This window comes from Polaribacter filamentus, from assembly GCF_002943715.1.
Lineage (GTDB): Bacteria > Bacteroidota > Bacteroidia > Flavobacteriales > Flavobacteriaceae > Polaribacter > Polaribacter filamentus.
On record NZ_MQUA01000014.1, the window covers coordinates 505,001 to 602,406 of the forward strand.

The following is a 97,406-nucleotide window of genomic DNA, read 5'->3' on the forward strand; positions in this document are numbered from 1 at the left end:
AAAAGAACATGCAGAAGATTGGTTGCTTTATCCCAAAAACATCCGTAAATACATGAGTCTAGACGAAACCTCTTTATCAAATGGTGAACTCTAAACAATTCTAACAAACAAAGACGCTTATGGTAAAAAAGGGAGTATAGTAGGTATTGTAAAAGGAACCAAGGCTAAAGATGTAATCAATATACTTCAAAAAATATCTGCAGAAAGACGAAATATAGTAAAAGAAGTTACTCTTGACATGGCTAGTAGCATGAACTTAATCGCTAAAAAATGTTTCCCTAAAACTGAAATAGTTACCGATAGATTTCATGTCCAAAAACTAGCCTCAGAAGCGTTACAAGAAGAGCGTATTCGATTACGTTGGTAAATTATAGAACTGGAAAATAAAACTATTGAACAAACTCGAAAAAATGGAAAGATATACAAACCTGAACTCCTTAGCAATGGAGACACTCATAAGCAATTATTAGCCAGAAGTAGGTATCTGTTATTCAAATCAAAAAATAAATGGACAGATAGACAAGTAGAAATGGTTGAAATTCTATTTAAATTATACCCAACCATTGAAAAAGCATACAACTTAGCACAAGGATTGAACTATATCTTTGAAAATAATACAGATAAAAATGTTGCTAGATTAACATTAGCACATTGGTACGATAAAGTTAAAAAATCTCAATTCAAATAATTTAACACCATCGCTAGATCCATAAAACTCTCTTACATCCCCATATTGAACTATTTTAATAACAGAAGCACTAAGGCATCGGCTGAGTCTTATAATGCCAAAATCAAGGAGTTCAGAGCACAATTTAGAGGCGTAAGAGATGTCAAATTCTTCTTATATAGATTGACTAAATTATTTGCTTAATTCCATCCCCTCCCCTAAAATTATAATTGATCCTTAATCATACTATGCTAATTGCAAAGCCAATGATATAGGCCCCAATAAATGGTTTTGTGATGTGCTCAACAGAATTCCAGAGCATAAAGCGAATAAGTCAGATGAGCTTCTACCTCAAAATTGGAGACTAAATCAAGAAGACTGACATTCAGGTGAACGCACGCTTAAAATGAATTTGTAGAAGTAAGTCTTCCAAATTTAAATACTTATGCTCAAAAAGTATTTGATAGCTCACCACTAAACATAGTATTAGAACAAGCTGCGTCTGGCAAAGATTGGGAGTAGGCAAAGGCCATGTTCCGTAATTTTCATTTGTACTTTTAAAAAAAATTAGCAACTAAAAATCCTTTCATTAAAAAGACTTTTAGATTAAAAAAGTTTATTTTTCGCTTTGTTGTTGCTCCTTATAAATGGATAAAAAAAGGGGTCAAAAAAGACTAAAACTCTTTACAAACAGGCTATATAATTTAATGTTTGGACGATTTAAAAAAGTAAAAAGATAATGATTTTAGGATAGCTGTGTTTTGTGAAAAAAATAAATTATTGATGTTTAAAACCTTAACTTTAATTCCGGAAATAATTTTAAGCATAATTTTAAAACTTAAATCAATCAGCGTTTAGCATCAATACTTCAGGGTGAAATTGAGAATAAAGAAAATTTATTTGATAATAAAGTCTTAAATTTTGAAAATTATCAATAAACAAAATCTGCAAAACATTATGAATTTAGGCTTGTAGATTTAAGATAATTGTATGGACTTGTAGATTTAATTGTTTTTGTTTGTCAGTTGAATATACATAGGAATTTTTTAACTATTGTTTTACAATTTTCCTCTTAAAAAAACTAAATTTACATTTTTAATTTAATCAATAAAAATGACTAAAACCGTTGGTGTGATTGGAGCTGGGATAGGAGGTCTTGCATTATCAATTCGACTAGCAAATCAAGGATTTAAAGTAACCATTTTTGAAAAAAATAGTTACCCTGGAGGTAAATTGAGTGAACTTAATATAAATGGATTTCGGTTTGACAAAGGTCCATCATTATTTACTATGCCCGCGCTAATAGATGAATTGACTAATTTGCAAGGAAGCTCGCATAAATTTGAATACCAGAAATTAAAAGTCATCACTAACTATTTTTATGCGGATGGAACGCAACTAAAAGCATCTGCTAATTTAGAAGAATTTGCAACGGAAGTACATTTAAAATTAGATGAAAATAAACAAACTGTTTTAAAACACATAAAGCGCAACGCTTTTTATTTTAAAACTACCGAAGATTTGTTTTTGAGACAATCACTACATCAGCTGAAAAATTTCATTAATCTGAAGACAGCAAAAGGTGTATTATTTTCCCCGTTCTTGGGTTTATGGAGTACTATGCATAAAAAAAACGAAAAAACTTTTTCGAATCCAAAAACGGTACAATTGTTTAATCGATTTGCAACCTATAACGGTTCTAATCCTTATAAAGCACCTGCCTTAATGAATATGATTTCGCATTTAGAATTTAATCTTGGTGCTTACTTACCTAAAAAAGGGATGCATCAAATTACTACACATTTGGTCAAACTAGCAGAAGAAGCTAATGTGGAAATTAAATATAATTCAGCTGTTGAAACCTTAAATATTGAATCTAACAATAGGATTGCCTCCATTAAAAGTAATGGTGTCAGCTATCCTTTTGATATTGTGGCAAGCGATATAGATATTCATGCACTCTACAACTATTTATTACCAAAATCTTTTATCCCTAAAAAGCTACTTCAACAAGAAAAATCTAGTAGTGCTTATGTTTTTTATTGGGGGATAAACAAAGAATTTTCAGTATTAGGACTGCATAATATATTGTTCAGTGATGATTATAAAAAGGAATTTGATTATTTGTTTTCCAAACAATTTCCAACAGAAGACCCTACCATTTATATCAATATTACTTCGAAATATTGCAAAGAAGATGCACCAGAGGGTTGCGAAAACTGGTTTGTAATGGTAAATGTGCCACACAATAAAAGCGAGAGTATACATTATGCAGCAGCTATTAGAAAGAATGTTGTTGATAAAATCAATACAATGTTGAAAACAGATATCGAAAAATATATTATTAACGAAAGTACTTTAAGTCCAATTGATATAGAAAACCAAACATCTTCTTTTGGCGGATCACTATATGGTAACTCTAGCAACAATAAATTTGCTGCATTTTTACGACATGCTAATTTTTCGTCAAGTATTAAAAATTTGTTTCTTGTAGGAGGAAGCGTGCATCCAGGAGGAGGTATCCCGCTTTGCCTTTTTAGTGCAAAAATAGCCAGTCAACTTATAGTAGAACAAGAAATGAAATGAAAAAACATACAAATCATATTTTTTATATTTCTTAATTCTAGTCTATATTTCTGGTTCGATTGGGTTTGTATTCAATCCTTCTTTATTTAGTCCTTTTACACCTTATACATTATTACTTACTTGTTTCGTTTTTTTAATTCATAGTCCGTTAGCCGACAAAAAATTTATATTTGCGTTTTTTTCTATTGCAATTTTGGGTTTTATTATTGAAGTAGTTGGGGTAAAAACAGGATTCATTTTTGGAAAATATTCGTACGGTAGCGGTTTAGGTTGTAAATTTCTTAACGTTCCTTTGGTCATTTCGATCAATTGGGCAGTGCTTATTTGTGCTGGAATCATAGTAGTAAGTCGTATCTTTGCAAACAAAATAACTGTTTTGTTTTTGGCTGCCGTGCTCGTAACGCTCATTGATGTAGTAATTGAGCGAGTGGCACCTAAACTTGATTTTTGGCAATTTAAAGGTGGACTACCTGATTTACAGAATTATTTGAGTTGGATTGGCGTTGCTTTTTTTACGTCTTACTTTTTTTACCCTACAATTATAAAAGGTGATCGAACTGTGTCTTTAATAATATTGATTTTACAAATTATATTCTTCACCTTTTTATGGATATTTATTTAATATGGAAATAATAATTAATTTTAGCATAGTTTTAGTCACTTTTATACTAACAGAATTTTCTGCTTGGGCAAATCACAAATACGTAATGCATGGTTTTATGTGGCATTTTCATGCTGATCATCACAAAAAAGACCATAAAAGTTGGTTTGAACGAAATGATTTATTTTTTATGATTTATGCGGTGCCAAGTTGGTTACTCATTATGGTAGGAATGATGAACCAATATGCCTGGTACACATGGGTGGGTTTTGGTATTTTATCTTATGGTATAGCTTATTTTTTTGTACATGATTTGATAATTCATCAACGCTTCAAAGTATTTACTAAAACAAAAAATGTATATGTTTTAGCGTTGCGTCGTGCGCACAAAATGCATCACAAAAATACTGGGAAAGAAGGTGGAGAAAGTTTTGGAATGTTAATTATAAAGAAAAAATACATTCAAGCTGCTTTAAAACAGTCTAAAACTTTGTATACCTAATACATTATAGGTTTGGGAAATATCATACTCCTTAGTTTAAAGTTTTGCGCTTAAGCTTCTATTTGTCGTATAAATTATTCATTGGCTTTACATAAAATTAAATTATCAAATGGAATATACAAGTGCTGTCAATTGCTCGATTTGTAAAAAAACCGAAAGTTCTTATTATATGTCAACAAATGCATTAATGCATGAGCCCAATAATGAGCTTTATGTTTTTAATGTTTGTAATAATTGCGAAACAGTATTTCTAACAAATTCGGTATTGCCTGAAAGATTAGAGGAGTACTACACCGAAAACTATTTACCCTACAGAGGTTCTTTAGCATGGGGAAAGTATTTTTCTTTTGTAAATAACAGTCAAAAAAAGTTAGATTTAGCGCGCGTTAATTTTGTGAAAAAACATCTTAAAAAAAACGAGCCTAATCTTAGTGTTTTAGATGTAGGATGCGGTGATCCGAGTTTTTTAGAACTTTTGCAACAAAACTTAAAAGTAAATTGCACTGGAATTGATTTTTCAGATTCGGGTTGGAAAGGTAAAAACTATCCTAACTTAGAACTCAAAAAAGTTTCTATTGAAGATTATGATTCTAAGACAGAATTTGATATCATCACGCTATGGCATTATTTAGAGCACGACTACAACCCCCACCAAACTATTGAAACACTCTACAATTGCCTAAAACAGGGAGGGAAAATAATTATTGAAGTACCTGATTATAAAAGCGTGAGTGCAAAAATTCAAAAATCATATTGGCAAGGATGGCATAGTCCAAGGCACATGTCTTTATTAACGAATAAAGGTTTTGCGCTTTTGTTTCAAAAAGATAAATGGGAAATTAAAAAACATTTGCGATTTGGAACCCTTGATGCCTTTACGCTATGGTGGCTTGGTAGAATGGAAAAAAAAGGGATACAATGGTCGGGTAATATGTCTAATCATTTTTGGATGCTCGTTCTTTTAAAAGTAGTTACATCCCCTATTTTTGTATTTGAAAAATTATTTCCGTTGGGCGTACAAATTTTAGTGGTTGAAAAAAAATAATCTAATTTAAAATCACAAATCTATTCAAAATATAACACAAACTCATGAGCCAAATAACCACTTGTACTTTTTTCAAATTAGAAACTTTTTCCAACAAACTTTGGGCGTTTTCGCAAATGCAATTAGGACACGCTCATTTCAAAAATATTGAAGGATTAGTTTTCTACAAATTATTGGGCTCAGGCGCTGAAAATGGTTTTAGTTCAAAACCAAACTTTGGTACTTATGCATTACTATGTATTTGGGTATCAGAAATAGATGCAAATAATTTTTTTAAAAAAAATTCATTTTTTAACAACTATAAATCTAGAAGCTCCGAAACATTCACCGTGTTTGCAAATGCAGCAGAAGCGCACGGAAAGTGGGACGGAAAGCAACCTTTTATTTCTTCTGCCTCTTTGGCTTTAGATAAGCCAGTTATGGTTTTAACACGGGCCAGTATTCGGTTTTCAAAATTGATTTCTTTTTGGAGAAAAGTTGGTGATGTAAGTAAAAGTTTAGAGGGCTACGATGGGTTAGCGCTATCTATTGGTGTTGGCGAATGGCCTTTAATACAGCAAGCTACATTAAGCATATGGAAAACCCAAGCCGAAATGATGGACTATGCCTATAAAAATGAAAAACACAAAGAGGTCGTTCGTCTTACTAGAAAACTAAAATGGTATAAAGAAGAGATGTTTGCAAGATTTATTCCCTATAAGTTTGTAGGCCAGTGGAATGGTAAAAATATTGAAAATTTTTTAGATATCTAATCCTATTTTTTTCAACACCATGATTACAGTAATCAATAGTTTTTAAACAATCGCTATTTTCGTAAACTCTTTTATTGTCTATATAGGTTCACTGAAAAAGTTTTAAAGAACAGTACTAAAATTTTTTTTTTTTCAAAATAGAGTGTAGAAAAGCCACGTGAATGTTTTGTATTTATCAATATCCATTGGGAGTGGTAACTTCTTTATTAAACTATAAAATATAGCCCTGTTCCTGGACGATTGTATCGTTTGGGATTAAGCTGCTTATGTTGGTGAAGTTTTTCATTTATCAATTAGAAAATCCTTTGAAACTTTTGTAAATTGTACAAAAGCTAATAGATATATTAGGGATCAAAAACAAGTATTAAGTTCACTTTAAGCTAGTAATGTGGTTAAAAAAAAGTGTTGTATTCGTTATTTAAAGAGGCACGATGGTTCTATTAGAATTGGTACAAACGATCAAGATACTCAAGGTTTTATAAGCTCGGAGTATCTTGATTTTAGTATTCTTTATTTAGATTATTTTAGTTTCTTAAGTCGTGTAAAGCCAATACGGGAATATGTGCATTATTTCCTAATGCTTTCACCATTGGGTCTGAAAAAATACTTTCAAAGAAATGATGTTTTTTGTTGATAAAAGCAATCATCTCACTCTCTCTACTTTGTGTAAAACAGTGAACACCTTTTTGTAAGTCTAAGTTGAAGAGTATGTGATGTGTATAGTTTGTATCTTTTAAAATTTGATTAAGCAACTCCTTTTTTTCCTCCTGTTTCTTATTCAACTCTTTATCTGATTGAATGTGCAATATTCGGATTGGTGCCTTCGTCAATTTTGAAATCTCTATTAAAGTAGTCAATTCGCTTTCTTTATAATGCGTTTTGTAGCTTGTAGGAAATACTATCTCGTTTGGCTTTTTAAAAACGATATTATTAGGAATAGTCAAAACTGGGCAATTTCTAACTTTTTCCATGACATTTACTGCATTTCTGCCTAGAATTATGTTTTCGTTATCTGTTTCGCCGTGAGTTCCCATAATTATTAATTTAATGTCTTCTTTTTCTACAATTTTTTTGAGGACTTCATTTAAAGATCCAAATTCATTCAAAAAACAGAATGAATGATCATTTTCATTCGAATGAACATGAGACATTAACTGTTCCATATTTTCTTCGGCGCGCAGTTTTACTTCATTCAATTTTTTATCAGTTGGCTCAAGACTCAATAAATTACTCTTTTCATATCCAGGAAGATAGTAAGAATGCAGAATAAAGAATTCGCAAGATTCTTCTTTATAAAGTTCAATGGCATAATTTATTGCATTGTATGCGTTTTTTGAGAAGTCAGTTGGTAATAATATCTTTTTTTTCATAATATGTGTATACGTTATTCTGATAAAAATAGGGAATTAAATTCCTTAAAACTATGATATATGTTAGTCGATACTTGGTAAAACCAATAATGGAGTTCTAATTTGATATGCTATTTCTTTAACTACCTGCTCTCTAAATAAAGTACTAATAAAACTTTGTTCGTAATAACAGATAGCCAATATGTCTAATTGTTCTTCATAAACATGTTCCATGATTGTTTCTGCTTTACTATGATCTTCGGGAAGCCAATTAAGATCAAAATCTTCGTTTTTTGAAATTTCTAATAAACTATGAAGGTTTGCTAGTTGTTTATCATTTAATTTTTCATCTTCATTGACATGAATTATTGTGGTTTTTGCATTAAATAATTTAGGAATCTCTTTTAATGGGATGAGCTGTTTTTTAGAGTATGTGCGCTTAAAGCCTGAAGCAAATCCTATTTTTTTAGGTTCTGTGTAATCTAGTTGATCAGGAATTATTAAAAGCGGTACTTCCTTTATTGTTTGAATTGCCTTAAAACTATTGCTTCCAATAAATATTCTTTCTGTCGCAGTTTTTCCTTTGCTTCCCATTACTACAAAATCTACATTTTCTGATGCAATAATTTTATTAATAGCGCTCGTTAGCAAAAGCGAGGTGCAAATTATCTTGAAAGTATGTTTTGTAGTTTCTAAATCACTTGTAAGTTTGTGTTGTACAGCTAAACATTCTGCTTCCGAAGCTTTTAATAATTCATTAATTAATTCTTCGGATTTACCTATATATACTGCACTTGTAAGTTTAGAGACTTGAGCTTCAAAAGAATTGAAGATAATAAAACGAGACGGCTCCTCTTCAAATAATTTGGCAGCATAAAATAAGGCGCAATAAGCGTTTTTTGAAAAGTCGGTTGGTACAAGTATAGTTTTCATATTTCAGCGTTGGTATTTTATTGATTTATTTGATTTTCTGACGGTATTACTAGGAATGGAATGTTGGTATGATAAACCATTTGATTCACAACAGGTTTAAAAAATAAATTTTCAAAGAAATTATGTTCGTTATGTACCATTATTAAGAAGTTAATTTTGTACGTTTTTTTAAAAGTTACAATAGCTTCCATAAGGTCTTGATTTTCGGTATTATGAAATAAATGTGCAGTATCTTTAAAGAAATCATCTAAAAAAGTTTCCGTTTGTTCTTGTTTTACCTTTAAAGGAATGTCTTGAGAAACATTTAAAACATGTAATCTAGAATTATTTTTTTCACAGAGCTCTTTTATCAACGATAGATACTGGTTCGCTTTATGAATCTCATAATCTGTAGGAAATAAAATTTCGCTTGGTTTCTCATATTTAAATCCGGAAGGAATAGCAATTACTGGGCATTTTAGATTTTTAATAGTTTGCATTGTATTGCTGCCAATAAATATTTCTTTAGCGCCCGTGGCTCCTTTGGTTCCCATGATTACAAAGTCTATCTCTTTTTTTTTGACGACTTCAACCATCTCTGATGTTAAGGTATTGAAAGAAACCGTTGTAATAAAAGTATGATTTGTATTGTTAAATTCGGTTTTTAAACGATCGTCAATCTCCTTAAGTTTTCGCTCTGCTGTTTCTTTTGTGATGTCTTGTAAATCAAATGAAGAATAATTATCTACCATACTACCAGCGCTAATACTGACAGGAGTATAGGTGTGAAGAATGTAAAATTTGCATTTAGTATCTTTATATAGTTGAACGGCATAGGATATTGCATTGTATGCGTTTTCTGAAAAATCGGTGGGTAATAATATACGTTTCATAGTAGTGCGTTTTAGAATTAGCGATTTATAATTTTATCTGCAAGCCTATCTGCTTTGCTCCTTATAAATTTTATATGTAAAAGCATTCATTATCGTAAATTTAATGATGTCACACTTTAAAAAATTCATTGAATACTTACTAACATTTATGAAGGTATCAGAAAATCTCTTGGAATTAAAGTTCTACTCATTCCGAAATATTTTTAAGTACATTTCAAATTTAACAAATAATGAACAGTACTAAAATGACGCAGGTCAGTACTCTTATGTGTAATTTAAAATTAGTGCCATTTTTAAATAAAAACTTTAATTCAATAGACATTTATTCTTACAGAAGATGAAATAGATTCTAGTTTTACCACAAAACAAAATATTTTTTCGGCCGTAGTTAAAGTCAAAATAAGGGTTTATTAGAAATTGTTAGCGCTATTTTACTGGAATTATGAATGTTATATATAAAGTGTAAAATAAAGATTGATGTGGTTGTGAATAAAAAATTACTTAAATAATAATTAATAAAAGAGACTCACGTACAGTTTTACTGAAAGGAGTTTAAACAGAATGAAAAGAAAGATGCGCTAAGATTGAAACTGATAATTGCTAAATGATCTCTACGAGATTCCTTTGGGGATCAATAACTCTTATTATGGACTTAATAAGGCTTTGCCTGTTTGAATCGAATTTTATAAAACAAAAAGGTATTATAAATCGTTTCGTTTTTTTAGATATTCTAAAATAAAACGAACTTGCTATGTAGTTACTGACAACAAAATAGCTACATAATGACAAACAGCCGCCGAGAGGACGAAAAAGTGCCAAACAGCGTGATTATAAGGATATTTCTGCCATAAATAAAAGATAACACCTACGAGATAAAGAGCACATCCAATTAAAATCATAGTAAGGATATTACCGGGAATACTCTCAAAGAAAGTTCGTCCGCCAACAACCATAATACAGCCCATTGCGATGTAAATTAATGTTGAAAAAACTTTCCATTTTCCTATAAAAAAAATCTTAAAAATGATTCCCACTGCCGTTAGACCCCACAAAACCGATAGCAGCGTAATACCAAAAGAATTGTGCATGTACATCAATAAAAAAGGAGTGTAGGTTCCTGCTATTAAGAAATAAATACTGATGTGATCAAGAATTTCAAGTATGCGTTTTGTTTGTGCATGTTGAAACCCATGATAGAGTGTGGAAAAAGTAAAAAGTTGTAAAAAACAGAATCCATAAATAGCAGCGCCAATAATGCCAGCATTGTTATCACTTCTAATGGCAAATGCTATTAAAATAGGAATGCTTACAATACCAAAAATAATTCCAAAACCATGTACGATACTGTTTACCAGTTCTTTCTTTATTTGTGTACTTGAATTCTTAGTTTGCATAAAAGTGAGATGTTACAGCTTATTAGTCTGATTTTTTTTTGTAAAATTACTCAAATCTCTACCAACTATAAGTTCTATAGGCCATATAATTTACAATTTCATTTCTTTTCATTCTCTTTTTAAAGTTTTCATGTTACAATAACCTCAAAGAAAGTTGTAGTTGCCATGTTATTAATGCCTGTTTTTTTTAGCATAGTAAAATAATGCACACAAATTATTGTTCGAAATGTTTCTTAACAAAAGCTTCTTGCTGATTATCTGTCATTTTATCTGCGGATTTAACTTCAATTTTTATATCCTTAAAATGTAAGTCGGTATTCAAGTAATTGTGTAGTTCTGTTTTTGCATTTGTTGGACCAAATAAAAGTACATTATCAAATTTTAAAATAGCATCTGCAATGTTTTTATAATAAGCTTCATGCATTTGTTGTCTTTTATGATGCATACCGTTTTCACTTCTACTCAAGGCCTCTTCTTTTGTGTCAAAAGTAAATTCGGATAGTATCTGACTGTGCTTATTAGAATTTAAATCAATTAAATTTGCGGTGGAATGGTCCATCCAAATACCTAAGTTTTTTTGTGTTTTCATTTATTGTTTATTTTAATGGAGTGTTTTTTTATTTTAATGATCCTTTCTGCGTCCAATAATTGTTTCTATAGAAGCTGTGAGTTTGTCAATTGCGCCAGATACGGCAAGTTCAACAGTATCTTCTTGACATGAAACGGCTATCGGCTGTTTGCCCTCAAGTCTGGTTTCTAGCAAACATCGCTTACTGTTAAGTCCTTCTTTTTTTCCTTTTTCATCAGATAGGTGAACTTCAATTCTTGAAATATATGATTCGAAATTTTCTAGCCCATCTGCTATCAAAGAGTTAAAATAAAGCTGATCTTTTTCATTTCCAGTAATCGTTTTGTCGGTATTAAATTGAATTTTCATTTTTTATTGGTTTAATTATTTTTTAAAAAAGTATATTCTTTAAAATATTTTTTTGGTTAATTATGTATGTTATTCACGTTCATGCGTTTTCGCATATTTATTTACAATCTCTTCTAAAGACTGATAATAATCCGTCAAGTTTTTGATATTGATGTCATCCTCTTCAGAATTGTTTACGGGTATTTCAAGAATATGTTTAGATAATTCGGGAATTCGTTTTGAATTTTAGCTGTGAGACTTATTATTTGCTGTTCTAGTTCTATTTTAGTTTTCATACGCTTTCTATTAAAATTGTGTTTATTAAAATATAAATTGTTTTGTTTCTTTGAATCTTATCACCAATTACAATCAACTTTTTTTGAGTTATAATAATTCAGTAGCTGTTTATGCAATTACTAACCATTCTTAAAACTATCAATCATAAGCTCAATATCTACTTTTAGAGTTTCTTTACTACTATTTTGACTATTGAATTGCTTAATTTTCATTAGTATTAGTTATTCTCAATAAAATTCAAGATACATCTATTTGGCACCTCCTAAAATGACTTAGGTCAGGGTTTATCAATTAATTAAAAATCAAATCAGTTTATTAATGGCTTATGCTATTTTAAATGTCGTAAATTGTAAAATAAAATATTAATCGTGAGTGACCTCCAAGATATAGACCTTTTTAAAAGCATCTTTCAATCCTCTTTGGAAGGTATTATAGTAGTGGATTTAGATGGAATTATTATTAAATCCAATTCAGCCAGTGAAAAACTTTTTGGTTATAAGGCAGGAAAACTTTTAAATCAAAAAGTTGAATGTCTTATTCCTAATAAATTTAAAAAAAATTACGAATCGCATAGAGAAAAATACAAGGTAAAACCAATTGAACTGCATCTTGGGCAAGACTTAGAGTTGTGGGGATTAAAAAAAGGTGGCTCTAAATTCCCGTTAGAAATAAATTTAAATCCAACTAAAATAGAAGGTAAACTATTTGTAATCGCTTTTGTAACGGATACTACTTCGCAAAAAAAAACAGCAAAAAACTAAAAGTCAGCCAAGAACAACTAAAAACGTATTCTGAAGAATTAGAGGAGAAAGTAATTACTAGAACCGATGAATTAACTACAACGGTTCAAAAATTGGTAGCTTCTAATTTAAGTCTCGAAGATCAGATAGACGAAACTAAGGAAGCTGAAAAAAGTGCAATTGCTAGTAAATCTTTATCTTCGGCAATTGCCAAGAACTTCCCTAATGGTTTTATTATTGTTTTTAATTCAAATTTCGAAATGCTTCTTTTAGAGGGCGAAGCAATTGTAAAGTTAAATTTAGATACTATGGTTTTTGAAGGTGCTAATGTTGATGATATTCCCGTTTTTTCTAAAAAACAGAAATCTAAACTAAAGCAAGATGTTTTAAAAACGATTGCAGGAGAGCACCTTCGGTTCCAAATAAAGTTTAGAAACCTATATTTTTCTGTAAATACGATTCCATTGCTAGGTGATAATACTGTTATTTCTAGTGGCTTATTTGTGTATACAGATATCACGGCACAAAAAAAGATAGAGAGAGAAGATAAAAATGCATTGAAAAAAGAGCAAGAATTGAACGAATTAAAATCACGTTTCGTTTCCATGGCATCCCATGAATTTAGAACGCCTTTAAGCGCCATACAAACTTCTGCGATCCTTATTGGTCGACAAAATGAAGCTGGTAAAGAGCAAAAACGGGAGAAGTATGTTGCTCAAATAAAGAAGAATGTAAAACAATTAGTGGTTATTTTAAATGATTTTTTATCATTAAGTAAGTTGGGAGAAGGAAAGGTTATTGCAAATAAAGAACTGTTTGATTTTGTTGCCCTTTCTAAAACCCTTATTGAAGAAGTTTCTGTGACAAAGAAAACAGGAAAAAACATTATTTTTTCATCACCAAAAAAACCAATTTCCCTAAATCTTGATTCAAAATTAGTACGACATATCTTTCTGAATTTGTTATCCAATGCAATTAAGTACTCTCCAAAAAATACAGATATCAATATTAAAATTGAAGAAAGTACATTTTTTGTCTCACTCCAGGTTCAAGATAAAGGTATTGGTATACCAAAAGAAGAACAAGACAAACTGTTCGACCGTTTTTTTAGAGCAAAAAATGCTCAGAATATTCAAGGAACAGGCTTGGGACTTAATATCGTAAAACAATACGTAGAACTTATGGATGGCACTATTACTTTTACAAGTGATACTAATAAAGGAACTACTTTTTTAGTGAAGTTGCCAAAACCTATTAAAAAATAAATCGATGATAAAAATACTTATTATAGAAGACAACCAGGACGTTAGAGAAAATACGGCAGAAATTTTAGAATTGGCAAACTATGAAGTTTGCACAGCGGAAGATGGAGAGAAAGGTGTTGCATTGGCAAAGTTAATACAACCTGATGTTATTATCTGTGATATTATGATGCCAGAACTGAGTGGATATGATGTATTACTTCATCTAAATAAAGACAAAAAAACTGCCAGTATTCCTTTTATTTTTCTGACTGCTAAAACAGAGAGAACAGATGTGAGAAAGGGAATGAATTTAGGAGCCGATGATTACCTTACGAAACCTTTTGAAGAAAGCGAATTGTTGGATGCAGTTGCATCAAGAATTAAGAAATATAGCTTTCTCAAAAAAGAATTTTCTAGGGATATTGAAGGAGTCAATCAATTTTTTAATGAAGTTTCAGAGAACGCCGGTATAGAAAGTCTTTCCGAGGATAGAAACGTTGTGCATTTTAACAAAAAGGACATCCTTTTTATGGAAGGAGATGCGGCACATACGCTTTACTTTATACAAAAAGGTTCAATAAAAACCCATAAAACGACGGAATCGGGTAAAAGTTTGGTAACAGGTTTATTTGGCCCTGGACAGTTTGTAGGTCAACTATCTTTACTTGCAAATAGCGGAACCTATGGAGATACTGCAACAGTTTTAGAACAAGCTGCCGTCTTTGATATACCTAAATCTGATTTCACAAAGTTACTATTTAAGGACAAGTTGATTTCAAATAAATTCATTAAGATGATTTCTAATGACCTAATTGATCTTCAAGAACAATTAGTGGATATGGCTTTTTCGTCAGTTAGACAGCGGTTAGCAAAAGTACTAATGGACTTATCTAAAAATGATACACTTAATAATTCTAAAAATAAAGGAATCAATATTTCAAGAGAAGATTTAGCAAGTCTTATTGGTACAGCGACTGAGACGACTATTAGAATGCTAACCAATTTTAAAGAGGAAAAGCTATTAAGCATTGGTGTTCAAAGAGAAATCATTATCCAAGATAAAAAAAGCCTTGAATATATAGCTCTTTTTGGATAAAAATAAAGCGATTGACTTGGGTCATTGAAGTAATGGAATGTTACGATTAGTTTAGAGGCTCGTTGAAACTAAATTAATATACTAAATGTTTTCTAAAGAACATAAAATAACACAAAAACTATTTATTATAAGCACATATAAAAGGGTATCTCAAATAGAGGTAGTGTTAAAAAATATTGCTCAAAACGATAATACACCAGTTCAGTTATCCATCTTAGGTCCACTTGCTTCGGATAAAATAAGTGCTAAAAAAGAACTGGAGAAGATAATAGCCGATAAAAAACAACAATTAAGTAATTTGCTAGGTAAGGAATACCAGTTTGGCTATTTCAATAATCCTGAAATTGGTTCCTTATTTATTGCAGGTCATTTAACACCTACATTTCTTACTAAAGTTGATGACAGAGAGCTCGCTTCTTTACCAGCAGGTCTTTCTGGTATATTTCGAGGATTGGGAATTAATAAAGAAGACATCCATAGGTATGTAACTGAATTGAAAAATGACAGTTATTGTTTAATTATTCGAGGAGAAAGTAGTGCGTTAAAGATTATAAAACCCTTACTAGAATTTGTTAAATTAAGTTGAATTGGTATAAATTAACTTCCTTTCATTAATTAAATTGAGGTTATAAATAGTTCCTCTTCGAAATTGAATAGCGCAAACTTCACTACTAGTTTGAGATAAAAAAGATAAGTTTATATTTTTAATTCAAGTATTTATTTAAGTTATAAATCAAACTTTAATTTTTTGTATCCAAAAGAAACTGGAAGTTGTGCAACGTCCAGTTTCTTTTTCTGAAAATAAATTTCTAAATTTTTTGTAATAATCTGTTAAAAATTTAATACCAATTGAAATCAGTTTAAAAATTAAATAAGGATTCCTGATATTTTTTATAAAACCTTAATCCATTGTTTTTAGGTATTTATACAATTCGCTATCCGTCGAAATAAAAATGGATGTTTTTTCATCAAAAGTTTTTTCAAATGTTTCCATAGATTTCAGAAAACCATAAAAACTTCTCGATTGATTGGATGTATTATAGGCGTCTGCATAAATTGAGGCTGCGGTAGCATCTGCTTTACCTTTAATCATTTCAGCATCTCTAAACGCAAGAGATTGTATTTTTTTAAGCTCCCGTTCCTTCTCACCATTAATCCGTGAAGCTTCACCCTGACCTTCTGATCGAAATTTATCAGCAATACGAAATCGTTCACTTTTCATTCGCTCATACACTTGATTCTGCACTTCCTGTACATAATTTATACGTTTAAAGCGAAAATCCAATATTCTAATTCCCAGCTCTTTCGTCTGTATATTGGCTGATTCCAATATCATATTCTGGATACTATCCCTACCTACATTAATCTTTTCCAGAGAATCGCCAATAATATCAGTATCTGATGATTCAGGAATTCTATTACTAGTACGTACCGCTTCTTCAATGTCATTATTTGCTATAAAATCTCTTGTATCTCCATCTAGAATATCATCGATACGTGACTGCGCACCCCGTTCGTTCGTGAGTCGTTTAAAAAACTGAAGCGGATCTGTAATTTGCCATCTTGCATAAGTGTCCACAAAAATGAACTTTTTATCTTTAGTTGGCACCTGATTTGGATCACCATTCCATTCCATAACACGCTTTTCGAAATAATTAGCATCTTGTATTAAAGGTACCTTGTAATGCAACCCAGGAGTAGTAATTGCTTCACCAACTGGCTTTCCGAATTGAGTGATAATTACCTGATCTTTTTCTTGCACAATAAAAACACTACTATTTAAGCCTATCAAAGTAATAATGACTATTGCTGTAATTAAAATTGATTTAGTTTTCATTATTTTATATTTTTTTTGTTCATCTCCATTTGTAATAATGGTAATACATTGTTGCCTTTATCATCTGTGATGACCACATTACCTATTTTAGGTATCACGTTTGACATTGTTTCCAGATAAACCCTTCTTTTTGTTACCTCGGGCGCCTTCACAAATTCATTATACAGCGCCGTAAATCTAGCAGCTTCTCCGTCTGCATTATTTACACGCTCGGCCGCATATCCCTCGGCTTGTTGAATAGTTTCTTCTGCTTGACCTCTTGCTTTAGGTATTACTTTATTGTATTCTGATTTTGCTTGATTAATAAGCGTTTCTTTTTCTTGTTGCGCTTCATTTACAGCATTAAAAGCTGCTTTTACGGGCTCTGGTGGATTTACATCTTGTAGTACTACTTGTTCTATTTTGATACCCAAAGAATACTCTCTGCATATTTGCTGAATAAGTTCTTGAGACTTACTTCCTATTTCTGTACGGCCAACCGTTAGCACTTCATTTACGGTTCGGTCACCCACAATTTGTCGCATAGCAGCTTCAGAGAGCGTGCGCAGTGTGCTTTGAGGGTTTCTAACTTCAAACAAGTTATTATAAGCGTTATCTACCCTGTATTGCACAACCCACTGCACCTCTGCGAGATTAAGATCTCCGGTAAGCATTAATGATTCATCTTTTGTGTTTGATGATTGACTATTGTATTGAGTATTTACTCCGGCTTGGGCCGTACGGAAGCCAAACTCTAGTTTTTGTTGTCTTTCAACGGGAACTCTATAAACATCCTCTGCAAAAGGTATTTTGAAATTCAATCCTGGTTCTACTTGCCTAACATACTTTCCAAATCGAGTAATAACTCCAACTTCTTCCGTACTTATCTGGAAAATTGATGACCACAAGAGGATCACTAAAAAGAATAATGTGACAATGAGCTGCCAGTATTTTAATATTTTTGATAGCTCTGGAGGTAAATTTAGTTTTGCTTTATCCATTTTTTTTAATTTTTAAAATTTGTCGGTAATGCCAGTAAGTTCTTTTTACAACTCTATAAATAGGTTAGTATATTCTGATGTGAAACTACTTCGTTTCTTTTTCAAGAATTGCTTTTTATGCTGATATTCTTTCTTTATTATTAGATTAGATTATAGGAGAAATGTTTCTCTTTTTCTAGTTTTTGAATCTTCAAAGATTAAATTTTGTTCACACAATTGAAATGATCTAGGTCATTTGAGGTAGTTTTGATTAAAAGATCGAATAGTCTAGCGTTCCTTTATGGGGTAACACTTTATATTCTAACACAATTAAGAAACTAATTATCTTAATTAGTATACGCTCATTATTTTATAAGTTAGTTTGAGTACTTTTCTTCAGGATAAAAAAGTACTTCTCTCGTTTTAAACCAAAGCCATTCTCCTTTTTGTTCGTATTAAAAAGGATGTAATAATTTAGAATTAGCTTAAAGTAAAAAACGGAAGCCTAGACTTCTCGTTTGCTCTGAAGATACTAGTATCTTTCTATTAATTCGTATTGGTAAAAATCCTATTTCCAGTGCTTTTTTACAAGTGGCTTCAAAAATAAAAATGTAAATTACTTCATAATACCCTTTCTATTTTATATTAAATAAAGGCCATTCTTTAAAGAAATCCAGACACCGAAATATCTCGATTTTATTAAAGATATTAGATATTATTTAAGATTTCTAGCAATTTGGGGTGACTCTAATTGATAGAAACATAAAATATAAGATTTAAATTATTTTTAAATATCTTCAGAATTCACAAGATGTTACTTCTGGAGATTCTATATTTTTCAAAGATCTTATTTTTTAATTAAAGCACAAATGTACGTTCAGTTTTAAGTTTGAGAACTGACCCAAGTCAGTTCGGTTATTTTTTTTAAAATAAGTTTGAATCCCAATTAATAGTACTCTTTAGTCATCTCGTATTTAATTCAGCTTGAAGAGGTTGATGCATGTTCGTTATTTTATAAATAGTTGCAACTTTATATGCACAATTAAGAACAGAAAAGAACCTAGAAAAAAAGGTTTTAAAATCAAGTAGTGCAGAAGTCATCTGTTTTATAAAAACTAGACAATTCATTCAAATTAATCAGATAAAATTCTTGTTAGCGAAGTATAGAAATTTATGTTCAGTAATAAGTACGAAGGATGGCTTACTAAAAAATAGACGAGTTTAAAGTTTTAATATTTGAAATTAGTAAATTTCAGATTGTCAAGAATATCAGGTCAAATTATAATTTCAAATTTTTGTGTTCAATATCAACGACTAACACATCGATTCCTAATTTTATTAATTCTTCCTTGTAAGCGTCCTCTATTCCTGAATCAGTAATTATTTGATCAACATCTTCAAGTCCACAAATTCTTCCAAAACCTTTTCTCCCAAATTTTGAAGAATCAGCTAAAATAATTATTTTTTGTGCAGATTTTATCATGACTTTATTAATAGAGGCCTCCATTGAACTGGTTGTCGTTAATCCAAAATCGAGATCAATGCCATCTACTCCTAAAAATAATTTTGAGCATGTAAATTCTGAAAGCATCTTTTCACCTAAAGGACCAATTACGGACGAAGAACTTTGTCTAAGAACCCCTCCAAGTTGAATAACATCTACGCCGTTTAATTCAGAAACAATCAATGCTGCGTTTAGTGAAGCCGTTAAGACTGTTATTCCTTTTATAGGTTTAATTTGATGAGCCATCTCGATGATAGTTGTCCCAGATGCGAGGATAATACTATCGAAAGGTTGAATTAATTCAGCGGCTTTTATAGCTATTTTGTTTTTTTCGCCTTGATGAATTTTTTCCTTCTCATTCACAGTTTTTTCGCTAGTGTAAGGGTTTTTTCGAATTGCTTTTCCGTTTGAACGAAATAATAAATTTAACTCTTCAAGAAGTTTTAAATCCTTTCTTATTGTTACGGATGAAACATCAAACTCTATACTTAGGTCAGAAACGGTTACAAAACCATCATTTTCTATTTTTTTAAGAATAAGCTCATGCCTTTCAGCGATGTTCATATTCATTTTTTAGGATTTTATACGAACAACTATACTTAATAATTTTTCGGGTATGGTAACTTTAGCAAGTGTCAAATAATTTTTTTGATGTGAATTCGATTTTTTTTGGTTCGGTTTACAGCAAAAATAATTGAGAAATAACCTTATGTTAACCTTTTTCTGTGCTATATTGATGTTGTTTAGCTATGCCTGAAGCCTTATAAAACCTAATAAGGCTAAATTAGTTTAAAAACGCTTTCATTAAGTTTCGTTTTATTTCATATTGTTTATATATTTACAATCAGAGTTTTAATGAAAAGTAATAAATAAATAGCATGGTTAGAAATGAAATGATTGGTGAAATCAAAAAAGATTCTAAAGAGTATGATTTTATAGTAATAGGAGGTGGAGCAACAGGTATTGGAATTGCACAGGAAGCATCAGCAAGAGGGTATTCTGTGGTGTTGCTAGAAAAGTCAGATTTCACTAAATCTACTTCAAGCAAAAGCACGAAATTAGTGCATGGAGGTGTTCGATATTTGGCGCAAGGAAACGTGGGCCTTGTTAGAGAGGCTTTGACAGAGAGGGGTTTATTAGTTGAAAATGCACCTCATTTAGTTAAAAACTTGTCGTTTGTAATACCTACTCATGGTTTTTTTGATGAAGTTTTATATACGGTTGGTTTAACTTTATACGATTTATTGGCGAGAAAATTAAGTTTAGGGCGTTCTAAATGGCTTTCTAAATCTAAAACTATAAACCTTATTTCAACAATTAATCCAAAAAAAATATCCGAAGGAGTTAAGTATCATGATGGTCAGTTTGATGATACTCGCTTAGCTATAAACACACTACAAACCGCAGTTAGTCTAAGTGCAATTGTACTGAACTATTGTGATGTAAAAGGATTAGTTAAAAATAGTAGAGGTAAGGTTTCCGGAGTTAAATTTATCGATCGAGAGACTTCGGAAGAATACGAAATAAAAGGAAAGCAAGTTGTAAATGCAACTGGGGTATTCGCAGATGATATTTTAAAAATGGATTCGCCTCGGGCTGAAAAGACAATTGCACCTAGTCAAGGTGTTCATATAGTGTTAGATAAGTCGTTTTTACCAGGAAATCATGGTGTAATGATCCCAAAAACGGATGACGGAAGGGTTTTGTTTTTAGTGCCATGGCATAATAGGGTGGTCGTCGGAACAACAGATACACCTATAAAAAAGGAATCTTTAGAACCTATTGCGTTAGACGAAGAGGTAGAATTTATTTTAAAAACAGCTGCTAGGTATTTAACGAAAGCACCGGTAAGAAGCGATGTGTTAAGTGTGTTTGCAGGGTTGCGACCTTTGGCTGCTTCGAAAGTAAACGGAAATAAGACGAAAGAGATTTCCAGAAGTCATAAAATATTTGAATCTGAATCTGGGTTATTAACAATGATTGGCGGAAAGTGGACTACTTTTAGAAAAATGGGAGAGGACTTAGTTGATAAAACAGAGCAAAAACAAGGATGGTCTCATATTCAAACGAAAACAAAAAATTTAAAAATCCATGGTTATAAAAAAAATGTAGATCACAATAATCCGTTATATTTCTACGGATCTGACGAAGATGGAGTATTAGAAATTGGCAAAAAAGAGGGTATGAAAGAGTCTATAAGTAGAACTCTTCAAGTTATAAACGCGCAAGTTGTTTGGGCAGTTAGATATGAAATGGCTCGCACGGTTGAGGACTTTTTGGCCAGAAGAACTCGCTGCCAATTATTAGATGCAAAAGAAAGTATAAAAATGGCTCCGAAAGTAGCAAAAATAATGGCAGCTGAATTAGGAGAAGACCAAGAATGGCAATTAAAACAGGTAGCTGATTATACAAAAGTAACCTCAAATTATATTTTATAAAAAAATTAATGTAATAAACAGTGTAAACTAAAAACAAACATAAAATGAAAAATAAGCTAATTTTAGCCTTAGACCAAGGCACAACGTCTTCAAGAGCAATTTTATTTAATAAAAGTGGAGAAATTGTAAAAGTTTCACAAAAACCTTTTCAACAGATTTTTCCTAAATCAGGTTGGGTAGAGCATGATCCTAATGAAATTTGGTCTTCTCAAATATCTGTTGCTGCAGAAGTTATTGCAAAAGCAGGAATAACTGGAGAGGATATAGCTGCAATTGGCATCACAAATCAAAGAGAAACAACCATTGTTTGGGATCGAGAAACAAGCGAACCTATATATAACGCAATTGTTTGGCAAGACAGAAGGACTGCTAAATTTTGTGATGAATTGAAAGCCGCAGGTCATACAGATATGATTAAAAAGAAGACAGGTTTGGTATTGGATGCTTATTTTTCTGCTACTAAATTAAAGTGGATTTTAGATAATGTCGAAGGAGCAAGAGAAAAAGCAGAAGCTGGTAAATTGTGTTTCGGTACGGTTGATACCTTTTTAGTTTGGAAATTAACCAGAGGTAAAATGTTTATTACGGATGTCTCTAACGCCAGTCGTACAATGCTTTTTAACATTCATACGTTAGAATGGGATGAAGAATTACTGAAATTATTTAATATTCCTAGAGCTGTTTTACCAGAAGTTAAAGAAAGTAGTGAGGTTTACGGAACGACAGCTACGACACTGTTTTCAACTAAAATTCCTATTGCAGGTATTGCGGGAGATCAGCAAGCGGCTTTATTTGGTCAAATGTGTACAAAACCGGGCATGGTTAAAAACACTTATGGAACCGGTTGTTTCTTGCTAATGAACACGGGAGAAAAGGCAGTTTATTCTAAAAATAATTTATTAACTACTGTTGCTTGGAAAATAAATGGAAAAACAACGTATGCATTAGAAGGAAGTGTTTTTGTTGGAGGTTCAGCAGTGCAATGGATGCGAGATGGTGCAAGAATGGTTAAAACAGCTCCGGGTATTAGTCATTTGGCAGAAACTGTAAGCGATAATGGTGGCGTATATTTTGTACCTGCTTTAACTGGTTTAGGCGCGCCGTATTGGGATCCTTACGCTCGTGGCGCAATTCTTGGTATTACTCGTGGAACTACGGATGCTCATATAGCGCGTGCAACATTAGAAGGGATTGCATTTCAGGTGTATGATATTGTAAAAGCGATGGAAGCCGATGCTGGTGGAAAAAGTATTGAATTAAGAGTAGATGGAGGCGCGGCAGCCAGTGATTTACTGATGCAAATACAATCAGATTTATTTGGATTTAAAATATTGCGCCCAAAAACTTTAGAAACTACTGTTTTGGGTGCGGCTTATTTAGCTGGCTTAGCTGTGGGATATTGGGATAGTGTAGATGATATTCAATCTCAATGGACCGTAGACAAGGTTTTTGAGCCTGCTGGTGATGCAGCAAAAGTTGAGGACATGTTAAAGTATTGGCATAAAGCAGTAAAATGTGCACAAAATTGGATAGAAGAATAAACAATCATTAACTAAATAAAACAATAAAATTATGACAATTTTAGTCGCAGAAATTTTAGGCACCATGATGCTTATTTTATTAGGAAACGGTGTGGTTGCAAATGTAGTTTTAAAAGATACAAAAGGAAACAATTCTGGATGGATTGTAATAACAACGGGTTGGGCTTTAGCAGTTTTTGTTGGGGTTATAATTGCAGGGCCTTACAGTGGCGCACATTTAAACCCTGCAGTAACCATAGGGTTGGCAACGGCCGGAAAGTTGTCATGGAGCTTAGTGCCCGAGTATATTGCTGGAGAAATGATTGGAGCCATGCTAGGAGCATTTTTAGTATGGATATTTTATAAAGATCATTTTAAAATAACTGAAAACGAAGCTGGAAAATTAGCTTGTTTTAGCACGGGACCAGCAATTAAAAACACGCTTTCAAATTTGATAAGTGAAATTATTGGAACCTTTGTATTAATATTTGTAATATTTCATCTGGCCGGACCAAGTATTAATTTAGGAATAGATGCCGGAGCTCATATAGGTCTCGGTTCTCTAGGTGCATTACCAGTAGCTTTATTGGTTTGGGTAATTGGTTTGTCATTAGGCGGTACAACAGGTTATGCAATTAATCCAGCGCGTGATTTAGGCCCAAGAATTATGCATTCTATTTTACCCGTTAAAGGTAAAAGTGATTGGGCTTACGCTTGGATTCCTATTGTAGGCCCAATTATTGGCTGTGTAATTGCAGCTTTATTACATCTCTCTCTAGTCTAAAATTACTCACAAAATTTAAAATTAAATAAAATGAAAAAAGTATTATGTATACTTTTAGCTGCATTTGCGGTGCAGATAAGTACTGCCCAAGAAAAAACGTTAAAAGACAGTCCCATAGATTTTTCTGTAGATTTAAAAACAAGTCATTTATGGAGAGGTTTAATTATATCAGATAAACCAATGGCAGCCGTTTTTATAAAATTAAAGCTAAATAAATCAGGAAGTTTTACTACTGGTTTTTGGGGAGGCATGGCTTTCTCAAACGAAAGTGATGGCACTTCATATAAGGAAATAAATTATTATATGCAGTATGCTAATAACGGATTTTCTATAGGTTTGTGGAATTTATTTAATACCAGAGGTGCTGCTAGTGCGGATGTTTGGGATTATGATAAAGAGACTACTCGTCATATATTAGATGTGAGAACTTCGTATAATTTTGGAGAAAGTTTCCCGTTAACTTTAGAGGCTGATGTATTTCTACTTGGAAGTGTTGATTCTCAATATAAGACCGTTGCAAGGAAGTACCTAATAAAAAGCACAAAAATAACACGTAATTATTTATGTTAAATATTTGATTGTAAGTATATTAAGTTGTAAATTTAGTGTATGAAAATACAAAAACAACCAACTTTAGCCGATAGCATTTGCGATTTACGAGCAAGAAAAATTAAAAAGACATTTTTCACCCAAATAAACACCCTTATCGATTGGGATACGATCTCTATCCTAATAAATAATGATTATTTAAAAGGAAAAAGTGCCACTGGCAAGCCTTCTTATGATGGGACATTACTTTTTAAAATGTGTCTTTTACAAAGTTGGTATGGTTTAAGCGATTATGAAGTTGAAGACCGAATAAATGACAGTCTTTCCTTTAGTTATTTTTGTGGGATGACCATTGAACAGGTTGCTCCAGATCATAGTACTTTAAGTAGGTTTAGAACCGCATTAACCAAAACACAAACCTTCGAAAAATTATTTACCTCCATAAACAAACAGCTAGAAGCACATAATATCATTGTAAAAACAGGTTTAATAATAGACGCTAGTGTAATAGATACGCCACTTAGACCAAAAGGAAAAACAAATTTTAAGGTAACCGAAGACCGCTGTGCAGACCAAGTAGAAGTACACAAAGAATATCCAGATAGTGTCGATAAAGAGGGTACTTGGTTAAAGAAAAGAGGAAAGTACCATTTTGGGTTTAAAAAGCATCATGTAACGGATAACGAAGGACTTGTTCTAGGAGTACTAACCACAACTGCGAGCAAAAATGAGATTGCAAATTTGGAGGAAGTTCTAGAAACTGTAAATGTGGTATTACCAAAAGACATCCCTCTAAAGGCAGATAAAGGGTACCAATCAAAGAAAAATGTTGCGATTTTAAAGAAGCGTAATTTAAAGAATCATATCCTTAAAAAGGCGGTAAAAAATAAACCGTTAACAAAATGGGAAACTAGATTCAATAAATTAATAGGAAAAACAAGGTTTAAAGTTGAACGTACTTTTGGAGGAATAAAATTATGGTTTAAAGGTGGAATTGCAAGATATAGAGGGATGAAAAAAATGCATACACAAAATTTGATGGAGGCAATGTGCTACAATTTATATCGAAGTCCAGGGATATTTGCGTCTAATTGTAAAAATTAAGGAAAAATGAAGCCTAAAAAAGGCATTTACTCACTTAAAATAGAAAAAAAATAGCATAATCGATGTTGTAGCTAAAAAAAAGGGAACTCTAAAAAGTAAAAATAATTAAGTTCGCTTTTTGCAACGGTCTTAATATACTAATCTGAATTTTGAGCAACGTTACTCCACGTACGTTCAAGTATCTTATCCTCTGGTAAAAGAGTCAAAAGTTGATGTAAGTAGTTTTGTGGGAGCAGGATTTTCATTGAACGGAGATACCCATTTGTATGGAGACGGCACTCGAAATTTTGATATAGTGAATGTTGGGTTTACAGCCTCGAAAACAGTTAAATTTGGAGATAAGAATGTACCAGTCTCGGTAACTACACTTTGGAATCCTTCTGTAAAATATGCCAGATTGCAATTAGTAGTTCAGCTTTTTTAAAAGCGAAATGACTAGTAGATAATCTTGCTAATTAATCCTTAAAAAGAAGCGGTTTATTTCAGTTCTATTTTATCAATTAAGAGCTGAAATTTTTCTTTATTTTTATTTCCTATTAAAAAAGTTATTTCTTCAATAGCGTCATTTGAAAAGTTAGGTTGGTCAAGCTTTCGTCCTCTAAAAGAAGGATACATGTCTTTTAAAGGAATTTCTATTTCTTGCCATTCTCCTGTGGTTGAAAAAGGTGAAATATAGGAATAATAATCACCCGAATTAGATTTTATTCTAAATTGATATTTTTTACCATCTCCCTTAATTCTGACACTAATTTTAGTGGATTTATTTATTAGTATTTTCTCAAATCTATAACGCACTGATGAAAAACCTCCATTGTTTTCTAATGAAATATCACCCACAAAAACACCATAGCCGTCTGAGTTTAACTTAAACGAACAAACGATTTACCGCCCATCACAACATCGTCAATAACTATCCAATTTTTAATGTTTGATGTTTTATTAAAATCAAAAATTATTTGTGAAGCCATAGAAGAAAATAAAATTAGTGTATAAATTAAGTGTTTCAAAATAAATGTATTATGCAGATATTGGTTACTTTTTTTAAAGTTTATTTACAACGTTCAAACTGTTTTAAGTCGTTTGAAAGATAAAAAAAACAATTTAAATTTTTAGTACTTCCAAATTTACACTATTTCTGAGATATGTTTTGTATTTGATATTCGGATTTAAGTATATTTTATGAGGTTTTTTGCATCTAGGTTGCAATCTCTTGTTACCTATTTTGGAAAATATTTTTTTTTGCAAATCGACATCTTTTATTAGTTTAGTCTTTGCAAGAACATCTTAAAGGAAGTCTTAAATAGATTCTAATTTTTTTATGCATTTTTTTTGTTTTTTAATTTCACTTGGTATACTTGTACTTGTTTTTGATTGCTTTCAATTCGTTATTTTTAGAGCAAAACCCAATGTAATTTAACTGTTTTAAATTTAATGATTGCCTCTTAATTAGAGTTCCAAAATTACTTTTTTATGGTTTTTCGCCAAGGCTGATTTTTATTTATCAGAAATAATGATACTTAAAAAGTTAATGAAAGGATAGTTCTATTTAGATTAACAGATCAATAATAAATAGCTATTAATTTATATTGATTAAAGCGATTGTTATTTGCTAAAGCATCTTTTTGGAACTGATTTAAAAGAAAAATAAATTAATTATTGTTAATTTTTAGTAACCGATACAACGTATTTATCAATAATATATGTTGTTACCGGCTTTAATTCCTTGAGTGTTTCCGGATGGATTCCTCTATGCGTAAAGTACTCCATTTTTCCATTAGATGATTTTCCATGCCAAATTAATGACTTTCCATCACTAAAAAAACTTGTTTCTTTTGTTACTTCTGTTTTTTTTAAATCTGCAATACTAACTTTATAAAAGGAGTTATCAATTGAGTTTTTAACAGTACACGAAGATTTCTCAAAATGATTGTCTTTCCAAATAATACAATTTTCATCCGAAGAAAAAGAGGTATTCATAAAATAAAGGCTGGTAAATGATACTGTTAAAATGGATATAATTGTTACAATGCTGTTTTTAGCAAAAGAAGTTGTTGTATTATTCTCTAAAAAGGGTTTGTTTTTAGGTTTTAAATTTGAATTTTCGAAATCAGTATAATTGTTATGCCCTAAATAATTAGCAATCAAATTTTTTAATTCATGATTCGGTTCACCTGCTGTATTCTGTATTCCTTCAACATATTTATTATAGTAATTTGTAAGAGATCTCGATGTTATAAAATTTACTTTATGGTATTTTCCTTCTAGAATATGTGTTTCAAAAAAATTGAAACATCCAGATTTTGAATCGCTATTATTTTTACTTTCTGTTTTTAGTTTTTCAAATAGCTTAGAAAATAATTCTTTTAACATTACCGTTTTCTTGTTTTTTCAAAGTTAAAAATAATTTACAAAATAGGTTCTTAACCGTTTAGAAAATTATTTCCAACTATTTTCCATTCATTTTCCAATAAACAATAAGCTTCTTTGTAAATCTTTGCAGTAGAATTAATTTTCATAAAAAAAAGGAATATTATTTCTAAAACGTAGCATAAAATAGTAGTGTTTTTTTGAATTGGGAAAACAGACTTACAAGGCTATTTTATAACACCACTTCCCGCAAAAGAGGCGCGCGACTCTTTTAAAATTTCAAGTGTTGCCAATACTAATAAAAGCTGAATCTCAAAATTCGTACGGCAACACTATTGTTTAATTTTTAAAAGAAGAATCATGAAAAAAGTATTTTTAGTATTTGCAATAGTATTTGCAAGCAATGTTTTTACATCTTGCACAGATTTGTACGAAAAATTAGAAAATGAACCTGTAAAATTTGAAGTTTTGGACACGGGAGGTGAAGACGAGCAAGAAACTGAGGAAGAAGAAGATCCAACAAATAGCGGTTAATAATTAAATTAGATTATTTTTGAGGAATGAAACAAACGAAAGTTGCATTCCTTTTTTTTTTATTGTTATTTTTTCTAAGGAGTTGTGAGAAAGAAATTGATAAAAATATTGACTTTTCAAAAAAAATAGAACTAAAAAAGCTTCATCAAAAATTAATTAGCAAAGATTTCAACTTTAATGAGAAGTTGAGTTTTGGTAAAGAAATTTTAACTTACAAACCTTTAGAGGACTCAATTTCATATTTTACTCTTAATAGTATTAGTTACTTTTTTAGTAAATTAAATACATTAGATAGTGCTATTTATTACTCTAAGCAGATGTTAGCTTTAAATATCACTAAAAATAATAGCGATTATTTAGGAGAAGTTAATTATAAACTGGGCGGTTATTTTAACAAGAAAAATCTAACAGACAGTGCTCTTTATTACTATAATAAATCAAAAGAACACTATTTAAAAGTTAATGACACCTTGCGCCTTAGTGGTTGTTTATATAATATTTCGGTTATAGAATCTGACTACGGTAATTATTCTGTAAGTGATTCTATAATGATAGAAGCCTTGAAGTATATCGGTAAAAAGAGATTACAAATTGCAGCTTCTGCTTATAATTGTTTGGCAATAAATTCTAAAAAACGGTTTTTATATCAAGCTGGAATTTTTTATTATGAAAAAGCTTTGGAGATTTCTGATAAGAAAAGTTCAAAAATTAAGTTTAAGAATAATATCGCAAATGTTTATAAAGAACAAACGGATTATACTGAAGCGATTTCAATTTTAGAAGATTTATTAAAAGATTCTATTAAAAATAAAAAAACAAAAATTAGAGTTATAGATAATCTGGCGCATATAAAATGGTTGCAAGATTCAACTCAAAATGTGTTAAAAGAATTACTATATGTAAAAACTATTAGAGAAGAAGAAAAAGATAATTATGGCCTTATTGCAAGTTACAGTCATCTATCAGATTATTTTTATAAAAATGATGAAATCAAATCATTATTTTATGCATACAAAATGTATGAAACCTCTAAACAAGCAAAAAGTTCGCAAGATCAAATTGAAGCGATAGATAAAATTGCATTATTAGAGACACCTCAAAAAGCTATTAAATATTATAAAGTGAGCATTCATATAAGGGATAGTTTAAAAGAAGCGGATATCAAAAGAGTATATAAATTTGCTAAAATTAAATACAATTATTATGAAGAAGAGAAGCAAAAATTAAAATTTAAAACACTCGCAATCGAAAATGAGTTAATTGCTGAACAAGAAAACAATCAAAAAAAAAATATTTTAATTAGTAGTATTTTATTAATTTCGGGTCTACTATTTCTTGCCTACAGAAGAAAACAACAGCATAAAAAAAGAATTTTACAAGAGAATTATAATACTGAAACAAGGATTGCTAAAAGATTACATGACGAATTAGGAAATGGTATTTATAACGCAATTACGAAAGTTTTAAACCCTAAATTTAAAACAGAAGAAATTGTAAACGATTTAGATAAAATATACTTGCAAACTCGCGCAATTTCTCATGAAAATGATTCTGTTGAAACTGGCAAAAATTTTGACACTTATTTTAGAGGATTAGTAACAAGTTATAATTCCGCTGCATGTAAAATCATGTTAAAAGACATGTCTGTAATAGGTCTAAATACATTAGATAAAGAAAAACAAATAGTAATTTACAGGGTTTTTAATGAGCTGTTTGTAAATATGAAAAAGCATAGTAACGCTAGTTCAGTGGTTTTATCTGGCAAAAAAACATTGAATCATTTAGAAATGAAGTACATGGATAATGGAGTAGGATTTAAAGAAAATGCTATTATTTTTAAAAATGGACTTAAAAATATGGAAACCCGTATAAAATCTATAAATGGAACCATTAAATTTGAAAATAAATCTGATAAAGGTATTCAGGTTACTATTCATTTTAAAAAATAAAAATGTTTAAAAAAATTTTAGTTGTAGAAGATTTTGATGTTATTAATACTGGAATTAGAACTGCACTAGAAGAAATGGGGATACAACAAATAGAATATGCATTTTATTGTGATGAGGCCTATTATAAAATTAAAAAAGCAGATTTAAACAATGAGCCTTTTAATTTAGTGATTTCCGATTTGTCTTTTGAAAATGATGGAACACCGCAACATTTAAAATCAGGTGAAGAATTAATTGAAAAAATAAGGTTAGAGTTTTCTGATTTAAAAATAATTGTTTTTTCAATTGAAGATAAGTCTTTTAGAATTCAACATTTATACAAGGATTTAAATATACAAGGTTACGTTTGGAAGAATAGAAATGGATTAAAAGAATTAAAAAAAGCAATTGATTCAGTTTTTGCTACCAATCTATTTTATATTTCACCAGATTTAAATAGTGTTATTCATCCTAAAAAGGCGCTAGAAATTAAAGATTTTGATATTTTTATAATTTTAAACTTATCTAAAGGGTTACTACAAGAGGATATCAGTAAAAAGTTAAAACGAAAAGGAATACAGCCCTCAAGCACTAGTGCAGTTGAAAAAAGATTAAAACTTTTAAAAGAACATTTTAACGCCAATAATCCTGCGCATTTGGTCGCTATTGCTAAAGATTTTGGTCTTATTTAAGAATAATATTTTTAAAAAATAATTCAGACTACGGAAACCCGTAGTCTTTTTTCATTTAATGGATTTACTTTTGATGAATAGGTAGTTGCAAAATAAAATTATTCAACGAATTATAAGTAAGAGAGTGTGAAGTAAACGTATTTCTGGTTTCAAAAATAGTTAACAAGTAAATTTTTTAATAATATTATGTAAAGAAGAATGTTGATTTCGAGGCCTTACGGATTTCCGTAAGGTTTTGTTTTTTTTAAGTTTCTATTTTTGAATTTCGCGAATAATAACTGAACCTAATAAGATGAAAAAATGAAGAATTAACTTCATTTATTATGATTTTAGTTTTGGTCTTGTCTGGGGGACAAGACCAAGAAAAGCTGAATTGTTTTATTTGAAGTTATTTTTATTTAAGAAAGTGTCTAAATACTTTATTAATTGGTACAAAATCTAAATTATTCTTATAAAAGTTAATTTTACATTCTTAAGAGTGATTTTTTGCAAAACTATAATCTAAATAAATCAATAACCAAAACCTATTTTTATCTCTGATTACTATTTCAAATAAACTTAAAAGTCATTTTTTAAGAATATATTAAATGGCTTTTTCTGATGATAAGTTAGATGCGACCAAACTTAAATTGCTTTATGAACTTGAGAATGAAAGAGGCGTTTCTCAAGAACAATCGAAGCAAAATTTGAAATTTTAAAGAATAAAAAAATAGTTTACTTAATAAATATGCGTGCTCGTGTTTATAACAGAAATCCAGAAATGGAAATAGCACATTTTAAAAAATATCCAGAAAGATTACAAACAGATGCTATTTTTATTTTAGGCGATTTTAATTTGGACGAAAATCATACAGTTTGGAATCCTTTATATAAAAGTTGATTTAAACCTGCTATAATAAACACCGCCACAACTTTAAAAAGAAAATGTAAAAATGGTAGCTATGTAAACCATTCTATGGATAATATTTACTACAATACCAATAAAATTACTTTCGTAAAATCTGGCGTTTTAGATCTTGTAACTTCGTGTGCTAATTTAGAAAGTGCAAGAAAAATCTCTGATCATTTACCCGTATTTTTAGAGCTAACGGTTAAAATGACTCATTTTAACTTAGAACCTACCATGAAATTAATTGGAAATGATCAATAAAAAGAATTTTTTAGCAAGGTTACAAAAGTCTTTTTGATTATTTTTAGCTTTAGATGTGAAGTTTTCTTTAAAATAGTTCAAATTAGCTTAAAATCAGAATTTAAAAACGAATGCAATACTTAAATTAATTTATTGAGTTAGTCATTTAATTTCCATATATTATAACCTTTAAAACAAGAGATATGGAACAATTTGAAGGTCAAGATATACTAAACTTTATAAAAGAATTACCAAATGATGCTGCGTGTAAAGCGTATTTAGCCAAAATAAAATGGCAAGATGGATTTACTTGTATGAAATGTGGTCATACCAAAGGCTGTGAAAAAGTAGATTATAGATACCATTGTTATAACTGTCAACACGTAGAAAGCGCCACTGCAAACACCTTATTTCATAAAGTTAAATTTGGATTGCAAAAAGCCTTTTGTGTGGTTTTTGAAATGAGTACAAGTAGTAAAAGTATTTCAAGTATTCAAATGGGAAAACGTTTTAGCATTCGCCAAGGAACAGCGTGGTATTTCATGCAAAAAGTGCGTAAAGCAATGAAAAGCAGTCAAAAATATCCTTTAGAGAAATTAATCCATGTTGATGAATTTACTGTTGGAGGGAAAGAAGAAGGCAAACAAGGAAGAAGTTATGATACGAAAAAGAAAAAGGCTGTTATCGCAGTAGAATTAACAGATGGCAATAAAGTTAAAAGAGTTTATATCAGATCCATCAAAGACTATTCTGCAAAATCATTAACCCCGATATTTGAAGAGCATATAAGCACATCTGCTAAAATAGTAACTGATAAATGGAGAGGTTACCAACCTTTAAAAGAGATGTATGACATTGACCAAATATATAGTAATAATGGTGCTAATTTCAAACAATTACACATTGTGATTATGCAAGTTAAGTCATGGTTCAGAGCAATACCAACCCATGTAAGTAAATGGCATATTCAAGCATACTTTGATGAGTTTTGTTTTAGAATTAATCGCTCTCAATTTAAAACCAGCATATTTCATAAAACGATTAATAGAATGGTAGAAAGTAAACCAATATATCAAAATCAAATAAAACAGATGCTAAGCGTATAACTCAATTAAATTAAATTAAATAAAAATTTTAGGAAAAGTATTATTTGCGATAGTAATGATACCAAACTTTGTTTTTTCGCAAGCGATAGAAATTGTTTCTTTCGATGAAAATCCTCTTGAAGTAAGTCCTGTAACAGGAAGTACGCTAATGATCAATTATACATATTCTAGTGAAACAGGTGCTAAAGGAAACCATATTTTTATTGGTTTAGAAATATTAGACAGTAACAACGATTACTACGCCTCGGTTTCTGGTGTAACACTACAAAATCAAACTTCAGGAGAAAATAAAGCAGGAAATGTTCAGCTTTTTGTTGGCAGTAGTAATCAATTATCAGAAAACTTACCAACAGGATATTATTATCAAGCGAGAGCTATTTTATATAAAAGTGGAAGTTGGTCAGAAAATGCATCGGCTGGGTATTGGAATACGCCGGCGCTAATACCTCAAGATACAAGTAATTATCAATTTAGTACCAATAAAATATCAAAAGGAGCAGATATTAGTTGGATGACGGAGATGGAATCTAAAGGCTATACTTGCAAAGATAATGCAGGAAATACCAAAGAATTATTTCCATTGTTAAAAGAATATCAATTAGATGCGGTACGATTAAGAGTTTGGGTAAATCCAGAAAATTCTCAGGCAAATGGATGGTGTGATATTGATGATTTGGTTAAAAAAGCGGAGTTAGCCAACGCGTTAAATATGGATATTATGATTTGTATTCATTATAGCGATTGGTGGGCAGACCCTGGTAATCAAAAAAAACCTGCAGCTTGGACTAGTTTTACCGTTGGACAATTAGAAACCGCAGTTGCAGATCATACTACAGAAATTTTAACAGCATTAAGTGCAAAAGGAATTACACCCAAATGGGTGCAAATAGGTAATGAAACGAGTAATGGTATGCTTTGGGATTCTGGTAAAGCTTCTACAAGTGGATTTACAAATTACGCCAAATTTATAAATGCGGACTCAAATGCAGTAAAAATATTTAACAATACGATTCAAACAATCCTTCATTTATCAGAAGGGAATAATAATAGTTTATTTCGATGGAATATAGATGGTTTAATCAACAATGGTTTAAATTTTAACAACATAGATGTTATTGGAATGTCTTTATATCCAGATACAGAAAGTTGGAAAACCATGGTAGATGACGCTTCTGCTGATGTGTTAGACTTAAAATCTCGCTACATCAAAGAAGTGATGATTGTAGAGGTTGGTTTTAGTGTAAATCAACCAAGTATTTCGCATCAGTTTTTAGTATATATGATAGAAAAAGCAAGAGAAGCCGGGGCTTTGGGAGTTTTTTATTGGGAACCGATTGCACACGGTGATTTTACTTCCTATTTAAAAGGAGCTTGGGATGAAGATGGAAGTCCGTCTATTGCCATGGGTGCTTTTATTGATGCAGCTACGTTAGATTTAGGAAGTTTTGAAATTGAAAAGAATCAATTATTTAATGTAAATCCAAATCCAAATCCAAGTACTAGCGTTATTACCATTAAAGCTTTTAAAAACAGTCTAACATCTGTGAAAATATTTGATATTTTGGGTAAGGAAATTAAAAGTATAAATGCAGAAGGTATTTTTAAAAGTATTGACGTATCAAATTTAAAAAAAGGAATCTATACCTTAAAAATAAATAATATAGAATCAATAAAGTTTTTAAAGAATTAAGTAAAATTTTTAGTTTTAAAAGTAAAGATTCATTTTTAATACTATGAAATATAAGCGTAACTTGTTTATGCTAAAACACATCCTAAGATGAAATTATTTTTCACCCTAATTTTAATCCTTTTTTTTACTATGACAAACGATGCTCAAACGAGTGATGTTATTTATTTATGGCCAGATAAAGTACCTGGGCAAATTGAAGTAAAACAGCGTCCTACGCAAAGTTCAAATAAAACTGGGAATGTTATCCGATTAAATGAAGTTACAAATCCTGCATTGATTGCGTATGAACCAAAGGCCTCAAATAATAACGGAGTAAGTATAATTATTTGTCCCGGTGGAGGTTATGGAATTCTCGCTATTGATTTAGAAGGATATGAAATAGCAGAATGGCTAAGTAAACTCGGTTATACTGCGTATGTTTTGCAATATCGAGTGCCAAATAAACGAAAAGAAGCATTGTATGATCTTCAAAGAGCCATAAAAGTTATCCGCAGTAAAGAGGTAGCATCTAGCTCGAATACTAAAAAGTTAGGAGTTATTGGTTTCTCTGCTGGAGGAAGTTTAAGTGCTCGTGCAAGTACCCGGTTTTCTGAAGAAAGTTATACTTTAATGGATGATATTGATACTATTTCAAGTCGACCTGATTTTGCTCTATTAATTTATCCGGCATATTTAGACGAAGGTGAGAATAGAAAATTATCTCCAGAATTATTAGTGAACCCTCAAACGCCACCCATGTTTATTTTCGCTACTGCGGATGACAAATATGGAAATAGTGCTCTAGTTATGACCACTGCGTTGAGAGACCATAAGCTGCCTGTTGAATTGCATTTATTACCAAAAGGAGGTCATGGATATGGAATCCGTTCGGGGAATATTGCAGCAGAAACTTGGCCTTCTTTAGCAGAGACTTGGCTACGGAATGAGGTTTTAAATAAATAATAAATTATTTAAAGAAGCATATTTTTAATAAAATAGCGCTTACTTTTCTATTTTAGAGACTTCTTCTTCGGTAACCATTTTATCATTCTCATTACCCCAGTTATTCGTAATATAATTCATAACATCGGCTACTTCGTCATCAGCTAATCCTAAAGCGGTCATATTGCCGTTATATTCTTTCCCATTGACAATAATTTTACCTTTTAGTCCGTATTTAATAGCTTTAATACTTTCTTTTCTTTTTTGCATAAGATAGTCCGACTTTGCTAATGGCGGAAAAACTCCTGCTACACCTTCTCCTGCCGGTAAGTGGCAAGACATACAAAAGTCCGAATAAATTTCGCTACCTCTTTTTATACTTTCCTTTAAAGGATCTTGTGATGTGTAGGTTTCTATTTTAGCTTCCGATGCTATTGAAAAATAGAAGAAAAATGCTGCTGTGAAAATAATTAATGTTTTCATTTTTTTAGTAGTTTATAAATTCCTTTTCCTTCTACTGCCATATAAATATAACCATCAGGAGCTTGAACTACGTTTCTAACACGTCCAATATTGTCATATAATTTTTCGCGTTTTACAACCTTATTATCTTTTATGATTAATCGCTCTAGGTATTGAAATTTCAAAGACCCAACAAGTAAATTTCCAGTCCAGTCAGGATACTTATCCGAAGAAACAATCACGAAGCCATTTGGTGCAATTGAAGGAACCCAGTAGAAAAGAGGTTCTTCCATGCCTTCTTTTTTAGTAAGTTCTGTAAATGAGGTTTTGTTATAATTAATACCATAAGAAATAATAGGCCAACCATAATTTTTACCCTTTTTTACAATATTAATTTCATCGCCTCCCATAGGGCCGTGTTCATGTTCCCAAATTTCACCAGTAATTGGGTCTATTGTTAATCCCTGCGGATTTCTGTGACCGTAACTATAAATGGCTGTTTTTGCATTTTTTACGTCTATAAATGGGTTGTCAGCCGGAATTGTTCCATCATCATTTAGACGGTAAATTTTACCACCATCTCTGGTTAAATCCTGCGGATTTTCATCACGATTTCCTCTTTCTCCAATTGAAAAATAGAGATATCCATGCTTGTCAAAGACAATACGTGAACCAAAATGTTGCCCTTTTGTTGAATTAATAGCTCCTTTGTATAATTTTTCAATAGTAACTAATTTATTTTCTTTGAGTTTTGCTCTAATTAATGCTGTGTTACCGCCTTTTCCTTCTCCTTCAGATGACGAATAGGTAATATAAAGCCAACCATTATTTTTATAATCTGGATGCAGTTTAATATCTAATAAACCACCTTGTCCACGAGCATAAACTTCTGGTACGTTTTTTATTTCAGTTTTTTTTCCATCTTTAAAGAGGTATAATTCTCCTGATTTTTCAGTAAAAATAATACCTCCATCAGGTAAAAAATCCATTCCCCAAGGGATGTTTAAATCCGGAATTATAAGTTCTGCCGTGTATTCTAAATCTTTATCGGCAATACCTATTGGTACTATTTCAGATTGAATTTGGCTTAACTCAGCTTCGGTTTGTGCAGCTGCAGATTGTGCAATAAATAATGCAACAAATACGTAATAAAATTTTCTCATATCCATGATTTCCAGTGCTAATTTACATTAAAAAAGATAACTTAAGTTCATCCCTGCATAATAATTTACAGGATTTCCAGGGTAATAATATCTGGGAGCACTGCCACCAAAGCCAGATGCATTTATTAAAATTTGAGAAGCATAAAATTCATTAAACACATTATTTACGCCCACAAACGTATTTAACTTCAGCTTTTTAGTAAGATTTGTTTGATACCCTATTTTTAGGTTTATTAGGTTGTAACTATCAGAATACAAGCTATTACTATCCGTAATTGGCATACTACTTACAAATTGATAATTAATGTTTCCGTAGAAACCAACTAAAGTTTGAAAATCTAGACCTGCATTAAATATATCAGAAGGAACACCTGTTAACTCATTTCCAGTAAAATCTTTAGTGTCATCAGTAAAATCTGTAAAGATATAATGGTTTAAGGTGTAGTTTAAAAACGTACTTATGGAGATTTTTTCTTGATCTAACCATTTATAATTAACGGCTAATTCTAGTCCGTCATGTTGCGTTTTTCCTGCATTGACGCCAATAAATTGGTCTTCCGCTGTTCTTCTAGGAACCAATAAATTTTTAACGTCTAGTCGATACATCGATGCGTTCAAATGAAATCTATTATTAAGGAAAGCTCCACGAGTTCCTATTTCGTAATTCCAGCCTGTTTCTGGTTTCATAGCTGTATTTATTTGTCCGTCTGGTAACAATGTTTCCTGGAGAGAAATAGGAGAGAAGCCATGACTTACACTCGAAAAAACACTTATTTGCTTATTTAACAAGTGAGAAACACCAAAATTAGGAGACACAATATCTTTATAATTATAGCTGCCAGACTGGTCTTGATTTTCTATAGAAACTGGAAATCTATCCTTTAAATTATAGGATGTTTTATTTAGATTTAAACCAATTGAAATCGTGGTTTTTTTAGAGATTTCATAATCTGCCTCGGCAAAAACGTTGTAATAATATCTACGTTCTTTGTAGTTAGATAATTGGTTTCCTTCAACACTTCCTGTATTTGGCGGAAAATCTTTATATAAATTTTCAAAAGTTCCGTAGGTATAGGTGTCATTAAATAGTTCTACGCCAAGCGTCCAATTAAATGAGTTTTTAAATAATAAGTCGTTTCCTAAAACTCTACTTCGGATGCCAATCGCATGTGTATTTTCTTTTAAAATATCAAAAGGTCTTGGTTCGTAAGCATCTCTAAAAGAAGTAAAAACACTTGTAACTTGTTTTAAACTAGAACTGTAATCGTGGTTCCATGAAATTCCAAAAATTCCATGTTGAGCATCTTCATAACCTTGAGCCTGTTTCCAAGTAAAAGCTGCAGATTCAGGATTATTTATAAAAGTATTTTCGTTAATTGAACTCGGGATAAATGCTTTTAAATCTACAAAACTAGCTAAAAAAGACACTTCATCTTTTTTAGAAATAAAATGGTTGGTGTTTAGTGTAATTGTTTGTCTATTATAATTATTGTTTTCACGATAGCCATCACTTTCCGTGTCGCTAAAAACAGCTCTAAAACTATTTTTAGATGTCCCGTAATTTGCATTGATAACACTTTTAACCAAACCAAAAGAACCCACAGTAAGTTGGCTATGAAAGCTAGATTCATTTAAAAAAGCATTTTGTGGTTTTAAGTGAATAACGCCACCAAGCCCTGCGCCATAAACACTTGATGCAGCTCCTTTAATAATTTCTAATTGAGAAATTGAAGCGAGTTCAAAATCTTCAATCGTAGTTTCGCCACTTCCATTTGTTAATGGAATATCTTTAAAATAAGCTCTAATTTTTGAGGTGCCGTAAAGATTTCTAGAACCAATACCTCTTATGGTAATTCGGTTTGTATTTAACGCACCACTTTGCATAAAAACGCCAGGAGTTCTATTTAAAATAGGTGCAAAATCGGTATTGTTATAGCGTGCAATGTCATCCGAAGAAATAATGTTGATGGCATTGGTTGCTTTTTTTAGTTTTTTGGGTATTTGATTCGCATTAATAATAATCTCATTTAATTCATTAGGGTTTATACTAAGTTGAATAATATAATACTGCTCTTTCTTTAATTCAATCTTTTTTTCAAAATAGCCTTCTTTTCGGAATGTGTATGTTCCAGTATCTAAATTTTGAAACGTGCCATTTAAATTAGCATTGATACTAATGCCTGTTTTAAAATTAGTGATTAGAGTAGAACCCAAAGGTATATTTGCATCACTGTCAATAATTTTTCCGCTTATTTTTGACTGACCTAAGCTTGTTAAAATATTCAAAGACAAGATAAAAAGGAGGTATATATGTTTAAATGTTTGTTGCATACTGCATATTTGGTCGCAAAAGTATTCATTTTTTATAGATGAAAATTCAAACAAAAATAATTCGTTCGATAAATTTTCGTAAATTTGTTTTTAATATGAAACAAGTTTCACATAAAATAATGTCAATTTTAATGGCTTTTGTAGTCTTATTTTCTACAATGTCGTTCACTATTGATATGCATTTTTGTGGCGATACCTTGGTTGAAACGGCCGTTTTTCATAAAGCAAAAGGTTGCGGAATGGAAATGCAAAAGCCTTCAACTAACGACTGTGAGATGACTAAAAAGAATTGTTGTAAAGACGAACAATTAGTGGTCGATGGTCAAGATGAATTGCATTTATCCGTTGATCAAGTTACTTTTAATCAACAATTATTCATCGCTTCATTTGTATATACGTATCGTACTCTTTTTGAAGGTTCAGATAAAAATGTAACTTCTTATGCAGCATACAAATCACCACTCGTCATACGACAACTCTATAAGTTAGACGAGACCTATTTAATTTGATTTTTTAAACAATAGACTGTTTTATCCATTGATTAATTTCATTGGGATGATTTCTTGTATTCGGTAATTTTTTCAACACCAATGTCTAATTGTTTAATAATCAAACCTAATGCTAAATAAAAGCATCAAATTTTTAATAGAAAATAAACTTGTAGCGGTTTTAGTGCTTGTCCTTTTTGTAGGATGGGGAACTGTGAATGCACCTTTTAATTGGGATACTGGGTTTTTACCAAGCAATCCTGTAGCTGTAGATGCAATACCAGATATTGGAGAAAATCAACAAATTGTCTATACCAAATGGGACGGTCGTTCGCCACAAGATATAGAAGACCAAATTACCTACCCTTTAACAACTTCTTTACTCGGAATTCCCGGAGTAAAAACCATCCGTAGTTCTTCTATGTTTGGATTTTCTAGTATTTATATCATTTTTGAAGAAGACATTGAGTTTTATTGGAGTCGTAGTAGAATTCTAGAAAAACTAAATTCTTTACCAAGCGGATTATTACCTGAAGGAGTAAATCCATCATTAGGTCCGGATGCAACAGGTTTAGGGCAAATATTTTGGTACACATTAGAAGGTCGTGATGAAAGTGGAAACGTAACTGGTGGTTGGGATTTACAAGAATTGCGAAGCATTCAAGATTATTATGTAAAATATGCACTTTCTTCTGCAAGTGGCGTTTCTGAAGTGGCTTCTATTGGAGGTTATGTTCAAGAATATCAAGTTGATGTTAATCCGGAATTAATGCGTCAATATAATATTGGTTTAAACCAAGTTGTAAAAGCGGTTAAAGAAAGTAATAAAGATATTGGTGCGCAAACGTTAGAAATAAATCAAGCAGAATATTTAGTGCGTGGTTTAGGGTATGTAAAATCAGTTGAGGATATTGAAAACGCCGTGGTTACTTCAGAGGATTTTATATCCATCAAAATAAAAGACATTGGTAAAGTATCTTTAGGCCCGGCAACTCGAAGAGGAATTTTAGACAAAGAAGGTGCAGAGGTTGTGGGTGCGGTTGTGGTGGCAAGATATGGGGCAAACCCGATGGAAGTTATCAACAATGTAAAAGAAAAAATCAACGAATTAAGTGCAGGTTTGCCTTCAAAAGTATTGGCAGACGGTCGAACTTCGCGAGTAACCATTGTTCCTTTTTATGACAGATCAGAACTGATTCAAGAAACTTTAGGAACTTTAAATGAAGCGTTAATTTTAGAAATTTTAATTACTTTTTTAGTAATTATTGTGATGGTTTTTAACCTTCGTGCATCTATATTAATATCAGGATTATTACCTGTTGCGGTTTTAATGGTATTTATTGCGATGAAACTTTTTGGAGTTGATGCAAATATTGTGGCACTTTCAGGAATCGCAATTGCCATTGGAACCATGGTTGATGTTGGCGTCATACTTTCAGAAAATATTATTCGTCATATTGATGAAGATGATAAAAAACTACCTATAAATACCATCGTATACAATGCTACGGCAGAAGTTTCTGGTGCGATTGTAACAGCAGTAATGACAACGATTATTAGTTTCATTCCAGTTTTTACAATGATTGGTGCAGAAGGTAAATTATTTAGACCTCTAGCATTTACAAAAACCTTTGCATTAGCAGCAGCATTATTTATAGCGCTATTTTTAATTCCGCCTTTTGCTGCTTCTATATTCAAAAAAGTGAGCATCAGAAAAACAACGAGTTTTGTTTTAAACGGATTGTTAGTAGTTCTGGGAATTATAAGTATGTTTTTAGGCTATTGGATTGGAATTTTATTAATTAGTTACGGAACTGTAGCGTTTTTAAAAATGCAGGACAAGCTTACTGATAAAAGAGCTAATCTTATTAATATTATAGCATCTTCACTGGCAATTGTATTTCTATTAGCTGAGTATTGGAGACCACTTGGAGTAGATAAAAGCATTGCCTTAAATTTGATTTTTGTTTGTATTATCTGCTTTGGATTGTTGGGTATTTTTATGCTATTTCAGCATTATTACACTAAGATTTTAAAATGGGCACTAGAAAATAGAGTGCTATTTTTAACGATTCCTGCTTCCTTATTAGTTTTTGGTTTTTATATCATGAAGAATACAGGCAAGGAATTTATGCCCTCATTAAACGAAGGTTCATTTTTGTTGATGCCTACGTCGATGCCACATTCTGGTATAGAAGAGAATAAACGAGTTTTACAACAATTGGACATGGCGGTAGCTAGTATTCCGGAGATAGAAACCGTTGTTGGTAAAGCGGGTAGAACCGAATCGGCTTTAGATCCTGCGCCAATATCTATGTACGAAAATATGATTCAGTATAAACCTGAATATATGTTGAATGTAAATGGAGAACGTCAACGATATAAAGTGAATGATGAAGGTAAATATGTATTAAAAAACGGAATGTCCTTGCCAACTGAACCTCGTGAAGCATGGCAATCTGTGGATGCTAAAAAACAACTTATTCCAGATAACGATGGTGAATTCTACCGAAACTGGAGACCAGAAATTCAATCACCAGATGATATTTGGAACGAAATTATAAGAGTTACCAAGTTACCAGGAGTTACTTCTGCCCCAAAATTACAACCTATCGAAACGAGATTGGTAATGTTGCAAACAGGAATGCGTGCACCAATGGGAATCAAAGTAAAAGGGCAAGATTTAAAACAAATTGAAGCTTTTGGGGTTCAATTAGAAACGATTTTAAAACAATCCGAAGGTGTTAAAGAAGAAGCCGTTTTTGCAGACCGAATTGTAGGGAAACCGTATTTACTAATTGATATTGATAGAGAAAAAATAGCGCGTTATGGCATTTCGATACAAGATGTACAAGATGTTTTAAAAGTGGCTGTTGGCGGAATGATTTTAACCCAAACCGTTGAAGGAAGAGAACGTTATGGTGTAAGAGTTCGATACCCAAGAGAATTGCGTAATAATCCAGATGATTTAAAAAACATCTATATTCCGGTGGGTAAAGGAAGTCCGGTGCCATTGAGCGAATTGGCAACCATCCGTTATGAAAAAGGTCCACAAGTTATTAAAAGTGAAGACACTTTTTTGGTTGGCTATGTGTTATTTGACAAGTTAGATGGTTTTGCAGAAGTAAATGTAGTTGAAACTGCACAAGCACTAATTCAGCAAAAAATTGCATCAGGAGAACTAATTGTACCAAAAGGGATCAGTTATAAATTTACAGGAACATATGAAAATCAACTTAGAGCAGAAAAAACGTTGTCAGTGGTGGTTCCTTTAGCGTTATTAATCATCTTTTTAATTCTGTATTTTCAATTCCGATCTGTATCAACATCCCTAATGATTTTTACAGGAATATCGGTTGCGTTTGCAGGAGGTTTTATTATGATGTGGTTGTATGGTCAAGAATGGTTTTTGAATTTTAGTTTTTTCGGAGAAAACTTACGAGACCTTTTTAACATGAAAACGATTAATTTAAGTGTCGCAGTTTGGGTTGGTTTTATTGCGCTGTTTGGAATTGCTACGGATGATGGTGTGGTGATGGCAACATACTTAACGCAAACTTTTGATAAAAATGATCCAACAGATACATCAGAAATTAGAAAATCAACATTAGAAGCGGCATCAAAACGAATTAGACCTTGTTTAATGACTACAGTTACCACCGTTTTAGCATTGCTGCCAGTATTAACTTCAACAGGTAGAGGAAGTGATATTATGATTCCGATGGCAATTCCGATTTTTGGAGGAATGATCATCGATATTACTTCTTATTTTATTGTGCCTGTTTTGTTTAGCTGGAAGAAAGAATTTATAGCGAAAAGAAAATTAAAAAATGAAGCTCAACCAATTTCTATTAAATCATAAAACGGATGAAATCATATATAAAAATTAGTAGTATCCTTTGTTTTATACTGTTTATTTCAAAGGTTCAAAGTCAGCAATTAGAAACATTTATTGTCGAAGCATTGGCAAACAATCCTGAAATTCAAAAGTTTGAACTGCAATATAGTATTGCCTCTGAAAAAGTAAACGAAGTAAATACCTTGCCAAATACAGAATTTGGTGTTGGCTATTTTGTAAGCGAACCAGAAACACGAACAGGAGCTCAGCGTTTTAGAGTGTCGGCAAAACAGATGTTGCCTTGGTTTGGCAATGTTACGGCAAGGGAGAATTATGTGAGTTCTTTGGCGGATGCAAAATATGAAGACATCGTCATTGCTAAAAGAAAACTGATGGTTTCGGTTTCACAATCGTATTATAATTTATACGCGAATAAAGCGAAGCAGCACGTATTATCAGAAAACATAAAATTATTGGAAACCTACGAAACATTGGCATTAACTTCTGTTGAAGTCGGCAAAGCATCTGCAGTAGATGTATTGCGTTTGCAAATGCGTCAAAATGAAATGCAACAATTATTGGATGTTTTGAGTCAGCAATATTTAGCAGAACAAACTGCTTTTAATAATTTATTGAATAGAGAAAATACGGTTGCTGTTAGTCTTATTTCTGAATTAAATATTCCTTCGGATGATTTTGAAATTATTAGTGAAAATTTAGCATTACATCCAGAATTGTTGAAATATGATAAACGCTATCAATCCGTAGAAAAATCTGAATTACTCAATCAAAAAGAAAGTAGCCCTATGATTGGTTTTGGATTGGATTATATCAACGTTGAAAAACGACCAGCTATGAGTTTTAGCGATAACGGTAAGGATATTGTAATGCCAACGGTGTCAATTTCTATCCCAATTTTTAATAATAAATACAGATCCCAAACCAAGCAAAACGAGTTGCAACAAAAAGAAATTTTGGCACAAAAAAGTGAACGCTTAAATACTTTAGAAACACTTTTAGACAAAGCGAAAAAAGACAGGATTTCTGCAAGAATAAGTTATTCAACTCAGGCTAAAAATTTACAACAAGCTAAAAACGCAGAGGAAATTTTACTAAAAAGTTATGAAACAGGGACGATTGATTTTAAGGATGTTTTGGATATTCAGGAATTACAATTAAAGTTTGAAATGAATCAAATAGAATCTTTGAAAGCCTATTATGAGCAAACAACAATTATTAACTATTTAACGCAGTACTAATGATCAAAGACTTTTACATAAAAAATATGGTTTGTGATCGTTGTATAAAAGTGCTCAAAAATGAAATTGAAGCGCAACAAATTGTAATAAAAGAAATTGAACTTGGTCGCATACAACTAAATATTCAAAATGATAACGAATTAGATGAATTCGAGAAGATTATTACAAGCAACGGTTTTGAAGTAATTAATAATGTAGAGGAAAAAATAACTGAAAAAGTTAAAATAGACCTCATTAAAATAGTAAGTAAGCTACCGCTTGATTTGAAAGAGAATTTATCAACTCATCTTGCTGAAACAATGCATCAAGACTATTCGAAAGTAAGTAAAGTATTTTCATCAACTGAAGGAATGACCATTGAAAAATACTTTATAAAGCTAAAGATTGAGAAAGTGAAGGAATTAATTGAAGCGCAAGAAAAAAACTTTACTGAGATAAGTCAGTTTTTAGATTATAGTAATATGAACCATTTGAGTAAGCAATTTAAAATAGAAACAGGAATGAGCCTCACAGATTATAAATTATTACAAAATAAAGGTAGAAACCCTTTAGACCAAATTATATAGATGATATCCATAATTAGAATAAAGAATTAAGTAGTAGAATACCAACTTTGCACAAGATAAATATAAAACGAAAATTCTCATCCTAAAGGATGATTTAAGAATCGCTTATTTACAGTCTTAAGAATACAGATATTCTATCAGCAATTAAAAATAATTAATTTTAAATATGATGAAACACACTTATAACATACACGGAATGACATGCAATGGATGTAGAAGTCATGTTGAAGAAATACTCTCTAAAGTAAAAGGTGTTTCTAAAGCGATCGTTAATTTAGAAAAAGCAGAAGCAACTATCGAAATGGAATCACATATTTCACTAGAAACTTTTCAAGAAGCGCTAAAAAATGACGGAGCTAGTTACAGTATCTATAAATTGGGAGAACATCATCCTGTTAAAGAAAAGAAAGAAGAGAAATCAAAAGGCAAAGGAACGGGAACATTTTATTGTCCGATGCATTGCGAAGGTGAAAAAACCTATAACAAAGCAGGCGATTGTAAAGTATGCGGAATGGATTTGGTCGAAGAAAGAAGTATTTCTTTTTCTAGCAACCAGTTTACATGTCCGATGCACCCTGAGGTTATAAAAGACGAACCCGGTGCTTGTCCTATTTGCGGAATGGATTTAATTCCGTTAGAGGCAGATGCATCCGAAGAAGATAAAACCTATAAAAAGCTACTAAAAAAGTTTTGGGTTGCAGTTACCTTTACGGTTCCAATATTTCTTTTGGCAATGTCTGAAATGATCGAAAACAATCCATTATATGACATTTTAGCCCAAAAAAATTGGAATTGGATTCAGTTTGTATTATCAATTCCTGTTGTATTTTTTGCAACTTGGATGTTTTTTAAACGTGCTTGGACATCCATAAAAACAATGAACCTTAATATGTTCACATTAATAGGTATAGGTTCGGGAATTGCTTGGCTTTTTAGTGTCTTTGCAATGTTGTTTCCAGAGGTGTTTCCAGCAGATTTTAAAACGGCGGATGGCAATGTGTTTGTCTATTTTGAAGCAACAACTGTCATTCTTACTTTAGTATTATTAGGACAATTGTTAGAAGCAAGAGCACACAGTCAAACAAGTGGCGCTATCAAAGAATTGCTAAAATTAGTACCAGCAACAGCAACATTAGTTGCAGAGGGCGAAGACAAAGTAATTGCCATTGATAAAATTGAAAAGGGCAATTTGTTGCGTGTAAAACCAGGAGAAAAAATTCCTGTGGATGGCAGTATTGTTGAAGGACAAAGTAGTATAGATGAATCTATGATAACTGGAGAGCCTATTCCTGTAGATAAAGGGGTGGACGATAAAGTGAGTTCAGGAACTATCAATGGTACGAAATCATTTGTAATGAAAGCTGAGAAGGTAGGCTCAGAAACCTTACTTTCTCAAATTATTGATATGGTAAATACAGCAAGTCGTTCTAAAGCTCCGATTCAAAAATTAGCAGATAGAATTGCTAAATACTTTGTTCCTTCGGTATTTTTAGCTTCTGTTATAACATTTAGTACTTGGGCGATATTTGGTCCAGAACCAGCCTATGTTTTTGCGTTTGTAAATGCAATTGCGGTATTAATTATTGCCTGTCCTTGTGCTTTAGGTTTAGCAACGCCAATGTCTGTGATGGTTGGTGTTGGAAGAGGTGCACAATCTGGAGTTTTGATTAAAAATGCAGAAGCATTAGAAAAAATGAATAAAGTTGATACGCTAATTGTCGATAAAACAGGAACGATTACAGAAGGAAAACCATCCGTAGAAAAAGTAATATCAGTAAATGAAGAAATAGAGGAAACAACTTTACTTCAATACATTGCCTCTTTAAATCAATATAGTGAGCACCCGTTGGCGGAGGCAATTGTAAACTATGGCAAATCAAAAAACATTACAATTACTAAAGTTGATGATTTTGAAGCAGTTGCAGGAAAAGGAGTTATTGGTACTGTTGAAAGTAAAAAAATAACTTTAGGAAATGCTAAATTATTGGAACAATTCGCTATTGCTATTTCAGAAAGTTTAGCGACCAAGGTATTGGCAGAGCAAGAGCAAGGTAAAACGGTTTCATACATCACAATTGATAACGAAGCCCAAGGTTATGTTGCTATTTTTGACGCTATAAAAGCAACCAGTGTAAAAGCGATTAAAGAACTACAAGACAACGGTGTTGAAGTAATTATGTTAACTGGTGATAATAAAAACACTGCAAAATCCGTTGCTGAGCAATTAAATCTTAAACATTATAAAGCAGAATGTTTACCAGAAGATAAATTGAATGAAATAAAAAAACTTCAAGAAGAAGGTAAAGTCGTTGCCATGGCAGGAGATGGTATAAATGATGCACCCGCTTTAGCACAATCAGATGTTGGTATTGCTATGGGAACAGGAACAGATGTGGCTATTGAAAGCGCATCTATAACTTTGGTGAAAGGTGATTTACAGGGTATTGTAAAAGCTAAAAAGTTAAGTCATGGTGTTGTTAAAAATATAAAGCAGAACCTATTTTTTGCTTTTGTATACAACGTATTGGGAGTACCAATTGCAGCAGGAGTTTTATACCCAATATTTGGATTGTTATTATCACCAATGATTGCAGCATTGGCAATGAGTTTTAGTTCGGTATCAGTAATAGTAAACGCACTGAGGTTAAGAAATATTAAAATATAAGTATATAATCATGAAGAAAATAATAGTAGTAATTGCATTAACAGTATCAGTTTTAAGCTGTAAAAAGGAAACAAGGGAAATAGATGTTAAAGAAAAGAATGTTACAACAATTAAAAAAGATGAGATGCCTAAAAAGAAGGTTTTAAGTCCGCATGCAACTGCAATGGCAATGATTGGAGACGCTCATATTCATATTGATTATTCTTCACCTGGCGTTAGAGATAGAATCATTTTTGGAGGTTTACTATCTTATGATATGGTTTGGCAAGCAGGAGCGCACAACGCAACTTGGCTAGAAACAAACCAAGATTTAATTATTGATGGTAAAACACTTCCTGCAGGTAAATATGGTTTTTTTACAATTCCTTCAAAAAAGGAGTGGACCATCATTTTTAATACCAATTGGGATCAACACGGAAAAGATGACTATGATGAAAAAGAGGATGTTTTACGATTTAAAGTTAAATCAATTCTTTCTGAAACAACAACAGAACATTTAGAATATAAAGTGAAAAAGACAACTGATACCCAAGGTTCAATTTCATTGGCTTGGGAAAAAGTTTTGATTGATTTTAATTTTATAGTACAGCAATGATAAAACAATTAGAAAATGAAAAATAAAAAAACAATAATTTATATTGGTATTCTTGCCGTTGGTATTTTATTCGGTTGGATCCTTTTTGGGAATTCATCCGAAGAAAAAACAGTGCATAGTCACACTGAAATGTCAGAAACTAATAAAATGTGGACCTGTTCTATGCACCCACAGATTATGCAGCCAGAAGCAGGCGATTGCCCTATTTGTGGTATGGATTTAATTCCTGCAGAAACGAGTGCAGACGGATTAATGGCAGACCAATTTAAGCTAACTAAAAATGCAATGGCTTTGGCAAATATTGAAACTTCTATAGTTGGTGCGGGTGAAATTGAAAATTCAGCCATAAAGTTATCTGGCAAAATTGTGCCAAATGAAGAAGCAAATACGGTTCAAGTGAGTTATTTTTCTGGAAGAATCGAGCAATTAAATGTTAGTTTTACAGGTGAAGAAATTCGCAAAGGGCAATTGTTGGCGACTATTTATTCACCAGAACTATATGCTGCACAACAAGAATTAATTACAGCAGTGTCTTTAAAAGAATCGCAACCTGCACTATACAAAGCGGTGCGTAATAAACTAAAAATATGGAAACTTTCTGAAAATCAGATTCAGCAGATTGAAACATCCGGAAAAGTAAAAGAAAATTTTCCTGTTTATGCAACAGTTTCGGGTACTGTGTCAGAAAAACTAGTAGCACAAGGCGAATCAATTAAACAAGGTCAGCCTTTGCTTAAAATTGCAAATTTAAATACCGTTTGGGCTAATTTTGATGTGTATGAAAATCAAATTGATTTATTTAAAAAAGGTCAGGAGATTTCCATCACTTCTAAAGCTTATGTTGATAAGGAGTTTAAGGCTACAGTAGCTTTTATTGATCCTGTTTTAGATACTAGAACAAGAACTGTAAAGTTGAGAGTGGTATTAAACAACACAGCAGGTTTTTTAAAACCAGGAATGTTTGTTGAAGGCTATATTAAAGGAATGATCTCTAGCAAAGAGGAGGTTTTAACAATCCCAGCTTCCGCAGTATTATGGACAGGTAAACGCTCTGTGGTGTATTTGAAAGCAAATTCAAATGCCCCTATTTTTCAAATGCTTGAAGTTACTTTAGGAAATAAAGTTGGTGATTTTTATGAAATAGTAGAAGGATTAAAAGCTGGCGATGAAATTGTAACAAATGGTACATTTACAGTGGATGCTGCTGCACAATTGCAAGGTAAAAAGTCGATGATGAATAAAGAAAGAGGAAAAATTGCAGCAGGTCATGAAGGCCATCTTGGAATGAAAGAAATGACTTCGGTAAAAAATGAGAATCATTTGAATATGAATGAAAGAAAGACTGTTTCAAAGGATTTTCAAAATCAATTAAAAGCGGTATTTAATGAGTATATTAAACTGAAAGATGCTTTGGTAAAAGAAGATTCAAAAAACGGAATATCAGCATCAAAAAAACTTTTAGATAATTTGTCTAAAGTTGATATGAAATTATTAGAAAATAAAGAGGTACATAACCATTGGATATCTTTAGCAAAAGAAATAAAAACGGCGTCAACTTCAATTTCAAACACATCAAACATTAAAGAGCAAAGAAATCATTTCAATGATTTATCATCAAATTTAGCAAATGCTTTAGAGGTATTTGGAATTAATGAAAAGGTCTATCATCAATTTTGTCCCATGGCCGATGCCAACAAAGGTGGCTACTGGTTAAGTATAGAAGAAAAAGTAATCAATCCGTATTTTGGCGATGCAATGCTTACCTGCGGAGAAGTGAAACAAATAATAGAATAATAATAATTAAATTTAAAACAATGAAAAAAGTAATTTTAAGTGTAGCTGTAATTGCTGCTTTGGCATTTACAAGCTGCAAAAACGAGGCTAAAAATGAAGCAAAAACGGAAACTACAGAGATGTCTAAAAATATGGCAATGGCTGATATTTCTTTTGGAGTGAGAGGTAATTGTGGCATGTGTAAAGCCACCATCGAAAAAGCAGCAAATGCTGTTGAAGGGGTTTCTAAAGCAACATGGAGTGTAGATGAAAAGAAAGTTGATGTTTCTTTTGATGATAGCAAAACAGATGCAATGTCAATTCATACTGCAATTGCAGCGTCTGGTTATGATACAGAAAAAGTGTCAGGAAGCGAAGAAGCGTATGAAAATTTACCAGGTTGTTGCAAATACGATCATGCAATGAAAATGAGTTTGACTGCTAAATAGTATAAATTATAAAAGCAAAAAATTTAGACATCAAAGTTTTGAGCTTATTTTAAACTATCAAAGGGTAACCAGAAATGATTACTCTTTTTTTAGGCACTAAATTTTTGTGGTAATTTAATTTTGTCTTAAGGTCATTTAGTTTAAAAGCAGTTTATTATATTGTCCTCTTAAATTTAACCTGTTTTAAAAGCAGAAAATATAGTTTGTGTTTTGAACTTGTAAGAGATATTATTTTACAATTGATGAAATAAAAAGAGGTTAGTTAATGGAAATTAATTACAACAAGAACGCGTGATTTCTTAAAAAATTATTAAGGTCCAACACTTGAAAAAGAAGGTTTAAGTGATAAAAACATTGTTGTTTGGGATCATAATAGAGATTTAATTTCAGAAAGAGCAAACACTATTTTTGAAGATCCAGAAGCATCAAAATATGCTTGGGGAATAGGTTTTCACTGGTATGAAACTTGGACAGGTGGTTTGCCTAAATATGATAATTTTAAAAATATAAATGAATCTTTTCCATCAAAAAATATGCTTTTTACAGAAGGTTGTGTAGAGGGATTTGATTCAGAAAAGTTACAGTTTTGGCCAAATGCAGAACGTTATGGAAATTCTATGATAAATGATTATAATAGCGGAGTTGTTGGTTGGACAGATTGGAATATTTTATTAGATGAAAGAGGTGGTCCTAATCACGTTCAGAATTTTTGCTTTGCACCCATTCACGCAAATACAAAAACAGGCGAATTAATATACACACCAACTTATTATTATATTGGTCATTTTTCGAAATTTATAAAACCGGGTGCTTTACGAGTAAGCACAACAACAAGTAGAAGTGTCATTGAAAGTACTTCCTTTAAAAATAAAGACGGAAAAATTGTAACAGTAGTTATGAATAAAACGGATACTAAAATTGAATATAAATTGACCATTGGTAGCAGTGAAACCATAGTAGAAATCGCTCCACGTGCAATGCAAACATTAATTTACTAAACTTACTTTTTTTAAATTTAACATTGATTATGAATAATAAGAACTACACTATTTTTATAAGTTTTATAGTGGCATTAGGAGGTTTCCTTTTTGGTTTTGATGCAGGAATTATTTCTGGAGTGATGTCTTTTGCGGGCCCTGAATTTAATTTAAGTGAACTGCAATCTGGTTGGGTTGTAAGTGCTCCTTCATTTGCCGCGATGTTTGCAATGTTATTTTCAGGAAGAATAAGTGATAGTATAGGAAGAAAAAAAACCCTCATTTTTGTAGCTTTTCTATATGCAATTTCAGCTTTATTGTCTGCAATTGCACCTTCTTATGAAATGCTTTATATCGCAAGAATGATTGGAGGCTTGGCATTTGGAGCTGCTTTGGTGTTAGCGCCAATTTATATTGCAGAAATTTCGACAGCAGAAAATAGGGGGAAGTTAGTTTCATTGCAACAACTAAATATTGTTTTTGGTTTTTTTGCAGCTTTTTTAAGTAACTACTTTTTCAATAAATACAATACATTAGCTAGCTCATTTTTAACAGATGAAACTGTTTGGAGATGGATGTTGGGTGTAGAGTTAATTCCTGCAGTATGCTATTTTGTTTTATTATTTTTTGTTCCTAAAAGTCCACGTTGGTTGTACTTAAAAGAAAATTTTGAAGAAGCAGAAAAAGTTTTAAATCAGATTCATGGTGCAGAAAGAGGCGGTATAGAAATAGCTGCCATAGAAAAAAATATACATGCTGATAAAAATAAATCGGATTTAAAAATAAAAGATTTATTAAAACCATCCCTGCGTTTTATTTTAGTAATTGGTTTAGTTGTGGGAGTTCTTCAGCAGATTACGGGTATCAACGCAGTCTATTTTTATGCAACGTCTATATTTAAGCAAACTGGTATTGGAACGGATGCTGCTTTTTCATCAGGAGTTTTATTAAGTACTATATCTGTAATTTTCACTTTTGTTGCAATCTATTTAATTGATAGAATGGGCAGAAGACCTTTGTTATTGATTGGTACAGCAGGTATTTCTGTAAGTTTATTGTTATGTGCTTACAGTTTTAAGAATGCAACATATCAATTATCCGCAGAAAAAATTAATCAATTTGAGTTTGTAGAATCTCAGAAATTACTGCCATTTGCAGCTAAAATTTATGAGAACGATCTTGATTTTAAAAACGAAATAAAATCAGTTTTAGGAAATCAAGTATATAGTAAAAACGATGGCGAAATTTTAGAGGCTGCCACGAATATAAATGCGAATCTAGTTTTAATAGGAATTTTAGGTTTTATTGCATGTTTTGCATTTTCATTGGGCCCAGTAATGTGGGTGTTGTTATCAGAATTATATCCTATAAAATATAGAGGAATTGCTATTGGTGTTATTGCGTTTATCAATTCGTTAATAAGTTCTATTGTACAATTAGTTTTTCCATGGGAAATCTCTAATTTAGGAAATGCATTAACTTTCTTTTTGTTTGGTGCGATTGCCTTCATTGGCTTTTTTGTGATGTTAAAAATAGTGCCAGAAACCAAAGGGAAATCTTTGGAAGAGTTAGAAAGGGAGTTGGTTAAAGATTAGAAAAATAAAACATCCTGAGGGTCTGTCGCGAAATAACCTGTACATCTATACTTGTTCTTTTGCTATTTTCTTTGTTATAAAATATTCAAGTAACTAATGCTATTATCACATTTTGTGCCTTGAAAAATAACAAAATTACTTCGCATATTTTGTACACTTTATTTCGTGACGGACCCTAAGACAACTTTTAGGGAACAATCTAGATACTTTTTCAATTTAGACACAACTTTTAAGATTGAATCTTGAAATAGTGTATATTTATATCTCGTTATATAAATATGAATAAACTATTCTTTTTTTCTTTTTTGTGTTCTTTATAACCAATATATACTCGCAAAAAGATTCTTTACAATTAGGCGATAGCTATGCCGATGATCAAATTTATGCAGCTATTACATATGCACAATTTAGTAATCAGCCTTCAAGTATTGCAAGGAGTAGATTTTCTTACGCACTATCAACCGGTTTTTTAAAAGATTTTATCCTTAATAAAAAAGGTACTATTTCATTTGCGGCCGGAGTTGGTTATGGGTATGACTTTTTTAACCACGAATTAAAAGTATCAGAAACGAACAATAATACATTTTTTGATACATCAGCAAATACGAGTTCTAATGTTTTTAAAGCGCATAATTTAGAGTTTCCTTTAGAAATTAGGTGGAGAACCTCGAATGCCAAGAAATACGATTTTTGGCGAATTTACACAGGTATAAAGTTTTTATATAATATATCTAATACTTTTCAGTTTACAGAAAATGCCACAGATTTTAAGTATAAAAATGTTTCTGCATATCGAAAATTACAATATGGTTTAACATTTTCTGCAGGTTATACAGAGTTTAACGCGTACCTTTTTTATAGTTTAACTCCTGTTTTTGAGAACGCAACCATTAACGGGGAAAACATCAATACTCAAATCTTAAAGTTTGGATTGATTTTCTATATTCTATAAAAGATAGAACATACTTAAAGAAGATAAAATTCCTATAAAAAAACCAATGTAAATTTCTTTAGTTGTGTGTGCTTTTAGATTTAAGCGAGCACTTGCTAATAAACCTGCAACTAAAAATAGGAGTATTATTACAATTAAAAAAGATTGAGAATAGAGATTGCTTAAAATCATAAAAAAACCTATCGGAATTCCCAATGAAAATAAGTGTATACTGGCTCTTACTTTAAAATAGAACAGCGTATAAATAAGGAACAAGCCCAAAGATGTTGAATAAAAAAGTAAGCCTAAATCTTTTAAATTTGCAATAGTATTTAAAGTGTTTCCTAGTGCATAGAATAAGGTAATCATCAAAGCAAGAGGTAATTTACGGTCTTTTATGTTTTCTGTTTGATAACTTTTTATGATTTTTAATTTTTTTAAAAAAACTAGAATCAACAAAGGAATTAAATAAGTTACTAAAAAAATTAGACTTAAAATAGTGAGTTTTTGATTGCTTATAAAGTTATTTGGAATCAATAAAAAATACAACATTACTCCAATTGTAGGAATCACAATTGGATGTAAAATTACAGATAAGAATTTATAAAAACGCACTAAATTTCTTTTCTTAAACGTGCCACAGGTATATCTAATTGCTCACGATATTTTGCAATAGTTCTTCTTGCTATCGGATATCCTTTTTCTTTTAAAATTGCCGCTAATTTCTCATCAGTCAGAGGTTTTTTCTTGTTTTCTTCAGTAATAACGGTCTCTAAAATTTTCTTAATTTCTTTGGTTGATACATCTTCTCCTTGGTCATTCTTCATAGATTCCGAAAAGAATTCTTTAATTAATTTTGTGCCATAAGGTGTAGAAACGTATTTACTATTGGCAACTCTGGAAACCGTGGAAACGTCCATTTTTATTTGATCTGCAATATCTTTTAAAATCATTGGTTTCAACTTGAGTTCGTCACCAGTTAAAAAGTAGTCGTATTGATACTGCATAATCGAATTCATAGTAACTAAAAGTGTTTGCTGACGTTGCTTTATAGCGTCAATAAACCACTTTGCAGAATCTAGTTTTTGTTTGATAAAAAACACGGCATCTTTTTGAGATTTACTTTTTACAGTAGATTCTTGATACCCTTTTAGCATATTGTTATATTCCCTAGAAATCTGCATTTCGGGCGCATTTCTTGAGTTTAAAGTTAAATCTAATTCGCCATCTAGAATTTTTATCGAAAAATCAGGAACAATTTGTTCTGCAAATTTATTATTACCAGCGTATGAACTTCCAGGTTTTGGATTTAATTTAGATATTTCTGTGTTCACTTCTTTTAATTCGACTTCAGAAATACTATACTTTTCTTGAAGTTTTTTGTAATGTTTTTTTACAAAATGATCGAAGGCATTTTCTAAAATATCGATCGCTAAGCTTCTAATTTTATTTTTATCTTTCGCTTTTAATTGTATAACTAAACATTCTTTTAAATCTCTTGCGCCAACACCAATTGGATCTAAATTCTGAACCACTTTTCTCAAAACAGCCAGCACCTTTTCTTCGGATGTAAAGACGTTTTCGGAAAAAGCTAAATCATCTACTAAATCAATAATTTCTCTTCTAATATAGCCGCTATCGTCAATACTACCGACTAGGAATTCTGCAATTGCACGTTCTTCATCATTAAAATTAAACGTATTTAATTGATCTTTTAAAGACTGATGAAAACTTGTTCCTGCTGCATAAGGCACATTTTTTTCTTCATCATCCGCAGAATAATTATTGGCTTGCGTTTTATAACTTGGTGTTTCATCATCACTCAAATACTCATCAATATTAATATCGTCTGCGTCAATTTTTTCATTGCCATCATCATTGTCATCAAATTCATTAGACAAATCATCATCAATAGAATCAGAATCTTCTTTACCTGTATCCAATGCCGGATTTTCTTCAATTTCTTGTTTCAAACGTTCTTCAAAAGCTTGTGTAGGCAATTGAATTAACTTCATCAACTGTATTTGTTGTGGAGATAATTTTTGTAAGAGTTTGTATTGTAAACTTTGCTTTAGCATTTATTTAGTCTTGTTTTAAAAACTGTAATAGTAGTTTTGGGTTTTGTCTAGTATCCCAAAAAGCAAGAATGAAAATTTTATTAATTTTTACTTTATAAAAGATACAATAATGTTCTAATATAATTGCTTTAACATTTTTCTTAACTGTTGGTTTTCCCATTTCAGGAAATTCTTTTAGCAATTTAGTACTCTCTTTTTTATTGATATTTTATTTCTTAGAACACTTTGATGTCTTTTTTCTTAAAGCTTTAGAGGTATATATTATAATTAGTTCATCCATTTAGAATCTAACTTTTCAATATCTTCTTCGGAGTATAAACGTCCATATTTTATTTCTTCTTCGCTCCTATTTAACATTTCTAATTGTGCTGAGTTAAAAGAAATTTTTTCTTCTGATTTTGATGCTTCAAAAATAGTAACAAGTGCACTCAATAATTTTTCATTTTGAGTTGCAACTATTTTTTTAATTAAATTATTTTTAAACTTTCTAAAGTATCCATAACAATCAGTTTTTATAAAAATACAAAATTCTTTTTAAAACTCAGCATTTTGCGGTGTTCTTGGAAAAGGAATTACGTCTCTAATATTACTCATTCCCGTTGTAAATTGCACCAAACGTTCAAAACCTAAACCAAAACCAGAATGCACTGCAGTTCCATATTTACGTAAATCTAAATACCACCACAATTCTTTTTCGTCGATATTCATGGCTTTCATTTTTTCTAATAAAACATCATAACGCTCTTCTCTTTGAGCTCCACCAACTATTTCTCCAATTCCTGGAAACAAAACATCCATAGCTCTTACCGTTTGTCCATCATCATTTAAACGCATATAAAATGCTTTGATGTTTGCTGGATAATCAAATAAAATTACTGGACATTTAAAATGCTTTTCAACTAAATAACGTTCGTGTTCAGATTGTAAATCTGCTCCCCATTCATTAATTGGATATTGAAATTTCTTCTTTTTATTTGGTTTTGAATTTCTTAAAATATCGATTGCTTCGGTATAAGAAACACGTTTAAAATTATTTTCAACTACAAAACGTAATTTCTCTAACAGACTCATTTCACTGCGTTCTGTTTGTGGTTTACTTTTATCTTCTTGCGTTAAACGTTGATCTAAAAATGCTAAATCGTCTTTACAGTTTTTTAAAACATCATTAATTACCGATTTGATAAAATCTTCTGCCAAATCCATATTTCCGTCTAAATCCATAAAAGCAACTTCTGGCTCAATCATCCAAAATTCTGCTAAATGGCGCGTTGTATTCGAGTTTTCTGCTCTAAAAGTTGGTCCAAAAGTATAGGCTTTACCTAAAGCCATTGCAAAAGTTTCTGCTTCTAATTGACCAGAAACCGTTAAGTTGGTTTCTTTACCAAAAAAGTCTTTTGAATAATCAATTTTCCCGTCTTCAGTTACAGGGGCTTTATTGTCTTCAAAATTTGTAACTCTAAACATTTCTCCGGCGCCTTCTGCATCAGAACCTGTAATAATGGGCGTGTTTACATAGTTAAAATCATTTTCTTGAAAATATTTGTGAACTGCAAATGATAGTTTAGAACGAACGCGCATCACAGCACTAAAAGTATTTGTTCTAACGCGCAAATGTGCATTTTCTCTTAAAAATTCGAAGCTATGTTTTTTTGGCTGAATAGGATATTCATCAGGATTACAATCACCTAAAATTGTAATTTTAGAAACCTGAACTTCAACAGATTGTCCTTTTCCTTGACTTTCTACAATTGTACCTTTTATAGCGATTGCCGCACCTGTTGTAATTCTTTTTAGAGTAGTTTCATCGGTGTTTTCAAAATCGATAACACATTGTATATTGTTTAAAGTTGAACCATCATTTAAGGCAATAAAACGATTACTTCTAAATGTTCTTACCCAACCTTTTAATTCTACTTCTTGTAAAACTGAATCCGATTTTAAAATTTCGGCAACGTTTTTATGTGTCATTTTTTTTGTGTTTTATTGATTTGCTCTTGAATTTATTTACTGAAATGCAAAGATACTTTTTTGCAACAAATTGCGCAATTATCATTTGTCAATAAAACCATAAAGTTATAAGGAGTTTATAAATTGTTAAAAATTATATCTATTTTTTATATCTATAAAAGTTTTAATACATAGCATGAAAAAGAACTATAAAATTTCTTTTGAAAGAATTTTACAACAGCTCCAAGCAGATTTAATTGGGAAAGATTCTTATAGAGGTGTTACCTTGACCTACGCCTGGTTAGCTAACAGTTTGGGCACATTTCATTGGGATTTACACCCACTTTTTTAGTGGATTATTTCTTTAATATTACAGTATTAAAATCAGCTTTATATGTTTCTATTTTTTTGTTTTTGTTTGAATTATATAATTTTTTAGGACCATTATTGAGCAAAAGAGAATCGAAATCTGATGTTCTTTTTGTGCAGAACAAGCGCAAATATATTTTTAAACCTAAATGGTTCAATGTCGCTCTTGAGACGTTTACCAATGTTTGCTTTTTTATTCTAGGAAGCTTTTTGTTCGTTTTTTGTATTCTTAAATTTGATGACAATGTTGTAATAATTGTCCTATCCATTTTAACCCTTTATCTAGCGTTTGCAAAAAGGTATTGGTACGTTACCAAAATGTATCAACTTTATGCTAGATTTCCTTTTCAATTTGGATTAAGGCAGTGGGATTTTACTATAAATTCTTCGGATAAATTAAAAGTAGAGAACTTTTTACAAGGAAAAGGTAACGATAATCATTTATTAATTTTCGGATTTTTAGGCGCTGTAAAAACAAGTTTAGGGATCGGAATATTAAACGAATTAAGCATGTAAAATAATAGCTGTTTATATGTAAATGCTATCAAAATGTTCAATTATTTTTTCAAGGATGAAGGTGCTGCGTTAAGCACTTATGAAATTTGGAATTGGAAAACTGCAAATTTTTTAATGATTGATAACATCAATCCGAGAGAACCTATTCAGGATGAATTAATTTCACCAACAAAACTTTTAAGTTTTATAGGCATGCTAAAGCCCGAAAAAAAGAAAAATGGAGAGCTACTTAAAAATAAAAATATAATTTGGGTTTTAGGAAGTAAGCAATCTTTAGATGAAAGTCATATAGATGAATGGAGCGAAATGTTGCTAAAAATAGGAGTAGAAGAACATAAAATTGGTACAATAAACTTATAAGGTTAATTGTTTTATAGAATATAATTATTGTGCGCAAAACTTATTAAATGCGGTAAGCTTTTTATATCAAACCTTTTGTATAAAGGGATAATTCTTTTTTCTGTGGCAGATTGACTAACGTTTAATTTATCAGCAATCTCTTTAAAGGTGAATCCTTTAGCAGCCAATTCTAACGCTTCTTTCTCTTTTCTAGAAATTCTCAACTCGTTAAATAATTGTTCATTTAAACTTTCTTCAAATCCGGAAGTTTCTGGTCCAAAGGCTGCATATTGCATAATGTTTCCTAATTTTCTAGAATGAATTTTTTCTGATATACCTATTAATTCTAAGATGTTACCATCCGAAGATTTATAAACACCAACTCTCGAAAATAGCGGAACAATTTCTCTGTTTTTATGAATCTTTTCTACCTTAATAGTAAAACTATATTTATTTAAGTTCTCTTTAATATTCTATAAATACTGTAAACCTTTATCGTTTAGTTCATTGGAAAAAAATAGAGTATCTATTAGAAGTTGAGTTAACAATTTTTAGTAAAGTAATTTCTTCATCTTTGCAGCCTAACATGTCTTCCCAACCATTTGCAAATAATATTCTATTTTGATCAAAAGAATAGATGTAAACAGCTTGGCCAACAAATAGAGCTATTTTCTCTCTGTATTCTTTGTAAAAATGATCATTCGCATCAAAAGGAATATTTGACACTCTGTCTCTAGTATATTCTCCTAATTTATTTTTCATTATATTAAGTACTATAAAACTTAGTGAAAACACAGTTAACAACAATATAAATATAGTTTAATTTTGTAAAATAAATACTATTGAAAAAGTAAAAGCATATTGAACAAGAGAAAGTTAAATAAATCGCTATGAAAAAGAATTTATAAAAACTTTATACAGATTAAGGTTCTTTTATTTCCCAAATCTGAATTGGCTAAAAAGCCTTTACTATTTAAAAAATAGTAAAGGCTTTTTTTTATTCTTCATTCATTTCTTCTTTTGGAGGAATAATTTTTATCGAAGGTTCTTTAAAGTCCTTTTTGTTGGCAATTTTCTTTTCGAAGGTTAATAACAATGAAGGTAATAACAATAAGTTTGATACCATTGCTAATAATAAAGTTACAGAAACCAGTCCGCCTAAAGCAATTGTACCTCCAAAACTAGAAAGTGTAAATACTAAAAAACCAAAGAATAATACTATTGATGTGTAAAACATACTTACACCTGTTTCTCGCAAAGCAGCATAAACGGATGGTTTAATTTTCCAGTTATTTGCCATTAATTCCTGCCTATATTTTGCTAAAAAATGAATAGTATCATCCACAGAAATACCAAACGCAATACTAAAAACTAATATAGTTGATGGTTTTATGGGAATGTCTAAAAAGCCCATTAAGCCGGCGGTAATTAACAATGGAAGTATGTTTGGTAACAGAGAAATTAAAATCATTTGCGGGGATCTAAACATCCAAGCCATAAAAAGTGCAATTAAAATAATTGCTAATGATAAAGAAAAAACTAAATTTTTGATTAAATAATTCGTCCCTTTTATAAAAACCAACGCTTTTCCGGTTACAGAAACTGTATATTTATCCGAAGGAAATTCTTTATCAATAACTGATTTTAGGCGTTCTTGAATAACATCCATTTTATCGGTGCCAATATCTTTCATAAAGGTTGTTATTCTTGCATAACGGCCTGTAGAATCAACAAAATTCTTTAACATTCCTGTTTCGCTATTCGAGTTTTTCGTATACGAAAAAATATAACTTTGCTCTTGATTTGTAGGTAATTGATAATACTTAGGATTCCCTAGGTAATACGCTTGTTTGGAGTATTTTACCAAGTTTACAACAGAAATGGGTTTAGACAATTCAGGAAAAGTTTCGATCGCGTCATTAATTTTATCCATCTTTTTTAAAGTGGATAATTTCATAACTCCTTTTTCTTTTTTTGTGTCAATTAAAATTTCAAGAGGCATAATTCCGCCAAATTCTTTTTCAAAGAATTTAATGTCTTTATAAAATTCCATGCTTTTAGGCATGTCTTCAATTAAACTTCCAGAAACTCTAATTTGATACACACCAATAATTCCTAAAATAATAATAACTACGGATGCTATATAGATTGTAATTCGTTGTTCTTTTACGGTTTTTTCCATCCAATCAACCACATTTTCAATCCATTTTCTTTCAAGATGATTTAAATGTTTCTTTTTAGGAAGTGGCATAAAACTGTAAATAATAGGAATAATTAACAGCGCTAAAATAAAAATACTGATGATGTTTACAGAAGCTAAAATTCCGAACTCACGCAACAAATCACTTTTCACAAAAACAAAGGTTGCAAAACCAGATGCAGTTGTAATATTTGTCATTAAAGTAGCATTGCCAATTTTGGAAATTACACGTTGCAAAGCTTTTGCTTGTTGCCCATGTTTTTTAATTTCTTGCTGATACTTATTGATGAGAAAAACGGCATTTGGCACTCCAATTACAATAATTAATGGCGGAATTAAAGCAGATAAAACTGTGATTTCATATCGAAACAAACCAATAAAACCAAAAGCCCAAGTTACCCCAACTAATACTACTAAAAGCGTGATAAAAGTAGCTCTAAAAGACCTGAAAAAGAAGAAGAAAATAATGGCAGTTATACCTAATGCTCCAAAAACAAAAAGGATAATTTCGTCTTGAATGTTTTGCGCATTTAGTGTTCTTATATAAGGCATTCCAGAAATACGAACATCTAAATTGTTCTCTTTCTCAAATTTTTCTATAGTCGGAATTAATTTATCAAAAATAAAATCTCTACGAGCAAGTGTATTTATGATATCCTTTTTAATATAAATAGCAGTTTGTAAAGTACCTGTTTCTTTATTAAAAAGTAAGTTGTCATAAAAAGGAAGCTTCTCAAAAAGTTGTTTTTTAATTTCTAGAACTTCTTCTGTCGTTGTTGGGTCTTTTTCATACAAAGGTTCTAGTACAAATTTTCTTTTTTTTCTATCAGCTCTTAACTCTTTAACATCAGCAATAGAAAGCGTAAAATCTATTTCTTCTAAATCTTCAAATTGGCGAACTAAGTTATTCCATGCATTAAACTTTTTTGGAGTAAAAACAGTCGAATCTTTTATTCCAAGAATTACTAAGTTGCCTTCTTCACCAAAAATTTTTAGAAATTTATTGTATTCTAAATTTGCTTCATGGTTTTCTGGGAGTAAGTTTGCTTCTGTATACGAAAACTTCATATACTTCATTTGTGAAGCTAATAAACCAGTAATAATTGCGATAGTAATTAAAATTAAGTATCTGTTTCTTAATATAATACCAGCAACTTTTGTCCAGAAATTCATTTATTTATTTTTGTGCAAAGTTAGTTAATTTGTAATGGGGGTTAAAATAATAAGGAGTGTTCTGCAACACTCCTTATTATAAATATATTATTTATTAAACTTTCATTATTTCCATTTCTTTCACTGAGAATTTATCATCTATATTTTTCACAAAAGCATCCGTTAATTTTTGAATATCCTCTTCTGCAATCTTTTTCATGTCGTCTGAAACATCAACCTTTTTGATTTCATTATTTGCATCTTTCCGCGCGTTTCTTATACCAACTTTTGCATGTTCTGCCTCTGCTTTTGCTTGTTTAGCTAAGCCAACTCTTCGTTCTTCTGTTAATGGTGGTACATTAATCATAATCACATCTCCATTATTCATTGGGTTAAAACCAAGATTAGCCAACATAATTGCCTTTTCAATGGTTTGTAACATGCTTTTTTCCCAAGGTTGAATGGTTAAAGTTCGTGGGTCTGGAGTTGTAACGTTTGCAACTTGGCTTAATGGTGTTTGAGAACCATAATAATCTACCATAACCATACCTAACATTGCAGGTGTTGCTTTACTAGCTCTAATAGATCGTAATTCTTTTTCTAAATGCTCAATGGCATTCGTCATTGCTTCTTTAGCAGTGTCTAATATAAATTCAATTTCGTCGTTCATCTTTTTAAATTTAAAGATTATGCTTGTTAATTGTCTATAATTGTACCAATTTTTTCTCCTGAAACTAGTTTTATTAAGTTTCCTTTTTTATTCATGTCGAAAATAATAATTGGTAATTTATTTTCTTGACTTAAAGTAAAAGCGGTCATATCCATTACTTTTAAACCTTTTGAAATTACATCTTTAAAAGAAATCGTTGCAAATTTAATGGCGTCTGCATTTTTTTCAGGATCGCTATTATAAACTCCATCAACTCTAGTACCTTTTAAAATAGCATCTGCATTAATTTCAATTGCTCTAAGAACAGCAGCTGTATCAGTTGTAAAATAAGGGTTTCCAGTTCCCGCGCCAAAAATAACAACACGCCCTTTTTCTAAATGTCTAATTGCTTTTCTTTTAATATAAGGTTCTGCAACTTCTTTAATTTCAAGAGCAGTTTGCAAACGTGTGTGCACATCTTCATCCTCTAAAGCGCTTTGTAAAGCCAACCCGTTTATAACGGTTGCAAGCATTCCCATGTGATCACCTTGAACGCGGTCCATACCATTACTTGCGCCAGCAACACCTCTAAAAATATTTCCACCACCAATAACAATGGCAACTTCAATACCTTTTTCTACAACTTCTTTAATTTCTTTTGCGTATTCGGCAAGACGTTTTGGATCTATACCATATGGTCTATCCCCCATTAGAGCTTCGCCACTTAATTTTAAAAGAATTCTTTTGTATTGCATTTAGTTTGTTGTTTGAAAATTCCCTTTTGGGAATAAAGTTTGACAAAATTACGGAATTTTTTATTTTTTTTAAATTCAGAGTTATTGTTTTGATTTATAATTTTTTAAATAAAATGAAAATGCTGAAATAGAACCGTTTAAACCTTTGTAGTATTCATTCAAATTGATTAATTTTGCAGTCGATTTTTTAAGAACTAGACATAATAAGAAATGAATATTACAAAAGAAAACGTAGACGCATTAAATGCAGTTGTAAAAATTGATATTGTTGCTGATGATTATCAAGTAAAAGTATCTGAACTATTAACAGATTATCGTAAAAAAGCAGACGTTCCAGGGTTTAGAAAAGGCCATGTGCCAATGGGAATGATTAAAAAGCAATATGGTAAATCTATAATGATAGATGAGGTTAATAAACTTTTACAAAGTTCTTTAAATAAGTTTTTAGTCGATGAAAAATTAGATATTTTAGGAAATCCTTTACCTAGAATAAAGGACGATTTTAATTGGGATGCGGCTGTTTTTTCTTTCGAATTTGAATTAGGTTTAGCACCTAAATTTGAAATCAATTTAAGCGAGAAAAATAAAATACAACAGTATAAAATTATTGCTACAGACGGTTTGATTGATGAAGAAGTTAAGAACATTCAAACTCGTTACGGAAAGGTAAGTTCTATAGAGGAAGCTACCGAAAACGCTACTTTAACGGGAACTTTTGTAAACGAAGAAAAAGAAATCAATAAAAAGGCTACTTTTTTAGTTAACGACGTAAATGGTAAGAAAAATGAAGCGAAAGTTATTGGGGCTAAAGTTGGCGATATAATTGAGTTAGAAACTAAAAAATTATTTGAAGACGATCATAAGTTAGAACATATTTTAGGGGTTTCTCATGATGAGATTCATGATTTAGATATAACAGTTACTTTTACCGTTGAAGATATTACAACAACAGCACCGGCAGATTTAGACAAAGAATTGTTTGATAAATTATTTGCTGATGGAAGTGTAACTTCTGTAACAGAATTAAAAGAAAAAATTAAAGAAGACGCAGAAAAGCAATTTCTACAGCAAGGTGATCAGCAATTATTAAATGCGGTAACTGAGTATTTAGTAGAAAACACAAAGTTTGATTTACCTGCTGAATTCTTAAAAAAATGGTTAGCAAATGCTGGTGAAAAACCATTAACGAGCGAAGAAGCTACTGCAGAATATAAAAAATCAGAAAAAGGTTTGCGTTACCAATTAATCGAAGGAAAGATTATGAAGGATAACGATATCAAAATCGATTATAAAGAATTGATCGAGTATGCAAAAGGATTTATTCGCACGCAAATGGCTCAATTTGGTAATATGAATCCAGAGGAAAAAGAGTTAGAAGATATTGCTGGTAGAATTTTGCAAAATCAAGAAGAAGCTCAAAAGCTACAAGCACAATTAATTAGCAATAAATTATTAGCTTTCTTTAAAGAGAAAATCAATTTTAAAACGAAAGAGGTTTCTTACGAAGATTTTATCAAAGAAGTTTATAAATAGTTTTCATTGCGAAGAATGAAGCAATCTATTTGATTAAAAGTAGATTGCCTCACTCATTCATTCATTTATTCTTCGCAAAGAGAAAAAATTAAAACCAGAATATAGAAACATAGGTTTTTTTGGGAACTGCATTAACAAAGAAGTAACAAATAGTTTCTTATCTTTACATATCAATATATTTAAAATAATTAGGAAGATGGATTACGGAAAAGAGTTCGAGAAATACGCAACAAAAGAGAAAGGAGTAAGTAGCACATACTTTAATCAAATTACAAGTAGTTTAACGCCATATATAATGGAAGAACGTCAAATGAACATCACTCAAATGGATGTTTTTTCACGTTTAATGATGGATAGAATTATCTTTTTAGGAACCGGCATTAACGATCAAGTTGCAAATGTTATTCAGGCGCAATTATTGTTTTTAGAAAGTGTAGATTCAAACAAAGATATTTCAATTTATATTAATTCGCCTGGAGGAGGTGTTTATGCAGGTTTAGGAATTTACGATACCATGCAGTTTATAAAACCAGATGTTGCAACGATTTGTACAGGAATGGCGGCTTCAATGGGAGCAGTTTTAATGTGTGCAGGGGCAAAAGGAAAACGTTCGGCGTTGCCACATTCTAGAATTATGATACATCAGCCAATGAGTGGTACTCAAGGTCAAGTTTCTGATATGGAAATTACCATCAAAGAAACTATAAAATTAAGAGATGAATTATATACAATCATTTCTAATCATTCAGGGCAAACATTTGATAAAATAAAAACAGATTCTGATAGAGATTATTGGATGAAAGCAGATGAGGCGAAAACCTACGGAATGATTGATGAAGTTTTAGCAAGAAAGTAGTAAAGTATTTAGTTGTTGGGTTTTAGTTGTTGGTAAGCGTTTTGCCGAACAATTAATAACGAATAGCCAAAAACCAAAAAATAATGTCAAAAAAAGAAGAAATTTTAGAGTGTTCGTTTTGTGGGCGAAAAAAAGCAGAAACAGACTTGCTAATTGCAGGAATGGATGCTCATATTTGCGACAAATGTATAGAGCAAGCTCATGGTATTGTGGCAGAAGAAATATCTGATGTAAAATCAAGTAATTTGTCAAAAGACTTAATGCTTAAAAAACCATTGGAAATTAAACAGTTTTTAGATCAATATATTATTGGTCAAATAGAAACTAAAAGAGCAATGTCTGTTGCAGTCTACAATCACTACAAGCGTTTATTGCAAAAAGATACTGAAGATGAAGTAGAAATTGAAAAGTCTAACATCATTTTAGTAGGGGAAACAGGAACAGGAAAAACATTGGTGGCAAGAACAATTGCTAAAATGCTAAACGTGCCATTTTCTATTGTAGATGCTACTGTTTTAACACAAGCGGGTTATGTAGGAGAAGATGTAGAAAGTATTCTTAGCCGATTATTACAAGCTGCAGATTATGACGTAGATAAAGCAGAAAAAGGGATTGTTTTTATTGATGAGATTGATAAAATTGCTAGAAAAGGTGACAATCCATCAATTACTAGAGATGTTTCTGGTGAAGGTGTTCAGCAAGCGTTGTTAAAATTATTAGAAGGTTCTGTAGTAAATGTGCCGCCAAAAGGGGGTAGAAAACATCCAGAGCAAAAATTCATTGAAATAAATACCAAAGATATTTTATTTATTGCAGGTGGTGCTTTTTCTGGAATTGATAAAACAATCGGCAAACGTTTAAATAGACAAGCTGTTGGTTTTGGTGCTTCTTTAGAAGATGATAAAATTGATGAGGAAAACTTGCTTCAATATATTACGCCCTTAGATTTAAAATCTTTTGGATTGATTCCAGAAATTATTGGACGTTTACCCGTCTTAAGTTACATGAATCCCTTAGATGCAGAAACGTTAAGAGCTATTTTAACAGAACCAAAAAACTCAATTATAAAACAATACACAAAGTTGTTTTTGATGGATGAAGTTGTGTTTACAATTGAAGAAGATGCTTTAAATTATATTGTAAATAAAGCTATAGAATATAAATTAGGTGCAAGAGGTTTGCGTTCTTTATGTGAAGCTATTTTTACGGATGCAATGTTTGAGTTACCAAGTTCTGATGAAAAAGAATTTAACGTAAACAAAGAATATGCAGAAGCTAAGTTAACGAATACCACCTTAAAAAAATTAAGAGCTGCCTCTTAAAATAATACAAACAAGAACAGACCTCAAAGGTTTTTAAAGCTTTTGAGGTCTTTTTATTTTAGAAACTTTTACATTATAAATAATCAAAGTTCTAAACCTTATATTTGTTACCATTTTATCACACAAAATAAATGATTTCTAGAAGTACCATAGACCGAATTTTCGAATCTGCGAGAGTGGAGGAGGTTATTGGTGAGTTTGTTCAGCTAAAAAAAGCAGGAAGTAATTTTAAAGGATTAAGTCCTTTTACGGATGAAAAATCACCGTCATTTATGGTGTCGCCTGTAAAACAAATCTGGAAAGATTTCTCTACAGGAAAAGGAGGAAACTCCGTTTCTTTTTTAATGGAACATGAGCACTTTTCATATCCAGAGGCTTTAAAATGGTTAGCCAAAAAGTACAATATAGAGATTGAAGAAACAGAGCAATCTGATGAGCAAAAAGAGCAAACCAATGAACGAGAAAGTATGTTTTTGGTCTCTAACTTTGCCAAAGATTATTTTCACAATTTAATGCTTAATACAAACCAAGGCAAAGCAATTGGTTTGTCTTATTTTAAAGAGCGAGGTTTTACAGATGAAACTATTGAGAAATTTCAGTTAGGATATTGTTTAGATGAATGGGATAACTTTACAAAAGCAGCTTTAGCAAAAGGATACGATCTAAAATATTTAGCATCAACCGGACTATCTATTGTGAAAGAAAACAAGCAGTTTGATCGTTTTAAAGGAAGAGTGTTATTCCCAATTCAGTCAATGTCTGGAAGAATTTTAGGTTTTGGAGGAAGAATTTTAACTGCAGATAAAAAAGCAGCTAAATATTTAAATTCGCCAGAAAGTGATATTTACCATAAAAGTAAAATTCTATACGGAATTTATCAAGCCAAAAAAGAAATAGCAAGACAAGATAACTGTTTTTTAGTAGAAGGATATACTGATGTAATTTCTTTTAATCAATCTGGAGTAGAAAACGTTGTCGCCTCCTCAGGAACAGCGTTAACATCAGATCAAATACGATTAGTAAATAGATTAACAAAAAACATAACAGTACTTTTTGATGGAGATGCAGCCGGAATTAGAGCTTCCATTCGGGGAATAGATTTAATTCTAGAGCAAGGAATGAACGTAAAAGTAGTTCAGTTTCCTGATGGAGAAGATCCAGATAGTTTTGCAAAATCACATACAAGTGCTGAGTTAAAAGAATATTTAGAAACTGCGGCGCAAGATTTTATCAATTTTAAAGTTTCGCTTTTACTAAAAGATTCGAATAACGATCCTATAAAAAAAGCAACCGTAATTAGAGATATTGTAACGAGTATTTCTAAAATTCCGGATGGAATTCAAAGAGAAGTGTACGTTCAAGAATGTTCTAGAATCATGGATATTTCGGAACGTGTGTTGTTTAGTGAATTGGCTCAATTATTAAAAAAAGAAGCTTCTCAAAGAAATAAACCAAGCTCAAGTTATAGTAATAATGTAGATCCGAATCAGCCACCAGCAGAGTATTTTTATGATCAAGAACAAGCTTCTATGGAACTTGTTAAAGGGACTCAAGTTGCTTCTCAAAAAATAGATCAACTATCAATTCTTGAAAATGAAATTATAAAAATTTTGTTATTGTATGGTAATGAAGAGATAGATTTTTCTGAAGAGCTTAGTAATACTGATGAGGATGGAAAAGAAACGTTTTCAAATAGAAAATATCAGAACTTAGTATCCGCAGAAATTTATTTGCATTTGCAAGAAGATGAAATAGAGTTTACAAATCCTCTTTTTCAAGAAATTTATACAGAAATGATTCATCAATTAAATCAATCTGAAAAATTGGAAATAGATAAATTTGTAAATAATAACAATACAGATATTGCATCGATAGTTACTTCTATTTTAATGGATGAAGAAAAGTATCAATTAAGCAACTGGGGAAGTAAAAGTATTGAGGTTAAATCTGCTTTAGAGGTATTGCCAAAAGCGGTCTCTGATGTAATTTACAATCTACGTAGAATTTTAATTGATAGGTTGGTAAATGAATTTTTAGTGCAAGGAAAAGAATATACGAATGAAGAAAAAGAAGAGATTATGAGCTATAACTCACTAAGAATTCGACTTTCAGAGAAACTTAAAAGAGTCGTATAGTTGACGTAGTCCTGTTATTATAACAAATAAGCAGTATTTTCACACTTTCAAAAATGATTTATTGTAGAACTCACAAAAATTTAATGTATTGTTAAATTATTCTTAGTTGAATGTTTTTTTAAGTGATTTTGCATGTGAAAATAAAAAAACTAAGATTGTGAAAAGAATATTTGAAATTTTAAAAATTGTTGCATTATTGTTTAGATTGCCTTTTGATATTTCTAATGAATCAAAAAAAAGAGCTTCTGTTAAACTTAAGAAGTTAACGATTTCTGCTCGTTTATTGTAAAATAAGCAAAATGGTTAAAGAGAGTATATGAAAGTAAATTTCTCATTTTTAATTATCTAAGTTTCAGTAAAAATTAAAAAAAGGGTTTTTCCTTTTCTCATTTAAATAAAAGTTTCAAATATTTTTGATCCTTTGTTTTAAGAAAGAGAAAACTATGCATCATGAAAAGAACATTCCAAATTTTAAAAATTATTCAATTATTCATCTTTTTACCATTTGAGATTTCCAAAGGCTCTAAGAGAAGGCTTATCAGAAGATTAAAAAAATGATGATTTCTGAAAACTTATTATAAATAGATTAGAAAAGAAAAATTATAAAAGAAACGCCACAACTATAAGTAGTTAAGGCGTTTTTTTTATGCGATAAATTTAAGTTACATAAACTTTTTTGGAATTTCGCAAATAGGAATTGGTAACATTTTGTGTTTATTAATAGTATTTAAACGCGTATAAATTTTGAGTACTTCTTTTTTTCTTTCAGAAAAATCATCAGCAGTTTTACCTTTTTCTTCCATATTCATTGCCCATTCTAATTCATCATAAGAAGCACCAATTTGATCTTCATCAGTTCTACTATCGCCAAATAAGCCGTCTGTAGGTTGTGCTTTTTGTATAGAATTAGGGACACCCAAATAAGCCGCTAATTCATAAACTTCCGATTTCATTAAATCAGCAATCGGACTTAAATCTACACCGCCATCACCATATTTTGTATAAAAACCAACGCCAAAATCTTCTACTTTGTTTCCTGTTCCGGCAACTAATAATCCCTGTAAGGCAGCAAAATAATACAAAGTAGTCATTCTTAAACGTGCTCTTGTATTTGCCAAAGACAAATCTAATTTTTCAGAATGCTCTACACTTGGCAGTACATTTTTAAAATCTTCAAAGGTGGAAGTTAAATCAACCCTTGCCTCAGAAACATTAGCAAAACGTTTTTTAAGTTGCGCTATATGTTCTTCTGCTCTAGAAACTTGGATTTCTGCTTGATGAATGGGCATTTCTACACATAAAGTTGGATAACCTGTTTTTGCACATAGAATCGAAGTTACAGCTGAGTCTATTCCTCCAGAAACACCAATTACAAATCCATTTACTTTTGCATTGGTCGCATATTCTTTTAACCAATTAATAATATATTCAGCTACTTTTTCGGTATTCATTGACAAACTATTTTAGTATTTTTAACGTTGTTAATTTGAATGATAAATATACGAAGAATATGAGATTTTTATTTACAGTTTTAATGGTTTTATGCCTATTTTTTTCTTGTTCTGATAAAAATTTGAATCAAATTGATGTTTCTAAGATCAATGTAGATTTTTCGGTAGAAAGGTATGATGTTGATTTTTATACCGCTACAATTGAAGATTTACCTAAATTGAAACAAAAATATCCTTATTTATTTCCAAGTGAATTTACCGATAGCTTGGTTTTTGCAAAGATAAATGATACACAAGAACACAAGTTGTTTGCTGAAACTCAAAAAGTGTACAAAGACTTTTCATATGAAGAAAATGAAATAGCTTCACTGTTTAAACATGTTAAATATTATAACTCGAAGTTTGAAGCACCAACTATTGTAACGATATTAACAAACATTGATTATGACAGCAGAGTTATCTATACAGACAGTTTAATGCTTATTTCTTTGGATGTGTATCTTGGTGAAAATCATAAATTTTATGGAGATTATCCAAAATATATTAAGGAGAATAACACCAAGAATCACATGATTGTGGATGTTTCAAATGCTGTAATTGATAAGCAAGTATATCCATCAAACAAAAGAGATTTTGTTGCTAAAATGATTCACGAAGGAAAAAAGATGTATCTTTTAGATATGTACATACCGTCAATTTCTGATCGTGAAAAGATTGGATATTCTCAAGATAAATTAAACTGGGCAACTGCCAATGAAGAGCAAATTTGGATGTATTTTATGGACAATAAATTATTATTTAGTACAGACACAAAACTCAATCAACGATTTATAGAAAACGCACCGTTTTCAAAGTTTTACATGGCACAAGATAATTTATCGCCAGGAAAAATTGGAGTTTGGATTGGTTGGCAAATTGTAAGGTCTTATATGAAACATAATGATGTATCTTTACAAGAATTATTAAAAATAGACGAATCAGATTTATTTAATAAATCGAAATATAAACCCAAAAAATAATGGCAATTAAACACAATTCTGAAATAAAATTTAAAGTTGGTTTAGATGAAAATAAAGTTCCTGAAGAAATTTTTTGGACTGCAAAAGATGGTGGAATTGACAATGAAGCATCAAGAGCAATTATGATTTCCGTTTGGGATCATAAACAAAAAGATACGTTACGTATGGATTTGTGGACGAAAGACATGCCTGTAGATGAAATGAAACAATTTTATCATCAAACTTTAGTTTCGATGGCAGATGCTTTTGAAAAAGCAACGGATGATGCAAAAATGGGTGCAACAATGCGAGATTTTTGTGCTTATTTTGCAGAGAAATTAGAGCTTAAAAAGTAATTTTTTAAACGTTTTTAATTTTGTTGATGATGAACTTATAATCATCATTATTGTCAACAAAATCTATTTCTGATACATCAATTACCAAAATATTTAAATCTTGTTGGGTACTTATAAATTGTTTGTACCCATCATGGATTTTCTGCAGATAATCCGCTTCAATATTTTGCTCATATTCTCTGCCTCGCTTTTTGATGTTTTGCAAAAGACGCTCTGTATTCTGATATAAATATACATACAAATCTGGTTTTGTAATTTCTTTGTATATCAAATCGAACATTTTTCGATATAAAACATATTCATCTTTTTGTAAGGTGATTTGCGCAAAAATCAATGATTTAAAGATGTAATAATCAGAAACAATTAGATTCTTGAACAAGTCTAATTGCGCCAAATCATCCGATAATTGTTGATATCTATCCGCCAAAAAACTCATTTCTAAAGGGAATGCAAAGCGTTCTTTATCTTCATAAAATTTTGGTAAAAACGGATTGTCAGCAAAACGTTCTAAAATAATTTTTGCATTAAATTCATCAGACATCATTTTGGCCAAAGAAGTTTTTCCTGCGCCAATATTTCCTTCAATAGCGATATAATTATACTTTTCTGAAATAGGTATTGGTCTTTTTAATTTTTCTTCAATCAGAGAAATTTCAGAAGAATCATCACAATTTTTTAAACAAACAGCAAGTTGCTTTTTCTCTATAGGATGGAAAGTAGTACTTGCAATTTCTACTAAAGGAACTAAAACAAATTTGCGTTCTAACATTTTGGGATGCGGAACGGTGAGCGTTCTAGAAAATATAATTTCATCATCAAACAAAAGAATGTCTATATCAATATTTCTATCCGTATATTTTTTAGAAGCTTTTCGTTCTCTACCCAACTCAGATTCTATATGTAAAAGAGTATTAATTAGTTTTTCAGGCGGATGATAGGTAGTTACTTTTAAACAGATGTTCAAGAAATCATCGCTATCAAATCCCCAAGAAGCAGTTTTATAAACCGATGATACTTTTTGAATATCGCCTACGTTATCTGCAATTGAATTAATCGCATTTTGAAGGTTTTCAAGCTTATTTCCTTGATTCGTTCCTAGAGATAAATATGTAATACGTTGAATTTTCATATAAGTGCTGCAAAGAAAATAAAAGGATTCTAATTATTACTATGGTTTTATAAATTTAATAGAATTTATATTATAGTTTAAGTAAAGTAGGAAATATGCCTTGTAAAGGTTTAAAAATAGCAATTTCCAAAAAATAGGAGCGAAGCTAATTAAAATAAACTCATGGTCTATTGATATTTTGTTCGCTGTTTATTTGGGTGATAGTAAAAAACAAATTTTTAGAACTTAAACTTTTAATAGTCTTTATTCCTCATTTGATATTGGTAACTCTTTACAACAGTGTCATTTTTGAAAATTAATTCCAAACATTCTTGTTGTGTATTAAAAGCACCGGGTTTAAAACCTAAATTGTAGTTCCATTTTTCAGGAGAATTTGCTTTGATGCTATCATTCCAGCCATACCATTCACTTTTGCCTAATGCTTTCTGAATTTCACTTTTGGTTTTACCAGTAAATAATTGGTTTTCGACAATTTGGTTGCTCATTTCGAAACGCAACGTAGGTTTTTCTTTCCATGCTGTTGTTTCAAAGTATTTTTCGTGGTGATAACTGCTAAAAATATTTAATAGCGGATAAAATAGATAAAAGTAAATTACAGGTGTAAGTAGAGCGCTTGCTAAAAGAGTAAGCCATTTACGATCATCAATTGATTTGACAAACAGCCATAATACAATGAACACAAGAAGTGAAAAAAGAATTAAAAGAGGAGATACTATCATTTATAATAATGGATATTAGTGAGTTTTTTAAGTTCTTAAATAGGTTACAAAGTTACTAAACTGAAACTATTTCATGAAATATATTTTTTGAGTTTTGTTTTAGGAATATATTTTTAGGATGAATCTTACAGAATACTGTTATCCCTATTAAAATAAGGTAAAAATTTCCTTATTCCTCTGGTATTGAACTGACAATAGAAAGTTTTGTACACCAAAAAAGACTGTCTTTAAAGACAGTCTTTTTATTATTTATTTAAATTTCAAGAATTTATTCTTCTTTTCTTGGTTCTCTCGGTTCTCTTGGTTTTCTATCATCACGTCCGCGACTATCTCTACCTCTACTATCACGAGGACTACTGCTACGTTTGTCATCTCTTGGCGGTCTTGCAACGTACCCTTCTGGTTTTGGTAAAACAGCTTTTCTAGAAACTTTTTCTTTACGAGTTCTCGGGTCTAATCCAAAATATTTTACATCTAAAATATCTCCCATTTTCACTACGTCAGAAACATTGTCTGTTCTCTCCCATGCTATTTCACTTACATGCAATAAAACTTCGTTTCCTGGAGCTTCTAAATATTCTACAACAGCACCAAAATCTAACATTTTAATTACTTTTACTTCGTAAATGCTACCAACTACTGGTTTAAACATCATTGACTCGATACGAGCAATAACTTTTTCAATTCCTTCTGGGTTTGTTCCTAAGATCTCAATAATTCCTTCTTCAGTTACAGCGTCTTCAGTAATTACAATTGTAGTTCCTGTTTCTTTCTGTAATTCTTGAATATGTTTACCACCTGGTCCAATAAATGCACCAATTAGTTCGTTAGGAATTCTTCTATTGATCATTTTAGGAGCATGTGCTTTTACTTCTAGGTTTGCAGAAGCAATGGTTTCAGTTATTTTTCCTAAAATATGTAAACGACCTTCGCGAGCTTGTTTTAGTGCATTCACTAAAATTTCGTAGCTTAAACCTTTTACTTTAATATCCATTTGACAAGCGGTAATTCCTTCAGAAGTACCTGTTACTTTAAAATCCATGTCTCCTAAGTGATCTTCATCACCTAAAATATCAGACAATACAGCATATTTTCCAGATACAGCATCAGAAATTAATCCCATTGCAATACCAGAAACGGGTCTAATCATTTGAACACCTGCATCCATTAATGCCATTGTACCAGCACAAACAGTTGCCATAGAAGAAGAACCGTTAGATTCTAATACTTCAGAAACTACTCTTACCGTATAAGGACAATCAGCAGGAATCATTCCTTTTAATCCACGTTGTGCTAAATTACCATGTCCAACTTCTCTACGAGATGTTCCACGGATGGGTCTAGCTTCACCCGTACAAAAAGGAGGGAAGTTATAATGTAAATAGAAATTTTCTTCACCTTCGTAAGATGGCATGTCTATTTTGTTTGCATCTCTTGAAGTTCCTAAAGTAACGGTAGCTAAAGCTTGTGTTTCTCCACGAGTAAAGATTGCAGAACCATGTACTGATGGTAAATAATCTACTTCTGACCAAATTGGTCTAATTTCATCTGTTTTACGACCATCTAAACGCAATCCTACATTTAAGGTTAAATCTCTAATTGCAGCTTTTTCGGCTTTGCGATAATAATCAGAAACCAATCCACCATAATCTGCTAATTCTTCTTCAGAAAAAGTAGCTTTAATAGCTTCTTTTATTTCTTTAAATGCAGCACTTCTCTCATGTTTAGCAGATCCAGCTTCTGCGATAGCATATACTTTATCGTATGCCATATCATGAACCTTTTTCTCTAATTCTTTATCTTCTCTTGCAGCTTCATATTCACGAACTGGTTTCTTTCCGAATGCTTCTGCTAATCTTAATTGAGCAGCACATTGAATCTTGATAGCTTCGTGTGCAAACTTAATAGCGTCAGCCATTTCTTCTTCAGAAATTTCATCCATTTCACCTTCAACCATCATTACAGAATCTGCAGAAGCACCAATCATCATATCGATGTCAGATTCTGCTAATTGTGCTCTTGTTGGGTTGATGATAAATTGGCCATTAATACGACCAACTCTTGCTTCAGAAATTGCACATTCAAAAGGGAAATCTGATAATTGAATCGCTGCGGATGCTGCTAAACCTGCCATTGCATCTGGCATCACATCTTCGTCATGAGACATTAACTGAATCATCACTTGCGTTTCGGCAGTATAATCTTTTGGGAATAACGGACGTAAAACACGGTCTACTAAACGCATTGTCAATACTTCGCCGTCACTTGGTCTTGCTTCTCTTTTGAAGAAACCACCTGGATAACGACCTGCAGCTGCAAATTTTTCTCTATAATCTACCGTTAATGGTAAAAAACCAAGATCTTTTTGTTCATAATTGGAAACAACTGTACACAACATCATACATTTCCCTGATTGCACAACAACACTACCATGAGCTTGTTTTGCTAATTTCCCGGTTTCGATAGAAATTTCTCTACCATCTCCAAGGTCTATAACCTCTCTAAATACTTTTGGAATCATAAAATTTTAATTCTAAATTTTTAATTTGTTTGTTGTTGTGTTGTTGTTTGTTGCTGCAATGGAAATACAAGAATTTTGTTAAGATTCTTGATCTTTTTATTAAGTTTCTGTGAGTTAAACAGAATTAAATACTTTTCAGATTCTCATTTTAATGAGAAAGACAAATTTAATGTTTTGTATCTATAAGCTACAAGTTTATCATAAAAAAAAGAGGCACGTTTATAGAGCCTCTTTTTTTTTGTGAGAATTATTTTCTAATTCCTAATTCTAGAATAATTGCACGATATCTATTGATTTCAGATTTCTTAAGATAATCTAATAATCTTCTACGCTTACCAACCATCATTACTAAAGAACGTTCAGTGTTAAAATCTTTACGATTTCTTTTTAAATGCTCTGTTAAATGGTTAATTCTGTGCGTGAATAGTGCAATTTGACCTTCTGAAGTACCAGTATCGTTTTTACCTTTACCGTGTTTTTCGAAGATGCTTTCTTTTACTTCTTTAGTTAAGTACATGCCAATATTATTTAAATGATTTTTATGTATTTCAATGCGCTTTACATTGAGGGTGCAAATATAGAACTATTTTTTGATTTAAAATATAAAGAGAATCCAAATATAAAATTATATGCTTTTAATATACCTATGAAAAGAGATGCTTTTGGATTTGCAAAAAAATGATTGAAAGATATAATTACAAATTTCCTGTTTTATACTCAGATTCAGATACTATTCCTAAGCAACTTGGATTTAATAAGCTTCCTTATTTGGTGATTTCAAAGAATGGGCATGCAAGATATAATTGATATCCTGCTTTAGCAGAAGATAATCTTTTTGTTAACTCCTTAGAAGATGAAATAGAGTTCTCACTAAAAGAATAAATAAAAAGCCAGCATTTGCTGGCTTTTTATTTTAAGCTCTAATTGGTATGTTCTGAATTAAATCAATATATAAATTTATTTGTTTTTTAATTCTTTACGCTCATAAATTGCATCTAAGAAGCCATGTTCTAAGACAAATTCAGATTTTTGAAACCCATCAGGTAAATCTTTTCCTGTTGTGTCTTTTACAACTCTTGGTCCTGCAAAGGCAATTAATGCATTAGGTTCGGCAATATTTATATCGCCCAACATTGCGTAAGAAGCAGTTGTGCCACCAGTTGTTGGATCTGTACAAAGAGAAATATATGGAATTTTAACTTCTGCTAATTGCGCTAATTTTGCCGATGTTTTTACCAGTTGCATTAAAGAAAGTGATGCTTCCATCATTCTTGCTCCTCCAGATTTTGAAACCATTAAAAATGGAATTTTGTGTTCTATAGAATAGTTAATCGCTCTTGCAATTTTTTCGCCTACAACAGAACCCATAGATCCGCCAATAAAAGCAAAATCCATAGCCGCGATCACTAAATCTTTTCCAAAAGATTTTCCAACAGCTGTTCTTACAGCATCATTTAACTTTGTTTTTTCCTGAGCAGCTTTTAATCTGTCTGGATATTTTTTTGTGTCTTCAAATTTTAACGGGTCTTTCGAAGTTAAATTTTCATTTAATTCTAGAAACTTATTATCGTCAAAAAAGATTTCGAAATACTCTTTACTGCCGATTCTCACATGATAACCGTCTTCTGGACTTACATATAAGTTCTTTTTTAACTCTTCCGTATCAATAATTTTTCCACTAGGAGTTTTATACCAAAGTCCTTTTGGAGTGTCTTTTTTTTCTTCTGTAGGAGTCTGAATTCCTTTGTCTTTACGTTTAAACCAAGCAGTCATAGTTAGTTTATTTTATTGTTGGTGGTTGTTTTTAGCTTTCTAAAAAATAAGAAAAATAGTCTGCAAATGTAAAAGATTTTTATGAACTATAAATTTTCTTTAAAGGATTCTTTTTCACCGCTGTATTTTTAGCATAAAAAAAGCATTTTGAAATTTTTCAAAATGCTTTTCTATATGTGTGATATAAATTCTATAATGTATCTACATTATTTAAATCTGCAAACGCTTGTTTTAATCTTGTAATAAAAGTTGCTTCACCTTCACGTAACCATTTTCTTGGGTCGTAATATTTTTTATTAGGTTGCTCTGCTCCATCAGGATTACCAATTTGATTTGCTAAATAAGGTGCTTTACCTTGCATATAATCTCTAATTCCTTCAGTAAATGCAAATTGTAAATCAGTATCGATATTCATTTTAATAACACCATAACCAATAGCTTCTCTAATCTCTTCTATTGTAGAACCAGATCCTCCATGAAATACAAAATCGATTGTATTATGAGGCACGTTGTACTTTTTAGAAACATATTCTTGAGAATTCTTTAAAATTTTTGGCGTTAATTTTACGTTTCCTGGTTTGTAAACACCATGTACATTTCCAAAAGCGGCAGCAATTGTAAATTGAGGAGAAATTTTTAATAACTCTTCATATGCATACGCAACTTCTTCTGGTTGTGTGTATAATTTAGAGACATCTACATCAGAATTATCAACACCATCTTCTTCACCACCAGTAATTCCTAATTCAATTTCTAAAGTCATACCCATCTTGCTCATTCTAGCAAGGTATCCTTTACAAATTTCTATGTTTTCTTCAATTGGTTCTTCAGACAAATCGATCATGTGAGAACTATATAAAGGCCTCCCAGTTTCTTCAAAATGTTTTTCTGAAGCGTCTAATAAACCATCAATCCAAGGTAATAAACTTTTTGCACAGTGGTCTGTATGCAAAATTACAGGCACGCCATAAGCAACTGCTAATTCATGAATATGCTTTGCACCAGCAATCCCACCAGCAATCGCTGCTTTTTGGTTTTCGTTTGATAAACCTTTACCCGCATTAAATTGTGCTCCTCCATTTGAGAACTGTATAATTACAGGCGCATTTAAATCTCTAGCAGCCTCTAAAACACCATTTATAGTGCTAGAACCTACCACATTTACTGCTGGTAAAGCAAAACCTTTTTCTTTTGCTAGTTTAAAAATAGCTTGAACTTCTTTTCCTGTTGCTACCCCAGGTTTTATAGTATGACTCATTTTGTGTTTTTTATGGATGTTTAAAAGTCAAAAGTACTAAAAAATAGTAGTTTAAGAATCTTGAATTGTAATAAAATAACGAAAACGTTATAGAGTTTTGGTGCTTTTTTTTCTTAGAAAGGATAGTTAATTCCCACATTGTATACTGCATTTGAGAAATTGTAATTCCTAAACCACTTATTACTATCTAAGTAAGGTTCATAGGTTTTAAAACCAATATCGAAACGTAAAATTAAAAAACTAAAGTCTAATCTTGCTCCAAAACCAGAGCCAATAGCAATATCTTTTAAGGAATTAAAACCAGTAAATCTGGAGTCTTGATCAACAAGGCTAGAGCCAGAAATATCCCAAATATTACCAGCATCAACAAATAAAGCGCCTTTTAATCGGTTAAAAACATCAAATCTATACTCTGCACTTGATAAGAATTTAAAACTACCCGTGTTGTATTCTAAGCCCGTATTTCTGCTTCCTGGACCTAACTCATAGGTTTGCCAAGCTCTAATGTCATTTGATCCACCAGCAAAATAACTTTTGGTAAAAGGAATATCAGAATTATCATATGTAATTATAGCGCCTAAAAATGTTCTTACTCCTAAAACTGAGTTGTTGCCAAAATCCCAGAATTTTTTGTATTCAATATCCGTTTTAAAATATTGAGCTAACGGAATGTTTAAAAATGTTTTTTTATTATTTGCATTCGTATTTTTGGATAATAAGCCTAAAATATTTCCAGAATTAGCAATTCTAGCTCTAAAAAACGAAAAATTACTATCCTTAAAAGTTGTTTGGTTATTATAGGTGTACGAATACGCAAAAACCGGAATTAAAAAATCGGATGTAATAATATTATATCTATTTAAAATGTTTGTTGCTGTAGTATACTCATCCGAATTTGATGCTTGAAAATTGGTATTAGTTGAAACAGTTCTCATAAAATTCACAGATACTGCTGCTTTTTTTTCATCCCTAGGCAGAGGATAAATGGAAGTGTTGTTTATATTATCATAAACTTTTGCAACAGCATTTAAATTATCAAACTCAGAACTATAGATGTCAAAGAAACTCCCAATGTTTAGATTTTGGACATACTGAGTATTTAAAATCTCTAATTGTATTGTTTTCTTCTGATTAAATTGCCACTTATAATCTGTTAAAAAGGAAAATGTTTGTCTGTCTAGCCCAATATTTTTCTGAAAACTTGATCCTACAGAGAATAACGTTCTTGGCGACATTTCTTTTGGCACTAATTTGTTTAATCCAAAAGGCACAACAAACCTAGGTATTTCTATTGAAACATCTGCACCAATTTCGTACCCTGGACCATTATTAGAATTGAACCAAGAGCCTAAAAGAGACATTTTTAGTAATTCGGCACCTTTAAAAGTATTTCTATTAGTAATAGAAAATTTTGCAGAAGCACCTATATTTCTAATGTTAGAGTGCGTTAATTCTGTTTCCGAACCTAAAGTAAATTTTTCTAGAGGTGCTAAAAAAATATCCATTTTTAGTTCATCATCAGAACCAGGTATTGAAGAATAAACAATATTAGATGATTTAAAATTCTTTAAAGATTTTAAATGTGTTCTTGTCAAGTTACTTAAAGTGTCTTTGTAAATTTGGTTTGGTTTTAAGAAAATTGACTGTGCTAAATATTTAGGATTATATCTTAACTTGTTGTTTGATAAAAATTTAATTCCGTTGTAAAAAACGGTATCTTTTATAAATTCTCCTTTTCTTGTGAATGAATAATCTGTTATTACGTTAACTTCTTTTACCGTTTGAACCTTAAAAGGCTTTTCAACGTACAGTCCGTTTTCCTCAATTAATCTTTCAGCAGAAATTAAAAACTCAACATTTGTTTTATAATCTGTTCTTGTAGAATCTACGTAAAAACCTAAAGCCGATTCTGTAAAATGATAAATTCCACTATTTCTAAAAAGTTTAACAATAGTATTTGCTTCATTTCTAAATGCTACATCTTTGTATTGATCGCCGGTTTTTAAAAAGGTTTCTATGTTCGCTGTTTTATAAATAGAATCTAAAACTGGTGAATCTATTTTAAATTTAATAGTATCTAATAAAGTAGCTTTTCCTTTCTTAATATAATATGCTACTGTGGCCTTCTTCTTGATAGAATCTATGTTAATAGTAGAACTTACAGAAGATTTAAAATATCCTTGCGTTTTATAATACGCCCATAAATTATCTGCAGTTCTACTTATTTTAAGATCGTTAATTATCTCTGGTTCATCATAATCTAAAAACCAATTATTTAGTTTTATAAACGAATTAGCGTAGGATATACTTTGTTTTTCGGAAAAAATAGTTTTTACAAAGTTGTAAGACCGCGGATTTTTAATAGCCCATTTTATGGGTGTTTCGGGTTTATTATGATTTCCTATATTATGAAAATACAACGCAATTGGTAAGCCTAAAAAACGAGGATTAGGTTTTTGTAAAATATATTTTTGTAGCTCGGCGCCTTTTGTTTTTACACTGTCTATGAAAATATAATTTTCATTTAACATGTGCTCACCGTCAGTTACATGTTTTGTTGAATTACATGAAACAAAAAAGATAATTAATAAAAAATAAAACGAAATTTTTTTCATTATTTTAGCGCTGCAAAGAAAATCAAAAATAACATTTTTCAACGGTTTATTCCAATTTACAAACAATTAATGAGTATCTCTAAAAGTCAACTTAAAATCATAACAAGTTTATCTCAAAAAAAGTATAGACAAAACCATCAATTATTTATTGCTGAAGGATTGAAAGTAGTAAACGAATTACTAAATTCTTCTTTTAAAATAGATACTTTATTTGCTACGGATGATTTTCAAACGGATATTTCTTTAGATAAAATTATAAGAATTTCTGATAAAGATTTACAAAAAATAAGCAACTTAAAAGCACCCAATAAAGTGTTAGGTTTGTTTGTAATCCCTGATGAAAAACCGCTTCAAAAAAACGGATTAACGATTGTTTTAGATACGATTAATGACCCCGGAAATTTAGGAACTATTATTCGCCTATGCGATTGGTTTGGGGTTTCTCAATTACTGTGCTCTGCAGAAACGGTAGATTGTTACAACCAAAAAGTGGTGCAAGCAAGTATGGGTTCTTTAACGCGAATTTCTATTAAATATATTGATATAGAAATCTATCTTAAAGAAACAAATTTGCCAACTTTTATTGCTGATATGGATGGTGAAAATGTGTATAAATCAGCATTACCAAAAGAAGCTATTTTAATTATGGGAAATGAGGCTAATGGTGTTTCTGATAAAATAAAAACATTGATAAAAAACAAAATTTCTATCCCAAGATTTGGAGAAACTCAAGAAACAGAAAGTTTAAATGTTGCAACTGCAACGGCAATTTTATTGAGTGAATTTAAACGTAGCTATTAGTTTTTAACTTTGCAACTCATCGGCTTTGACACTTTTCGATTAAAACTTATTCAAAAGCAAAAGTTAGAAAAAGCCCACGAGTTCCCATGAAATTTATAGGCGCGGTCCATTGACTATTAGGATCTGTATCGTATTTTATCTCGTTATTTATTGCGAAAACTCCACGGAGAGATGGAGAGAATTTAAAGAAGTTTAAATAGATGTCTATACCCAAACCAACTTCGTACATGAAATTGTTTGATTTCATTCTAAATTGTCCAGAAGAATTATCATCTTGATTGTCTTCATTACTAGAAAAATTGTAGTTGTAAGAAACACCTGCTAATAAATAAGGACGAATATTTTTGTATCTATCGGTGCTAAATTTCAATAATAAAGGAACATGTAAATAGGTGGAACCAATTTCTCTGACACTATCTTGTGCTGTTGGTAAATGATTAAAATATATTTTCTTTGAATTCGTCATTAAACCCGGTTCAAAACGCAAACTTAAATTTTTATGTAAACGAAAGTCAGTAATTAAACCCACATTGAAACCAGGAGAAGATTCAACAGTAATATCCGCATTTTGTATTGTGCTGTTTCTTAAATTAAGTTTAAAATCATTCTGATTTATTCCTAAGTAAAAACCAAAATGTAATTTTCGTTGATCAAAAGTTGGTAAGTTCTCTACAGGTTCTTTTTGTGCGAAAAATACGGCAGAAATCATCAAAAAAAAACCAAAAAGTAGCAATTTTTTATTCATTATTATTTGCTTGCAGTATAAATTGTAGCAACTCCAAAAGTTACAGGTTTATGCTTTGTATGTGTAAACCCATTTTTTTGTAAAATATTGTTGAAAGCTTCACCAAAAGGAAAAGAATTTGCGGATTCTGATAAATAAGAATAAGCAACTTTGTCTTTCGAAAATAATTTCCCAATGATAGGAAGGATGTGATTTGTGTAAAACTTATACCCTTGTTTAAAAGGAAATTTAGTAGGATTGGAAGTTTCTAAAATAACTAAAACTCCGGTAGGCTTTAAAACTCTCGCAATTTCTGTAATCCCTTTGTCTAAATGCGCAAAATTACGAACACCAAAAGAAACAGTTATCGCGTCAAAGGTGTTGTTGTCAAAAGGCATTTCTTCAGAATCGCCAACAATCATTTCAATTTTTTCGGATAACTTTGCTTTGGCAATTTTGCGCTTTCCAACAGCCAGCATCCCAGCAGAAATATCTAAACCAACAATTCTATCAGGATTTAAAGAAGCCATCATTAAAGCTAAATCTCCAGTTCCTGTTGCAATATCTAAAATTTGCTTTGGATTATTTTTCCCAATAATCTCCACTACTTTTTTACGCCATTTAACATCAATTCCTAAGGAAATAACTCGGTTTAAGTCATCGTAATTTTCAGAAATAGTGTCGAACATTTGTGTAACTTGTTCTTTTTTTCCAAGTGGAGAATCTTTGTAAGGGTTTATTTTTTCTGCTGACACTTTCTTTATCCGTTAATTGCGACCACTTCATTAATTTGATTTGGCAACATTTCTTTTAATAAGGATTCTATTCCGTTTTTTAAAGTAGCAGTAGAAGATGGGCAACCACTGCAAGCGCCTTGTAAAACTACGCTCACTACTTTGTTAACTTCATCATAAGAACGAAAAGCAATATTTCCTCCGTCGCCCGCAACAGCAGGTTTTATGTATTCATCTAAAATGTCCACAATTTGTGCAGAAATACCTTCTAGTTTTACGGCAGGTGCTTCAACCTCCTTTTCTGTGACTGCTTTTTCACTTGGAATCTCTTTAATAATCGTTTTACCGTCCACTAAATATTCACGAATAAAACTTCTTACTTCTGTAAAAACTTCGTTCCATTCAACCATATCATATTTTGTTATTGAGATATAATTATCAGAAATAAAAACTTCTTTTACAAAAGGAAACGTGAAAATTGCTTGCGCTAAAGGCGATGATTTGTTTGCTTCATCAATATTTTTATACTCAACATCAGTTTGAGTTAATGCTTTGTTGGTTCCAAATTTCATTACTGAAGGATTAGGAGTAACTTCTGCATACACTTCAATTGCTTCTTTTTTGTTTGCTGAAGTTTGCTCATTTACAACAAGGTTTCCATCAGCAATATACGCTTCAATTTGTTCTGCAACTTCTTGTTGAACATCAAGCCACTCTACAATATCAAAACGCTGAATTGCAATGAAGTTAGCAGTTATAAACACCTTTTTTACAAATGGTAAGTAAAATAACTCTTGGGCTAGTGGCGAGTTTTTAGCATCGTCAATATTAGAAAATTCGTAACTACCTCCGTTTATTAAAATCGTGTTACTATTAAACTTTAATATAGTATTATTTGTAGTTTCTTGAATGGTAATTTTAGTCTCTTGCATAATCTTTAAATAAGTGGCTAAATTACGGGAAAAAACTGACAACAAATAAAAAGACTTCGTATGTTTTTAAAAACGAAGTCTTTTTTATTTAAAATTATTTTATTACAAACTGATTGTTAAAGTTGTCGTAAAAATTTTGTTGTTAATGTTTAATTCAGCTGAGTTAACATCAAAACCTGAGTAAAAATTATAAATTCCCGTTCTGTTATTGTCTCTGTAAGAAAAATCTAGTTTAAAGTTATTAAAATTATACCCACCACCAAAAGAGTAACCTGTAATATTGTCTGAATTTATTGCTAATTTATCTGGGTTTTGTTCAAACATATAACCACCTCTTATACTAAGCCGATCAAATCGCCATTCTGAACCAATATTTAAATTGTGGGTATTTCTTAATTCATTTTGAAAAAATTGATTTTCTTCGATAAAATTAGCACTTGATAGTTTTATCTTATTGAACCCTTTATTGCTGTAATCAACACTTAATAAGCCGTTTTTACCAAATATAAAAGCAGCGCTTGCTGTTAAAGTACTAGGAGTCTTAAGTTTGTATATTAATTGTTGAGTTGGAAAAAAATTACCTGCTGTATTGTCATAAATTACATTGTCATTACTTACAGAAATTTCTGTATCACCTTTAAAACCATCATTATCCACAATATTGGTGTCTTCCATAATCTCTGAAAACCACGTAGGCGTTTGGTATGATAAACCAAACCTTATGCTTTTATTCGCTTTGTAAATAAAGCCTAAATTTGCAGAGAAACCCGTTCCAATAGTAAAATTTTCTTGATACAACTTAGCATCTAACTGGTTACCATCTGCATCGCTGTTAAATTCATATAAATTCGATCTTTGATTAAAAGATAAATCATAAAAATTTAGACCTAATCCAACATGTAAATTGTTTTGAAATACGGATGAAAATCCGAAATTTAACTCAGAAATAGTACCTCCATAATTATTTTCAAAACGTTGGCCATCAGCGATATTATATTGCGTTGGGTTTTGATTAGTATCCAACGGAAATTCAGTAAAAGTTGTAATACCGCTATTACCTTCTGTTATAAAACTATCTGCAAAATCTTTTGTAATTCTATAGTTAAAACCAATTGCGAATCTACTCCATTCTTTACTATACGCGCTATCAAAGACCAATACAGCTCCTATTTGCGATAAATTTGTAAGTTGATTTTGCGAATTAGTGCTATTTCCATAATAGTTGGAAGTAATATTAGAAGCTCTAGAATTTATAGTTCCAGTAAATAAACTGTTTGTAAATACAGACAAACCTGCCGGATTTATATTCATAGAGGATAAATCTCCTCCTAAAGCACCAAAAGCGCCTGACATTGATGTAAAACGTGCAGTTCCGTTTTGGTCATTTTTCGAAAAAAGCAACCCTAAATCTTGATATCCCAAAGATTGAGAAAAAGAAACAAGCGTTGATGCGATAAATATCGCTGATAGATAAAATCGTTTCATTATTATTTTTAATTTAGGCTTATGGATTATCTTTAGTTTCCTCTTTTTCTTGATGTTGTTGATGAGCTTCTGCCTGATGAGCTTCTGCCAGATGTTCCAGAAGACGAAGACGTACTTGAACTTCTTCTTTCTGTGGTATTACTGTTGTTATTTGAATTTGAAGTTCTTCTTCTTTCTGCAGTATTATTATTTGACGTTGAACTTCTTCTTTCGGCAGTATTACTATTATTTGAGCTTCTTTGGTAAGTATTATTATTATTATTATTTCTAGAATTACGTATAATTGAATTAGACGATCTTCTATTAGAGGATATAGTAGAACCATTACTTCTTCTTGCAGTAGAAGAACTATTATAGGTGTTGCTTCTTCGACTTAGAGAAGATGTAAACCTTGAATTATCGTTAGTATTTCTGCTGTTGGTATTGTTATTGTAATCTCTTCTGCCGTAACTAACATTTCTATTATGATTATTGTAATTAGTACCCCAGGGTCTATTGTGAAAATAAGGATTTACAAAACCATTATTCCATCCAAAACCATTATTCCATCCAAAACCATTATTCCATCCAAAACCATTATTATAAGGATGCCCATAAGGGTTCATTCCCCAATAGTTACCGCCCCACATTCCCCAATTTCTGTAACCCCAATTATTATATAACCATGGGTCATTGTAGCCCCAATTGTTAAAGCCATTCCAATAAGGATTGTTCATAATATTAATGGTTACAATAGGCGCACTGCTATTGTCGTATCCCCAAGCTGCATTAGCGTTGTAATTAATGGTGTTGTCAATAGTTTCGTCATCAACATAAGCAGAATTATTAGAGCTATAAGAATCAACATCAACAAAAACTTCGTTTTCACCAATATTTTCTAGTTCTTCTAACCTGTTGGTAAAAGAATTTTGCTGATAATAGGGTTGATTATTGTTATCTGGTATAACCGCAATTTCTACTACTTGTATTTGTTCTTTTATTTCATCATCATAAATACCATCTTGATTGTAAACACTTTGATAAGTACCACAAGAGGATAATAGTAAACTCAATGCAAATAAAGCAAGTAACGAACAGTTTTTTAAGTATTTAGATGTAGCTTTCATAATGTTGAATTTTAATTGATAAACAGTAAATATAAAATAATATTGTAAAACTTTTAAACTTTACTTGGTCTATGGCCATTTTATACTAGTTTTGTACGTGGTAATTAAAAACCATAAATAAGTATATTATTTTCCTTTAATATAACAATATTTGTGCCAAAGTAAATATTTATGAGCAAGAAATTAACAAAAAGAACAGAAGATTACTCTAAATGGTATAACGAATTGGTTGTAAAAGCTGATTTAGCAGAAAACTCAGCAGTAAGAGGATGCATGGTTATAAAACCTTATGGATATGCAATTTGGGAAAACATGCAAGCAGAGTTAGATAAAATGTTTAAAGAAACTGGGCACCAAAATGCATATTTTCCGCTTTTTGTTCCTAAAAGTTTGTTTGAAGCCGAAGAAAAAAATGCAGAGGGTTTTGCAAAAGAATGCGCAGTTGTAACGCATTATCGTTTGCAAAGTGATCCCGATAATCCAGGGAAACTAAGAGTAGACCCAGAAGCAAAATTAGAGGAGGAGTTGGTTGTTAGACCAACATCCGAAGCAATTATTTGGAGTACGTATAAAGGATGGATTCAATCCTATAGAGATTTGCCTTTGTTGATAAATCAATGGGCAAATGTAGTAAGATGGGAAATGAGAACTCGTTTATTTTTGCGTACGGCAGAATTTTTATGGCAAGAAGGTCATACGGCACATGCTACTAAAAATGAAGCTGTAATAGAAGCAAAACAGATGCAAGAAGTGTATGCTGAGTTTGCAGAAAACTTTATGGCAATGCCAGTTATAAAAGGTTTTAAATCAGAAAGTGAACGTTTTGCAGGCGCAGAAGAAACGTATACGATAGAAGCTTTAATGCAAGATGGAAAAGCCTTGCAGGCAGGAACTAGCCATTTTTTAGGTCAGAATTTTGCAAAAGCATTTGATGTAAAATACACCTCAAAAGAAGGAAAGCAAGAATATGTTTGGGCAACTTCTTGGGGAGTTTCTACGCGTTTAATAGGTGGGTTGATTATGACACATTCAGATGATCTTGGATTGGTTTTACCTCCAAAACTAGCGCCAATTCAAGTTGCTATAATTCCTATTTATAAAAATCAGGAGCAATTGGAGGCTATTTCAGAAAAGGTAGCTGAAATTGTAAAAGAATTGCGCAAAAAAGGAATTTCTGTGAAGTATGATGACAGAGATACGTATAGGCCGGGAGCAAAGTTTGCGGAATATGAATTAAAAGGAGTTCCTGTTAGAATGGCTATTGGAAGTCGTGATTTAGAAAATAATACAGTGGAAGTGGCAAGAAGAGATACTTTAGAGAAGCAAACTGTTTCACAAGACGATGTTGTAAACTTTATTAATAATTTATTAGAAGAAATTCAGGATAATTTATTTAATAAAGCAATCGACTTTAGAAAAGAGCACACTACAGAAGTAACAACTTTTGATGAATTTAAAAAAGTGATAAAGAATAAAGGTGGTTTTGTCTCTGCACATTGGGATGGTACATCAGAAACAGAGGAGAGGATCAAAGAGTACACAAAGGCTTCTATTAGGTGTGTTCCTAACGATGCTAAAGAAGAAGTAGGTGTTTGTGTATTTACAGGAAAACCTTCTTTAAAAAGGGTGCTTTTTGCGAAAGCATATTAATTTTGAAAAAAAAGTATTTTTTTTTCAAAATTAATTGCACAATTTAAAAAACGTTGTATATTTGCACCCGCAATTGAGAAGTATTTAATTGTTATGGTCCGTTCGTCTAGGGGTTAGGACGCATGGTTTTCATCCATGTAACACGGGTTCGATTCCCGTACGGACTACAAAGTTTTAATATATAAAAACTAATAAATTAAGAATTATGGCAAATCATAAGTCAGCTTTAAAAAGAATTAGAAGCAACGAAGCTAAAAGAGTACTGAACAAATATCAGCATAAAACTGCGCGTAATGCAGTTAGAGATTTACGTGCTGTTGAAGATAAAACAGAAGCACAATCAAAATTAGGAAAGGTTATTTCTATGTTAGATAAATTGTCTAAAAGAAATATTGTTCACAAGAATAAAGTTGCGAATATAAAATCTAAATTAACAAAGCACGTCGCTACGTTGTAAGATTTTAAAAAAATATTTTAAATTGAAAACGCTCTGATTTATGTTCAGAGCGTTTTTTTATGCGTTCTAAATATTTATTTTAAAAAAATTCATGATAAAAAGGATCAAGTCCAAAAGATGTGGGATTTAAGGAATATGAATAAATATTTGAGAGTCAAAAAAGGAGGAATTCTATACTTCTAAAACTTCTAAGCTGTTCTTTAAAGGCTTTAATTTGCACATAGAATGATTACAAAGACTTGTTTGCGTTGATCCAAATTAGTGTTCTAGTGAAAACTGAACTCTAAAATAACGGATGCTGGTTTTTAACTTTTTGTCAAAATGAAACCAGGAAAAAGCTTTATGAACTTGCATCGAAAATAGTTGGTTTTAATTATTTATTTAGAGTGTGTTTACCAATCGTAATTTTTGTGAGCGTCTAATCTTATGAATATAAATAGTAAGATGGTAAATCCCCAAAGAGAAGAGCCTCCGTAGCTAAAGAAGGGCAGCGGAATTCCTACAGTTGGCAGCAAGCCGATAACCATACCAACATTTACAATCACGTGAAAGAATAGGATAGAGGCCAAGCCATATCCATAGATTCTACCAAATTTATTAGTGTGTGTTTCTGCTAAATAAATAATTCGGTACATCATCAGCATAAAAACTATGATTACGAAACTACTACCAATAAAACCCCATTCTTCGCCAACAGTGCTAAAAATATAATCTGTATGTTGTTCAGGGACAAAGTTTCCTTGAGTTATATCTCCTTCCAAAAAACCTTTACCAAACCATCCGCCCGAACTAATAGTTAATTCTGATTGATGCGAATTGTAGCCAATGTTTACATTGTCTACTTTCATGCCTAGTAAAACTTCAAAACGATCTCTATGGTGTTGTTTAAATATGTTATTATAGGTAAATTCTGTTCCGAAAATAAACAGGGCAACCAAGGCATAAAAGCCTAAAATTTTGTACCAATTAAACCTAAAAAATCTTTTTCCTCCTCTATAAATTATATAGGCTGTAACTATAGAAATAATAATAAAAAGGGAAATAAACATTGTATTTGCTCCAAAAAAAATAGTGAGAACAAATAAGGCAATTACAGCTGCTCCCAATAGAATATAATTAAGCGTTAAACCTTCTCTATTTAGCACAAAAAAGAAGGATAGATAGATAAGTGCAGAACCAGCATCTGGCTGTAAAGTGATTAGGAGTGCCGGAAAGAAAACAATGATAAAAGCTTTTATTTGATTCTTAACCAACTTAAAGTTGTATTGTCTATCACTTAATAATTTAGCAACGGCTAAAGCTGTACAAGCTTTCACAAATTCTGAAGGTTGCAGACTCATAACGCCAAAATTAAACCAAGACTTAGCGCCATTAATTTCATTTCCGAGGGGAAAAAGTAAGAGTAAAGAAAAGATAGAAATAAGGTATAAAATACTTGCAAACTTTTCATAAAATTTTGAATTAAAGAAAAGAATACTTATGATCAAAGGAACACTTAAGCTAATCCAGAGAATTTGTTTTCCATATTTTGTAGAGAAATCTAAGATTTCATGATTTTCTTCGGTTTTAGAGGTTGCAAAAATGTTTAACCATCCAAAACCAACTAAAATTATATATAGAAAAACTAAAAGCCAATCTATACCTGCAAAAATATTATTCTTTTCTTGACGCAATTTTTTTATCTTTTGGTGTTTGATTATTATACGTCTCTTGCAAACTCATCATTAATATATTTCGCTCTCTGTATTCGTTTGCTTCAGAAATACTACCGTTTAAATATTTTTCTATTAATAAACTCGTAATTGGAGCTGCAATTGTAGATCCAAAACCACCATTTTCCACAAAAACGGCGATTGCAATTTTTGGATTATCTTTTGGCGCAAAAGCAATTAAAATAGAATGGTCTTTTGCTTGAACCTTAATACCGTCAACCATTTTTATAGAATTTTCTGATGTTCCTGTTTTTCCACAAATTTCAATTCCCTCAACCTGGCTCCATCTTCCGGTTCCTGTTTTAAAAACTTCATGCATAGCTTCTATAACTGGTGTAAAATACTCTTTGTTAATGGTCGTTTGTTTTTTAGACGTAAAATCAGGATTGTTAATTATTTTTCTATTGATTTTTTTAACAATATGTGGTGTGTAAAAAAAGCCTCTGTTGGCAATAGCTGCTGTGAAATTTGCTAATTGAATAGGAGTTGTTAAAATTTCTCCTTGTCCAATTGCATTAGATATGGTTGTAGAAGCGCCCCAAGCATATTTATATCTGGCATCATAATAACTTGCATCAGGAATTAATCCTTTTTGACCTGCAGGTAAATCATATCCTAAGTAATTACCTAATCCAAAGCTTGTTATGTGCTTGTTCCAGTTGTTTAATCCTTGAGAAGGTTTGTTGTTTTTTTCTATAATTTTTTTATAGGTATTAGAGAAATAACTATTACAAGATCGTGCAATTGCAGTATTTAACCTGATAGGAGAATTGTAAATTCCACAATGGCATTTCATAAATGCATTAGCGCTTCTTCCATAGCTGTAACCCCCAAAACATAAAAAGGAAGTTTGTTCTGTAATAACATTTTCTTGTAAACCAATCAACGCATTCATTATTTTAAATGGAGATCCAGGAGGATACGCAGCCAATAATCCTCTGTCATAGGTCGGTTTTTCAGGATTATTTGGGTCCATTAAACTAGCGGAGTTTATAGAGCGTTTTCTACCAACTAACATATTTGGGTCATAAGAAGGAGAAGTCACTAATGCTAAAATTTCTCCCGTTGATGGCTCGATAGCGACAATACCACCGCGTTTTCCATTCATTAATTGTTGTGCAAATAGCTGTAAATCGATATCTATTGTTAGTGTTAAATCTTTTCCATTTTCAGGAAGCGTGTCAATAACACCATTCTTATAAGAACCAGTAACTTTATTAAAACGATTTCTTTGTAAATATTTTTTCCCTTTTCTACCTCTTAAAACGTCTTCATATTGTTTTTCTACACCATCTTTCCCTTCTAATTCTCCAGATTGATAGTAATCGTTTTTTTTAGCTTTTTCTTCATTTACTTCACCTATATAACCGAGCACATTGGCTGCCGCATTTATTGGATAATTTCTAATGATTCTTTTTTGAATATAAAAACCATTGTATTTGTGCATTTTTTCTTGTAAAAAAGCAAAATCTTCTTTGGCTAATTGCTTTAAAAATACGGATGGTAAATAAGACGCATAATGTTCAGCTCTTTGAAATCGTATTAAAAAATCTACTTTATCAATTTTCAAAAGGTTACAAAATTCTAGTGTATCTATTGCTCCTACCTGATTTGGTTGCACCATAACATCATAAGAAAGCTCATTTGCAACTAATAATTTCCCGTTTCTATCATAAATATAACCACGCTCAGGATAATCATATTCAATTTTTACAGCAGCATTATGAATTGGATTGTAAGTCTCCCCTTTTATTATTTGGAGTTGAAACAAACGACCAATAAAAATTAGCCCCATAAGGGTTATTAAAAAATAAAGTAAAAAACTTCTGTTCATTATTCGTTTTTGGTAAAAATATAAGTTCCTAAAAAGTACAATGTCAATGTAAAAATACTTGAGAACAGCGTATTTAATAGTACGTTGGAAAAATTTTGAAAACTAAAATTAGCAAAAGAAAAGTAGATTAAGTGGTGAATTAATGTTAAAGTTACAACAAAGTTAAAATTTTTTCCAAAAGACTCTGAACTTAGCTTAAAAAAAGAATAGTCAGTTTCAACCTTTCTGAAGTATATTCGAACAAAAAATAATCTTAAGTAGGCGATAAATAAAATTGAAAAAGCATGAATTCCTCCAGAATCAGAGAAAAAATCAATAAAAAGGCCAAGTAAAAAACTGTAAAAAAGAAATGGAATTCTATTGCTTTTTAATGGATATAAAAAACGAAAGTAATATATAAATAAGGATTTATATACCCAAGAAACAAAATGTTATTCAGAACAAAAACCTGCAAAAAAAGTAGGAATAAAAATAATGCCACTATGTTAAATGGTTTATTCATTTTGTGCCTCTAGGGTATTAATTTCTTCTTTATTAAAATTCTTTACAATATATACAAAACCTAAATTACTCATATCATTAAAAAGTGTAACATTCACTTTATTGTCTACGGAGTTTCCTTTGTTTATTTCTGATATTGTACCAATTAAGATTCCTTCAGGAAAAATAGTTGATTTCCCACCAGTTTCAATGGTATCTCCAATTTTTAGTGGTGCTTGTCTTGGAATGTCAGAAAGTTGAACTGTATTATAGTTTTTGCCGTTCCAGCCTAAAGTGCCAAAGTAATTACTGTTTTTTAAACGCGCATTAATTTTACTATTTCTATTTAAAATAGATTGTATTCTCGCATAACTATCAGAAACATTGTCTATAATACCAATAATTCCTTTGCTATTAATTACAGCTATTTCTTTCTGTATTCCTTGGAGTTTACCTTTATTAATCGTTAAAAAGTTAAACTCTTTATCGTAATTATTTTTGATTATTTTGGCAGTTGAATAACTATATTTCTGTTGATATTTAGTGGTGTCAATTGTAATAGTATCAATGACAACAGTCTCTTTATTAATATTTAGCAATATATTTTTTCTAAAAGATTTTTTAACCGAGTATTTTCTTCAGCTAGAAATTTATTTTCTGATTTTAAACTCCAGTATTCTGAAATATTTGATGCTTTCAAGTAGATGCCACCAGTTATAGCATTAGCGGAGTTTACAAATTTGCTTTTATGAAAATCAAGATTATTAAATATTAAAGCAAGTGCAATAAACTCTAATAATAAAAAGAATAGAAAATATTTAAACTTTCGAAAAAAATAGATGAGTTGTTGCATTGTTAAACGGTAAGAATGCTAATTCATTAAAATATTTTTGTATTTTTTTAGTTCTTTTAAAGCGATTCCTGTTCCACGAACAACAGCTCTTAAAGGATCTTCTGAGACATAAACAGGTAAGTCTGTTTTACGAGACAAGCGTTTATCTAAACCTCTTAACATAGAGCCACCACCTGCTAAATAAATACCAGTATTGTAAATATCTGCGGCTAATTCTGGTGGAGTTTTAGACAAAGTTTCCATTACAGCATCTTCAATTCTTAAAATAGATTTATCTAATGCTTTCGCAATTTCTCTATAAGAGACTTGTACTTGTTTTGGTTTACCGCTTAATAAATCTCTACCTTGAACCAGCATTTCTTCTGGCGGCGTATCCAAATCTTCGGTTGCAGCACCAATTGTAATTTTAATTCTTTCGGCGGTAGTTTCTCCAACATGCAAATTATGTTGGGTACGCATGTAATACATAATGTCGTTGGTAAATAAATCGCCCGCAACTTTTACAGATTGATCACAAACAATTCCTCCTAAAGCAATTACTGCAATTTCGGTAGTACCACCACCTATATCAATAATCATGTTTCCTTTTGGCTCCATAATATCAATACCAACACCAATTGCCGCAGCCATTGGCTCATAAATTAAATAAATTTCTTTTGCATTCATGTGTTTTGCAGAATCTCTTACAGCTCGTTTTTCAACTTCTGTAATTCCTGATGGAATACAAATTACCATTCTTAATGCAGGTGGAAATAATCTCTTTTTTATTGATGGAATCTGTTTAACAAATTCCTTAATCATTTCTTCGGATGCTTGGAA

General features: G+C 31.2%; 88 protein-coding genes, 1 tRNA gene and 5 pseudogenes (1 of these 94 cut by a window edge). 52 read left to right on the top strand and 42 right to left on the bottom strand.

From position 1 onward, the window contains the following. From BST83_RS20975 to BST83_RS19025, 9 genes and pseudogenes are all read left to right on the top strand, one after another. Positions 1-94, top strand: the 3' end of a protein-coding gene (locus tag BST83_RS20975) for a hypothetical protein (protein WP_240614879.1). It extends 98 nt beyond the left edge of the window; the window shows 94 of its 192 coding nt (coding positions 99-192); its start codon lies beyond the left edge, outside the window; its stop codon occupies positions 92-94. Between the two features lie 87 nt (positions 95-181). After that, positions 182-871, top strand: a pseudogene (locus BST83_RS20205) (ISAon1 family transposase). 61 nt (positions 872-932) lie between these two features. Then, positions 933-1,049 (top strand): annotated as a pseudogene (locus tag BST83_RS19000) (transposase domain-containing protein); the annotation flags it as partial. Positions 1,050-1,117: 68 nt separating this feature from the next. Further along, positions 1,118-1,189 (top strand): annotated as a pseudogene (locus BST83_RS21745) (hypothetical protein); the annotation flags it as partial. Positions 1,190-1,780: 591 nt separating this feature from the next. Then, positions 1,781-3,253 (top strand): 1-hydroxycarotenoid 3,4-desaturase CrtD, encoded by a 1,473-nt coding sequence (gene crtD, locus BST83_RS19005; protein ID WP_104811276.1) that lies wholly within the window; start codon positions 1,781-1,783, stop codon positions 3,251-3,253. 58 nt (positions 3,254-3,311) lie between these two features. Beyond that, a complete protein-coding gene (locus BST83_RS19010; protein ID WP_302849512.1) occupies positions 3,312-3,875 on the top strand; it encodes a carotenoid biosynthesis protein in 564 nt (187 codons plus the stop codon). 1 nt (position 3,876) lies between these two features. Next, complete coding sequence (locus BST83_RS19015) at positions 3,877-4,356, top strand: sterol desaturase family protein (RefSeq protein WP_170062835.1); 480 nt, start codon at positions 3,877-3,879, stop codon at positions 4,354-4,356. Between the two features lie 169 nt (positions 4,357-4,525). After that, a complete protein-coding gene (locus BST83_RS19020) occupies positions 4,526-5,401 on the top strand; it encodes a class I SAM-dependent methyltransferase (protein WP_170062836.1) in 876 nt (291 codons plus the stop codon). 44 nt (positions 5,402-5,445) lie between these two features. Then, positions 5,446-6,153: a hypothetical protein gene (locus BST83_RS19025; protein WP_104811279.1), complete on the top strand. Its 708-nt coding sequence runs from the start codon at positions 5,446-5,448 to the stop codon at positions 6,151-6,153. A gap of 524 nt (positions 6,154-6,677) precedes the next feature. Here BST83_RS19025 and BST83_RS19030 read toward each other — a convergent pair. The 6 genes from BST83_RS19030 to BST83_RS19055 form a co-directional block, all read right to left on the bottom strand. Continuing rightward, the gene (locus BST83_RS19030) at positions 6,678-7,523 is read right to left on the bottom strand and encodes a universal stress protein (RefSeq protein WP_104811280.1); all 846 of its coding nucleotides are present in this window, start codon (positions 7,521-7,523) and stop codon (positions 6,678-6,680) included. Between the two features lie 63 nt (positions 7,524-7,586). Beyond that, positions 7,587-8,435: a universal stress protein gene (locus BST83_RS19035; protein ID WP_104811281.1), complete on the bottom strand. Its 849-nt coding sequence runs from the start codon at positions 8,433-8,435 to the stop codon at positions 7,587-7,589. Between the two features lie 17 nt (positions 8,436-8,452). Beyond that, a complete protein-coding gene (locus BST83_RS19040) occupies positions 8,453-9,307 on the bottom strand; it encodes a universal stress protein (RefSeq protein WP_104811282.1) in 855 nt (284 codons plus the stop codon). A gap of 749 nt (positions 9,308-10,056) precedes the next feature. Beyond that, positions 10,057-10,701, bottom strand: a complete 645-nt coding sequence (gene trhA, locus BST83_RS19045) for a PAQR family membrane homeostasis protein TrhA (RefSeq protein WP_104811283.1) — start codon at positions 10,699-10,701, stop codon at positions 10,057-10,059. A 214-nt stretch (positions 10,702-10,915) separates the two neighbouring features. Next, positions 10,916-11,290, bottom strand: coding sequence for a hypothetical protein (locus BST83_RS19050; RefSeq protein ID WP_104811284.1), 375 nt, complete (start codon positions 11,288-11,290; stop codon positions 10,916-10,918). Positions 11,291-11,323: 33 nt separating this feature from the next. After that, complete coding sequence (locus tag BST83_RS19055; RefSeq protein WP_104811285.1) at positions 11,324-11,638, bottom strand: HPF/RaiA family ribosome-associated protein; 315 nt, start codon at positions 11,636-11,638, stop codon at positions 11,324-11,326. A 644-nt stretch (positions 11,639-12,282) separates the two neighbouring features. On the opposite strand from BST83_RS19055, the gene BST83_RS19060 reads away from it, so the two are divergent. The 4 genes from BST83_RS19060 to BST83_RS19075 all read left to right on the top strand — a co-directional run bounded on the left by BST83_RS19060 (position 12,283) and on the right by BST83_RS19075 (position 15,580). Continuing rightward, positions 12,283-12,675: a PAS domain S-box protein gene (locus BST83_RS19060; protein ID WP_170062837.1), complete on the top strand. Its 393-nt coding sequence runs from the start codon at positions 12,283-12,285 to the stop codon at positions 12,673-12,675. A gap of 92 nt (positions 12,676-12,767) precedes the next feature. Continuing rightward, positions 12,768-13,919 (top strand): sensor histidine kinase, encoded by a 1,152-nt coding sequence (locus BST83_RS19065; RefSeq protein WP_104811287.1) that lies wholly within the window; start codon positions 12,768-12,770, stop codon positions 13,917-13,919. A gap of 4 nt (positions 13,920-13,923) precedes the next feature. After that, a complete protein-coding gene (locus tag BST83_RS19070; RefSeq protein WP_104811288.1) occupies positions 13,924-14,994 on the top strand; it encodes a response regulator in 1,071 nt (356 codons plus the stop codon). Positions 14,995-15,079: 85 nt separating this feature from the next. Beyond that, the gene (locus tag BST83_RS19075) at positions 15,080-15,580 is read left to right on the top strand and encodes a hypothetical protein (RefSeq protein WP_104811289.1); all 501 of its coding nucleotides are present in this window, start codon (positions 15,080-15,082) and stop codon (positions 15,578-15,580) included. Positions 15,581-15,895: 315 nt separating this feature from the next. Here the strand turns inward: BST83_RS19075 and hflC are convergent, their stop codons facing one another. The 3 genes from hflC to BST83_RS19090 all read right to left on the bottom strand — a co-directional run bounded on the left by hflC (position 15,896) and on the right by BST83_RS19090 (position 19,864). Further along, a complete protein-coding gene (gene hflC, locus BST83_RS19080) occupies positions 15,896-16,831 on the bottom strand; it encodes a protease modulator HflC (RefSeq protein ID WP_104811290.1) in 936 nt (311 codons plus the stop codon). Beyond that, positions 16,831-17,811 carry an FtsH protease activity modulator HflK gene (hflK, locus tag BST83_RS19085; RefSeq protein WP_104811291.1) on the bottom strand — a complete coding sequence of 327 codons (981 nt, stop codon included), beginning with the start codon at positions 17,809-17,811 and terminating at the stop codon, positions 16,831-16,833. The genes hflC and hflK overlap by 1 nt, the downstream gene beginning before the upstream one ends. A 1,258-nt stretch (positions 17,812-19,069) precedes the next feature. Further along, positions 19,070-19,864: a DeoR/GlpR family DNA-binding transcription regulator gene (locus tag BST83_RS19090; protein ID WP_104811292.1), complete on the bottom strand. Its 795-nt coding sequence runs from the start codon at positions 19,862-19,864 to the stop codon at positions 19,070-19,072. Positions 19,865-20,172: 308 nt separating this feature from the next. Here BST83_RS19090 and BST83_RS19095 point away from each other — a divergent pair, with 308 nt between their 5' ends. From BST83_RS19095 to BST83_RS20980, 6 genes are all read left to right on the top strand, one after another. Next, complete coding sequence (locus BST83_RS19095; protein WP_104811293.1) at positions 20,173-21,732, top strand: glycerol-3-phosphate dehydrogenase/oxidase; 1,560 nt, start codon at positions 20,173-20,175, stop codon at positions 21,730-21,732. 44 nt (positions 21,733-21,776) lie between these two features. Next, positions 21,777-23,273, top strand: coding sequence for a glycerol kinase GlpK (gene glpK, locus BST83_RS19100; protein WP_104811294.1), 1,497 nt, complete (start codon positions 21,777-21,779; stop codon positions 23,271-23,273). Positions 23,274-23,304: 31 nt separating this feature from the next. Next, positions 23,305-24,036: an MIP/aquaporin family protein gene (locus BST83_RS19105; protein ID WP_104811295.1), complete on the top strand. Its 732-nt coding sequence runs from the start codon at positions 23,305-23,307 to the stop codon at positions 24,034-24,036. A gap of 30 nt (positions 24,037-24,066) precedes the next feature. Next, on the top strand, positions 24,067-24,606 hold the full coding sequence (locus BST83_RS19110) for a hypothetical protein (protein ID WP_240614880.1): 540 nt from the start codon (positions 24,067-24,069) through the stop codon (positions 24,604-24,606). A 39-nt stretch (positions 24,607-24,645) separates the two neighbouring features. Continuing rightward, positions 24,646-25,689, top strand: coding sequence for an IS5 family transposase (locus BST83_RS19115; RefSeq protein ID WP_104808182.1), 1,044 nt, complete (start codon positions 24,646-24,648; stop codon positions 25,687-25,689). 244 nt (positions 25,690-25,933) lie between these two features. Continuing rightward, entirely contained in the window at positions 25,934-26,113 is a 180-nt protein-coding gene (locus BST83_RS20980; protein ID WP_240614881.1) for a hypothetical protein, read from the top strand. A 53-nt stretch (positions 26,114-26,166) separates the two neighbouring features. On the opposite strand, the gene BST83_RS19125 is transcribed toward BST83_RS20980, so the two are convergent. The 3 genes from BST83_RS19125 to BST83_RS19130 all read right to left on the bottom strand — a co-directional run bounded on the left by BST83_RS19125 (position 26,167) and on the right by BST83_RS19130 (position 28,059). Then, the gene (locus BST83_RS19125; RefSeq protein WP_367889209.1) at positions 26,167-26,526 is read right to left on the bottom strand and encodes a CIA30 family protein; all 360 of its coding nucleotides are present in this window, start codon (positions 26,524-26,526) and stop codon (positions 26,167-26,169) included. Positions 26,527-26,549: 23 nt separating this feature from the next. Further along, positions 26,550-26,696 (bottom strand): hypothetical protein, encoded by a 147-nt coding sequence (locus BST83_RS21640; protein WP_367889210.1) that lies wholly within the window; start codon positions 26,694-26,696, stop codon positions 26,550-26,552. A 652-nt stretch (positions 26,697-27,348) separates the two neighbouring features. Further along, positions 27,349-28,059 carry a hypothetical protein gene (locus tag BST83_RS19130; protein WP_104811296.1) on the bottom strand — a complete coding sequence of 237 codons (711 nt, stop codon included), beginning with the start codon at positions 28,057-28,059 and terminating at the stop codon, positions 27,349-27,351. Between the two features lie 357 nt (positions 28,060-28,416). Here BST83_RS19130 and BST83_RS20040 point away from each other — a divergent pair, with 357 nt between their 5' ends. The 8 genes from BST83_RS20040 (at position 28,417) to BST83_RS19160 (ending at position 36,077) form a co-directional block, all read left to right on the top strand. Further along, complete coding sequence (locus BST83_RS20040) at positions 28,417-28,590, top strand: hypothetical protein (RefSeq protein WP_170062838.1); 174 nt, start codon at positions 28,417-28,419, stop codon at positions 28,588-28,590. Between the two features lie 26 nt (positions 28,591-28,616). Then, entirely contained in the window at positions 28,617-30,539 is a 1,923-nt protein-coding gene (locus tag BST83_RS19135; RefSeq protein WP_104811297.1) for a tetratricopeptide repeat-containing sensor histidine kinase, read from the top strand. A 2-nt stretch (positions 30,540-30,541) separates the two neighbouring features. Continuing rightward, positions 30,542-31,210, top strand: coding sequence for a DNA-binding response regulator (locus tag BST83_RS19140; RefSeq protein ID WP_104811298.1), 669 nt, complete (start codon positions 30,542-30,544; stop codon positions 31,208-31,210). A gap of 727 nt (positions 31,211-31,937) precedes the next feature. Next, on the top strand, positions 31,938-32,090 hold the full coding sequence (locus BST83_RS20045; RefSeq protein ID WP_170062839.1) for a hypothetical protein: 153 nt from the start codon (positions 31,938-31,940) through the stop codon (positions 32,088-32,090). A 75-nt stretch (positions 32,091-32,165) separates the two neighbouring features. Then, on the top strand, positions 32,166-32,360 hold the full coding sequence (locus tag BST83_RS19145) for a hypothetical protein (RefSeq protein ID WP_104811299.1): 195 nt from the start codon (positions 32,166-32,168) through the stop codon (positions 32,358-32,360). A gap of 182 nt (positions 32,361-32,542) precedes the next feature. Beyond that, on the top strand, positions 32,543-33,445 hold the full coding sequence (locus BST83_RS19150) for an IS1595 family transposase (RefSeq protein WP_104811300.1): 903 nt from the start codon (positions 32,543-32,545) through the stop codon (positions 33,443-33,445). Positions 33,446-33,500: 55 nt separating this feature from the next. Then, positions 33,501-35,135 (top strand): glycosyl hydrolase 53 family protein, encoded by a 1,635-nt coding sequence (locus tag BST83_RS19155; RefSeq protein WP_104811301.1) that lies wholly within the window; start codon positions 33,501-33,503, stop codon positions 35,133-35,135. 129 nt (positions 35,136-35,264) lie between these two features. Next, entirely contained in the window at positions 35,265-36,077 is an 813-nt protein-coding gene (locus BST83_RS19160) for an alpha/beta hydrolase (protein WP_104811302.1), read from the top strand. Positions 36,078-36,116: 39 nt separating this feature from the next. On the opposite strand, the gene BST83_RS19165 is transcribed toward BST83_RS19160, so the two are convergent. From BST83_RS19165 to BST83_RS19175, 3 genes are read right to left on the bottom strand one after another with little or no spacing between them, the layout of a single operon-like run. Next, positions 36,117-36,539 (bottom strand): c-type cytochrome, encoded by a 423-nt coding sequence (locus BST83_RS19165; protein WP_104811303.1) that lies wholly within the window; start codon positions 36,537-36,539, stop codon positions 36,117-36,119. After that, complete coding sequence (locus tag BST83_RS19170) at positions 36,536-37,681, bottom strand: PQQ-dependent sugar dehydrogenase (RefSeq protein WP_104811368.1); 1,146 nt, start codon at positions 37,679-37,681, stop codon at positions 36,536-36,538. Before BST83_RS19170 ends, BST83_RS19165 begins: the two co-directional genes overlap by 4 nt. Before the next feature lie 27 nt (positions 37,682-37,708). After that, positions 37,709-40,012: a TonB-dependent receptor domain-containing protein gene (locus BST83_RS19175; protein ID WP_104811304.1), complete on the bottom strand. Its 2,304-nt coding sequence runs from the start codon at positions 40,010-40,012 to the stop codon at positions 37,709-37,711. Between the two features lie 95 nt (positions 40,013-40,107). Between BST83_RS19175 and BST83_RS19180 the strand changes: the two genes are divergently transcribed. The 11 genes and pseudogenes from BST83_RS19180 (at position 40,108) to BST83_RS19230 (ending at position 55,169) form a co-directional block, all read left to right on the top strand. Beyond that, entirely contained in the window at positions 40,108-40,521 is a 414-nt protein-coding gene (locus BST83_RS19180) for an HYC_CC_PP family protein (protein ID WP_240614882.1), read from the top strand. Between the two features lie 109 nt (positions 40,522-40,630). Continuing rightward, positions 40,631-44,362, top strand: a complete 3,732-nt coding sequence (locus tag BST83_RS19185) for an efflux RND transporter permease subunit (protein WP_104811305.1) — start codon at positions 40,631-40,633, stop codon at positions 44,360-44,362. A gap of 5 nt (positions 44,363-44,367) precedes the next feature. After that, positions 44,368-45,597 carry a TolC family protein gene (locus BST83_RS19190; RefSeq protein WP_205853621.1) on the top strand — a complete coding sequence of 410 codons (1,230 nt, stop codon included), beginning with the start codon at positions 44,368-44,370 and terminating at the stop codon, positions 45,595-45,597. After that, a complete protein-coding gene (locus tag BST83_RS19195) occupies positions 45,597-46,163 on the top strand; it encodes a helix-turn-helix domain-containing protein (protein WP_104811307.1) in 567 nt (188 codons plus the stop codon). The genes BST83_RS19190 and BST83_RS19195 overlap by 1 nt, the downstream gene beginning before the upstream one ends. Before the next feature lie 169 nt (positions 46,164-46,332). After that, positions 46,333-48,828, top strand: coding sequence for a heavy metal translocating P-type ATPase (locus BST83_RS19200; protein WP_104811370.1), 2,496 nt, complete (start codon positions 46,333-46,335; stop codon positions 48,826-48,828). A 10-nt stretch (positions 48,829-48,838) separates the two neighbouring features. Next, on the top strand, positions 48,839-49,423 hold the full coding sequence (locus BST83_RS19205) for a DUF2911 domain-containing protein (RefSeq protein ID WP_104811308.1): 585 nt from the start codon (positions 48,839-48,841) through the stop codon (positions 49,421-49,423). Between the two features lie 15 nt (positions 49,424-49,438). Beyond that, on the top strand, positions 49,439-51,217 hold the full coding sequence (locus BST83_RS19210) for an efflux RND transporter periplasmic adaptor subunit (RefSeq protein ID WP_104811309.1): 1,779 nt from the start codon (positions 49,439-49,441) through the stop codon (positions 51,215-51,217). 20 nt (positions 51,218-51,237) lie between these two features. Beyond that, positions 51,238-51,645 (top strand): heavy-metal-associated domain-containing protein, encoded by a 408-nt coding sequence (locus tag BST83_RS19215; RefSeq protein WP_104811310.1) that lies wholly within the window; start codon positions 51,238-51,240, stop codon positions 51,643-51,645. 290 nt (positions 51,646-51,935) lie between these two features. Then, positions 51,936-52,643: pseudogene (locus BST83_RS19220) on the top strand (glycoside hydrolase family 30 protein); the annotation flags it as partial. Continuing rightward, complete coding sequence (locus BST83_RS19225; protein ID WP_302849513.1) at positions 52,631-54,217, top strand: sugar porter family MFS transporter; 1,587 nt, start codon at positions 52,631-52,633, stop codon at positions 54,215-54,217. The pseudogene BST83_RS19220 and the gene BST83_RS19225, both read left to right, overlap by 13 nt. A 307-nt stretch (positions 54,218-54,524) precedes the next feature. Then, positions 54,525-55,169 (top strand): porin family protein, encoded by a 645-nt coding sequence (locus tag BST83_RS19230; RefSeq protein ID WP_240614883.1) that lies wholly within the window; start codon positions 54,525-54,527, stop codon positions 55,167-55,169. On the opposite strand, the gene BST83_RS19235 is transcribed toward BST83_RS19230, so the two are convergent. The 5 genes from BST83_RS19235 to asnS form a co-directional block, all read right to left on the bottom strand. Beyond that, a complete protein-coding gene (locus BST83_RS19235; RefSeq protein WP_240614884.1) occupies positions 55,164-55,763 on the bottom strand; it encodes a hypothetical protein in 600 nt (199 codons plus the stop codon). The genes BST83_RS19230 and BST83_RS19235 overlap by 6 nt on opposite strands. Beyond that, on the bottom strand, positions 55,763-57,226 hold the full coding sequence (rpoN, locus tag BST83_RS19240) for an RNA polymerase factor sigma-54 (RefSeq protein ID WP_104811313.1): 1,464 nt from the start codon (positions 57,224-57,226) through the stop codon (positions 55,763-55,765). Before rpoN ends, BST83_RS19235 begins: the two co-directional genes overlap by 1 nt. A 4-nt stretch (positions 57,227-57,230) precedes the next feature. Next, on the bottom strand, positions 57,231-57,407 hold the full coding sequence (locus BST83_RS21645) for a type II toxin-antitoxin system RelE/ParE family toxin (RefSeq protein WP_146092211.1): 177 nt from the start codon (positions 57,405-57,407) through the stop codon (positions 57,231-57,233). A gap of 86 nt (positions 57,408-57,493) precedes the next feature. Next, complete coding sequence (locus BST83_RS20050; protein ID WP_170062840.1) at positions 57,494-57,658, bottom strand: hypothetical protein; 165 nt, start codon at positions 57,656-57,658, stop codon at positions 57,494-57,496. A gap of 102 nt (positions 57,659-57,760) precedes the next feature. Beyond that, positions 57,761-59,194, bottom strand: coding sequence for an asparagine--tRNA ligase (gene asnS, locus BST83_RS19245; RefSeq protein ID WP_104811314.1), 1,434 nt, complete (start codon positions 59,192-59,194; stop codon positions 57,761-57,763). Between the two features lie 175 nt (positions 59,195-59,369). On the opposite strand from asnS, the gene BST83_RS20055 reads away from it, so the two are divergent. The 3 genes from BST83_RS20055 (at position 59,370) to BST83_RS19255 (ending at position 60,418) form a co-directional block, all read left to right on the top strand. Further along, positions 59,370-59,525, top strand: a complete 156-nt coding sequence (locus tag BST83_RS20055; protein WP_170062841.1) for a hypothetical protein — start codon at positions 59,370-59,372, stop codon at positions 59,523-59,525. A 335-nt stretch (positions 59,526-59,860) separates the two neighbouring features. Beyond that, positions 59,861-60,058: a hypothetical protein gene (locus tag BST83_RS19690; RefSeq protein ID WP_146092212.1), complete on the top strand. Its 198-nt coding sequence runs from the start codon at positions 59,861-59,863 to the stop codon at positions 60,056-60,058. Between the two features lie 33 nt (positions 60,059-60,091). Next, positions 60,092-60,418: a hypothetical protein gene (locus BST83_RS19255; protein ID WP_104811316.1), complete on the top strand. Its 327-nt coding sequence runs from the start codon at positions 60,092-60,094 to the stop codon at positions 60,416-60,418. An 11-nt stretch (positions 60,419-60,429) separates the two neighbouring features. Here the strand turns inward: BST83_RS19255 and BST83_RS20985 are convergent, their stop codons facing one another. The 5 genes from BST83_RS20985 to pyrH form a co-directional block, all read right to left on the bottom strand. Next, positions 60,430-60,693 (bottom strand): helix-turn-helix transcriptional regulator, encoded by a 264-nt coding sequence (locus BST83_RS20985; protein WP_240614885.1) that lies wholly within the window; start codon positions 60,691-60,693, stop codon positions 60,430-60,432. A 208-nt stretch (positions 60,694-60,901) separates the two neighbouring features. After that, entirely contained in the window at positions 60,902-61,159 is a 258-nt protein-coding gene (locus BST83_RS20990; protein WP_240614886.1) for a hypothetical protein, read from the bottom strand. A gap of 235 nt (positions 61,160-61,394) precedes the next feature. Continuing rightward, positions 61,395-63,770, bottom strand: coding sequence for an efflux RND transporter permease subunit (locus tag BST83_RS19265; protein ID WP_104811317.1), 2,376 nt, complete (start codon positions 63,768-63,770; stop codon positions 61,395-61,397). 94 nt (positions 63,771-63,864) lie between these two features. Beyond that, positions 63,865-64,419: a ribosome recycling factor gene (frr, locus tag BST83_RS19270; RefSeq protein WP_104811318.1), complete on the bottom strand. Its 555-nt coding sequence runs from the start codon at positions 64,417-64,419 to the stop codon at positions 63,865-63,867. 26 nt (positions 64,420-64,445) lie between these two features. Next, a complete protein-coding gene (gene pyrH / locus BST83_RS19275; protein WP_104811319.1) occupies positions 64,446-65,153 on the bottom strand; it encodes a UMP kinase in 708 nt (235 codons plus the stop codon). 210 nt (positions 65,154-65,363) lie between these two features. Here pyrH and tig point away from each other — a divergent pair, with 210 nt between their 5' ends. From tig to BST83_RS21220, 5 genes are all read left to right on the top strand, one after another. After that, positions 65,364-66,686: a trigger factor gene (gene tig / locus BST83_RS19280; RefSeq protein ID WP_104811320.1), complete on the top strand. Its 1,323-nt coding sequence runs from the start codon at positions 65,364-65,366 to the stop codon at positions 66,684-66,686. Positions 66,687-66,882: 196 nt separating this feature from the next. Then, entirely contained in the window at positions 66,883-67,542 is a 660-nt protein-coding gene (gene clpP / locus BST83_RS19285; RefSeq protein WP_104811321.1) for an ATP-dependent Clp endopeptidase proteolytic subunit ClpP, read from the top strand. A gap of 83 nt (positions 67,543-67,625) precedes the next feature. Further along, complete coding sequence (gene clpX, locus BST83_RS19290; protein WP_104811322.1) at positions 67,626-68,864, top strand: ATP-dependent Clp protease ATP-binding subunit ClpX; 1,239 nt, start codon at positions 67,626-67,628, stop codon at positions 68,862-68,864. Positions 68,865-68,995: 131 nt separating this feature from the next. After that, positions 68,996-70,999: a DNA primase gene (dnaG, locus tag BST83_RS19295; protein WP_104811323.1), complete on the top strand. Its 2,004-nt coding sequence runs from the start codon at positions 68,996-68,998 to the stop codon at positions 70,997-70,999. Between the two features lie 157 nt (positions 71,000-71,156). After that, positions 71,157-71,288 carry a hypothetical protein gene (locus BST83_RS21220; RefSeq protein ID WP_302849507.1) on the top strand — a complete coding sequence of 44 codons (132 nt, stop codon included), beginning with the start codon at positions 71,157-71,159 and terminating at the stop codon, positions 71,286-71,288. A 373-nt stretch (positions 71,289-71,661) separates the two neighbouring features. Here BST83_RS21220 and nadE read toward each other — a convergent pair whose 3' ends face one another. Continuing rightward, entirely contained in the window at positions 71,662-72,450 is a 789-nt protein-coding gene (gene nadE, locus BST83_RS19305) for an NAD(+) synthase (RefSeq protein ID WP_104811325.1), read from the bottom strand. Between the two features lie 59 nt (positions 72,451-72,509). On the opposite strand from nadE, the gene gldB reads away from it, so the two are divergent. Both gldB and gldC read left to right on the top strand, forming a co-directional pair. After that, positions 72,510-73,469 (top strand): gliding motility lipoprotein GldB, encoded by a 960-nt coding sequence (gene gldB, locus BST83_RS19310; RefSeq protein WP_104811326.1) that lies wholly within the window; start codon positions 72,510-72,512, stop codon positions 73,467-73,469. After that, positions 73,469-73,804 (top strand): gliding motility protein GldC, encoded by a 336-nt coding sequence (gene gldC / locus BST83_RS19315; protein ID WP_104811327.1) that lies wholly within the window; start codon positions 73,469-73,471, stop codon positions 73,802-73,804. The genes gldB and gldC overlap by 1 nt, the downstream gene beginning before the upstream one ends. 4 nt (positions 73,805-73,808) lie before the next feature. Here gldC and folK read toward each other — a convergent pair whose 3' ends face one another. From folK to tamL, 7 genes and pseudogenes are all read right to left on the bottom strand, one after another. Beyond that, positions 73,809-74,933 carry a 2-amino-4-hydroxy-6-hydroxymethyldihydropteridine diphosphokinase gene (folK, locus tag BST83_RS19320; protein ID WP_104811328.1) on the bottom strand — a complete coding sequence of 375 codons (1,125 nt, stop codon included), beginning with the start codon at positions 74,931-74,933 and terminating at the stop codon, positions 73,809-73,811. Positions 74,934-75,166: 233 nt separating this feature from the next. Next, positions 75,167-75,613, bottom strand: coding sequence for a hypothetical protein (locus tag BST83_RS19325; RefSeq protein WP_240614888.1), 447 nt, complete (start codon positions 75,611-75,613; stop codon positions 75,167-75,169). Positions 75,614-75,920: 307 nt separating this feature from the next. Next, positions 75,921-78,173, bottom strand: coding sequence for a polyribonucleotide nucleotidyltransferase (locus tag BST83_RS19330; protein WP_104811330.1), 2,253 nt, complete (start codon positions 78,171-78,173; stop codon positions 75,921-75,923). 247 nt (positions 78,174-78,420) lie between these two features. After that, a complete protein-coding gene (gene rpsO, locus BST83_RS19335) occupies positions 78,421-78,690 on the bottom strand; it encodes a 30S ribosomal protein S15 (RefSeq protein WP_104811331.1) in 270 nt (89 codons plus the stop codon). Positions 78,691-79,086: 396 nt separating this feature from the next. Continuing rightward, a pseudogene (gene accD / locus BST83_RS19340) lies at positions 79,087-79,946 on the bottom strand (acetyl-CoA carboxylase, carboxyltransferase subunit beta). A gap of 190 nt (positions 79,947-80,136) precedes the next feature. Beyond that, on the bottom strand, positions 80,137-81,204 hold the full coding sequence (gene fbaA, locus BST83_RS19345; RefSeq protein WP_104811332.1) for a class II fructose-bisphosphate aldolase: 1,068 nt from the start codon (positions 81,202-81,204) through the stop codon (positions 80,137-80,139). Positions 81,205-81,317: 113 nt separating this feature from the next. Further along, entirely contained in the window at positions 81,318-83,819 is a 2,502-nt protein-coding gene (tamL, locus tag BST83_RS19350) for a translocation and assembly module lipoprotein TamL (RefSeq protein ID WP_104811333.1), read from the bottom strand. A 69-nt stretch (positions 83,820-83,888) separates the two neighbouring features. Here tamL and BST83_RS19355 point away from each other — a divergent pair, with 69 nt between their 5' ends. After that, positions 83,889-84,620: a TrmH family RNA methyltransferase gene (locus tag BST83_RS19355; RefSeq protein WP_104811334.1), complete on the top strand. Its 732-nt coding sequence runs from the start codon at positions 83,889-83,891 to the stop codon at positions 84,618-84,620. Positions 84,621-84,666: 46 nt separating this feature from the next. On the opposite strand, the gene porT is transcribed toward BST83_RS19355, so the two are convergent. From porT to BST83_RS19380, 5 genes are all read right to left on the bottom strand, one after another. Next, the gene (gene porT / locus BST83_RS19360) at positions 84,667-85,365 is read right to left on the bottom strand and encodes a type IX secretion/gliding motility protein PorT/SprT (RefSeq protein WP_104811335.1); all 699 of its coding nucleotides are present in this window, start codon (positions 85,363-85,365) and stop codon (positions 84,667-84,669) included. Between the two features lie 2 nt (positions 85,366-85,367). Continuing rightward, positions 85,368-86,099: a bifunctional demethylmenaquinone methyltransferase/2-methoxy-6-polyprenyl-1,4-benzoquinol methylase UbiE gene (ubiE, locus tag BST83_RS19365; RefSeq protein ID WP_104811336.1), complete on the bottom strand. Its 732-nt coding sequence runs from the start codon at positions 86,097-86,099 to the stop codon at positions 85,368-85,370. 5 nt (positions 86,100-86,104) lie between these two features. Further along, a complete protein-coding gene (locus BST83_RS19370; protein WP_104811337.1) occupies positions 86,105-87,010 on the bottom strand; it encodes a NifU family protein in 906 nt (301 codons plus the stop codon). Between the two features lie 102 nt (positions 87,011-87,112). Next, positions 87,113-88,495: an OmpP1/FadL family transporter gene (locus BST83_RS19375; RefSeq protein ID WP_104811338.1), complete on the bottom strand. Its 1,383-nt coding sequence runs from the start codon at positions 88,493-88,495 to the stop codon at positions 87,113-87,115. A gap of 32 nt (positions 88,496-88,527) precedes the next feature. Beyond that, on the bottom strand, positions 88,528-89,601 hold the full coding sequence (locus BST83_RS19380; RefSeq protein ID WP_104811339.1) for a syntaxin family protein: 1,074 nt from the start codon (positions 89,599-89,601) through the stop codon (positions 88,528-88,530). Positions 89,602-89,772: 171 nt separating this feature from the next. Here BST83_RS19380 and proS point away from each other — a divergent pair, with 171 nt between their 5' ends. From proS to rpsT, 3 genes are all read left to right on the top strand, one after another. Next, on the top strand, positions 89,773-91,251 hold the full coding sequence (proS, locus tag BST83_RS19385) for a proline--tRNA ligase (RefSeq protein WP_104811340.1): 1,479 nt from the start codon (positions 89,773-89,775) through the stop codon (positions 91,249-91,251). A gap of 95 nt (positions 91,252-91,346) precedes the next feature. After that, positions 91,347-91,418: transfer RNA gene (locus BST83_RS19390), tRNA-Glu, on the top strand. A 38-nt stretch (positions 91,419-91,456) separates the two neighbouring features. Then, the gene (gene rpsT, locus BST83_RS19395; RefSeq protein ID WP_104811341.1) at positions 91,457-91,708 is read left to right on the top strand and encodes a 30S ribosomal protein S20; all 252 of its coding nucleotides are present in this window, start codon (positions 91,457-91,459) and stop codon (positions 91,706-91,708) included. A 392-nt stretch (positions 91,709-92,100) separates the two neighbouring features. Here the strand turns inward: rpsT and rodA are convergent, their stop codons facing one another. The 4 genes from rodA to BST83_RS19420 form a co-directional block, all read right to left on the bottom strand. Further along, positions 92,101-93,381, bottom strand: coding sequence for a rod shape-determining protein RodA (gene rodA, locus BST83_RS19400; RefSeq protein ID WP_104811342.1), 1,281 nt, complete (start codon positions 93,379-93,381; stop codon positions 92,101-92,103). Then, positions 93,362-95,254, bottom strand: a complete 1,893-nt coding sequence (mrdA, locus tag BST83_RS19405) for a penicillin-binding protein 2 (protein WP_104811343.1) — start codon at positions 95,252-95,254, stop codon at positions 93,362-93,364. The genes rodA and mrdA overlap by 20 nt, the downstream gene beginning before the upstream one ends. A 494-nt stretch (positions 95,255-95,748) precedes the next feature. Then, a complete protein-coding gene (gene mreC, locus BST83_RS19415; protein WP_367889112.1) occupies positions 95,749-96,333 on the bottom strand; it encodes a rod shape-determining protein MreC in 585 nt (194 codons plus the stop codon). A gap of 272 nt (positions 96,334-96,605) precedes the next feature. Beyond that, on the bottom strand, positions 96,606-97,406 hold an 801-nt coding region (locus BST83_RS19420; RefSeq protein WP_104811372.1), incomplete at its 5' end, for a rod shape-determining protein.

Excerpts from the sequence above, each read along its gene's own strand:
- crtD (WP_104811276.1), top strand. The coding sequence starts at position 1,781 with ATGACTAAAACCGTTGGTGTGATTGGAGCTGGGATAGGAGGTCTTGCA.
- BST83_RS19015 (WP_170062835.1), top strand. The coding sequence starts at position 3,877 with ATGGAAATAATAATTAATTTTAGCATAGTTTTAGTCACTTTTATACTA.
- BST83_RS19020 (WP_170062836.1), top strand. The coding sequence starts at position 4,526 with ATGTCAACAAATGCATTAATGCATGAGCCCAATAATGAGCTTTATGTT.
- BST83_RS19025 (WP_104811279.1), top strand. The coding sequence starts at position 5,446 with ATGAGCCAAATAACCACTTGTACTTTTTTCAAATTAGAAACTTTTTCC.
- BST83_RS19030 (WP_104811280.1), bottom strand. The coding sequence starts at position 7,523 with ATGAAAAAAAAGATATTATTACCAACTGACTTCTCAAAAAACGCATAC.
- BST83_RS19035 (WP_104811281.1), bottom strand. The coding sequence starts at position 8,435 with ATGAAAACTATACTTGTACCAACCGACTTTTCAAAAAACGCTTATTGC.
- BST83_RS19040 (WP_104811282.1), bottom strand. The coding sequence starts at position 9,307 with ATGAAACGTATATTATTACCCACCGATTTTTCAGAAAACGCATACAAT.
- trhA (WP_104811283.1), bottom strand. The coding sequence starts at position 10,701 with ATGCAAACTAAGAATTCAAGTACACAAATAAAGAAAGAACTGGTAAAC.
- BST83_RS19050 (WP_104811284.1), bottom strand. The coding sequence starts at position 11,290 with ATGAAAACACAAAAAAACTTAGGTATTTGGATGGACCATTCCACCGCA.
- BST83_RS19055 (WP_104811285.1), bottom strand. The coding sequence starts at position 11,638 with ATGAAAATTCAATTTAATACCGACAAAACGATTACTGGAAATGAAAAA.
- BST83_RS19070 (WP_104811288.1), top strand. The coding sequence starts at position 13,924 with ATGATAAAAATACTTATTATAGAAGACAACCAGGACGTTAGAGAAAAT.
- BST83_RS19075 (WP_104811289.1), top strand. The coding sequence starts at position 15,080 with ATGTTTTCTAAAGAACATAAAATAACACAAAAACTATTTATTATAAGC.
- hflC (WP_104811290.1), bottom strand. The coding sequence starts at position 16,831 with ATGAAAACTAAATCAATTTTAATTACAGCAATAGTCATTATTACTTTG.
- hflK (WP_104811291.1), bottom strand. The coding sequence starts at position 17,811 with ATGGATAAAGCAAAACTAAATTTACCTCCAGAGCTATCAAAAATATTA.
- BST83_RS19090 (WP_104811292.1), bottom strand. The coding sequence starts at position 19,864 with ATGAATATGAACATCGCTGAAAGGCATGAGCTTATTCTTAAAAAAATA.
- BST83_RS19095 (WP_104811293.1), top strand. The coding sequence starts at position 20,173 with ATGGTTAGAAATGAAATGATTGGTGAAATCAAAAAAGATTCTAAAGAG.
- glpK (WP_104811294.1), top strand. The coding sequence starts at position 21,777 with ATGAAAAATAAGCTAATTTTAGCCTTAGACCAAGGCACAACGTCTTCA.
- BST83_RS19105 (WP_104811295.1), top strand. The coding sequence starts at position 23,305 with ATGACAATTTTAGTCGCAGAAATTTTAGGCACCATGATGCTTATTTTA.
- BST83_RS19110 (WP_240614880.1), top strand. The coding sequence starts at position 24,067 with ATGAAAAAAGTATTATGTATACTTTTAGCTGCATTTGCGGTGCAGATA.
- BST83_RS19115 (WP_104808182.1), top strand. The coding sequence starts at position 24,646 with ATGAAAATACAAAAACAACCAACTTTAGCCGATAGCATTTGCGATTTA.
- BST83_RS19130 (WP_104811296.1), bottom strand. The coding sequence starts at position 28,059 with ATGTTAAAAGAATTATTTTCTAAGCTATTTGAAAAACTAAAAACAGAA.
- BST83_RS20040 (WP_170062838.1), top strand. The coding sequence starts at position 28,417 with ATGAAAAAAGTATTTTTAGTATTTGCAATAGTATTTGCAAGCAATGTT.
- BST83_RS19135 (WP_104811297.1), top strand. The coding sequence starts at position 28,617 with ATGAAACAAACGAAAGTTGCATTCCTTTTTTTTTTATTGTTATTTTTT.
- BST83_RS19140 (WP_104811298.1), top strand. The coding sequence starts at position 30,542 with ATGTTTAAAAAAATTTTAGTTGTAGAAGATTTTGATGTTATTAATACT.
- BST83_RS20045 (WP_170062839.1), top strand. The coding sequence starts at position 31,938 with ATGCGTGCTCGTGTTTATAACAGAAATCCAGAAATGGAAATAGCACAT.
- BST83_RS19145 (WP_104811299.1), top strand. The coding sequence starts at position 32,166 with ATGGATAATATTTACTACAATACCAATAAAATTACTTTCGTAAAATCT.
- BST83_RS19150 (WP_104811300.1), top strand. The coding sequence starts at position 32,543 with ATGGAACAATTTGAAGGTCAAGATATACTAAACTTTATAAAAGAATTA.
- BST83_RS19155 (WP_104811301.1), top strand. The coding sequence starts at position 33,501 with ATGATACCAAACTTTGTTTTTTCGCAAGCGATAGAAATTGTTTCTTTC.
- BST83_RS19160 (WP_104811302.1), top strand. The coding sequence starts at position 35,265 with ATGACAAACGATGCTCAAACGAGTGATGTTATTTATTTATGGCCAGAT.
- BST83_RS19165 (WP_104811303.1), bottom strand. The coding sequence starts at position 36,539 with ATGAAAACATTAATTATTTTCACAGCAGCATTTTTCTTCTATTTTTCA.
- BST83_RS19170 (WP_104811368.1), bottom strand. The coding sequence starts at position 37,681 with ATGAGAAAATTTTATTACGTATTTGTTGCATTATTTATTGCACAATCT.
- BST83_RS19175 (WP_104811304.1), bottom strand. The coding sequence starts at position 40,012 with ATGCAACAAACATTTAAACATATATACCTCCTTTTTATCTTGTCTTTG.
- BST83_RS19180 (WP_240614882.1), top strand. The coding sequence starts at position 40,108 with ATGAAACAAGTTTCACATAAAATAATGTCAATTTTAATGGCTTTTGTA.
- BST83_RS19185 (WP_104811305.1), top strand. The coding sequence starts at position 40,631 with ATGCTAAATAAAAGCATCAAATTTTTAATAGAAAATAAACTTGTAGCG.
- BST83_RS19190 (WP_205853621.1), top strand. The coding sequence starts at position 44,368 with ATGAAATCATATATAAAAATTAGTAGTATCCTTTGTTTTATACTGTTT.
- BST83_RS19195 (WP_104811307.1), top strand. The coding sequence starts at position 45,597 with ATGATCAAAGACTTTTACATAAAAAATATGGTTTGTGATCGTTGTATA.
- BST83_RS19200 (WP_104811370.1), top strand. The coding sequence starts at position 46,333 with ATGAAACACACTTATAACATACACGGAATGACATGCAATGGATGTAGA.
- BST83_RS19205 (WP_104811308.1), top strand. The coding sequence starts at position 48,839 with ATGAAGAAAATAATAGTAGTAATTGCATTAACAGTATCAGTTTTAAGC.
- BST83_RS19210 (WP_104811309.1), top strand. The coding sequence starts at position 49,439 with ATGAAAAATAAAAAAACAATAATTTATATTGGTATTCTTGCCGTTGGT.
- BST83_RS19215 (WP_104811310.1), top strand. The coding sequence starts at position 51,238 with ATGAAAAAAGTAATTTTAAGTGTAGCTGTAATTGCTGCTTTGGCATTT.
- rpoN (WP_104811313.1), bottom strand. The coding sequence starts at position 57,226 with ATGCTAAAGCAAAGTTTACAATACAAACTCTTACAAAAATTATCTCCA.
- asnS (WP_104811314.1), bottom strand. The coding sequence starts at position 59,194 with ATGACACATAAAAACGTTGCCGAAATTTTAAAATCGGATTCAGTTTTA.
- BST83_RS20055 (WP_170062841.1), top strand. The coding sequence starts at position 59,370 with ATGAAAAAGAACTATAAAATTTCTTTTGAAAGAATTTTACAACAGCTC.
- BST83_RS19690 (WP_146092212.1), top strand. The coding sequence starts at position 59,861 with ATGTATCAACTTTATGCTAGATTTCCTTTTCAATTTGGATTAAGGCAG.
- BST83_RS19255 (WP_104811316.1), top strand. The coding sequence starts at position 60,092 with ATGTTCAATTATTTTTTCAAGGATGAAGGTGCTGCGTTAAGCACTTAT.
- BST83_RS20985 (WP_240614885.1), bottom strand. The coding sequence starts at position 60,693 with ATGCAATATGCAGCCTTTGGACCAGAAACTTCCGGATTTGAAGAAAGT.
- BST83_RS20990 (WP_240614886.1), bottom strand. The coding sequence starts at position 61,159 with ATGAAAAATAAATTAGGAGAATATACTAGAGACAGAGTGTCAAATATT.
- BST83_RS19265 (WP_104811317.1), bottom strand. The coding sequence starts at position 63,770 with ATGAATTTCTGGACAAAAGTTGCTGGTATTATATTAAGAAACAGATAC.
- frr (WP_104811318.1), bottom strand. The coding sequence starts at position 64,419 with ATGAACGACGAAATTGAATTTATATTAGACACTGCTAAAGAAGCAATG.
- pyrH (WP_104811319.1), bottom strand. The coding sequence starts at position 65,153 with ATGCAATACAAAAGAATTCTTTTAAAATTAAGTGGCGAAGCTCTAATG.
- tig (WP_104811320.1), top strand. The coding sequence starts at position 65,364 with ATGAATATTACAAAAGAAAACGTAGACGCATTAAATGCAGTTGTAAAA.
- clpP (WP_104811321.1), top strand. The coding sequence starts at position 66,883 with ATGGATTACGGAAAAGAGTTCGAGAAATACGCAACAAAAGAGAAAGGA.
- clpX (WP_104811322.1), top strand. The coding sequence starts at position 67,626 with ATGTCAAAAAAAGAAGAAATTTTAGAGTGTTCGTTTTGTGGGCGAAAA.
- dnaG (WP_104811323.1), top strand. The coding sequence starts at position 68,996 with ATGATTTCTAGAAGTACCATAGACCGAATTTTCGAATCTGCGAGAGTG.
- nadE (WP_104811325.1), bottom strand. The coding sequence starts at position 72,450 with ATGAATACCGAAAAAGTAGCTGAATATATTATTAATTGGTTAAAAGAA.
- gldB (WP_104811326.1), top strand. The coding sequence starts at position 72,510 with ATGAGATTTTTATTTACAGTTTTAATGGTTTTATGCCTATTTTTTTCT.
- gldC (WP_104811327.1), top strand. The coding sequence starts at position 73,469 with ATGGCAATTAAACACAATTCTGAAATAAAATTTAAAGTTGGTTTAGAT.
- folK (WP_104811328.1), bottom strand. The coding sequence starts at position 74,933 with ATGAAAATTCAACGTATTACATATTTATCTCTAGGAACGAATCAAGGA.
- BST83_RS19330 (WP_104811330.1), bottom strand. The coding sequence starts at position 78,173 with ATGATTCCAAAAGTATTTAGAGAGGTTATAGACCTTGGAGATGGTAGA.
- rpsO (WP_104811331.1), bottom strand. The coding sequence starts at position 78,690 with ATGTACTTAACTAAAGAAGTAAAAGAAAGCATCTTCGAAAAACACGGT.
- fbaA (WP_104811332.1), bottom strand. The coding sequence starts at position 81,204 with ATGAGTCATACTATAAAACCTGGGGTAGCAACAGGAAAAGAAGTTCAA.
- tamL (WP_104811333.1), bottom strand. The coding sequence starts at position 83,819 with ATGAAAAAAATTTCGTTTTATTTTTTATTAATTATCTTTTTTGTTTCA.
- BST83_RS19355 (WP_104811334.1), top strand. The coding sequence starts at position 83,889 with ATGAGTATCTCTAAAAGTCAACTTAAAATCATAACAAGTTTATCTCAA.
- porT (WP_104811335.1), bottom strand. The coding sequence starts at position 85,365 with ATGAATAAAAAATTGCTACTTTTTGGTTTTTTTTTGATGATTTCTGCC.
- BST83_RS19370 (WP_104811337.1), bottom strand. The coding sequence starts at position 87,010 with ATGCAAGAGACTAAAATTACCATTCAAGAAACTACAAATAATACTATA.
- BST83_RS19375 (WP_104811338.1), bottom strand. The coding sequence starts at position 88,495 with ATGAAACGATTTTATCTATCAGCGATATTTATCGCATCAACGCTTGTT.
- BST83_RS19380 (WP_104811339.1), bottom strand. The coding sequence starts at position 89,601 with ATGAAAGCTACATCTAAATACTTAAAAAACTGTTCGTTACTTGCTTTA.
- proS (WP_104811340.1), top strand. The coding sequence starts at position 89,773 with ATGAGCAAGAAATTAACAAAAAGAACAGAAGATTACTCTAAATGGTAT.
- rpsT (WP_104811341.1), top strand. The coding sequence starts at position 91,457 with ATGGCAAATCATAAGTCAGCTTTAAAAAGAATTAGAAGCAACGAAGCT.
- mrdA (WP_104811343.1), bottom strand. The coding sequence starts at position 95,254 with ATGAACAGAAGTTTTTTACTTTATTTTTTAATAACCCTTATGGGGCTA.